Source organism: Mammaliicoccus sp. FSL K6-3158 (assembly GCF_038005105.1).
Lineage (GTDB): Bacteria > Bacillota > Bacilli > Staphylococcales > Staphylococcaceae > Mammaliicoccus > Mammaliicoccus sciuri.
Genome location: NZ_JBBOSL010000001.1, coordinates 1,211,098 through 1,326,440, shown reverse-complemented (window position 1 = coordinate 1,326,440; position 115,343 = coordinate 1,211,098). Strand labels below are relative to the sequence as shown.

114 protein-coding genes, 1 other RNA gene, 1 riboswitch and 4 other annotated features (2 of these 120 only partly in view) are annotated in these 115,343 nt (G+C 32.3%); of the genes, 5 read left to right on the top strand and 110 right to left on the bottom strand.

What is annotated here, in order from left to right:
- The 18 genes from cdd to lepA all read right to left on the bottom strand — a co-directional run.
- On the bottom strand, positions 1-189 hold the 5' portion of the coding sequence (gene cdd / locus MHH94_RS06645) for a cytidine deaminase (RefSeq protein WP_025904197.1). Its footprint begins 216 nt before the window's first position; only the first 189 of its 405 coding nucleotides appear in the window; its start codon is at positions 187-189; its stop codon lies beyond the left edge, outside the window.
- A gap of 19 nt (positions 190-208) precedes the next feature.
- Positions 209-556, bottom strand: a complete 348-nt coding sequence (locus MHH94_RS06640) for a diacylglycerol kinase family protein (RefSeq protein WP_058592289.1) — start codon at positions 554-556, stop codon at positions 209-211.
- Positions 549-1,010, bottom strand: a complete 462-nt coding sequence (gene ybeY, locus MHH94_RS06635; protein WP_025904199.1) for an rRNA maturation RNase YbeY — start codon at positions 1,008-1,010, stop codon at positions 549-551. The genes MHH94_RS06640 and ybeY overlap by 8 nt, the downstream gene beginning before the upstream one ends.
- A gap of 1 nt (position 1,011) precedes the next feature.
- A complete protein-coding gene (locus MHH94_RS06630) occupies positions 1,012-1,959 on the bottom strand; it encodes a PhoH family protein (RefSeq protein WP_058592288.1) in 948 nt (315 codons plus the stop codon).
- 35 nt (positions 1,960-1,994) lie between these two features.
- Entirely contained in the window at positions 1,995-2,492 is a 498-nt protein-coding gene (locus MHH94_RS06625) for a PH domain-containing protein (protein ID WP_340840246.1), read from the bottom strand.
- 239 nt (positions 2,493-2,731) lie between these two features.
- A complete protein-coding gene (locus MHH94_RS06620) occupies positions 2,732-3,436 on the bottom strand; it encodes a hypothetical protein (RefSeq protein ID WP_058592286.1) in 705 nt (234 codons plus the stop codon).
- A 15-nt stretch (positions 3,437-3,451) separates the two neighbouring features.
- Positions 3,452-4,447 carry a flotillin-like protein FloA gene (gene floA, locus MHH94_RS06615; RefSeq protein WP_025904203.1) on the bottom strand — a complete coding sequence of 332 codons (996 nt, stop codon included), beginning with the start codon at positions 4,445-4,447 and terminating at the stop codon, positions 3,452-3,454.
- Positions 4,448-4,470: 23 nt separating this feature from the next.
- Positions 4,471-5,187, bottom strand: a complete 717-nt coding sequence (locus MHH94_RS06610; protein WP_171992074.1) for an NfeD family protein — start codon at positions 5,185-5,187, stop codon at positions 4,471-4,473.
- A gap of 211 nt (positions 5,188-5,398) precedes the next feature.
- Positions 5,399-5,575, bottom strand: coding sequence for a 30S ribosomal protein S21 (rpsU, locus tag MHH94_RS06605; protein WP_016998564.1), 177 nt, complete (start codon positions 5,573-5,575; stop codon positions 5,399-5,401).
- 124 nt (positions 5,576-5,699) lie between these two features.
- Positions 5,700-7,046, bottom strand: a complete 1,347-nt coding sequence (mtaB, locus tag MHH94_RS06600; RefSeq protein WP_058592285.1) for a tRNA (N(6)-L-threonylcarbamoyladenosine(37)-C(2))-methylthiotransferase MtaB — start codon at positions 7,044-7,046, stop codon at positions 5,700-5,702.
- A 6-nt stretch (positions 7,047-7,052) separates the two neighbouring features.
- Complete coding sequence (locus tag MHH94_RS06595; RefSeq protein WP_048539689.1) at positions 7,053-7,802, bottom strand: 16S rRNA (uracil(1498)-N(3))-methyltransferase; 750 nt, start codon at positions 7,800-7,802, stop codon at positions 7,053-7,055.
- An 8-nt stretch (positions 7,803-7,810) separates the two neighbouring features.
- Complete coding sequence (gene prmA / locus MHH94_RS06590) at positions 7,811-8,743, bottom strand: 50S ribosomal protein L11 methyltransferase (RefSeq protein WP_340840232.1); 933 nt, start codon at positions 8,741-8,743, stop codon at positions 7,811-7,813.
- A 3-nt stretch (positions 8,744-8,746) separates the two neighbouring features.
- Entirely contained in the window at positions 8,747-9,880 is a 1,134-nt protein-coding gene (dnaJ, locus tag MHH94_RS06585; protein WP_048539687.1) for a molecular chaperone DnaJ, read from the bottom strand.
- Positions 9,881-9,974: 94 nt separating this feature from the next.
- A complete protein-coding gene (gene dnaK / locus MHH94_RS06580; protein ID WP_058592283.1) occupies positions 9,975-11,810 on the bottom strand; it encodes a molecular chaperone DnaK in 1,836 nt (611 codons plus the stop codon).
- Positions 11,811-11,854: 44 nt separating this feature from the next.
- Complete coding sequence (gene grpE, locus MHH94_RS06575) at positions 11,855-12,442, bottom strand: nucleotide exchange factor GrpE (protein WP_037588350.1); 588 nt, start codon at positions 12,440-12,442, stop codon at positions 11,855-11,857.
- A gap of 27 nt (positions 12,443-12,469) precedes the next feature.
- Positions 12,470-13,444, bottom strand: a complete 975-nt coding sequence (hrcA, locus tag MHH94_RS06570; RefSeq protein ID WP_058592282.1) for a heat-inducible transcriptional repressor HrcA — start codon at positions 13,442-13,444, stop codon at positions 12,470-12,472.
- A 116-nt stretch (positions 13,445-13,560) separates the two neighbouring features.
- Positions 13,561-14,679 carry a radical SAM family heme chaperone HemW gene (gene hemW / locus MHH94_RS06565; protein ID WP_058592281.1) on the bottom strand — a complete coding sequence of 373 codons (1,119 nt, stop codon included), beginning with the start codon at positions 14,677-14,679 and terminating at the stop codon, positions 13,561-13,563.
- A 54-nt stretch (positions 14,680-14,733) separates the two neighbouring features.
- The gene (lepA, locus tag MHH94_RS06560; RefSeq protein ID WP_058592280.1) at positions 14,734-16,557 is read right to left on the bottom strand and encodes a translation elongation factor 4; all 1,824 of its coding nucleotides are present in this window, start codon (positions 16,555-16,557) and stop codon (positions 14,734-14,736) included.
- 234 nt (positions 16,558-16,791) lie between these two features.
- Between lepA and rpsT the strand changes: the two genes are divergently transcribed.
- Entirely contained in the window at positions 16,792-17,043 is a 252-nt protein-coding gene (gene rpsT, locus MHH94_RS06555; RefSeq protein WP_058592279.1) for a 30S ribosomal protein S20, read from the top strand.
- 73 nt (positions 17,044-17,116) lie between these two features.
- On the opposite strand, the gene holA is transcribed toward rpsT, so the two are convergent.
- Positions 17,117-18,091, bottom strand: a complete 975-nt coding sequence (holA, locus tag MHH94_RS06550) for a DNA polymerase III subunit delta (RefSeq protein ID WP_058592278.1) — start codon at positions 18,089-18,091, stop codon at positions 17,117-17,119.
- 91 nt (positions 18,092-18,182) lie between these two features.
- Here holA and MHH94_RS06545 point away from each other — a divergent pair, with 91 nt between their 5' ends.
- Complete coding sequence (locus MHH94_RS06545; protein WP_075577996.1) at positions 18,183-18,320, top strand: YqzM family protein; 138 nt, start codon at positions 18,183-18,185, stop codon at positions 18,318-18,320.
- Positions 18,321-18,355: 35 nt separating this feature from the next.
- On the opposite strand, the gene MHH94_RS06540 is transcribed toward MHH94_RS06545, so the two are convergent.
- The 33 genes from MHH94_RS06540 to sal(A) all read right to left on the bottom strand — a co-directional run bounded on the left by MHH94_RS06540 (position 18,356) and on the right by sal(A) (position 50,057).
- Complete coding sequence (locus tag MHH94_RS06540) at positions 18,356-20,536, bottom strand: DNA internalization-related competence protein ComEC/Rec2 (protein WP_340840222.1); 2,181 nt, start codon at positions 20,534-20,536, stop codon at positions 18,356-18,358.
- Positions 20,537-20,683: 147 nt separating this feature from the next.
- Positions 20,684-21,139: a ComE operon protein 2 gene (locus MHH94_RS06535; RefSeq protein ID WP_037588364.1), complete on the bottom strand. Its 456-nt coding sequence runs from the start codon at positions 21,137-21,139 to the stop codon at positions 20,684-20,686.
- A gap of 60 nt (positions 21,140-21,199) precedes the next feature.
- On the bottom strand, positions 21,200-21,847 hold the full coding sequence (locus tag MHH94_RS06530; protein WP_232157128.1) for a helix-hairpin-helix domain-containing protein: 648 nt from the start codon (positions 21,845-21,847) through the stop codon (positions 21,200-21,202).
- Positions 21,848-21,889: 42 nt separating this feature from the next.
- On the bottom strand, positions 21,890-22,606 hold the full coding sequence (locus MHH94_RS06525) for a class I SAM-dependent DNA methyltransferase (RefSeq protein ID WP_078355859.1): 717 nt from the start codon (positions 22,604-22,606) through the stop codon (positions 21,890-21,892).
- Positions 22,606-22,959 (bottom strand): ribosome silencing factor, encoded by a 354-nt coding sequence (gene rsfS, locus MHH94_RS06520; RefSeq protein ID WP_048539678.1) that lies wholly within the window; start codon positions 22,957-22,959, stop codon positions 22,606-22,608. The genes MHH94_RS06525 and rsfS overlap by 1 nt, the downstream gene beginning before the upstream one ends.
- 12 nt (positions 22,960-22,971) lie before the next feature.
- Positions 22,972-23,544 (bottom strand): bis(5'-nucleosyl)-tetraphosphatase (symmetrical) YqeK, encoded by a 573-nt coding sequence (gene yqeK, locus MHH94_RS06515; RefSeq protein ID WP_048539677.1) that lies wholly within the window; start codon positions 23,542-23,544, stop codon positions 22,972-22,974.
- Positions 23,534-24,106: a nicotinate (nicotinamide) nucleotide adenylyltransferase gene (nadD, locus tag MHH94_RS06510; RefSeq protein ID WP_058592275.1), complete on the bottom strand. Its 573-nt coding sequence runs from the start codon at positions 24,104-24,106 to the stop codon at positions 23,534-23,536. The genes yqeK and nadD overlap by 11 nt, the downstream gene beginning before the upstream one ends.
- Positions 24,107-24,110: 4 nt before the next feature.
- Entirely contained in the window at positions 24,111-24,401 is a 291-nt protein-coding gene (yhbY, locus tag MHH94_RS06505) for a ribosome assembly RNA-binding protein YhbY (RefSeq protein ID WP_048539676.1), read from the bottom strand.
- Complete coding sequence (gene aroE / locus MHH94_RS06500) at positions 24,395-25,213, bottom strand: shikimate dehydrogenase (RefSeq protein ID WP_340840216.1); 819 nt, start codon at positions 25,211-25,213, stop codon at positions 24,395-24,397. Before aroE ends, yhbY begins: the two co-directional genes overlap by 7 nt.
- Positions 25,214-25,225: 12 nt before the next feature.
- The gene (yqeH, locus tag MHH94_RS06495; protein ID WP_078355861.1) at positions 25,226-26,326 is read right to left on the bottom strand and encodes a ribosome biogenesis GTPase YqeH; all 1,101 of its coding nucleotides are present in this window, start codon (positions 26,324-26,326) and stop codon (positions 25,226-25,228) included.
- A gap of 2 nt (positions 26,327-26,328) precedes the next feature.
- Positions 26,329-26,853, bottom strand: coding sequence for a YqeG family HAD IIIA-type phosphatase (locus MHH94_RS06490; RefSeq protein ID WP_058592272.1), 525 nt, complete (start codon positions 26,851-26,853; stop codon positions 26,329-26,331).
- 231 nt (positions 26,854-27,084) lie between these two features.
- A complete protein-coding gene (locus MHH94_RS06485) occupies positions 27,085-27,774 on the bottom strand; it encodes a 5'-methylthioadenosine/adenosylhomocysteine nucleosidase (RefSeq protein WP_037588376.1) in 690 nt (229 codons plus the stop codon).
- Between the two features lie 68 nt (positions 27,775-27,842).
- Positions 27,843-29,081, bottom strand: a complete 1,239-nt coding sequence (locus tag MHH94_RS06480; protein ID WP_058592270.1) for an NRAMP family divalent metal transporter — start codon at positions 29,079-29,081, stop codon at positions 27,843-27,845.
- Between the two features lie 11 nt (positions 29,082-29,092).
- A complete protein-coding gene (gene pxpA, locus MHH94_RS06475) occupies positions 29,093-29,851 on the bottom strand; it encodes a 5-oxoprolinase subunit PxpA (protein ID WP_078355862.1) in 759 nt (252 codons plus the stop codon).
- 12 nt (positions 29,852-29,863) lie between these two features.
- Entirely contained in the window at positions 29,864-31,201 is a 1,338-nt protein-coding gene (gene accC / locus MHH94_RS06470; protein ID WP_232157144.1) for an acetyl-CoA carboxylase biotin carboxylase subunit, read from the bottom strand.
- 14 nt (positions 31,202-31,215) lie between these two features.
- Positions 31,216-31,635: an acetyl-CoA carboxylase biotin carboxyl carrier protein gene (locus tag MHH94_RS06465; protein WP_340840210.1), complete on the bottom strand. Its 420-nt coding sequence runs from the start codon at positions 31,633-31,635 to the stop codon at positions 31,216-31,218.
- Positions 31,632-32,639, bottom strand: coding sequence for a 5-oxoprolinase subunit C family protein (locus MHH94_RS06460; protein ID WP_078355864.1), 1,008 nt, complete (start codon positions 32,637-32,639; stop codon positions 31,632-31,634). The genes MHH94_RS06465 and MHH94_RS06460 overlap by 4 nt, the downstream gene beginning before the upstream one ends.
- Entirely contained in the window at positions 32,636-33,361 is a 726-nt protein-coding gene (pxpB, locus tag MHH94_RS06455; protein WP_078355865.1) for a 5-oxoprolinase subunit PxpB, read from the bottom strand. The genes MHH94_RS06460 and pxpB overlap by 4 nt, the downstream gene beginning before the upstream one ends.
- Positions 33,362-33,510: 149 nt before the next feature.
- Positions 33,511-33,987, bottom strand: a complete 477-nt coding sequence (gene greA / locus MHH94_RS06450) for a transcription elongation factor GreA (RefSeq protein WP_025904231.1) — start codon at positions 33,985-33,987, stop codon at positions 33,511-33,513.
- 29 nt (positions 33,988-34,016) lie between these two features.
- The gene (gene udk, locus MHH94_RS06445; RefSeq protein ID WP_025904232.1) at positions 34,017-34,640 is read right to left on the bottom strand and encodes a uridine kinase; all 624 of its coding nucleotides are present in this window, start codon (positions 34,638-34,640) and stop codon (positions 34,017-34,019) included.
- Positions 34,640-35,908, bottom strand: a complete 1,269-nt coding sequence (locus tag MHH94_RS06440) for a peptidase U32 family protein (RefSeq protein WP_058592263.1) — start codon at positions 35,906-35,908, stop codon at positions 34,640-34,642. The genes udk and MHH94_RS06440 overlap by 1 nt, the downstream gene beginning before the upstream one ends.
- A 23-nt stretch (positions 35,909-35,931) precedes the next feature.
- Entirely contained in the window at positions 35,932-36,855 is a 924-nt protein-coding gene (locus MHH94_RS06435) for a peptidase U32 family protein (RefSeq protein WP_078355866.1), read from the bottom strand.
- Positions 36,855-37,496 carry an O-methyltransferase gene (locus tag MHH94_RS06430; RefSeq protein ID WP_048539664.1) on the bottom strand — a complete coding sequence of 214 codons (642 nt, stop codon included), beginning with the start codon at positions 37,494-37,496 and terminating at the stop codon, positions 36,855-36,857. The genes MHH94_RS06435 and MHH94_RS06430 overlap by 1 nt, the downstream gene beginning before the upstream one ends.
- 319 nt (positions 37,497-37,815) lie before the next feature.
- On the bottom strand, positions 37,816-38,931 hold the full coding sequence (gene mltG, locus MHH94_RS06425) for an endolytic transglycosylase MltG (RefSeq protein WP_078355867.1): 1,116 nt from the start codon (positions 38,929-38,931) through the stop codon (positions 37,816-37,818).
- A 79-nt stretch (positions 38,932-39,010) separates the two neighbouring features.
- Positions 39,011-39,316 (bottom strand): DUF1292 domain-containing protein, encoded by a 306-nt coding sequence (locus tag MHH94_RS06420; protein WP_025904237.1) that lies wholly within the window; start codon positions 39,314-39,316, stop codon positions 39,011-39,013.
- A gap of 19 nt (positions 39,317-39,335) precedes the next feature.
- A complete protein-coding gene (ruvX, locus tag MHH94_RS06415) occupies positions 39,336-39,764 on the bottom strand; it encodes a Holliday junction resolvase RuvX (protein WP_058592364.1) in 429 nt (142 codons plus the stop codon).
- Positions 39,757-40,026, bottom strand: coding sequence for an IreB family regulatory phosphoprotein (locus tag MHH94_RS06410; protein ID WP_037588397.1), 270 nt, complete (start codon positions 40,024-40,026; stop codon positions 39,757-39,759). Before MHH94_RS06410 ends, ruvX begins: the two co-directional genes overlap by 8 nt.
- Before the next feature lie 67 nt (positions 40,027-40,093).
- Entirely contained in the window at positions 40,094-42,724 is a 2,631-nt protein-coding gene (gene alaS / locus MHH94_RS06405) for an alanine--tRNA ligase (protein ID WP_078355868.1), read from the bottom strand.
- Positions 42,725-42,768: 44 nt separating this feature from the next.
- Positions 42,769-42,934, bottom strand: a binding site (T-box leader).
- A gap of 39 nt (positions 42,935-42,973) precedes the next feature.
- Positions 42,974-45,364, bottom strand: a complete 2,391-nt coding sequence (gene recD2, locus MHH94_RS06400) for an SF1B family DNA helicase RecD2 (RefSeq protein ID WP_107609390.1) — start codon at positions 45,362-45,364, stop codon at positions 42,974-42,976.
- 2 nt (positions 45,365-45,366) lie between these two features.
- On the bottom strand, positions 45,367-46,035 hold the full coding sequence (locus MHH94_RS06395; RefSeq protein ID WP_340840194.1) for a tetratricopeptide repeat protein: 669 nt from the start codon (positions 46,033-46,035) through the stop codon (positions 45,367-45,369).
- Between the two features lie 86 nt (positions 46,036-46,121).
- A complete protein-coding gene (mnmA, locus tag MHH94_RS06390) occupies positions 46,122-47,231 on the bottom strand; it encodes a tRNA 2-thiouridine(34) synthase MnmA (protein ID WP_340840192.1) in 1,110 nt (369 codons plus the stop codon).
- On the bottom strand, positions 47,224-48,372 hold the full coding sequence (locus MHH94_RS06385; protein WP_340840191.1) for a cysteine desulfurase family protein: 1,149 nt from the start codon (positions 48,370-48,372) through the stop codon (positions 47,224-47,226). The genes mnmA and MHH94_RS06385 overlap by 8 nt, the downstream gene beginning before the upstream one ends.
- 59 nt (positions 48,373-48,431) lie before the next feature.
- Positions 48,432-50,057: an ABC-F type ribosomal protection protein Sal(A) gene (gene sal(A) / locus MHH94_RS06380; protein WP_208182423.1), complete on the bottom strand. Its 1,626-nt coding sequence runs from the start codon at positions 50,055-50,057 to the stop codon at positions 48,432-48,434.
- Between the two features lie 318 nt (positions 50,058-50,375).
- On the opposite strand from sal(A), the gene MHH94_RS06375 reads away from it, so the two are divergent.
- Positions 50,376-51,386: an LLM class flavin-dependent oxidoreductase gene (locus MHH94_RS06375; protein ID WP_048539656.1), complete on the top strand. Its 1,011-nt coding sequence runs from the start codon at positions 50,376-50,378 to the stop codon at positions 51,384-51,386.
- 45 nt (positions 51,387-51,431) lie between these two features.
- On the opposite strand, the gene MHH94_RS06370 is transcribed toward MHH94_RS06375, so the two are convergent.
- Together MHH94_RS06370 and cymR are read right to left on the bottom strand one after the other, a co-directional pair.
- On the bottom strand, positions 51,432-52,166 hold the full coding sequence (locus MHH94_RS06370; protein WP_058592089.1) for a trypsin-like serine peptidase: 735 nt from the start codon (positions 52,164-52,166) through the stop codon (positions 51,432-51,434).
- A 215-nt stretch (positions 52,167-52,381) separates the two neighbouring features.
- Positions 52,382-52,801: a cysteine metabolism transcriptional regulator CymR gene (gene cymR / locus MHH94_RS06365; RefSeq protein ID WP_025904248.1), complete on the bottom strand. Its 420-nt coding sequence runs from the start codon at positions 52,799-52,801 to the stop codon at positions 52,382-52,384.
- A gap of 89 nt (positions 52,802-52,890) precedes the next feature.
- Between cymR and MHH94_RS06360 the strand changes: the two genes are divergently transcribed.
- Positions 52,891-54,153 (top strand): replication-associated recombination protein A, encoded by a 1,263-nt coding sequence (locus MHH94_RS06360; protein ID WP_325887574.1) that lies wholly within the window; start codon positions 52,891-52,893, stop codon positions 54,151-54,153.
- 44 nt (positions 54,154-54,197) lie between these two features.
- Here MHH94_RS06360 and MHH94_RS06355 read toward each other — a convergent pair whose 3' ends face one another.
- The 24 genes from MHH94_RS06355 to MHH94_RS06240 form a co-directional block, all read right to left on the bottom strand.
- Positions 54,198-54,965: a tRNA threonylcarbamoyladenosine dehydratase gene (locus MHH94_RS06355; RefSeq protein ID WP_048539653.1), complete on the bottom strand. Its 768-nt coding sequence runs from the start codon at positions 54,963-54,965 to the stop codon at positions 54,198-54,200.
- A 53-nt stretch (positions 54,966-55,018) separates the two neighbouring features.
- Positions 55,019-55,211: non-coding RNA, 6S RNA (gene ssrS, locus MHH94_RS06350), on the bottom strand.
- Positions 55,212-55,268: 57 nt separating this feature from the next.
- Complete coding sequence (gene aspS, locus MHH94_RS06345; protein WP_058592087.1) at positions 55,269-57,041, bottom strand: aspartate--tRNA ligase; 1,773 nt, start codon at positions 57,039-57,041, stop codon at positions 55,269-55,271.
- A complete protein-coding gene (gene hisS / locus MHH94_RS06340) occupies positions 57,041-58,306 on the bottom strand; it encodes a histidine--tRNA ligase (protein ID WP_058592086.1) in 1,266 nt (421 codons plus the stop codon). Before hisS ends, aspS begins: the two co-directional genes overlap by 1 nt.
- 322 nt (positions 58,307-58,628) lie before the next feature.
- Entirely contained in the window at positions 58,629-59,501 is an 873-nt protein-coding gene (locus MHH94_RS06335; protein ID WP_340840182.1) for an N-acetylmuramoyl-L-alanine amidase, read from the bottom strand.
- Complete coding sequence (dtd, locus tag MHH94_RS06330; RefSeq protein WP_058592085.1) at positions 59,498-59,950, bottom strand: D-aminoacyl-tRNA deacylase; 453 nt, start codon at positions 59,948-59,950, stop codon at positions 59,498-59,500. Before dtd ends, MHH94_RS06335 begins: the two co-directional genes overlap by 4 nt.
- Before the next feature lie 13 nt (positions 59,951-59,963).
- Positions 59,964-62,153, bottom strand: a complete 2,190-nt coding sequence (locus MHH94_RS06325) for a RelA/SpoT family protein (protein WP_025904255.1) — start codon at positions 62,151-62,153, stop codon at positions 59,964-59,966.
- Positions 62,154-62,272: 119 nt separating this feature from the next.
- Entirely contained in the window at positions 62,273-62,791 is a 519-nt protein-coding gene (locus tag MHH94_RS06320) for an adenine phosphoribosyltransferase (RefSeq protein ID WP_058592084.1), read from the bottom strand.
- Complete coding sequence (recJ, locus tag MHH94_RS06315) at positions 62,791-65,085, bottom strand: single-stranded-DNA-specific exonuclease RecJ (RefSeq protein WP_058592083.1); 2,295 nt, start codon at positions 65,083-65,085, stop codon at positions 62,791-62,793. Before recJ ends, MHH94_RS06320 begins: the two co-directional genes overlap by 1 nt.
- A gap of 259 nt (positions 65,086-65,344) precedes the next feature.
- Positions 65,345-67,636, bottom strand: a complete 2,292-nt coding sequence (secDF, locus tag MHH94_RS06310) for a protein translocase subunit SecDF (RefSeq protein WP_058592082.1) — start codon at positions 67,634-67,636, stop codon at positions 65,345-65,347.
- Between the two features lie 169 nt (positions 67,637-67,805).
- Positions 67,806-68,069 carry a preprotein translocase subunit YajC gene (gene yajC / locus MHH94_RS06305; RefSeq protein WP_025904259.1) on the bottom strand — a complete coding sequence of 88 codons (264 nt, stop codon included), beginning with the start codon at positions 68,067-68,069 and terminating at the stop codon, positions 67,806-67,808.
- 12 nt (positions 68,070-68,081) lie between these two features.
- Positions 68,082-69,221, bottom strand: coding sequence for a tRNA guanosine(34) transglycosylase Tgt (gene tgt / locus MHH94_RS06300; protein WP_048539646.1), 1,140 nt, complete (start codon positions 69,219-69,221; stop codon positions 68,082-68,084).
- A gap of 15 nt (positions 69,222-69,236) precedes the next feature.
- Positions 69,237-70,262, bottom strand: coding sequence for a tRNA preQ1(34) S-adenosylmethionine ribosyltransferase-isomerase QueA (queA, locus tag MHH94_RS06295; protein WP_048539645.1), 1,026 nt, complete (start codon positions 70,260-70,262; stop codon positions 69,237-69,239).
- A 16-nt stretch (positions 70,263-70,278) separates the two neighbouring features.
- Positions 70,279-71,259, bottom strand: coding sequence for a Holliday junction branch migration DNA helicase RuvB (gene ruvB, locus MHH94_RS06290; RefSeq protein ID WP_370622763.1), 981 nt, complete (start codon positions 71,257-71,259; stop codon positions 70,279-70,281).
- Between the two features lie 28 nt (positions 71,260-71,287).
- Positions 71,288-71,878 (bottom strand): Holliday junction branch migration protein RuvA, encoded by a 591-nt coding sequence (gene ruvA, locus MHH94_RS06285; RefSeq protein WP_048539643.1) that lies wholly within the window; start codon positions 71,876-71,878, stop codon positions 71,288-71,290.
- Positions 71,879-71,892: 14 nt separating this feature from the next.
- Positions 71,893-72,354, bottom strand: a complete 462-nt coding sequence (locus MHH94_RS06280; protein ID WP_058592080.1) for an ACT domain-containing protein — start codon at positions 72,352-72,354, stop codon at positions 71,893-71,895.
- A gap of 12 nt (positions 72,355-72,366) precedes the next feature.
- The gene (gene obgE, locus MHH94_RS06275) at positions 72,367-73,656 is read right to left on the bottom strand and encodes a GTPase ObgE (RefSeq protein WP_025904265.1); all 1,290 of its coding nucleotides are present in this window, start codon (positions 73,654-73,656) and stop codon (positions 72,367-72,369) included.
- Positions 73,657-73,658: 2 nt separating this feature from the next.
- Complete coding sequence (locus MHH94_RS06270; RefSeq protein WP_058592098.1) at positions 73,659-74,189, bottom strand: Spo0B domain-containing protein; 531 nt, start codon at positions 74,187-74,189, stop codon at positions 73,659-73,661.
- A gap of 193 nt (positions 74,190-74,382) precedes the next feature.
- A complete protein-coding gene (gene rpmA / locus MHH94_RS06265) occupies positions 74,383-74,667 on the bottom strand; it encodes a 50S ribosomal protein L27 (RefSeq protein WP_025904267.1) in 285 nt (94 codons plus the stop codon).
- Positions 74,668-74,677: 10 nt separating this feature from the next.
- Positions 74,678-74,998: a ribosomal-processing cysteine protease Prp gene (locus tag MHH94_RS06260; protein ID WP_058592079.1), complete on the bottom strand. Its 321-nt coding sequence runs from the start codon at positions 74,996-74,998 to the stop codon at positions 74,678-74,680.
- A gap of 3 nt (positions 74,999-75,001) precedes the next feature.
- Positions 75,002-75,310: a 50S ribosomal protein L21 gene (gene rplU / locus MHH94_RS06255; protein ID WP_016911517.1), complete on the bottom strand. Its 309-nt coding sequence runs from the start codon at positions 75,308-75,310 to the stop codon at positions 75,002-75,004.
- A 12-nt stretch (positions 75,311-75,322) separates the two neighbouring features.
- Positions 75,323-75,396: a sequence feature (ribosomal protein L21 leader region), on the bottom strand.
- A 59-nt stretch (positions 75,397-75,455) separates the two neighbouring features.
- Positions 75,456-75,959 carry a rod shape-determining protein MreD gene (gene mreD / locus MHH94_RS06250; protein WP_048539640.1) on the bottom strand — a complete coding sequence of 168 codons (504 nt, stop codon included), beginning with the start codon at positions 75,957-75,959 and terminating at the stop codon, positions 75,456-75,458.
- Entirely contained in the window at positions 75,959-76,816 is an 858-nt protein-coding gene (gene mreC / locus MHH94_RS06245; protein ID WP_058592078.1) for a rod shape-determining protein MreC, read from the bottom strand. Before mreC ends, mreD begins: the two co-directional genes overlap by 1 nt.
- Before the next feature lie 101 nt (positions 76,817-76,917).
- On the bottom strand, positions 76,918-77,361 hold the full coding sequence (locus MHH94_RS06240; protein ID WP_340840165.1) for a DUF4930 family protein: 444 nt from the start codon (positions 77,359-77,361) through the stop codon (positions 76,918-76,920).
- A 145-nt stretch (positions 77,362-77,506) separates the two neighbouring features.
- Between MHH94_RS06240 and MHH94_RS06235 the strand changes: the two genes are divergently transcribed.
- Positions 77,507-77,653 carry a hypothetical protein gene (locus tag MHH94_RS06235; RefSeq protein ID WP_191092288.1) on the top strand — a complete coding sequence of 49 codons (147 nt, stop codon included), beginning with the start codon at positions 77,507-77,509 and terminating at the stop codon, positions 77,651-77,653.
- A 76-nt stretch (positions 77,654-77,729) separates the two neighbouring features.
- Here the strand turns inward: MHH94_RS06235 and MHH94_RS06230 are convergent, their stop codons facing one another.
- The 32 genes from MHH94_RS06230 to polA all read right to left on the bottom strand — a co-directional run.
- A complete protein-coding gene (locus MHH94_RS06230) occupies positions 77,730-79,478 on the bottom strand; it encodes an ABC transporter ATP-binding protein (RefSeq protein WP_058592076.1) in 1,749 nt (582 codons plus the stop codon).
- The gene (locus tag MHH94_RS06225; protein ID WP_119469641.1) at positions 79,475-81,214 is read right to left on the bottom strand and encodes an ABC transporter ATP-binding protein; all 1,740 of its coding nucleotides are present in this window, start codon (positions 81,212-81,214) and stop codon (positions 79,475-79,477) included. Before MHH94_RS06225 ends, MHH94_RS06230 begins: the two co-directional genes overlap by 4 nt.
- Positions 81,215-81,487: 273 nt before the next feature.
- Positions 81,488-81,766 carry a hypothetical protein gene (locus MHH94_RS06220; protein ID WP_058592074.1) on the bottom strand — a complete coding sequence of 93 codons (279 nt, stop codon included), beginning with the start codon at positions 81,764-81,766 and terminating at the stop codon, positions 81,488-81,490.
- A 44-nt stretch (positions 81,767-81,810) separates the two neighbouring features.
- Positions 81,811-82,527, bottom strand: coding sequence for a RadC family protein (gene radC / locus MHH94_RS06215; RefSeq protein ID WP_058592073.1), 717 nt, complete (start codon positions 82,525-82,527; stop codon positions 81,811-81,813).
- Positions 82,517-83,242 (bottom strand): prepilin peptidase, encoded by a 726-nt coding sequence (locus MHH94_RS06210; protein ID WP_058592072.1) that lies wholly within the window; start codon positions 83,240-83,242, stop codon positions 82,517-82,519. The genes radC and MHH94_RS06210 overlap by 11 nt, the downstream gene beginning before the upstream one ends.
- A gap of 168 nt (positions 83,243-83,410) precedes the next feature.
- Positions 83,411-84,808 (bottom strand): YfcC family protein, encoded by a 1,398-nt coding sequence (locus MHH94_RS06205; protein ID WP_058592071.1) that lies wholly within the window; start codon positions 84,806-84,808, stop codon positions 83,411-83,413.
- Between the two features lie 586 nt (positions 84,809-85,394).
- The gene (locus MHH94_RS06200) at positions 85,395-86,657 is read right to left on the bottom strand and encodes a bifunctional folylpolyglutamate synthase/dihydrofolate synthase (RefSeq protein WP_048539632.1); all 1,263 of its coding nucleotides are present in this window, start codon (positions 86,655-86,657) and stop codon (positions 85,395-85,397) included.
- A gap of 8 nt (positions 86,658-86,665) precedes the next feature.
- Positions 86,666-89,296 (bottom strand): valine--tRNA ligase, encoded by a 2,631-nt coding sequence (locus MHH94_RS06195; protein WP_058592070.1) that lies wholly within the window; start codon positions 89,294-89,296, stop codon positions 86,666-86,668.
- Between the two features lie 40 nt (positions 89,297-89,336).
- Positions 89,337-89,549: a binding site (T-box leader), on the bottom strand.
- A 48-nt stretch (positions 89,550-89,597) separates the two neighbouring features.
- Complete coding sequence (locus MHH94_RS06190) at positions 89,598-90,668, bottom strand: AbrB family transcriptional regulator (protein WP_058592069.1); 1,071 nt, start codon at positions 90,666-90,668, stop codon at positions 89,598-89,600.
- Between the two features lie 56 nt (positions 90,669-90,724).
- Positions 90,725-92,014, bottom strand: a complete 1,290-nt coding sequence (hemL, locus tag MHH94_RS06185; RefSeq protein WP_106417358.1) for a glutamate-1-semialdehyde 2,1-aminomutase — start codon at positions 92,012-92,014, stop codon at positions 90,725-90,727.
- A 1-nt stretch (position 92,015) separates the two neighbouring features.
- Complete coding sequence (hemB, locus tag MHH94_RS06180; RefSeq protein ID WP_048539628.1) at positions 92,016-92,999, bottom strand: porphobilinogen synthase; 984 nt, start codon at positions 92,997-92,999, stop codon at positions 92,016-92,018.
- Positions 92,996-93,679 carry a uroporphyrinogen-III synthase gene (locus MHH94_RS06175; protein WP_058592067.1) on the bottom strand — a complete coding sequence of 228 codons (684 nt, stop codon included), beginning with the start codon at positions 93,677-93,679 and terminating at the stop codon, positions 92,996-92,998. Before MHH94_RS06175 ends, hemB begins: the two co-directional genes overlap by 4 nt.
- Before the next feature lie 15 nt (positions 93,680-93,694).
- Positions 93,695-94,618 carry a hydroxymethylbilane synthase gene (gene hemC, locus MHH94_RS06170; RefSeq protein ID WP_058592066.1) on the bottom strand — a complete coding sequence of 308 codons (924 nt, stop codon included), beginning with the start codon at positions 94,616-94,618 and terminating at the stop codon, positions 93,695-93,697.
- A gap of 18 nt (positions 94,619-94,636) precedes the next feature.
- Complete coding sequence (locus tag MHH94_RS06165) at positions 94,637-95,470, bottom strand: cytochrome C assembly family protein (protein ID WP_048539625.1); 834 nt, start codon at positions 95,468-95,470, stop codon at positions 94,637-94,639.
- Positions 95,471-95,490: 20 nt separating this feature from the next.
- Complete coding sequence (hemA, locus tag MHH94_RS06160) at positions 95,491-96,828, bottom strand: glutamyl-tRNA reductase (RefSeq protein ID WP_048539624.1); 1,338 nt, start codon at positions 96,826-96,828, stop codon at positions 95,491-95,493.
- 74 nt (positions 96,829-96,902) lie between these two features.
- Positions 96,903-97,490: a ribosome biogenesis GTP-binding protein YihA/YsxC gene (gene yihA / locus MHH94_RS06155; RefSeq protein WP_025904289.1), complete on the bottom strand. Its 588-nt coding sequence runs from the start codon at positions 97,488-97,490 to the stop codon at positions 96,903-96,905.
- A 149-nt stretch (positions 97,491-97,639) separates the two neighbouring features.
- Positions 97,640-98,902, bottom strand: coding sequence for an ATP-dependent Clp protease ATP-binding subunit ClpX (gene clpX, locus MHH94_RS06150; RefSeq protein WP_084755545.1), 1,263 nt, complete (start codon positions 98,900-98,902; stop codon positions 97,640-97,642).
- 123 nt (positions 98,903-99,025) lie between these two features.
- Complete coding sequence (tig, locus tag MHH94_RS06145) at positions 99,026-100,306, bottom strand: trigger factor (protein ID WP_058592064.1); 1,281 nt, start codon at positions 100,304-100,306, stop codon at positions 99,026-99,028.
- Positions 100,307-100,399: 93 nt separating this feature from the next.
- Positions 100,400-101,329, bottom strand: a complete 930-nt coding sequence (locus MHH94_RS06140; RefSeq protein ID WP_058592063.1) for a hypothetical protein — start codon at positions 101,327-101,329, stop codon at positions 100,400-100,402.
- A 2-nt stretch (positions 101,330-101,331) separates the two neighbouring features.
- A complete protein-coding gene (locus tag MHH94_RS06135; protein WP_048539620.1) occupies positions 101,332-101,955 on the bottom strand; it encodes an NUDIX domain-containing protein in 624 nt (207 codons plus the stop codon).
- 149 nt (positions 101,956-102,104) lie between these two features.
- Positions 102,105-102,464, bottom strand: coding sequence for a 50S ribosomal protein L20 (gene rplT, locus MHH94_RS06130; protein WP_025904294.1), 360 nt, complete (start codon positions 102,462-102,464; stop codon positions 102,105-102,107).
- Between the two features lie 42 nt (positions 102,465-102,506).
- Positions 102,507-102,707: a 50S ribosomal protein L35 gene (rpmI, locus tag MHH94_RS06125; protein WP_016910907.1), complete on the bottom strand. Its 201-nt coding sequence runs from the start codon at positions 102,705-102,707 to the stop codon at positions 102,507-102,509.
- A gap of 25 nt (positions 102,708-102,732) precedes the next feature.
- Positions 102,733-103,263: a translation initiation factor IF-3 gene (gene infC, locus MHH94_RS06120; protein ID WP_025904295.1), complete on the bottom strand. Its 531-nt coding sequence runs from the start codon at positions 103,261-103,263 to the stop codon at positions 102,733-102,735.
- A gap of 23 nt (positions 103,264-103,286) precedes the next feature.
- Positions 103,287-103,412: a sequence feature (ribosomal protein L20 leader region), on the bottom strand.
- Between the two features lie 52 nt (positions 103,413-103,464).
- Positions 103,465-104,958, bottom strand: coding sequence for an amino acid permease (locus MHH94_RS06115; RefSeq protein WP_058592097.1), 1,494 nt, complete (start codon positions 104,956-104,958; stop codon positions 103,465-103,467).
- Positions 104,959-105,046: 88 nt separating this feature from the next.
- A riboswitch (Lysine riboswitch) is annotated at positions 105,047-105,219 on the bottom strand.
- A 69-nt stretch (positions 105,220-105,288) separates the two neighbouring features.
- Positions 105,289-107,217 (bottom strand): threonine--tRNA ligase, encoded by a 1,929-nt coding sequence (thrS, locus tag MHH94_RS06110; protein ID WP_058592062.1) that lies wholly within the window; start codon positions 107,215-107,217, stop codon positions 105,289-105,291.
- Positions 107,218-107,531: 314 nt separating this feature from the next.
- The gene (gene dnaI / locus MHH94_RS06105) at positions 107,532-108,452 is read right to left on the bottom strand and encodes a primosomal protein DnaI (RefSeq protein WP_048539618.1); all 921 of its coding nucleotides are present in this window, start codon (positions 108,450-108,452) and stop codon (positions 107,532-107,534) included.
- Positions 108,452-109,834 (bottom strand): replication initiation and membrane attachment family protein, encoded by a 1,383-nt coding sequence (locus MHH94_RS06100; RefSeq protein ID WP_107609267.1) that lies wholly within the window; start codon positions 109,832-109,834, stop codon positions 108,452-108,454. The genes dnaI and MHH94_RS06100 overlap by 1 nt, the downstream gene beginning before the upstream one ends.
- Before the next feature lie 11 nt (positions 109,835-109,845).
- Entirely contained in the window at positions 109,846-110,304 is a 459-nt protein-coding gene (gene nrdR / locus MHH94_RS06095; RefSeq protein ID WP_025904300.1) for a transcriptional regulator NrdR, read from the bottom strand.
- Between the two features lie 178 nt (positions 110,305-110,482).
- Entirely contained in the window at positions 110,483-111,517 is a 1,035-nt protein-coding gene (locus MHH94_RS06090) for a glyceraldehyde-3-phosphate dehydrogenase (RefSeq protein ID WP_058592060.1), read from the bottom strand.
- Between the two features lie 162 nt (positions 111,518-111,679).
- Complete coding sequence (gene coaE, locus MHH94_RS06085; RefSeq protein ID WP_058592059.1) at positions 111,680-112,276, bottom strand: dephospho-CoA kinase; 597 nt, start codon at positions 112,274-112,276, stop codon at positions 111,680-111,682.
- Positions 112,277-112,284: 8 nt separating this feature from the next.
- The gene (mutM, locus tag MHH94_RS06080) at positions 112,285-113,157 is read right to left on the bottom strand and encodes a DNA-formamidopyrimidine glycosylase (protein ID WP_078355895.1); all 873 of its coding nucleotides are present in this window, start codon (positions 113,155-113,157) and stop codon (positions 112,285-112,287) included.
- 21 nt (positions 113,158-113,178) lie between these two features.
- Positions 113,179-115,343: the 3' portion of a DNA polymerase I gene (gene polA, locus MHH94_RS06075; RefSeq protein WP_058592057.1), read on the bottom strand. Its footprint extends 457 nt past the window's final position; 2,165 of the gene's 2,622 nt are visible here — the last part of the coding sequence; its start codon lies off the right edge, out of view; the stop codon is at positions 113,179-113,181.

The following is a 115,343-nucleotide window of genomic DNA, read 5'->3' as shown; positions in this document are numbered from 1 at the left end:
TGCTGCAACGAGTGCAGACCTCTCAGCACAAATTGTTGATGGGTAAGCTGCATTTTCAATGTTAGCACCATAATAAGCTTTACCATCTTTCGTAACTAAATATGCACCTACGTTAAATTTAGAATATGGAGTATATGCTCTCTTTTGTGCTTCTCTTGCACCTTCATACCACTCTTGTTTGAATTCCATACCATTTCCCCCTATATGTTTATATTATTTTTGGTAATAATATCACTATCCCGATTATTGCAGCTATTATTGATGTTAATAAAACGGCTAAAGCGGCAGTATCTTTAGCATGTTTAGCAAGTAAGTTATATTCATCCGTAAACATATCTACTACATACTCTATAGAAGTATTGAGAACCTCTACAATGAGTACACTAAATATTGCAAATAAAATCCACAACCATTCAAATGTATTGAGATTTAATATTAAACTAACAATCAATACAAGTACAGCGAATATAAGATGTAATAAAAAGTTTTTATCTTTTTTGAGAATGGTCACTAAACCTGCTAAAGGAAATTTAAAGCGATTTACAAATTTATTCACGTGTTAATCCAAATTCATTTAATATTTCATCTTGTCGAGAAAACATTTCTTTTTCATCTTCTTCAGTCATATGATCATAACCTAGTAAATGTAAAAATCCATGTAATGCTAAAAATCCTAATTCTCTACTCAAACTATGATTATAAGACTCAGCTTGCTCTTTAGCAACTTCAAGACAGATGATAATATCACCTAATACTCTAGGCATATCTAAGCCTTCTATTTCAGGCTCATCTTCTTCTAATGAAAATGAAATAACATCTGTTACTTTATCTTTATCGCGATAATCACGATTAATAGCTTGAATCTCTTCTTCATCGACAAATGAAATTGAAAGTTCTGCTTCTTCAGTAATATTTTCCTTTTTAGCAGCAAAAGTGAGCAATGATTCAATTTGATTTTTTGTATCTTCATCAATTACTTGTTGCTCATCAATAAAATCCATTGTTAGCATATTATTTCTCCTCTTCGTATGCGTTTATTATTTTACCTACTAATGGGTGTCTCACAACGTCTGTTTGTTCTAAGTAAGTCATTGCTACCCCTTTTACACCACTTAATCGTTGATCAGCTTCAATTAATCCACTTTTAACACCTTTAGGTAAATCGATTTGTGTACGGTCACCTGTTACTACCATTTTTGAACCGAAACCTAATCTTGTTAAGAACATCTTCATCTGTGGGTGTGTCGTATTTTGTGCTTCATCAAGGATTACAAACGCATCATCTAATGTTCGACCTCTCATATAAGCAAGTGGTGCGATTTCAATCGTACCTCTTTCAATTAAGCGTGATGTTTGCTCAGTTCCTAACACTGTATGAAGCCCATCATATAAAGGTCTTAAATAAGGGTCTACTTTTTCTTTTAAATCACCTGGTAAGAAACCTAATGATTCACCCGCTTCTACTGCAGGACGCGTTAATACGATACGTTTTACTTGTCCTAGACGCAATGCTCTTGCAGCCATTACAACTGCTAAGAAAGTCTTCCCTGTACCTGCTGGACCTATGCCGAATACTAAGTCATTGTTCTTTATATTATTGATATATACTCTTTGACCCATTGTTTTAGCTCTTATTATTTTACCATTACTATCTTTAGTGATTTCTTCATCATATAAATTAATCAGTTGATCGATTGTTCCTTTATCAGCCATTTTAACCGCTGCTTGTACATCATTAATAGTTATACTCGCACCACTCTCGATTACTTTTAGTAAGTTCAATAATACTTTTTCAGCTTTTTCAACATTTTCTATACGTTTACCACGGACAGCAATTTCTTGTCCACGTGTTAAAATATCCACCTCGAGTTCATTTTCAATATACTTTATATGCTCATCTCCATTACCCAATAGAGCTTGAGCTTGATCCATATTCTCGATTTGAATTAATGTAGGCATTAAATATCTCCTTTATAAGTTGAATTGTTGACACTTTAAATGTACCAAACCTTATTGTAACGTGCAATCTTATGCACTTTATTTTGTATATTATTTAGTTTTTCACGCGCAATAATGAGATTTCTAACTTTTTCATATTCATGTAATCTATTACTATTATTTAATTTAATTTTAGGATTAATGCGTATTAATGTAATTATAAACTCACGTTCTTCAATTGGACTCACTTTTTCGACCAATTCACCTTTTGAAACAATTTCTAACATACTGTTGCCTTCTATAGATTTAGTCATATTAATTTGATCGATATCATAGATATTGTAACGATTTTTGAATAATCCTCTTCTTATGGATAAAAAATGCTCTTTTATTGTGTATCTCTCAAAAAGAATGTTTAAAATTATAAGAAAAACGAGAATAAAAGTAATGACTATTAAATACTTATTACTTATAAAAAGCGGTATCAAAGCAATGAATAATAATAAAATCGAAATGATAATAGATAATATACTCTGCCTTTTCTTAAATACCATTTTTATCACACCCTCTTGAATCCTACCTTTATTGTAAGTCTAAATAGTATTTTTGTGAATATAAAAAGGGAGCGGAACAGAAATCTAATTTGTATAAAAAGATTTCGTAGTTCCGCCCCAGCAAGGATGACTAGTGTTGAAAAAAGTTTGGTACAAGCGAATTTTCAATTCAGTCATCTACTGCCAAGATACTAAAACAAGCTGAGACATTACATTATGTCCCAGCCTGTTTATATTCGTTATTTTAATTCATTCGGTCTTTTTAAAATTTCTGACCAAATGATACCATTTACGACTTGGTTTTCATCAACATTGATTGCTTCATCGTTAAACTTATGTTTACTGTTTAAATAGAGTTGTTTAACCATAGCTCTTCTCGTTCTTTCTGAAAGTTCTGTGTTGTTGATAATTTGCTCTGCTTCCTTTTCAACATCATCTATACTTTCACGCTGTACATTCATTAAAGACTTTTTCTCTTCTTGGCTGTATGCCAATAACTGTTTGATTGCTTCTTGTTGTTTTTTAGGTCTATTTTTATGAATTTGTTCTTTTCTCTGATTGATATAAGCATTCTCATGCTCACTTGAAATTTGCTCCGGTTGTTGTTCTACTTTATGAGTTTGAACAACAGGTTTTTCAACATCTATATTATATTGTTTAAGATGATTTGCAAGTTGATCAGCTAAGTTTTTATAATGGCCAGACATTCGTTCAGTTGAACTTGTTTCTGCTTTCTGTTTATAAGATTCATACTTATTAACTAAGTCTTGTAATTCTTGCTCAGCAGATTTCTTCTTTTCTTCAGCTTGTCTATTTACTGGATTCGATCTTTGTCTTGTTTGAGGTTGCTTATTTTTCTTTTTATTTTTAGAAGCGCCTTCGATTATACCGCTCACGACACTAAAAATCACCCAAATAACAAAGATGATAATGCCTATTTCCATTTTAAATCACCTCTCTTATTGGTTCGGTGAATTAGAATCTTGTGGCTTCGTACTCTTATTGATTGCTTCTCTCATGCCAGTGTCAGCTTCTATATTTTTTAAATTATAGTAGTCTTTAACACCTAAATTGCCTGATTTAAGTGCTTCTGCCATTGCAAGTGGTACTTCTGCTTCTGATTCAACAACTTTAGAACGCATTTCTTGTACTCTTGCTTTCATTTCTTGCTCAGTAGCAACGGCCATAGCACGACGTTCTTCGGCTTTAGCTTGTGCAATATTTTTATCAGCAAGTGCTTGTTCAGTTTGTAAGTCTGCACCAATGTTTTTACCGATATCTACATCAGCAATGTCGATTGATAGGATTTCAAATGCTGTACCTGAATCTAAACCTTTACTTAATACTGTTTGTGAAATACTATCTGGATTCTCAAGTACTTTAGTGTGATGTTGACTTGAACCAATAGTTGATACAATACCTTCACCAACACGTGCGATGATTGTGTCTTCACCAGCACCACCGACTAATCGATCAATGTTTGCTCTAACTGTAATTCTAGCTTTCGCTTTTACTTCGATACCATTCATCGCAACACCTGAGATAAATGGTGTTTCAATTACTTTAGGGTTAACGGACATTTGAACTGCTTCTAAAACGTCACGACCAGCTAAATCAATCGCTGCCCCTCTTTCAAATACTAAGTTGATTTCTGCTCTTTGAGCCGCAATAATTGCATCAACTACTCTATCAACATTACCTCCTGCAAGATAATGAGATTCTAACTGGTTCGTTGTTAATGCTAAACCAGCTTTATGAGCTTTAATTAATGGGTTAATAACACGTCTAGGTGATACACGTCTTAAACGCATACCAACTAAAGTACCAATACCTACTTTTACGCCTGCTGCAATAGCTGAAATCCATAATCCTACTGGTACAAATGAGAATAAAATCATAAGTAGTACGATTAATATGACAGCAATAATTACAAAAGCAATTAAACCTGATAACATATGCATTTCTCTCCTTGTCTAAATTAAATTTCTCTTACGACAACTCTTGTACCTTCAACCTGTACAATTTTGACTTGCTTATCCTTCTGAATAAAACTACCATCTGAAACAGCATCTATTCTTTCGTCATCAACAAGTATAATTCCTGAGGGTCTCAACGCTGTGTATGTTGTACATAGTTTGCCAATCAAATGACTTCTATCATCATGAGATGTATAGCCAGATTCTTTATTTGTAGAGTCTCTAAGAATGACTTTATCAAAGAATGGTATTTTACGATTAAATCCTTTCACTAATATCACCCACTCTATCGTTGTTAGAATTAATGCTACAGCAATAATCATACCCATAGTTAAGATATTTTCTCCAACTAATACAAAACTACCAATAATGGCAATAAAACCAAGGATACCTAGTACTGCTCCTATAACAAATAATTCAATTATTACTAATAATGCACCAATCCCAAAAAGTAAAACAGAAATCAAACTAATTTCATCAATTATAACGTAGCCAATGAAAAAGATAAGTGTACAAATAAAGCTTAAAATTCCCGCAAAATTAATACGTTCTGAATATAATTGATATAGTGCACCTAGAAAAATAATACAAGTCAGTATCAATGTGACTAATGGGGTCGTAATAAACTCACCAATAGACGACATGCTTTGACTTGAAACAATACCTAAATTCAAGTTGTTCTGAAAATAAGCAAATATGTATTCATACCTTGATGTCAATAATCTCACCCCTCATATTTATTATACAATAAAATAGGCGTGAACTAAAACGTATATACATAATATTCTAAATTTATAAACTTAAATGTTTTTCAAATAAATAAAAGAACACATAAACGATATCGTTTATGTGTTCTTTATGACGTTCAACGTTAAATATTGTTCATTATAATTAATTAATATTCATTGAGGGAGTTCAATAAAAAATTAATTATTTAAATTTACGTTTACGTGCTGCTTCTGATTTCTTCTTACGCTTAACGCTTGGTTTTTCATAGAACTCACGTTTACGCACTTCTTGAATCGTACCGCTTTTTGAAACTGTACGTTTGAAGCGACGTAATGCATCTTCGATTGATTCGTTTTTACGAACTACTGTTTTAGACATCTGTATTTCCCTCCCTCCAAATATCAACAAAGCTTTATATGTCATTTACATAGTATATATTACTATGTACTTAAACATTATAAAATAAGTCATTTTTTAAGTCAATAATCATTTGTTATGAATATTAATATGCAACTAATCTTTCGTCTTTATTTGTTGCATGATCTACAACTTTTACAAGTTTACCTTTATTGATAGGATAACCTGGTGTAACAACTTTCACTTTCACTAACTCTCCAATTAATGATTCATCGCCTTCGAATTCAATCTTCATGTAATTATCTGCATATCCAACAAGTTCACCATCTGTAGAACCTTTTTCTTCAGGAATCACTTCTAATACAGTTTGATCAAATTTAGAAGCATAATCTTTAGCTAATTGATTTGATAATTCAATTAAACGATGTACGCGTTCATTTTTTACTTCTTCATCAATTTGATCTGTCATTCTAGCTGCTGGTGTTCCTGTTCTCATAGAATAAGGGAACACGTGTAATTCAGAAAATTGATGTTTAACAATGAAGTCATATGTTTCTTGGAATTCCTCTTCAGTTTCACCAGGGAATCCAACAATTACGTCACTTGTAACTGCTAAACCTGGTAAAGCTTTATGCAATTTTTGTAATCTTTCTGAGAAGTGTGCCATCGTATATTTTCTTCTCATGCGTTTCAATACAGTATCAGAACCTGATTGTAATGGTATATGAAGATGTCTTACAACTTTAGTTGATTTATCAATAACATCAATAACTTCATCTGTAAGCTGGCTTGCTTCTATAGATGAAATACGAATTCTTTCAAGATTTTCAACTTGTTCTAAATCTCTTAATAATTGCGCCAAGTTATAATCTTTTAAATCTTCACCATATCCACCTGTATGAATACCTGTTAAAACAATTTCTTTATATCCTGAATTTACAAGTGTCGTTGCTTGGCTTACAACTTGTTCAGGATCTCTTGATCTCATTAACCCTCTTGCCCAAGGAATGATACAGAAAGTACAGAAATTATTACAGCCTTCTTGAATTTTTAATGATGCACGTGTTCTGTCAGTAAAGTATGGTACTTCTAATTCTTCATACTTTCTATTTTTCATAATATTACCTACACCATTAATAGGTTGTCTACTTTGTTTATAGTCCTCAATATAAGAAATAAGTTTATGTCTATCTTGAGTACCTACAACAATATCAACGCCCGGAATTGCCATAATTTCTGCAGGAGATGTTTGAGCGTAACAACCCGTTACACAAACAACTGCATCTGGATTTTTACGTATTGCTCTTCTAATCACTTGTCTACTCTTCTTGTCACCTGTATTTGTTACTGTACAAGTATTAATGATAAAGACGTCAGCGTTCGTTTCAAAATCTACTCTTTCGTAATCATTTTCCTTAAATAATTGCCAAATTGCTTCAGTTTCATAATGGTTTACTTTACAACCTAACGTATGGAACGCTACTGTAGCCAAATTTATTCACCTCATTAATTCTAATTGATAGCTTAAAGCAGCTAAAGCATACAATGGAGCGGTTTCAGCTCTTAATATTCTAGGTCCTAAACTCACCTTAATAGCATCATCATACAGATTAACTTCATTTTCAGTTAATCCACCTTCTGGTCCAAATATCATTAAAACCTTTTGTCCATGTTTAAGGTTAGAACCAATTTGATGAAATTTGCTTGTTCCCCCACTTTTAGCTTCTTCTTCATAAGCTATTATTACATAATCATATTCATTCATATTATCATAAATTGATTTAAAATTCGACTTATACTTTATACTTGGTATTGTAAGTCTCATACTTTGTTCACTAGCTTCTTTAACAATTTTTTGCCATCTATCTAATTTTTTAGATATTTTTTTCTCGTCTAATTTAACAATAGATCTTTCGGATTGGACAGCAATAAAATGATGCGCACCCATTTCAGTTGCTTTTTGAAGCAACCATTCATATTTATCGCCTTTAATAAGCCCACTTGCAATCGTTATATCAACAGGTAGTTCCGTTTGCCTTGTAATGTCTTCTACCGTTTCTAACTCAATGCTATCGTCATGAAAAGCAATGATTTTTGAAATTAACGACTTTTGATCTTCAAAAGTTAATATAATTTCTTGATCAACACTTTTGCGCATCACATTTTTAATATGATGTATATCATCCGTATTATGTATAAAAAAACGCTGATTTAACTCAGCGTTTTCTTGTAAGAAATATCTTTGCATCATTTCTCCTACTTTCTAGCTCGTATTGAAACCCAACCATCTTCACGTAGTACTTTTTCGATAGTATAACCAGTATTTTGTAGTTTTTCAATTATTTCATCGGATTTTTCTTCAATAATGCCTGAAGTAATAAAGTAGCCATTATTATTCAATCTTTCATAACTATCTTCTATCATTAAATCAATAATATGGGCTAATATATTTGCAATAATCACGTCATATTGTTCTGTTTCTTCAGTAAGCAAATTGCCAGTATCTGCGATGATATCTTTCTCACAATCATTGATTTCAAAGTTTTCTTTAGCAACTTTAATTGCTAAATCATCTAAATCCACCGCTTTAATGTCGTTTACTCCTAGTAAATGACAAGCTATGCTAAGAATACCCGAACCTGTACCAACATCAATTATCTTATGCTGAGGTTGTACAACCTCTTCTATATGTCTTAAACACATACTTGTTGTTGGGTGGTCACCTGTACCAAAAGCCATACCTGGATCTAGTTTGATGCAAAGATCACCTTCATTATTTTGATATCCTTCTTGTTCCCAACTCGGAACAATCGCAAATCTTTCAGAAGCTTTAAACGGATGGAAATAATTTTTCCATTCATTTTCCCAATCTGATTCTTTAATAATCGTCTTCTCAAACGATAAAATTTCTGACTGGATGCCATTTACATTTGCAATAGTTTCTTGAATGTCTTGTTCTAATTGATCCGTAAATACTAATTCATTAAAATAACATTTGACCCTAATATCCTGATCAGGATAATCTGCGGGATTTAATTCATAAATCTCACCGTATACGTCTGTATGTTCTTTCTTTAATTCTGCTGAATCTTCAATTACGACACCATTTGCACCTAATTCATTTAACAATACTGTAACTTCTGGTTCTGCTTCGCTATTTATCATGATAGAATACTCAATCCAATTCACAGGCTATTCTCCTTTAAAAAACTTTTTGGCTCTGTCTTTAAAGCTTGATGGTTGTTCTGTAATTGTTTCTCCACCTATTTCTGCAAACTCACGTAATAGTTCTTCTTGTCTTTCAGTCATTTTATCTGGTGTTACAACTTTTACAGTTACAAAGTAATCACCTTTACCGTAACCATGAACGTTTTGAACACCTTTTTCTCTCAATCTAAATTGTTTACCAGTTTGCGTACCTGCTGGAACTGTTAATGATACATTACCAGTTAATGTAGGAACAGTAATTTCATCACCAAGTGCAGCTTGAGGGAATGATAGATTTAAATCATAGAAGATATTGTCTCCATCACGTCTAAATTTACTGTGTGGTTTCACTCTGAACACAACATATAAATCGCCTGCAGGTCCACCATTTATACCTGGACCACCTTTACCAGCTAAGCGAATTTGTTGGTCGTTATCTACACCTTCAGGTACTTTCACTTTGATTGTAACTTTTTTGTTTTGAGTTCCTTTACCATGACAATCTGAACATTTTTCTTCAAATACTTGTCCAGAACCTTCACATTCAGGACAAACTTTTTGTGTTTGCATTCTACCTAGAATTGTATTTTGTTCAACTGTTACATGACCTTGTCCGTTACAGTACGTACAAGTTTTTTTATTAGTGCCAGGTTTAGCACCATTACCATGACAAGTTTCACATTCCACATCTTTACGAACTGTAATATCTTTTTCAGTACCAAATACAGCTTCTTCAAATGTTAATGTCATGCTATATTGTAAGTCATCACCTTGTCTTGGAGCGTTAGGATCTCTTCTAGCGCCACCGCCACCAAAGAATGATCCGAATATATCTTCAAAGCCACCGAATCCAGAGAAGTCTTGTCCTCCAAATCCTTGTGATCCACCGAAACCTTGTTGCGGACCACTATGACCGAATCTGTCGTATTGCGCACGTTTGTTTTCATCGCTTAGCACTTCATATGCTTCTGAAATTTCTTTAAACTTTGCGTCAGCACCTTCTTCTTGATTGATATCAGGATGGTACTTTTTTGATAATTTACGATAAGCTTTTTTTATTTCATCTTTAGAAGCATCTTTGGATACGCCAAGCACTTCATAATAGTCTCTTTTTGCCAATGTAATCTCTCCTTTACACACTGATTTATAATACGTATATGAATTAAAAAAGTCAAAGCCAATCACATTGACTTTGACTTTTTAATGATTAGTATTATTTTTTATCGTCTTCGTTGACTTCTGTATAATCAGCATCAACTACGTCATCATCGTTTGAAGTAGATTGGCCTTCAGCGCCTTCAGCACCTTGTTGTGCTTGTGCAGCTTGTTCATACATTTTAACAGATAATTGTTGTACGATTTCTTGAAGTGCATCTTTTTTAGTTCTGATATCTTCTATATCAGTACCTTCAAGTGCTTTTTTCAATTCTTCTTTAGCTTCTTCAGCTTTAACTTTTTCGCTTTCATCAACGTTATCGCCAAGATCAGTCAAAGTTTTTTCAACAGTAAATACCATTTGGTCTGCTTCATTTCTTAAATCGATTTCTTCACGACGTTTTTTGTCTGCTTCAGCATTTTTCTCTGCATCTTGAACCATACGATCGATTTCTTCATCTGATAATGATGAGCTTGATTCAATCGTAATTTTTTGTTCTTTGTTTGTACCAAGATCTTTAGCTGTTACATTAACGATACCATTTTTATCGATATCAAACGATACTTCGATTTGTGGCACACCACGTGGAGCTGGTGGAATATCCGTTAATTGGAATCGACCAAGCGTTTTGTTATCTGCTGCTAATTGACGTTCACCTTGTAATACGTGAATATCAACTGCTGGTTGGTTATCAGCTGCAGTAGAGAATACTTGAGATTTAGATGTAGGGATTGTTGTATTTCTTTCGATTAATACTGTAGATACGCCACCCATAGTTTCGATACCTAATGATAATGGTGTAACGTCAAGTAATACTACGTCTTTAACATCACCAGTGATTACGCCACCTTGAATTGCAGCACCCATAGCTACTACTTCATCAGGGTTAACACCTTTGTTAGGTTCTTTACCGATTTCTTTTTTGATTGCTTCTTGAACAGCTGGGATACGAGTTGACCCACCAACTAAGATAACTTCATCGATATCAGAATTAGATAATCCTGCATCTTTCATAGCTTGGCGAGTTGGACCCATTGTTCTTTCTACTAAATCGCTTGTTAATGATTCAAATTTAGCTCTTGAAAGTGTTGTTTCTAAGTGTAATGGACCATTTGCGCCACCAGAGATGAATGGTAATGAAATTTGAGTTGAAGATACGCCTGATAAGTCTTTTTTAGCTTTTTCAGCAGCATCTTTAAGACGTTGTAATGCCATTTTATCTTGTGATAAATCTATGCCATTTTCTTTTTTGAATTCTTCAACTAAATATTTAATGATAACGTCATCGAAATCGTCACCACCAAGTTTATTGTCACCTGCAGTTGCTAATACTTCGAATACACCGTCACCTAATTCAAGGATAGATACATCGAAAGTACCACCACCAAGGTCAAATACTAATACTTTTTGATCAGTTTCAGTTTTATCTAAACCGTAAGCTAATGCTGCTGCAGTTGGTTCGTTAATAATACGTTCTACTTCTAAACCAGCGATTCTACCAGCATCTTTAGTTGCTTGACGTTCTGAGTCATTGAAATAAGCTGGAACTGTAATAACAGCTTTTGTTACTTTTTCACCTAAATAACTTTCAGCAGTTGATTTTAAGTTTTGTAAAATCATAGCTGAGATTTCTTGTGGTGTATATTCTTTATCTTCAACTTTTTCTTTATAATCAGTACCCATATGACGTTTAACTGATTGAATTGTATTTGGGTTAGTTACTGCTTGACGTTTAGCAACTTCACCAACTTGTGTTTCTCCATCTTTAAATGCAACAACTGATGGTGTTGTTCTGTTACCTTCTGGATTTTGGATTACTTTAGGTTCTCCACCTTCTAATACTGAAACTACTGAATTTGTTGTACCTAAGTCTATACCTATTACTTTACTCATAAGAATTATTCCTCCAATTTATTATTAATTAATCATCGAGTTCATTATTCGTTTACTTTAACCATTGCTGGTCTTAAAACACGATCTTTCAATTTATATCCTCTTTGTAACTCTTCAGTTACAACACCTGATTCAAAGTCAGGATTATTATCTTGCATAACTGCTTGATGTACATTTGGATCGAATGGTTGATTGTATGATTCGATTTCTTCTAAACCATTATCTTTTAATGATTTAAGTAAATCGTTATAAACCATGTCTACACCTTTTTTGAAAGTTAAGAAGTCTTCAGACTCACCTTCTTGTTTAAGTGCACGATCCATATTATCTAGCGCAGGTAATACATCTGTAAGTACACGTTGTGCTTGATAATCTTTAATAATGCTTGCTTCTTGTTTCATTCTACGTTTATAGTTTTCAAACTCAGCATATAAACGTAAGTATTTTTCTTCTTCTTCATTTGCTTTTTGTTTAAGTTGTTCGAGTTCAGCTTCCGGAATTTCGACTACTTTATCTTGCTCAACCTCTTCAACATTCTCTTCAGTTTCATTTGCTTCTACTTCTTCAGTAGCGACAGATTGAGTTTGATCGTTTGTTTCATCGAATTGTTCATTTTGCTTTTCTTCCGTCATTTCATGCCCTCCATTTTCTTTCCTTATTTAAAAATGATTCAAAAGTTGAATCACTTTGTTATAATGCATTGCAGTTGGACCAATAACGGCTAAATGACCAGTTATATCACCAGAAATTTCATAATTGGTACTAATAATTGAAATACCGTGTAAATCTTTATTAATTTCCTGTCCAATTTTGACACTTATCGAATCATTTGATGTTTCATTTAAAAATTGAGCGATACGTTCAGATTCAAGATACTTTAAAATCGATTGAATCATGGATACATTCGTTACATCTAACGCATCAATTAGGTGCATCTTACCACCTAGAAACATTTCTTCATTATGATCATTAATTTGCGTTAATAACGCTTGTTTAAAATTATTAATAAATTCATGATCAATGAATGACAACGATAATGATTCTAACGTTTTTATCATTGTAGTTAAAGTATTTTGCTTAAAATACTGGTTTAAGTAGTTCATAAATTTCTCAATCTGTAATTGATTTAAAGATTCATGAATTTGAATATGAACTTTCTCTACATAACCATCAGTAAATACAATGACGCCCATGAGATGAGTTGGGCTGACTCTCACAAAATGAATTTCAAATATAAATCTTGAAAATTTATTAGGTCCGAGTACTACAGTTGTATAATGTGATCGATTTGAAATTTCTAATGCTAACCATTTAAGCATTGCGTTTACATCATATTGATTTTTATCTTGAAAATGTTCAAACCAATTTAAGCTTTTCTTGCTTTGAGATTTATACTCAAGTAATTGATTAACATAATACTTAATTCCTTGTTCAGAAGGAATACGACCTGATGACGTATGCGTCTTCTCAAGAAGGTTCAAATCTTCTAATTGTTTCATTTCATTTCTAACTGTCGCTGGACTAATCGGCAATTGATGCCTTTCAATAATCGACTTAGAACCAATTGGTTGTCCTAACTCAACATAATCCTCAACAATTACATTCAAAATTTGTAATTGCCTCTCAGTAATCATGTCATCACCTCGATTAGCACTCTATCTTCCTAAGTGCTAATTATAATTTATCAAATTGGTCAAAGAAAGTCAACGTTAAAGCATTCAATTTTTATATCTTTTTTAAATACATATTTTTAGCTTAATAAAAACTTCTCAAACACTTCATTTCCGATTATTTGTCCGCGATTACTTAAGCGTAAATAGTCTTTCTCATCCAGTAGTAACTCTTGTTCGATGAGTTCTTTCACATGTTGACCAAATACATCTTCTATTGATTGGTCAAATTTATTCTGGAATTTAGTTTTTGACACACCTTTTGTCATTCTTAATCCAAGAAACATTTCTTCTTCCATTTGTTCTTTCAATGAAACTTCTGTACTTTGCAATACTGGCATTTTACCATTCATTAACTTCTTAATATATTGATTAACCGGATTAATATTTCCATAGCGCACACCATTAATATAGCCATGTGCACCTGCACCGAAACCATAATATTCTTCATTTTTCCAATATACTTTATTATGAAGAGATTCATGTCCTTCTTTCGAGAAGTTAGAGATTTCATATTGATTAAGGATAGAGCCTGCTAATTTCTTTTTCAAATGTTGATACATTTCTTCACCTAAATCTTCATTAGGTAATTTTAAACGCCCTTTTCTATATAAATTGTAGAATTGCGTCTTTGGTTCAAGTATAAGTGCATAACTTGAAATATGATCTACATCAAGTGATAGTGCTTTATTGAGTGAATCATCAAATTGTTCTATTGTTTGACCAGGTAAGTGAAACATAAGATCTAAACTTACAGAAGGGATTTTATGTTTTCTAGATAAAGTAACTGCTTTTTCAATATCGTCACTATGATGAGTTCTTCCTAATACTTTTAACAATTCATCATCAAATGTTTGAACACCTAATGATAATCTATTCACACCATATTGTTTGAGTAATTTTATTTTTGCTTCTGTTAATTCATCTGGATTAGCTTCAAAAGTATATTCTTTTGTAATCACAAATAAATCGTTAATCGCTTGAAGTAATCTTTCAAGTTGTGCTTCAGATAATGCTGTTGGTGTACCTCCACCTACAAATACTGTCTCAACTTCTTTATCTTTTCTCGTTGACATCTCTTTTATCAAACAATCTAAGTACTCATCTACCGGCTGATTAGCAATATAGAACTTATTAAAATCACAATAAGTACAAATTCTCACACAGAAAGGTATATGAATATATACACTTTTTGCCATATAAACGCTCCTTTAAAAATAGAAACAGCTACATATTATGCAGCTGTTTCAAAATTATTCTTCATCCATTTTAAGCACGGCTAAGAATGCATCTTGTGGAATTTCCACATTACCTACTGATTTCATCTTAGCTTTACCTGCTTTTTGTTTTTCAAGTAACTTACGTTTACGGCTAATATCCCCACCGTAACATTTTGCTAAAACATTTTTACCCATAGATTTAATGTTTGTTCGAGCTACTATTTTATTACCAATTGCTGCTTGAACTGGTACTTCAAATTGTTGTCTAGGGATTAATGTTTTTAATTTATCTACTATTGCTTTACCTCTATCGTATGCAAACTCTTTATGGACGATAAAGCTTAATGCATCCACTTTATCTCCATTTAATAAAATATCCATTTTTACAAGTTTACTTTCTTGATACCCGATTAATTCATAATCAAATGATGCATAACCTTTCGTATTCGATTTCAACTGATCAAAGAAATCAAATACGACTTCAGATAATGGAATTTCATAAATAATATTTACACGAATATCATCTAAATAATCCATCGTCTTAAAGTTACCACGTTTTTTCTGACAGAGTTCCATTACAGCACCAACATAATCATTCGGAACCATCATTGTTGCTTTAACATATGGTTCATAAATTCTGTTGATTTTTTGTGGGTCTGGAAATTGTGACGGGTTATCAATTTGTAATTTTTCGCCATCTGTTAATTCACATTCATAAATAACTGATGGTGCAGTCGCAATAAGTTCAATATTAAATTCTCTTTCAATTCTTTCTTGAATAATTTCCATGTGTAGTAAACCTAGGAAGCCTGTTCTGAAACCAAAGCCTAATGCTTGAGAAGTTTCAGCTTCAAATTCTAAAGATGCATCATTAAGTTGAAGCTTTTCAAGCGCTTCTCTCAAATCGTTATATTTACTATTATCAATTGGATATAATCCACAGAATACCATTGGATTCATCTTTTTATACCCTTTTAAAGGTTTCTCAGCAGGTCTGTCAGCTAAAGTGATTGTATCACCGACATTGGAATCTCCAACATTTTTAATTGAAGCTACAATGTATCCTACATCTCCGACAGATAACGTATCAACTGGAAGTTGTTTCGGTGTATTAATACCAACTTCAGTAACTTCAAATGTCTTACCTGTAGACATCATTTGAATTTTGTCTCCAGCTTTAACTGAACCTTCAACAACACGTATAGAAGAAATTACACCTCTATAAGCATCAAAAGAAGAATCAAAAATAAGCGCTTGTAGTGGGTTGTCTGGATCACCTTCTGGAGGTGGTACCATTTCTACAATTTTCTCTAATATGTCTTCAATTCCAATATTAGATTTAGCACTTGCGAGTACTGCATCACTTGCATCTAAACCAATAACGTCTTCAATTTCTTGTTTAACACGCTCAGGTTCAGCTGCGGGTAAATCAATTTTATTTACGACAGGTATTAATTCTAAGTCATTATCTAATGCTAAATAAACGTTCGCTAACGTTTGTGCTTCGATACCTTGTGCAGCATCTACAACTAAAATCGCACCTTCACATGCTGCAAGTGATCTTGAAACTTCATATGTAAAATCGACATGCCCCGGTGTATCAATTAAGTGTAAGATATATGTTTCCCCATCTTTAGCAGTATAATTTAATCGAACAGCATTAAGCTTTATTGTTATACCACGTTCTCTTTCAAGATCCATAGAATCTAATAATTGTTCTTTCATATCACGTGATTCTACACTTTTAGTATTTTCCAAAATTCTATCAGCTAACGTAGATTTACCATGGTCAATATGAGCAATGATAGAAAAGTTTCTAATTTTATTTTGGCGCTCTAGGCGTTTAGTTCTGTCCATTTGAACTCCAACTTTCTCGTTAATTTTACATGTATTAAATGTAAGTCGCATCTTTGATATGATACCGTCTTTATGAAATAAATGCAAACGTATTATCAAACTATCAATAAAGTGTTATGCTTTATAAGGAATGTGTAAATAATCATTGCACTTATGCCCTACATTTGATAAAATATTTTTTGTTGCAATCAAAAATTCTTTGATCACGGACAACATTTTTAGGAGGTGACTCTCATGCCAAACATTAAATCTGCTATTAAACGTGTTTCTGTTACAGAAAAGAAAGACGCTGCAAACATTTCACAAAAAAATGATATGCGTTCAGCTGTTAAAGCTGCTAAAACTGCAATCGAAAACAATGCTGAAAACAAAGCTGAATTAGTTTCATTAGCTGTTAAGAAAGTTGATAAAGCTTCTAAAAACAATCTAATTCATTCAAATAAAGCTGATAGAATTAAATCAAGCTTAATGTCAAAAGCTAACTAATTATGTGAGAGCGTGACACAGAACATTCTGTGTCACGCCCTTTTTTTGTGGAATGAAATTTCAAACTCAAGCTTTATATTTTTAAAATGAAAAGTTCTAGTATGAGCACTTTATCCATATATGAAGATTTCAATTGGTAATCTGTATCAGCACAAATATCGATAGTTGCTAATAATCGATCAAGTGATAGCTTTCTCGTAATACGAAGTGCCAGTTTAACCCTATATGGGTGTACACCAATCGTTTTAGCAATTTGTTGTTCGCTATAATGTTTACCAGCAAGAATTTTACATTGATAATACAAGCGATAATTACTTGTGATTAACGCTAAAAGCTTAATCGGCTCTTCTTTCATATTGATTAAGTCTTTCAGTAAATTAATAGACTTTTCTTTTTGACCTTTTTGAATATATTCCGTTAACAAAAATACATTCTGTTCTAGAGAACGACTCACAATTTCTTTAACGTCTTGTTTATTAATAACCGCTTCATCGCCAATAAATAACACTAATTTATCTAATTCTGCTTTAATAATGTTAAATTGAATACCTGTTAGTTCTAAAAATTCTATTAAAGCATCCTCTTTAATATCTTTATATTGATCATGCAAATAAGATTTAATCCACTGTTTAATTTCTTGTTCGGTCATTTGGTCAATTTTATTAAGTCTTGCATTCTTCTTAACTGTTTTAACGAGTTTCTTTCTTTCATCCAATTTCTCATTAAACACATCAAATACGACTAACGTTTCACCATCATACTGTTCAATAAATTGAATTAATTGATCGGTATTTTGATTGATTTGAGTACTAACTTTTTCTCCTGTAAAAAGGTAAGCATTCTTAATATGTACGACTTTTTTGTCTGAGAGGAATGGTAAAGTTAATGATTCTTCTATCGCACTTGAAATAGGTGTTTCATATAAATCAAATTTAACATAATTAAAATCGTCTCTTTCTCCAGCTAAATATTGATTTATAATTTCGTCAGATTTTTTCTCGATAAGTGCATTTACTGCACCATAATTCAATACAATATTGTCTTCCAAAATAAGTCTCCCTCTCTTATAAAGTTCTAATTAAGTATAGCATTTTTAAGTTTAATATCATATAATGAAAGTAAGTATAGGAGGGAGTCATATGAACAGATTTGAAGGTGAAAATACTCAAGGGCGTAACAATGATGTTAAAGACTCTGGATTTGGATTTATAATTGGTTTCGTATTCTTAGCAGCAATTTATATTATTGCACAAGTATTCAGTCTACTACCAAACTAATATATCAAATCCATTTATATAAAGCTTACAAACGACTACTGTCGATTGTAAGCTTTTTTATTATGTTCTTGTAGTCCATTTGTCATAATCATATTGTCTTTATTGATTTCAAATTGTACCATTCCGTAATCTTGTGTATTGAACACTTTACAATCGCTTTGTTTAAGTTTATTTACAATGGCTTCTTTTGGTAGCCCATGCCTATTATGTCGACCAGAACTTATGACACAAAAATGTGGCTTTGCTTTTAATAAAAAGCTATCACTTGTACTTGTCAAACTACCATGGTGTGCTACTTTTAAAATATCGTAATGCCCTTTAAGTTGACTCAAAATACTATTCTCTACTTTTTCTGTTGCATCACCTGTTGTTAATATCGTTCTGCCAAACATTGTGATTTCAGTAACGATTGATGTATCATTCTTATCTTCATAATTCAGACTATTTTGGTTGAAAAACTTATATGTCGATTCTCCAATCTTTAATTCACTCAAATTTGTGCTATCTACAATTTCTGTGTTTGTTTCTTTAACCTCTTCTAACAAATGTTTTAATTCACGATTGTCCCAAGTCTTCTTATTAATAATTAAATGTTTGATTGATACTTGTTTACTAAAAGTAGCTAATTCACCCATATGATCTGCATGTGGATGTGTGATGATTAAATAATCAATCTTTTGAAATCCCTTTTCTTTAAGTTCGGGCACGATTATTGAATCTGTATAATTTGATATCTTACTTCTAGTTTGCCATGGTTTCTTTTTCAATTTATCTTTACCACCAGTATCGATCATCACAATTTGATTTACATCATGGTGATAAGCAATCATTGCATCTCCTTGACCAATATCAAGAAATTTAAAAATAACCTCATTATGATTAAAATGGTATGTGATTGCAATGACTAACAATGTGAAAAGGAGTAATGATTTTATATATTTCTTTTTAAGAAATAACATTAAGACTAGCACTACAACAATGAGGACGATTAAATATATCCATTCGGATAGATTTCTTACGACTAACTCATTTATAGGGATGTGACTCATAACATCTATTAATTTAAAAGTTTGATTCATACAAATTTCTATTAACATCATAAATAAATTAGGAACTTTACCAAAAGTGGCAAATATCAACATGAATAACATCACAAGTGGAAAAATAATTAATTCAAAAAGTGGAATAAAAAGAAAGTTTGTGATAAACCCTAGCCATTGAAAAGCATTAAAGTGAATCAGTAATATGACAAATGAAGATAATTGAGATACGACATTAATTGTAATGATTTTGTGGATTGTATTGAAAGATTTTATAAGTGGTACACATAAAATGATAAACGTGGAGACGATATAGGATAATTGGAAACCAATATCGAAAATAATATGGGGATTATAAATTGTATAAACAATAAAAGTGATAGACAGTATTTGTAAAGCGTCTATTTTTATGACTTTATTCAAAATCATATAAACCATTACTACTCCTACTGCTCTAAGAACACTCGGACTTAAACCAGTTAAAACAGCATATATAGGTAATAAAATAAATATCATATTCTCGGCATGATGATATTTGATGTTCATCCTAAGTAATAATTTAAATAAAAATATATTTAACAAAGCGACATGCGATCCACTTACAGCATATAAATGATATATACCTATTTTTTTAAGTTGATCTATTCTTTCTTCATTTAAATAACTTGTATCACCTAACGTGAGCGCAATAATATCGTCAACACCATCTATATCAAGTTGTTTCATCTCATGAATTAAATTCGTTCGATATAGTTGAATACGTTCAATCATATTTAATGGTCGATTCGAACAAGTATTTAAAAATAAGTTTTCTATCTTAATAACACCTTTAATATCATGATTTTGCAAAAACTCAAAGTATTGAAATTTTAATGCGTTAGTATTAGGCAAAGTTGAATTAACAGAGTAAGTAATACGACAATTTTTTAAATAAGGCATTTGCTTCAAAAGTTTAAGCTTTTCTTTTTCATTTTTAATCGTATAAAATGCTTTAAACGTTTGATTATGGATTTGTCCTTCAGCTTGAAAGCCATCTCCATCAAGCGTTAACTTATCTCCAAACTGAATAACTTCAGTATAATTTTCATGATTTTTTGAAACGTTAAATGATTCGTAATATTGCAATGGATCATTCGGATAAATTAAGTAACCTATAATAAAAAATATAAAGCTCATCACCAAAATTTTTAATGATTGCCATTTAATATAGCAACTTATAACTAAGATAATGAGCATGAATATACTTACATAAGGATGTAAAAAGAAAATTAAACCGGACAATAAATAAAGTGCAAAATAAAACCACATCTTAAATATTAGTCCTTACTTCAAATATTTAATAATGTCTTCTGGATGGAAATTAATTTTTTCGTAGTGTACACCAGACTGTTCTAACAGTTGTATTGCATATGTATGATTATGATAATCGTCAGCATAATAAATTTGTTTAATACCAGCTTGTATAATTGATTTCGTACAGTTTAGACAAGGGAAATGTGTAACATAAATAGTTGCACCTTCAGAGGAAACACCTAACTTAGCACATTGTATAATCGCATTCATTTCAGCATGAATAGTTCTTATACAATGACCGTCCACTACAAGGCAGCCATTATCTATACAATGTTCTTCTCCTGAAACAGACCCATTATATCCACCAGCAATCACTCTATTATCTTTAACGATTGTTGCACCGACAGATAATCTTTCACATGTTGACCTTAATGATAATAGATGACTTTGAGCCATAAAGTATTCTTTCCATTCAATTCTATCCATTACACATCGACCTACCTTTCATATATTCTTATTGTAAAATTTAACAAGTATAAATGCAATTCAATTTAAAATGATAAAATCTTTTAAACTTTCAACTGTTTTATCTCCGAATCCTTTTACCTTTTTTAAATCATCCACAGTTTTAAATTCTCCATTTGTTTCTCTATATTGAAGAATGGCATCTGCTTTACTCGGACCGATACCGGGTAACTTTTCAATTTCCGATTTATCTCCTGTATTAATATTGACTTCTACTTTATCATTTGTAGATTGGTTTGTATTAACACTAGGCACATGTTCGCCGTTTATTGGAACATATATATACATTTGATCTTTAAGTCTTTCTGATAAATTGATTTTAGACAAATCTGCATTATGCTTTGTTTGAGCTTTCTTTAATACATCATGCACGCGTTCCTTTGATGACATTGTATATGTATTTGGAAAATTAACAGCTCCTTTCACATCTACTACTACGTTTCTATTAACATCTTTAGTAGATTTAGATTCATCTATCTTATCAAAATCCTTCTCTTCTGAAGACCTTAGTTTAACTTCATTTGATGTATCTTGTTGATGAATGATAGCTTCATTATCATCATTACCAGTGAAAAGGCTATTACAAATGAAAAATAATACAACAATCATGATGATAGCAAGTTGGTAATTTTCTATTAACCAATCCTTACTTTTATGAATATATTTCAAAAAAACACCTCCTACATAATTAAACGTAGGAAGTGTTCTAAATTACTTTCGTGCAACTATAAAATGTCTATCGCCATTTTCATTAAATTGATCAATATTGAAATCAGTAAATACACTTTCAACTTTAAATCCAGCAAAATCTAAAAGTTGTTTATAAAGATCGATTTCATATGTGATTTGATAATGTTCTTCATCGAATCGTTCATAAAGTCCATCTTCTCTTTCGATGAAAAATGACATTTGATGATATACACTGTTAGGTTCTTCACCAGCAATTGCTTGCCACGCTAAAGTTAATTGTTCTGTTTCATCAATATAGTTACGGTTATTAAATTGGTGATTCATCTTATATAGTGAGTGCACATCAAATATAAGTAATCCACCATCATTTAAAAATTGATTAACATAGTTAAATACTTGAAGAACTTCTTCAGGGTCTGTTATATAGTTCAAGCTGTCACAAAAGATGGTAATTACATTGTAACTTTGAGGTAAGTCCAAATCTCTCATATCTTGGCAATACCAATTAATATTAGGATTACGACTTTCAGCTACTTCTAACATCTCTTCACTTAAATCAAGACCACTTACGCGACCATATTCTAGTAATTGCTCTGTTAAGCGTCCTGTACCACAACCAATATCCAAAATATCGTTATCATTACCTGTAACATAATGACCAACAATCTGTTTCCATTTATCATATGGTTGATCTTCAGTTAGAAGGTCATAATAATGACTCATACGATTGTATGCCATTATTGTGCTACCTCATTTAGTGTAATAATTGGTGCGTCTTTATATAATCTTTCTAAGTCGTAGTAATCACGTTCTTCTCTATGGAATACGTGTACAACAACGTCACCTAAATCAATTAATACCCATCTAGCTTCATTAAAGCCTTCTAGTCTTTTCACTAATACTTCATTTATTTCAGCTTCATCTTTAACATTTCTTGCTATAGCTTGAACTTGTTTGTCACTATTACCATGACATACAACAAAATAATCAGCTATATCGCTAATACCTTTCATATCAATTGCAATAATATCTTCAGCACGTTTATCATCACATGCTAGTAACGTTTGTTTCATTAAATCATTTGAATTCATTTAACCATTCCTTTATTGTTCTGAATGCATATTATAATAATTTAAGCATTCTATAGTTTTTAAATGTACTGTTTTATCCTTATTAATTAAGTGTAACACTGTACGTTTTGATATTTCGTAAACTGCTTTATCCAAGTTGCGTTCTTTAAAGACAATATCTCTAATTTCATCTACACCTGGAGTTGTTCTTTTAGGTTCAATATAATCAGCTATAAAAATTATTTTTTCAGTCTTATTCATTTGTGCTCTACCAGTCGTATGACTATATATAGCGTAATAAATTTCTTCATCATTTATATCATATTGATCTTTAAGTCTTGCAGCAGCAACTGGTCCGTGTAATATTTCTGAGCCATAACTTAATAAATCTTGCCCTAGTTCATATTGCGTTACACTTTGATATAACGCTGAAAGTTCTTCATATTTACATAAATCATGCAGGATTCCTGCTAATTCAACTTTTTTAATATCACCATCAAAGATTTCTGCCATTTTCTTACCAGTTTCGGCTACTCTCATAGAGTGATTATATCTTTTTGATGGTAACGTTTCTTCAACCAATTTGACTGCTTTTTTAATTTTCATACAATCGTCCCCTTTTGATATATCTTTCAATTCGTGGCGTAACGAGCATCTTTATAGATTGACGATTTTTACATCTATTGCGAATGTCTGTTGAGCTTACATCAATTCTTGGAATGTGCAATGCTAACATGCCTTCTTTTACATCTTGTTTATCAACTTCTCTATTAACAACGACAAATGTTAACAATTCTTTTAATTCTGCAATGTTTCTCCATTTATGCAAATTCTCGTATTGATCTGAACCGATTACAAAATATATTTGATAATTAGGAAATTCTTGTTTAAATTCTTTAATCGTATCAAATGTGTAGCTCGTACCTTTTCTATTAAGTTCTCTCTCATCAACTTCACCGAATTGCAAATCTTCAATAGCTAATTCTAACATTTTCACACGTTCTGATTCTATTAAATAAGATTCGTTATGTTCTTTAAGTGGTGATTGATAACTTGGTAAGAAAATAAATTTATCAGGTTGAACAAATTGATATGCTTCACTCGCAACTAACATATGTCCAATATGAATTGGGTTAAATTGACCTCCATAAATCATGAGCTTTTTCATAATATTATGGTAGTTCTAATCTTTTATTTTCTTTAGATTCTTTATATAAGACAATAATATTACCGATAAGTTGTACGAGTTCAGCACCTGCTTGTTCAGCTATTGATTCAGCTACTTCTTTATGATCGTCCATATTATTTTGTAAGATATGAATTTTGATCAATTCTCTTTTTTCAAGTACGTCTTGCACTTGGTCTATCATATTGTCATTTAATCCGCCTTTACCAATTTGGAAAATTGGATCTAAATGATGCGCTTCTTTTCTTAAATATCTCTTTTGTTTACCTGTTAACATAATGATCTCCTTTTAAGTTCCTCTTGTACTTTATTTCTCATTGATTCTATTTGAGCTTCTTGCCCAGTCCATATTTTAAAGCTTTCTGCTCCTTGATAAACGAACATATCCAATCCGTTATAAATTGCAATACCTGCTTGTTCACATGCTTGCAGTAGCGGTGTCTTTTCAGGAATATAGATGATATCACAAACTAAACTATTTTTACATATCTTCTCCACAGGAATAATGAATTCACTATGCTGTGTATTCATGCCTACCGGTGTCGTATTAATAATAATATCAAATGTGTGAAGAACAGATTGAACATCTGTTAGACTTATTGCATTTATATCAATTTGCCATTTATCAAATCTAGACATCGTTCTATTTGCCACTGTTATTTTATGATTCGTAAACTTCTGCATTTCCGAAACAATACCTTTACTCGCACCACCAGCACCTAAAACTAAAATTTTTCGATCTTGTATGCTACCGTAATGTTCAATTAAACCTTTAACTAAACCAATACCATCCGTATTATAACCAATCCATTTATTATCTTGTATTAGAACGGTGTTAACAGCACCAATATGCTTAGCATTTGAAGATACTTCATCTAAATAAGGCAAGATGGATTCTTTATGCGGTATTGTAATATTAAAGCCGTCTAATGCTTTTTCATTTATGATTTCTTTAATATGTTTAAATTGTTCTGGTGGAATATCTAAAGCACCATATTCATCTTCCCTGCCTAATGCTTCAAAATTTGCTGCGTGCATAATCGGTGAAAGTGAATGGCTAATAGGATGTCCGATAACTCCAAACTTCATTTAATTCACCTCTTATAAAATAGATGTTCTTAATGTAACTTCGACTTCTTTTGGTGCAGTAACATGTATTTCTGCCCCTGCATCTACAGTTACAAATCCTAATCCTGAAATCATAACATCTTTTCTTTCAGATTCAGTTGTAATCTCAGTTGTTTTTAAGTTATCGAAGTTAAAGTTCGTTGGATCATATGGTGGTTTAAGAAGTTCACCAATTTGACGTTTCCATAAATCTTCAGCGTTTGATAACTTTGTTCTATGAATGTTTAAGTCGTTTGATACAAAACATGTTAAAGAACGTCTACCGCCACTTACATAATCTACTCTAACTAAGCCACCTAAGAATAAGCTTTGTTCTTCGTTTAATTGATAAACTTTAGGCTTAATTTCTTTTTTAGGCATTACAACTTTCAATTCTTTATCTGTAACGTAGTGCGTCATTTGATGACTTTGAATAATACCAGGTGTATCAAACATATATGAATCATCATCTAATGGAATATCAATCATATCTAATGTTGTACCAGGGAAATGACTCGTTGTAATAACTTCTTTTTCACCGACACTCTTTTCAATCAATCTATTGATTAATGTAGATTTACCAACGTTTGTTGTACCTACTACATAAACATCTTTACCTTCTCTAACTTTCTCGATAGTTGATAGTAATTCATCAATTCCTTGATTTTTATATGCAGAAATCAGTACAACTTCGTCAGGATTAAGTCCAAAATCTTTCGCACGATTTCTTAACCAAATTTCGACTCTTCTTTTATTAATGGCTTTAGGTAAGATATCCATTTTATTCGCAACAAGTACGACTTTTTTCTTACCTACTATATCTTTTAAGCGATGTATCATTGATCCTTCTAGATCAAATACATCCACAACATTGACGATTAAACCATCTTCATTGTGAAGAGATTTCAACATATTTAGAAAATCTTCACTTGTTAAATCAACATCTTGGACTTCGTTATAATTTTTAAGTCTAAAACATCTCTTACAAATGACATCTTCTTTATTCAAACTTGATTGTGGAACGTATCCAGCTTCATTCGGATTTTCAGATTGAAGTGTTGCACCGCAACCAATACATTTAGCAAACTCTGTCAAATTTATTCCTCCCAGTTAATTAAACCTTTTCTCTTAAAGTAATTTAAAAATCTTCTTTCTATTAATCGATTGAATTTCGTAACAAAACCATCTGTCTTTTTCACAGGTACAACCATAATCGTATATAATCCGTTTCTATTTCCACCAAACACATCTGTTAACATTTGATCCCCAATAACAACTACTTCAGACTTATTGACGTTCATTAAATTTGCTGCTTGTCTAAAAGCTTTACCACGTGGTTTACGTGCTTTAAAAATATAATCAATATTTAATGTTGATGAAAATGACGCAACACGTTCTTGATTATTATTAGAAACAATCGTAACTGTTATACCATTATCTTTCATATTTTCAAACCAATTTCTCACTTCATCAGTTGGATCTTTAACATCCCAACCAACTAATGTATTATCTAAGTCCGTGATAATTGCTTTTATATTTTTAGATTTTAAATGTTCAGGTTCGATATTAAAAACTGTTTGAACATATTCATTTGGTAAAAAATATTTTGTAAATAATCCCATTATTACACCTCAATATTATCTTTTATTTTAACATAAATTATATTTACATTCCTTTTAGTTGAATACAAAATAAAAGTGTTGCAAATCACTTACGATTCGCAACACTAAATATTATTCTGTAATTTCACGGTCAGAAGATTTTTCAACTTCTGTATTCGCATAAATCACATAACCAACAAGTGCTGTAGCAATGACAGCGATAGCCATTAATATTAACATGAAACTGCCTCCTTATGCCACTCTATTTAATAATAATTTTACAATTTTACTAGAATTGACGCAAGCTACTTTTAAAAATTCTTCAAAAGTAACATCAGATTCCTTATCTGCTAAATCTGAAACAGCTCTCGTAACAATAATAGGCACATTATATTGGTAACAAGTTTGAGCAATTGCACCAGCTTCCATCTCTACGACACTCGCAGTAGGAAAGTTAGATTTAATCACTTTGCGCTGATCAATTGAGCCAATGAAACTATCACCTGTAGCAACTTCACCAACAATACCATTTAAATCAAGCTGTTCTATTGATGATTTAGCTAAGTCAATTAATTCCTTATCAGTTTCATAAAATTCTGGCATACTTGGTACTTGTCCCAATTTATAGCCAAATGCCGTTGCATTAACATCATGATAATAAACTTTATTACTAATAATGATATCACCAATATTTAATTCGCTATCAACAGAACCTGCTGAACCTGTATTAATGATTAAATCTGGTTTAAATTCATTGATAAGTAATGTTGCTGTAATTGCAGCATTTACTTTACCAATACCACTTTGTGCTAATACAACTTGTTTATCTTCTATATTACCTTTATAAAAAATAACATGTGCAATTTGGATTGTTTCTCTATTTTCAATAGATGACTTTAATATTTCTACTTCTTCTTCCATTGCTCCAATAATACCAATCATGCTTTATCACTCCATCATATTCATTCAATATTTATATTAACATAATTAGTATACTTTGAAATAAGTTTTTAACTATTCCACAAACTTTGTAAGCCTTGTAATGATAATACCCCTGCTATTAATGTTGTAAGAACAGCAACTATACCGAGTACAATCATCCATGTTGGATGTTTATAGTCACCAACGATACTTTTCTTCTTAGAAGCAATTAAAATTGTTCCTAAAGTTACTGGTAAAATCAAACCGTTCAATGCACCAGCAATAATCAATAATTTAACTGGCTTACCAATTGTTAAGAATACAATAGATGAAACGACTATAAAGATAATAATAACTAAGTTTCTATGATTTTTAATAGATGGATGTAAAGATTGAATAAATGTTGTACTTGTATATGCACAGCCAATTACGGATGATAATGCTGCTGCAAATAATACAACACCGAATACTTGTTTACCGACAGGTCCTAATACATGTTCAAATACAGAAGCTGGTGGATTGTCTGGGTTTAAAGTGAACCCTGTAACAACAACACCAAGTACTGCTAAGAATAAAAATGTTCTCATAATACCCGTTGTTAATATACCTGAAATAGCAGCTCTATTTACAAATGGTATATAGCCTTTTCCAGTTATACCTGCTTCTAACAATCTATGAGCACCTGCAAATGTAATATAACCACCAACAGTTCCACCTACTAATGTGATGATAGGAACAATGAGTTTACTAATATCATCAGGTACAATCATTTTTTGTGCCGCTTCGACAACTGGTGGTTTTGTTAATACCATTACATAAGCAACAATAGCAATCATAAGTACACCTAATATTTGTGTAATAATATCTACGACTTTTTGTGCGTTTTTAACAACAAATATTAAAATCGCTAATACGCCTGTAATACCTGCACCAATTCTTACATCTAAACCGAATATCGCATTAAGTCCTAGCCCAGCACCTGCAACGTTACCGATGTTAAATGCTAGTCCACCAATAGCGATTAATATTGCGATAAATGTACCTAACCCCTTAAACACATCATTCGCGATATCTTGTCCACCTTTACCTACAACTGTGATAACACGCCAAATATTAATTTGTGCACCAATATCAATCAGTATAGATGCAAGAATTGCAAATGCAAAGCTTGCAAGAAATTGCTCAGTAAAAACTGCCGTTTGAGTTAAGAATGCTGGTCCAATAGATGAAGTAGCCATTAAGAATACTGCACCCCATAGAATTCTTCTATGCTTATTTGTTATTTCAAACGGTTGATTTAACTCCTCATACCCTTTATTTTGCTTCATACACTTTCCTCCTATTTCATTGCACTAATTTCTATGCCTTCAGCTTTAAACTGTCGAATAATTTCTTGAACAAAATCTAAAGCATGTTGTCCGTCTCCATGTACACAGATTGTATCTGCTTCAATCGGAATTTCATTTCCATTTATCGTGATAACTTTAGATTCTTTAACCATTTTAATTACTTGTGCGACAGCTTTGTTTGTATCTTTTATAAGCGCGCCTTCTTTTTTTCTAGAAACTAGTTGGCCATTATCTTCGTATGCACGATCAGCAAATACTTCACTCTTATATGTTAAATTATGACGTTTACATGATTCGATCAATTCACTATTAGATAAACCAACAAATAATAATTGATTATCAAAATCTTTCACTGCTTTAACAATTGCATCGGCAATTTCTGGATCTTTAGCACCCATTTGATACAATGCGCCGTGTGGTTTAACATGGTGAATTTTTGTTTGATGTATTTTACAAAATCCAGCTAATGCACCTAATTGATAAATGACTAGATCATAAACTTCCTCTGGTGTAACATCTATGTTTCTACGACCAAATCCAATTAAATCTTGAAATCCTGGATGAGCACCAATATGTACATCATGTAGAACAGCCAATTTAACTGTTTCATTCATAACGTGTTGATCTCCTGCATGAAAACCACATGCTACATTTGCAGAAGTGATTAAAGGTAATATACTTTCATCATTACCAAGTTTATAGTTACCAAAGCTTTCTCCTAAATCACAATTCAAATCAACTTTTACCATAATACCATCTCCTTAAACGATTTTATGTTCATGTAGAAACTTAATTGTTATATCATTTTTAATATATGGTTCATAGCTCAACACGCGATATAAAAAGTCTAACGTTGTCGGAAAACCATCAATGACCGTTTCTTCTAACGTACCTTTCATTTTTTCAATTGCTTCAAGTCTATCTTCACCTTTAACAAGTATTTTAGCGACTAATGAATCATAGTAAGGTGGAATTTGATAACCATCATATAACATACTGTCTACTCTCGTATTAAATCCATTAGGTAAATGTAATGCTTGAACAACACCTGCTGCTGGGCGGAATTGTTTTTCTGGATTTTCAGCATTAATACGACATTCAATCACATGCCCATCAAAATGGATATCCTCTTGTTTAATTGTTAACTTCTCACCATTAGCTACTAATATTTGTTGCTTTATTAAATCGACACCTGTTAATAATTCTGTAACTGTGTGTTCAACTTGAATACGTGTATTCATTTCTAAGAAATAATATCCGTCATCTGTTAATAAAAATTCAATCGTTCCAGCACTTTCATAATTACAAGCTTTAGCGGCTTTAACAGCATCAGCATGTAGTGAATTTCGCGTTTCTTGATCTAGTGCTGCACAAGGTGCTTCTTCAATTAACTTCTGGTTCTTTCTTTGAATTGAACAATCACGTTCACCTAAATGAATCGCTTCACCATGTTTACTCGCGAGTATTTGAACTTCCACATGTCTAGCTTCATCAATAAATGTTTCAATATACACACGTTTATCTCCAAAGTATTTTTCACCTTCAGATTGAGCTTCTTTAAAGAATTGTTCAAGTTGGTCAGGTTCTTGTACGATTCGAATACCTTTACCACCACCACCACTAGCAGCTTTTAATACAAAAGGATACCCAACTTTTTGAGCAACTTCTTCTGCTTCATTTACTGACTTTACTTCTCCAATAGAGCCAGGAATAATCGGTACGTTAGCGTTGTACATTGTTTCTCTTGCTTTTATTTTATCTCCCATTAAATCCATCGTGTTATAACTAGGTCCAACAAAGATAATATTTTCTTCATCTACTCTTTTTCTAAATGTCGTAGATTCTGATAAAAATCCATACCCAGGATGTATAGCATCTGCCTTACTCATCTTACAAGCTTCTAAAATGCGTTCAATATCTAAATAACTGTCACTTGATTGACTTGGCCCAATACAAATGGCTTCATCAGCTAATTGTACGTGTAAACTATCTTTATCTGCTTTGGAATAAATTGCGATTGTTGTAATATTCATCATTCTACATGTTCTAATAATTCTAACCGCAATTTCGCCTCTGTTTGCAATCAGTAAACGCTTAATCATAAAAATCCCCCTTATTTCAATGTGATAATCGTTTGTCCGTATTCAACAGGATCCCCATGATTAATTTGTATATCATTAACGATACCGTCATACTCACTTATAACTTCATTGAGCACTTTCATTGATTCGATATAACCGACAACTTGACCTTCTTTCACTTCATCTCCCACTTTAACAAGTGGATTTTGCAAAGTTTCTTCATCTTGTAAATAAAATGTTCCAAGAATTTCCGCTTCAATTGTATTGAGCTGTTCTTCTTGTTTTGAAGTTGGCGTGCTTTCTTCAACATTATTAGCTGGCGTTGTAGTGACGATATTTGAAGTTGATTTTAAGTCTAACTCAACTTCGACAGTTTCATCTTTATATTTCATATAATTTACTTGATTTTGTTTCATGAGTTTAATAAGTTCTTCTATCTTTTCAATATTCATGATTGATTCCCCTTTATAAGTTTTGCTATTTTTTTAGATTTAGGACGAATATTGCTTAAATCTTTATATTTTTTCAGTTTAATGTCATCTATATCTGCTTCTAATTGTTTAATATATGTTTGATATTCAAGTGTGGCATCTTTAAATGAAATCCATTTAAAAGTAATGCTATCATTTGCTTTTAATTGAGATAGCTTTTCTCTTCCTATAAAACTAACTGTAGCAATCTTTGTATAACCACCTATCGTCTGACGATCATTAAGCAATATAATAGGCTGTCCATTAATAGGAACTTGTACACTACCTGGTGCAATCGGTTCAGAAATAATATCTGCGTTATGCTTATGTACAATTGGTTCATCCCCATTTAATCGATAACCCATACGATCTGACATTTCTGATATTGTATATGATTGATTAACAAGTTGGGCATGCGATTCTGATGTAAATTCATCAAATTGTAAACCTTCCATAATTGGAATAATGTTTGCATCTTCTAATTGTTTGATATTAAACGTATTACCTATAATGTCATGGTTAATTGTTTTATCTTTGAATTTCAAAACATCATTTCTGTTTAATGTTCTTCCATTCATACCACCTATGCCACTTCTAGTATGTGTCGATACACTGTCTAATATCGGTTCAATATTTAAAGATTTATGAAAAGCTAAATAGCCTCTCGCCCCAGATGAAATAGTCTTTATATTGAGCACTTGCCCTTTTTCTACATAAATTGCTGTATTTACTGGTATTGTTTGATCATCAAGCTGTATATCAGCATCATACGCAACAAATGCAACGATGTTCGGTTCTTCAAATTTCAATGTAGGACCATTTAAAGTCACTTCTAATACAGGTGCATTGTCATTATCCACTAAAGCATTCGCGATTCTGTATAAATATTGATTCATAACACCCGCTTCAGAAAATCCATCTTTTTCAAACTTTGATCGACCAATATCTTGAACAGTCGTAAACAAACCGGGTTTTATACATTTCATTTCAAATCACCTACTAACTGACGATAATCAAATGTGCCATTTGCAATTTCGTCTTCGATTCTTGTAAATTCTTCTTGATGAATAGCTTTAAAAGCAATATAGTCTCCAGCTTCATATAAAATCATAGGCTCTCGATTTAAGTTGAAAACATCTATTGGCGTGCGACCAATAATTTGCCATCCGCCTGGTGATGATTTCGGATAAAGTCCTGTTTGATTATTTGCAATTCCAACAGATCCTTGGACGATTTTACTTCTTGGCGTTTCTTTTCTTGGTGTATGTATTATCTTATTTAAACCTCCTAAAAATGGAAAGCCGGGTAAAAATCCTATTGCATAAATTAAATAATTTTCTTCCGTATGTATTTGAATCACATCTTCTTCAGTTAATTGTGCATGCTCAGCAACAATATTTAAGTCTGGTCCAAATTCACCACCATATACAACTGGTAATGTTATCAATTTCTTCGAATGTGATGCATTTTCTTGATCAAGATTTAAATGATGTAAGTCTAGTTCATGAAGGACTGTTTCGTATGTATAATGTTTCGCATCAAATGCGACCATGATTGATCGATATGATGATGTCACACTCATAACAGCAGGATGCTGCAATGATTCAATATGTAATGCGATTGTCGAAATTTTATTCCTTATTTCTGGACTGATTTCATTTTGTTCATAAATCATAAAATGCGTCTCACTCACTTGCTTAATATCCAATTTTACCACCCCTTTGTTAACGCTTTTAATAATCAGATAATTAAATCAATTATACTTTATCATAATACCATGATTTATATATAAAAAAAAAGCTGTAAAAACGTTTGTTTCATACGTTTCTACAGCTTTTCTATTAAATTATTATACGATTAATCGATTTTTACGATTTTAACTTTCATTTCGTTACCATTTGGTAATGGAACATTCACTTCTTCGTTCAGTTTTTTACCAATTAAAGCTTTAGCAATTGGAGACTCATTAGAAATTTTACCTTCAAATGGATCTGCTTCTGCTGAACCTACAATTTTGTAGCTTTCTTCTTCGTTACCTGGAATTTCAGTAAATGTTACAGTTCTACCGATTTGCACGTCATTTTTTGAACCATTATCTTCAATAATTTGAGCATGACGAATCATGTTTTCAATTTTTTGAATTTCTTGTTCAATGAAACCTTGCTCATCTTTAGCTGCATCATATTCAGAGTTCTCAGATAAGTCACCGAAACTACGTGCTACTTTTATTTTTTCAACGACTTCTGGTCGCTTAACTGTTTTTAATTCTTCAAGTTCTTTTTCTAATTTGTTAAAACCTTCCTGTGTCATAGGAAATTCTTTTTGTGTTTCCATTCTTCCATCTTCCTTTACTTTAAAATTATTTAAATATTTTTAACTAACGATTGAATTTTCGTAGTCATAATATCAATAGCTACCTTATTACTACCACCTTCAGGGATGATGATATCCGCATATTTCTTGGTTGGTTCAATAAACTGGATATGCATCGGTCTTACAACTGATAAGTATTGATCAATTACTGATTCCATCGTACGTCCTCTTTCTTTAATGTCTCTCGTTAAACGACGTAAAATTCTTAAATCAGCATCAGTATCAACATAAATCTTAACATCCATTAAATTACGTAAATCTTCATTTTCAAGCGCGAATATGCCTTCAAGTATAATAACATCTTTAGGTTCGAATCTAATCGTTTTATCGCTTCTCGTGTGATTTGAATAATCATACGTAGGAACTTCAATTGCATGTCCATCTTTAATTCTTGTTAAATCTTGTTTCAATCTTTCATTATCGAAAGCAAATGGATGATCATAGTTCGTCTTCAATCTATCTTCAAAAGACATATGTGATTGATCTTTATAATAGTAATCTTGTTCTATTAATGCAACACTATATCCATCTAAATTTTTCATAATTTCGGATGTTACAGAAGTCTTACCTGAACCAGAACCCCCTGCAATACCTATAATTGTAGTCTTTCCCATCAAACGATTCCCTTTCTCATCATGTTATTTGGATAAATCTGACGATCCACTTTTATTTGAATGACTTGAAGTGGATGTCTGGCTGCGTCAAGCTCTTCACCATTTTCATCATATATCTTATCAATGACTTGAGTGAAGTTTTCAATTTCAGGTCCAAAAAATTCAATTTCTTGCCCTGGTTTGAAATAATTTCTTTGTTGGATGGTAGCTATTTGTGATACTTCGTCATAGTCTAACACTAAACCACAAAAATCAAAAGGTGTTTTTTTATTTGATTCATGTCCAAACATTTGTTCTTCGTAATGTGGTACTCCTTCGAAGAACGCAGGCGCAGTATCTCTATTCGCACATTTATCTAATTCAATCAACCACCTAGGATCAATTTTAAAGTTTTCTGGATCCTCAGCATAGCGATCAATTACTTTGCGATAAACAGATACAACGGTAGCAATATAATGAATAGATTTCATACGACCTTCAATTTTTAGAGAATCTATACCGATGTCCATCATTTTAGGTATAGATTCAATTAATTTCAAGTCTTTTGGACTCATTGCAAAAGGCGTGATCTCATTACCATCGAAATATGGCTCTAATTCTCCATCTTCTTCTACTGAAATTAAATCATAATCCCATCTACAACTTTGGCAACAACCACCTCTATTTGAGTCTCTTGCTGTCATGTGATTACTTAATGTACATCTACCAGAATATGCAATACACATTGCACCGTGTATAAACGTTTCAATTTCGATATCAACTTTTTCTTTCATTTCGCGCATTTCTTCAGCACTCGTTTCACGAGCTAGAACGACTCTCTCAAGTCCCTCTTCTTTCCAATATTGAACTGCACGGTAATTTGATAAAGATTGCTGTGTACTTAAATGAATTTCTAAATTAGGTGCAACACGTTTACATGTTTCTATAATAAGTGGGTCGGCAACTATAATACCGTGCGCACCCGTTTCATTTAGATTTTTTAAATATGCTTCTAAACCAGGTATATTTTCATCATGTGCAAAAATATTTGTTGTGACATAAATTTTTGCGCCATATTTTGCTGCAAACTGGACGCCTTCTTTTATTTCTTCCATCGTAAAGTTATCAGCATTTGACCTTAAACCATATTCTTGTCCACCAAGGAACACTGCATCCGCGCCATAATGAACAGCAATTTTGAGTTTTTCTAAATTCCCTGCAGGCGCTAGAAGTTCTGGTTTTTTTATCTTTGTTTGACGACTTGCGCCAATAGGTTCTAGAACTTTCATATATATCATTCCTTTAATATAACTTAATAAACTGTTTGTTTGAACATAAATCCTTGATCCATTGGACGATGATCTTTTTGAACCTCTTCAATTGGTTCTACTAACATAAATTTTTCATCTTCATATAACTCTGGATCTTCGTTATATAAGTCGATCGCTTGTCTATATTGCTCAGTCGCGATATTAATATATTCTTCTGTTTGAAGGACGCCATCTATCTTAAACGCATCAATTTGTGCTTCTAGTAAGTCCTCTAAGTCTTCGATTAAGCAAATATCATTCGGACTCATAATGTGGGTACCATTATAATCTTCATAAATTGGATATTTATTACTTCTTTCTTCATCATATAAAAGCATGTCTTTATTTTCTTTACGGTTTTCAATTTTCATGACTTTATCTTGATACATAAAGTAATTACCAAGTAACTTTCTTTTAGACTGGAACATACAAGTCATGCCGTGTACTTGAACTTCTATTTCGACATTACTTTTTCCTTTAATTTCTAGTACTTCTTCAATACTTAACTCACGAGCCAACACCGCTCTAGCTGAACCTCTATCACCCCAATAATTACATTGAAAATGATTTGTCACGATTGTTTCAGCATTCCAATTTAAAGGTATAGGATTCTCACGATTTTTCATTGCCATAACGACTGCTGGATCGCCAAAAATTATTCTATCTGCTTTTAACTCATGTAACAGATCTATATAAGACTCCAAATCATCAATATGTTCATTATGGAAAATACCATTTACCGCTACGTATGCTTTTTTACCATGATCATGGATTAGCTTAATAGCTTCACGAAGTTCTGGCTCTTTAAATTCACCAGCAAGTCTTAATCCAAATTTTTCTTCACCAATGACAAATGCATCAGCACCTAATTTGATTAATTGTTCAATATGTTCAACGGACTTAGGTGTCACGAGTAATTCTGTCATTACAATTTCTCCTTTTTAGAAATGGCCATTCCATCACCAATATTTATCAATGTCGTTTTATATTTGTCATGATTCATTAACCAATCATTATATTTTTGAACTTTTTTAACCATTTGTTTGACGTTTCTGTTTCTGACAATTTCTATATCACTTACAAAACCATGGTATAAAATATTGTCTGTAATAATGATGCCGTCATCTTTAAGCAGTGGTTCATAAAGTTCAAAAAACTTTTGTGATTGTGCTTTAGCAGCATCAATAAAAATCATATCAAATGACTGGTCGGTTGGTAATAATTCAAAAGCTTCTAATGCATCGGAAAAGATAACATTTATTTGGCTTTCATAACCAAAGTCTTTAATATTTGAAATAGCTTGTTCATACATTTCTTCTTTTCTTTCAATCGTCCACACATTAATACTCGGATCACATGAAGCAAAATGCATCGCGCTATATCCAATTGCCGTTCCAATCTCTAGAATACTTTTCACATCTTTAATTCTAATTAATTGTTTTACAAACTCTGTGGAAATTTTATCCATTATTGGAACATTATATTGTTCAGCATAATGCCTTAATTCATCGATATTTGATGAATTTTGAAACAACAATTGTTCGATATATTCTATATCTTTTTCCATGTCATTACTTCCTTACACTCGAATATAATAAAAAACCCAACTAGTCTCCTGACTAGTTAGTATGTATCAGTCATATCTACAATATGATTTCATAAACATTAGATATTTTACCATATTTTCGAATAAAAAGTAAGTATATATATAAACAAGGGAGCGGGACAGAAATCTAATTTGTATAAAAAGATTTCGTAGTCCCGCCCCGGCAAGGATGACTAGAGTTGAAAAAAGCTTGTTACAAGCGCATTTCGGGTTCAGTCAGCTACTGCCAAAATGCTAAAAGAGACTGAAACATTACATTATGTCCCAGACTCTTGTTATATTATTTATCTCGATTCTTTTCCTGTTCTTTTAAGTTCTCTGCAAATAATATTTTACCCTTTTTGGTTGTTGTATAGTAAAAATAATCTGTTTCTGGAGGGTTAACTGTTGTTCTAGCTGTTTCATCAGATATATTACATATTGGACCTATAGGTAATCCTTTATGTGCATATGTGTTATATTTTGAATCATTTTTATAATCTTTATCTGATAATGCTTCAGTTGTCTCTTTTTTATTCGCATATCTTACTGTCGCATCAGAATTCAAAGCAATTTGTGGATTGTTTTCAATTCTGTTTAAAAGCAATGAAATATATCTCGATTTATCTGTCACGTTTTTCATTTCTGATTCTACAATAGATGATAATGTTAAATACTCATGGAAAGTAATCTTCTTTTCTTCATAGTTAGTCGTATATTTAAAGCCACCGTTTTCTTTATATATTTTATAAGTTGTATGGTATGTTTCATTCAACATTTCATTTGTAACGTCATCAATCGTCACATCTTTTTTTGAAAACTGATACGTACTTGGTGCTAAATACCCTTCTAATGGGTATCTTAAGTTTTTATTTAATACTTCGTCCGTTAACATATCGGGATATTTTTTTTGATATTTTTTCACAAAATCTTGATCTCTCATTTTCTTCAAAAAGCTTTCGCGACTAATAGAAGTATTCTCTTCTAAAATACCTGCAATTAATTCTATATTCGAACCTTCTTTTATATCATATTGTACTGCTGTTTTTAAATATACTTTGCCAGTTTCTAAACTTTTCGCAATATCTCTAGGTGACATTGAAGGAGAAAACTTATATTCCCCAGCTTGAAAACTAGAAATATTATTGAGTTTCAAATAATATTTGAAAATAGTAGCATTTCTAATTATTTTTTTATCGGATAACTCTTGGCTTAACATTTCAGTATTTGTGTTTGGATTAACATTGACAATAACTTGCTCATTGCTATCGGCGTTAACAGGTTTCACATTAATACCTACTACAATTAAGCCTATTAAAGTAATTAATATAAGTAATAAAAAGAGGATGCTTATGATTGTTAAACTAATATACTTAGATAATAATCTCGCATCTTTATATATACTATTTTTTTCCATATGTAACTCCTTATGTAAAATAAATACCCCTAATGATTATATCACATTAGGGGTAAAGTGTACTATTACATATTAAATTTTAAACATCGTCCATTTCAGTATTAACGATTTCTTCAATCATATCCCACTCTTCGTCAGTTTCAACTGGTAATAATTTACCACCTTCACCGTCGTCATTAGCTTCATTGATCATTGGTATTAATTCGATTTCTTCATCATCTGCTGTACCTTCTTCAGCTAAGATGATGTATTCTTTTTTGAATTCTGGGTGATAGAATTCTAATACTTTACGGTATAAGACTTCATTATTATTTTCGTCTATTAATGTTAATAATTCTTCCTCATTGTTAATTTCTAAATGTCCTTCGTGATTATGTTCAGTCATTATTCATTCTCCTCATCAATTATTTAATAGAATCTAGGTAACCCTGTAATATAAATACAGCTGCCATTTTGTCTATTACTTTTTTTCTTTTCTTTCGAGAAACATCTGCTTCTAATAATGTGCGTTCAGCACCAACTGTACTTAGTCTTTCATCCCACATTACCATTTTTAATTCTGGTCTTTCTTGTTGAAGTAAATCTTTGAATTGAATGGATGCCTCTCCGCGAGGACCAATAGAATTGTTCATATTTTTTGGCAATCCTATAATGACAGTATCAACATCATATTCATCAATGATTTTTAAAAGTTGATCAATTCCAAAATCTTCGTTTTCTTCGTTAATGCGGAGTGTATCTATACCTTGCGCTGTCCAACCCATCGCATCACTTACAGCTACACCTATTGTTTTACTACCAACGTCTAAACCTATTATCCTGTTTTTAAGCATTGAATTCATTTTCTTGCTTTAAATAGTGTGATACAAGCTCTTCCATAATATCATCTCTATCTAAACGTCTTATTTGATTTCTTGCTTCGTTGTGTCTAGGTATATAAGCTGGATCGCCAGAAAGTAAATAACCGACTATTTGATTTACTGGATTATAGCCTCTTTCTTCTAAAGTTCGATAAACATTTTGTAGTACTGTTTTGACATTTTCTTTTGGAAAATCATCATAGTTAAATTTCATAGTTTTATCAAAATTATTCATCTTTATTTACACTCCCTAACTCCATTAACTTAATATTAATTATATCATATTCTAATTACACGTAAAATTATAGCGTTTTAATGTAGTCTTTAACAAACTGTAATGCTTCTGTTACTTTAGATGGATCTGTTCCGCCGCCTTGAGCCATATCAGGGCGACCGCCACCTTTACCGTTTGTAATTTGAGCAGCTTCTCTAATAATGTCTCCAGCTTTAACTTTATCCGTTAAATCTTTTGGTACTGAAGAAACTAGTGAAACTTTATCTCCATTGACACTAGCTAATAATAGAACTGTATCTTGCATTTTAGATTTATAATCATCCATGATGGATCTTAATACTTTTGGATTTTCAGCTTCAACTAATTGTGAAAGTACTTTAATGCCATTAATTTCTTCAACACTATCTTCAATATTACCTGATTTTAATTCAGTAATTGTTTTGTTCTTTTGTTGAACTTCTTTTTCTAAGTCTTTATTATGTTGTTGAATTTGTTCGATTTTTTCAATTGTTCTTGCTTGGTCCTTAATTTTGACATGTTGCATAACATCTTTAAGGATTGTTTCAGTTTCTTTTAATGTTTCATATGCTTTTCTACCTGTTACAGCTTCGATTCTTCGAACACCTGCACCTGTACCTGATTCTGAAACAATTTTGAAGATACCAATTTCACTTGTGTTACGTACGTGTATACCACCACATAACTCAATTGAGTATGATGACATTTCAACAACTCTTACAACATCACCATATTTTTCTCCGAATAATGCCATAGCGCCTTTTTCTTTAGCTTGTTCTATTGGCATTTCTTCGATTACTACAGGAATGTTTTGCCAAATTTTTTCGTTAACAATTTTTTCGATTGTTTCTAATTCTTCTTGTGTAACTTGGCCAAAGTGTGAGAAGTCAAATCGTAATCTATCACTTTCAACTAATGAACCGGCTTGATTAACATGCGTACCTAAAACTTCTTTTAAAGCTGCATGTAATAAGTGAGTTGCTGAGTGGTTTTTGATAATTGATTTACGATCATCTTTATTAACAATAGCTTCTACAGTTTCACCAACATGAACTTGTCCAAATGTCACATGTCCAGCATGTAAATTTTGACCATTAGGTGCTTTTATAACTTCTGTCACTTCAATTTCAAATTGATCATGACGAATTATACCTTTATCCGCTACTTGACCACCTGATACTGCATAAAATGGTGTTTCTCTTAAAATAAATTGGATGTTTTCTCCACTTTCAACTTCATCAACTAATTCACCATTAAATATAATATCTGTAATTTCTGTTTGTGCTTCTGTTACGTCATAGCCAACGAATTTACTTGGTGTATTGATGCTGCCAAGCACTTCATTTTGAACTTGCATTGATTGCGTCTTTTGACGTGCAGCTCTCGCTCTTTCACGTTGTTGATGCATTTCATGTTCAAAACCTTTATTGTCAATTGTAATGCCTTCTTGTGCAGTAATTTCTTCAGTTAGCTCGATTGGGAAACCATACGTATCATATAATTTAAATGCATCTGATCCAGATAATACATTACCTTGCTGCTTAGCTGATACCATCATTGTGTTTAAAATTGCTAAACCTTCTTCAAGTGTTTCATGGAAACGTTCTTCTTCAGATTTTACAACTTTTTTAATGAAATCACTTTGTGCTTTTACATTTGGGTAATAAGGTTCCATAATATCTGCTACGATATCAACTAATTTATATAAGAATGGTTCGTTAATATTAAGTGTTTGACTAAAACGAACAGCTCTTCTAAGTAACCTTCTTAGTACGTATCCTCTACCTTCATTTGCAGGTAACGCACCGTCACCAATCGCAAAACTGATTGTTCTAATATGGTCTGAAATAACTTTAAATGCGATATCTTGTTCTTTATTCTCTAAGTATTTTAATCCACTAACCGCTTCGACTTGTTCGATAATTGGAATAAATAAGTCTGTATCATAGTTCGTTGGCACATCTTGAGAAATAGATGTCATACGCTCAAGACCCATGCCTGTATCAATATTTTGATTTGGAAGTGGTGTATAAGTATGGTCAGCGTTATGGTTAAATTCACTAAATACTAAATTCCACACTTCTAAATAACGTTCATTTTCTCCACCTGGATACATTTCTTCAGCTGGATCTTCTTTCCCATATGTGTCGCCTCTGTCGTAGAATATTTCAGTGTTAGGTCCAGATGGTCCTTCACCGATATCCCAGAAGTTACCTTCGATTCTAATAATTCTACTTTCTTCAAGTCCAATCAAGTCATGCCATAAATCATATGCTTCCGTATCTTCAGGATGAATCGTTACATATAATTTTTCTGGATCCATTGCCATCCATTTATCACTCGTTAAAAATTCCCAAGCATATTCAATTGCTTCACGTTTAAAGTAATCACCAATTGAAAAGTTTCCTAACATTTCAAAGAATGTATGGTGTCTTGCAGTAAAACCAACATTTTCAATATCATTTGTTCTAATTGCTTTTTGAGCATTTACAATTTTAGGATTTTTAGGGATTTCTCGACCATCAAAATATTTTTTTAATGTCGCAACACCTGAGTTTATCCATAATAAAGTATCGTCATCAATCGGCACTAAAGGTGCAGATGGTTCAACCATATGTCCTTTTTCAACAAAAAAGTCAATATACATTTGTCTGATTTCACTAGCTTTTAATTTTTTCATTGTCTTCACTCCTCAATTAAAATAAAAAAACGCCCATCCCCTAAAAAAGGGACGAACGTATCGCGGTACCACCCTAGTTATGACTATAAGTCATCACTTTAAGTTTATTAAAATTTTATAAAAGAAGTAGCGTTCAATAATCATTGTCATGTTTCTCACCAACCAACATGTCTCTAAAACAATTAATTATTTACTCGGTTTCTTTTTTGTATTCTATTTGATTATAATCACTCGATTTTTAGATGTCAATTATTTCATAAAATCATATGGCGATTTATCATTCATATTAATCATCGGATCGATTTCAAACATATTATCTTCAGTTAAAATAATATGTTTCGTTTGTATAGTTTCTGTTTCAGACTCAGTATCCGTTTCAACATCAGTATCGAAATACATTTTTAATTTCTTATCAAACGATGTCATTCTCTCATGACCTAGTGTTTGGATACCTTGGTTAAAGGCTTGCTCTTCACCGCACACGACAAGTGACTGTTTCGCACGTGTTAGTCCAGTATATAGAATGTTTTTTTGTAACATTCTAAAGTATTGTCTGACGATAGGCATGATGACTATTGGGAATTCCGAGCCTTGTGATTTATGAATTGAACAGCAATAAGCATGTGTAATTTCTGATAAATCTTGTTTAGTGTATGTTATGTCATTCCCTTCATAATCCACAATGACAACATCTTTACCAAGTGCATTTTCTTCTGCTTTATAAACACCTGTTACTACACCAATATCACCATTAAATACATTATCATCTGGACGATTTATAAGTTGAAGTACTTTATCATTTTCACGATATTCAACCTCTCCATATTGAAGGAATCTTGTATCTTTATCTTTCGGATTTAATATATCTTGCAATAATTCATTCAATTTATTAATACCAGCTGGTCCACGATATATTGGGGCTAGCACTTGAATATCTTGCATATTATAACCTTTATTAACCGCACCTTGTACAACCTTTTCTACGACTGTCGCAATTTGATTACTACTGCACGGAATAAATGAGCGGTCGTGATGTTTTTCATTGATAGAAACAGGCAATCCATTTTTTATTTTATGCGCCAAGTCTATGATGGATGATCCTTCTTGTTGTCTATAAACTTCTGTTAAGTTCACTCTCGGTATCACTTTAGAATCAATTAAATCTTTAAAAATCTGACCTGGGCCAACTGATGGTAATTGATCTTCATCACCTACAAATATGATTTGGGCATAGTCAGGGACTGCTCTTAAAAATTGATACATTAACCATGTATCTACCATAGACATTTCATCTAAAATGATTAAATGGGCATGAATATCATTATCTAACACATCATCCGGTTGCGTATCTTTACTCCAACCAATTAATCTATGAATCGTCATCGCTTCTAGTCCTGTTGATTCACTTAAACGTTTTGCTGCTCGACCAGTCGGTGCTGCTAATACAATTGGAAAGTCTGTTCCTTCTTGATAATCATCATAATTTAAACTCACACCATGTATTTCAGAATACAACTCACAAATGCCTCGAATAACTGTTGTCTTACCTGTTCCAGGTCCACCTGTTAAAAGCATCATTTTATGATTAATGGCTGTTTCTAACGCTAATTTTTGTCCATCTGCATATGAAACATCATTCATATCTTCAATTTGACCAATGTGTAATTGAAGATCACTTTTCTCAATTTCTTTAAGTTCATCTTGATGTTGATAAAGTCTATGAATGATTTGCACACTTTTCGCTTCTGAATAATAAAGTGAAGGTAAAAAACAATTATCATTTTCGATAATAAGTTTATTTTCCTCACTCATTTCTATAATGACACCATTAATCTGATCTTTATTTACAACTTCAGGTTGATTATGATTTAACAATTCATATGCACCGTTAACCAATATATCAACAGGTAAAAATGTGTGGCCATTCTGTAATGATTGCTGGTCTAAAAAGTAACTGACACCCGCTACAAGTCGATCATGATGATCTTTTGAAATTCCAACTTGTTCGGCTATTTGGTCAGCTCTTTGAAACCCTATACCATTTATATCCATCACCAAACGATATGGAGATTGTTTAATAATATTAAGTGTTTCTTCTTTATAAAATTGATAAATAGCCATCGCGAGTTTTGGACCGAAACCAAGTTCATTAAGTTTAATCATAATACGTTCAATGGCTTGATTCTCACGTATTGATTCTGCAATCGTATCTCTTTTTTGCTTGTTGAGTTTAGGTATTTCTTTAAGGACATCTGGGTCATCTATAATTTTCTGAAGTGCATCTTCACCTAGTTTGTCCACGATTGTTTCTGCTGTTTTCTTACCAATACCTTTAAATAAATCACTCGATAAGTAATGGATAACACCTTGTTTTGTTTGTGGTAATTCTTTTTCAAATGTTTCGGCTTGTAGTTGTTTACCGTATTTCGGATGGTTTGTCACTTTACCTTTGAAAAGGTACGTTTCTCCTTCAACTATTTGAGGTAAGTAACCAACAATTGTGACTTCTTGATCAAAATCTTCATTTGAATCCATCACATCGACTTTAATAACGGTATAATAGTTATCACTGTTTTGAAAAAGAATTCTAATAACTTCACCTTTAACATGTGAAAGATCAAATAAAGATAAGTTTTCCAATGTTAGTCCTCCTCTTCTAATAATTGTTCAAACATGTTGATAGCATGACCACTTAATAAATGATCTGGTTGAATGTGGACCGCTTTTCTAAAATAAACAAGCGCTTCTTCAGCATTTTCATTTTTCATATATTTAGCCAAACCTAAATTGTATAATGCGTCTACATGTTTTGAATCTTTTTCTAATACTTTTTCAAGTTGCACAATGGCCTCATCAAACATTTCTAATTGGCATAATGTTAATCCGTATTGGAATCCAATTTCTACATCATCTTCATTTAGCTCATGAGCTCTCATTAAATACGGCAAAGCTTCAGTATACGCACCTAATTCGTTGAAACTCATTCCTAACATAAAATTAGTATCAGCATCATTAAGCTCTCTTTTTATCGCATGTTGATATAACTTAATTGCTTCTTCAAAACGCTGTTGGTTGTAGTATAAATTTGCAAGACTATAATAAGCACCACCATGACTTTCGTTTATAGTAATGGCCTTTTGAAAGAATTTCTCAGCTCTTTCAATATCATTTGCTTCTGCTAATATTGTCCCTGCATTGATATAATTGGTTACTTCTTTCGGATCTTCTTCTATATTTTCAAATAAAAGGGACAAAGCTTCGTCGAATTTTTTATTTTGAATTAATTTAACAATTTGTTCTTCACTATGCATGTTGTGACTCCTTTAAATATCATTACTTGCTATTATAACAAAAATAAAAATAGACTGAGACATAAATTTATCTCAGTCTATATATTTTATACCATATAATCTAATTGCTTTTCTGTTTTATAAACTTCATCGATTGTTGCGCCACCTAAACAAACTTCACCGTCATATAATACGACAGCTTGACCAGGTGTAATTGCACGCACTGGTTCGTCAAATATCACTTTAATTTGATTGTCAGAAATTTTTTCTAAAGTTACTTGTGTATCTTTTTGTCTATATCTAAATTTCGCTGAACATTTCACCGGTTGTGAAAAATCAAGATCATTTACAAATGAAATATCAGAAGCGATTAAATAGTCACTATATAATGCTTCGTGGTGGAAACCTTGTTCAACATATAGAATGTTTTCTTTTAAGTTTTTACCAACTACAAACCAAGGATCTCCGTCTCCACCTATACCAAGACCATGTCTTTGCCCAATTGTATAATACATTAAGCCACTATGTTCACCCATGTCAACACCGTCTAATGTTTGCATTTTACCATTTTGAGCAGGTAAGTATTGAGATAAGAATGTTTTAAAGTTTTTCTCACCAATAAAACAAATACCAGTAGAGTCTTTCTTTTTAGCAGTTGCTAAGTTTTGTTCTTCAGCAATTCTTCTTACTTCACTTTTTTCTAACTCACCAATTGGGAACATCACTTTAGACAATTGATCTTTTGTAAGTTGATTCAAGAAATAAGTTTGGTCTTTGTTGTTATCTACACCACGTAGCATTTCTACTTTATCACCATCACGATTGACACGTGCATAATGACCTGTAGCAACATAGTCCGCACCAAGTTTAAGTGCATGATTTAAAAATGCTTTAAATTTAATTTCTTTATTACACATTACATCTGGGTTAGGTGTTCTACCTTTTTTATATTCGTCTAAGAAATACGTAAATACTTTATCCCAATATTCTTGTTCAAAGTTAACTGCATAATAAGGTATATCTAATTGGTTACATACTTCAATGACATCATTATAGTCTTCAGTAGCTGTACATACACCATTTTCATCTGTGTCATCCCAATTTTTCATAAAAATTCCAACTACATCATAACCTTGTTCTTTTAATATATGTGCAGTTACCGAGCTATCTACGCCCCCGCTCATCCCAACGACAACGCGGGTAGATTGATTATTCATTTTCTTCCTCCTTAAATTGTTGGTATATTTTCATTATCGTACTTACGATATAATTAATTTCTTCTTCAGTCGTTAATGAGCTGAAACTAAATCTTACAGATTGATTCACTCTATTATCTTCACCAAACATCGCCTCTAGTACGTGTGATGGTAATGTTGAACCGGCTGTACATGCTGATCCACTTGAAACATATATATTTGCCATATCAAGTAACGTTAACATCGTTTCAACTTCAATAAATGGGAAATATAAATTTGTGATATGACCAGTCGTATCTGTCATACTACCATTCAATTCAAACGGAATTGCACGTTGTTGCAAGCCTACTATGAGCTTTTCTTTCAAGTTCATTAAATGGATATTACTTTCATTCATGTGTTCATAAGCGTCTTTCAGTGCTGTTGCCATACCACATATATATGGAACATTCTCTGTACCCGCTCTTCGCTTTACTTCTTGTTCGCCACCTTGTATAAACGTTTCGAACTGAACACCTTGTTTAACCAACAATGCACCTATTCCTTTTGGCCCGCCAAATTTATGCGCAGTTATACTTAACAAATCAACTGGCATTTCATCGAATTCAATTGGCATATGACCGATAGCTTGAACAGCATCAACATGAAATACGATATCCGTATTTTCTATGACTTCTGCAATATCATACATAGGTTGAACTGTGCCGACTTCATTATTCACTAACATAATTGACACTAATGTCGTATCAGGTCGAATTGCTTGTCTCAGAGTATCAATATCGACAGTACCTACTGAATTTACATCTATATACGAAACATCGAAACCTTCACGTTCAAGTTCTTCAAAGACATGCAATACAGAATGATGCTCTATTCTACTCGTTATAATATGTTGACCTATATGTTTTCGTTTTCGTGCTATACCTTTTATTGCTGTATTATTAGACTCTGTTGCCCCACTAGTAAAAATAACTTCTTGAGGACTCGCACCTAATAATGTAGCAATCTCTCGTCTTGATTGATCTAAATACTTTCTACCGTCTCTCCCTATTGAATGAATAGATGACGGGTTACCAAAGTGTTCAGATAATATTTCTGTTATTTTTTCAGTTACAACGGGCTTAACTGGAGTAGTTGCTGCATAATCTGCATATACTTTCATGTTGAACGTCCTTTCTTAGTTTTCAATGTACCTATTCTAGCACCATTTTTATGAAAAGACTAGAACTCTGTTTCACGATTTCTTTCATCTGTATATTGTTCTAATTCTTTTAATTGATGTTTCATAGATTCTGTATTAATTGGATCTTTGACTTGAACATTTTCATGCGTCATTTGATGTTTTTTTATCGTCCATATTTGATCTTTAATTTGTGATTTAAAATAATCATCATGAGATACAATAAGGACCGAACCTTGAAATGATTGTATTAATTGAATGATTTTTTCTTGCATGCCAATATCGAAATAGTTTGTTGGCTCATCTAATATCATAATATGAGGATTTGAAAAATATAATTTTACAAATTGTAACCTACATTTTTCACCCATCGATAGTGTTTCAACAACATCATTTATCCTATCTTTATCAAAATAAAAGCTTGCTAATATGGTTCTTGCATCTGCTTCTTTCATTTCAGGAATTTCTAATATTTCGTCTAAGACAGTATGATGCATATTTAAATTCTCAAAATCTTGAGAGAAATATCCAATTTCTAATTCTGGATGAACAGTTATATCACCTTTAGTTGGCTCGAGTTCACCGAGTATCAATTTGATTAAAGTTGATTTACCTGTACCATTTCTGCCTTCAACAATAACATTTTGATTTCGCTTAATATAGAATGATACATCATCGAATATTTTCCGGTTATCATAAGCAAACGAAACATGATTAAATTGAACTAAATAATGTGATTTAAAATTATGATGTTGTATTGAGAAAGTTTTCTCTTTTTTATGTGGGTTAGCCATATTCTCTTGATCAAGTTTACGATTTAATTGTTGTTCTTTTGATTTAAACCGTTTCGCTAACTTACTTAATTGTTTTTGTTGATATGGGCTTCTCACAGAAGCACTTTGTTCTGCTTTTTGATACCATTCTTTATATTTTTTAATCGTTTCTTCAATGGCCGCTTGTTCTTTTTGTTGTTTTTCATACTGTAGCTTTAATGTTTCATGCTCTATATCTTTTTGTTGTTTGTATTTATCGTATTTACCGATATACTTCTTAGCCCCATCAAGACTCAATTCTAATATAGCATCTGGCGTTTCATTTAAAAATGTTCGGTCATGGGATACAAATAATATAGCACGTTGTTCTTGTTTAAAAGCTTTCGTCAACCATTCCTTCATTTCTAAATCCATGTGGTTTGTTGGTTCATCGATTAATAGTAATGATGCCTTAGACATTTTCACTTTTAAAAATGATACTTTTGTCTGTTCTCCACCACTTAAAGTAGAAATTTTCTGTTCTAGTTGTTCCTCTTTTATTCCGAGCTTTTTTGCTTCTGTTACGATTTCACCTTCTATAATGTATCCATCTAATTCAATATATTTATTAATCATATCTGTATGATTAAGTTGCAATCTAATCTTTGCGATTTCAGGATATGATTCAATTATATAATCCATAACAGTCCAATCATAATAAGGTGTTAAATCTTGTTCCATCATCGCTGAATCAACTGATTGATCTTGATGAATGACTTTTAATAATGTTGATTTTCCAACACCATTAACACCAACGATTGCTAAATGTTCATGGTCCTCTATTGAAAAAGTCAACTCGGGTATTAATACTTTACGTTCAACTTCTAATGCTTTTTCTTCAAATAAAAATAGCATAATGTAGCCTCCTCTACCCATGTATTACACATGAAGACGCACCATTACACTATTCTCAGTTTGTAACGGCAACATCATATTATAGACATACTTATCCAATCATCTTTGTGCAACACAATGGTTTTTTTTACGTTATTTTCTATTAGCGCAAAAAATTATTGGATATCCATGCCTAATATTGATGCCACCTCTCTGTAAATTTGCATTTATTATAACTTTTAGTAACACAATAGTCAAATGTTGTTGAGCAATTAAATAGTACAACATAAATACAGTTGATATACTTCCAATATATAATTATGTAAGGAGCGTCACAAAATGAAATCAAAATTCCCAGTTTCTGCATTAAATCTAGTTCCACTTAGAAAAGGTGAAACGGAGCAAGATGCCATTAAGAATATGGTATCACTCGCTCAAAATGTAGAAAAATTAGGCTATGAACGTTATTGGATTGCTGAACATCATAATGCACCAAATTTAGTGAGTTCTGCAACTGCTTTACTCATTCAACATACACTTGAACATACAGAGTCTATTCAAGTAGGTTCTGGCGGCATCATGTTGCCTAACCATGCACCTCTTATTGTTGCTGAGCAATTTGGAACAATGGCTACAATGTTTCCAAATAGATTAAATCTTGGCTTAGGGCGAGCACCAGGTACGGATATGATGACCGCTTCTGCACTAAGAAGAGATTCACATAAAGGTGTATATACTTTTGGTGATGATATTAAACAATTACTACAATATTTTGGTCCTGAAGAACAACAATCATATGTAAGACCATATCCAGGTGTAGATACAAACATTCCGATTTATGTGTTAGGTTCTTCAACGGACTCTGCACATTTAGCTGCTCGATTAGGTTTACCATACGTCTTTGCAGCACACTTTGCACCAGATCAAATGTCTCAAGCAATCGAAATATATAGAGACTTATTTGAGCCATCAGAATATTTAAATGAACCTTATATGGCCGTTTGTTTAAATGTTATTGTCGGGGAAACTGACGAAGAAGCGACATATTTATCTTCAACAATGCACTTAATGTTTTTAAGCATTGTAAGAAATGCGCGCATGCCATTACAACCACCTACTGATCAACTTGAAAACATTTGGTCTCCACAGGAAAAATATATGGCACAATCTAAAACAAACACTTCTTTCATAGGTAGTGAAGAAACTGTAAAACAACAATTGATAGATTTCCAAAAGAAATACAATGTCGATGAAATTATGGCGGTAAGCTATATTTATGATTTAGATAAACAATATCAATCATATGAATCATTCAAGAAAATTGTAGATGATGTATACGGGGAAGCATAAAAAAACGATCATAAAGTGATAACTTATCACTTTATGATCGTTTTTTTATTTTAAATTACTTTGTATAAATTGTTGAACACTTCTGTTAAAAAGCACGCCACTGTTATGGCTATCTGGTACGCCACCATAATGTAAACCAATAACTTGGCTATTTGAATTAAAGATTGGTGAACCTGAATTACCACCATAAGTACTTAAGTCGTAAGATACGTCACTACCTGAAGCAGATAATACATTACCTTTACTTTCCCATAATGTCGCGATAGGTTTATCTCCTGGATAACCTGTTACCGTAATGTCATCTCCTTTTTTAACTGAAGATGTATCAGCGATTGTTGCTGCTTGAACAGCGTCACCAATAGATTGACCATTACTATTTTTACCGACTGTAACAACTGCTAAATCTTCACCGCCTGGCGCTACTTTATAATCAGTTGCTGTAAATGTACCAGCTGGGAAATTCCCATCGCCATTTGCTCCTGGTGAGAATTTTAATACAGAAGCATCACCATTAGTAGCATCTACAACGTGTTTATTTGTAAGAACGGTATTTTTACCGACAACTACACCTGATGCAATTGATGTACCTCCGATATCAGCGAATGCAATAGATTGATAATGTGCAGACGTTGTATTCGTAATTTGTGTACGATCATTTTTAGGTAATATAACTCTAGATGACGGACCATCTGTCTTTGCGTTAACTTCAAACGGTAATGCTATGAAACTTAATAATAAAACTGCTACTACACTTAATATGTATCGTTTTAAATTTTTCATATACTCTCCCCTTTGTTGTAGTGTACAACTATCTTAATATGAAAGTTACATCGAAGGGGAATATTACACTACTTAGCACATATTCATGCTTAACTGTTAAAATAACGGAATATTTTGTGCAGTTAGGCATGAATTCAATACAGTTAAGCAATAAAAAATAAGATAGCAATCTCCAATATTCGTCTTGAAGGTTGCTATCCAATTTAATTTGTGAACTAGATATAGAACATATATCCTTCTAGTTCATCTTCATTTGTATAATTTGCTAAGTATTCTAGTGTTGTATTATCTAGAACTTCTTTTACAGCATCTCTAATACGAATCCACAATTGTTGTTGTGCAGGTGGCTCGTCTTCTATACCTTCAACAGGTGTAATTGGCCCTTCTAACAATCTAATCACATCACCAGCCGTAATTTCTGATGGTGCTTTTTGTAATTGATAGCCCCCTTTGGCACCTCTTACACTTTTAATAAGACCAGCATTACGTAGTGGTCCTACTAATTGTTCTAAATATAAATCACTTAAATTATTTTCTTCAGCGATTGACTTTAAAGATGTACATCCTTGACCATAACGCTTAGTCAACGATATCATAAGTGTTAAGCCATATCGTCCTTTAGTAGAAATTTTCATGTACTACACCTCTTATTTTCTAAAAAAATATTATTAATTCATTTTATCATTTTTTGTACACTTTGAGTAATTAGAAAGGTTGATTCCAAATGAAAAACGAACCATTAGCTTATAGAATGCGTCCTCAAACGATAGATGATGTTATAAGCCAAGAACATTTAGTCGGTCCAAAAGCCATTATTAGAAGAATGGTTAACACTAAAAAGTTAACTTCTATGATTTTTTATGGACCTCCGGGAATTGGAAAAACGAGTATCGCCCAAGCTATCGCCGGGAGTACTCAATATAAATTTAGACAACTTAATGCTGTCACTAACACTAAAAAGGATATGCAACTTGTTGTTGAAGAAGCCAAAATGTCTGGACAAGTTATACTTTTACTAGACGAAATTCATCGATTAGATAAGGCAAAACAAGATTTCTTATTACCTCATTTAGAATCAGGCAAAATTGTACTTATTGGTGCAACGACGTCAAACCCATACCATGCTATCAATCCAGCTATACGAAGCAGAACGCAAATTTTTGAACTATATCCTCTAAACGAAGAAGATATTTTAATTGCTTTAAACAGAGCGATTGAAGATAAAGAAAATGGATTAGCCTCATATGCCCCTATTGTAGACAAAGACGCGTTAGAATATTTTGCAAAAGCAAGTTACGGTGATGTGAGAAGTGCATTAAATGCGCTAGAACTTGCTGTACTCAGTGCTGATATTCAAGATAATAAACGTCACGTCACAATTCAAGATGCGCAAGTTTGTATTCAAAAGAACGCTTTCCAACACGATAAAGATGGTGATCAACATTATGATGTTATGAGTGCATTCCAAAAATCTATTAGAGGTAGTGATGTCGACGCAGCGCTACATTATTTAGCTAGATTAATTGAAGCGGGAGATTTGCCAACTATTGCAAGACGCCTTCTTGTGATTAGCTATGAAGACATCGGTTTAGCTTCTCCGGGTGCTGCAGCTAGAACATTATCTGCTATTGAAGCGAGTGAACGACTTGGCTTTCCAGAAGCCCGTATACCTTTAAGCCAAGCAGTCATCGAACTTTGTTTATCACCTAAATCTAATTCAGCAATTGTATCTATTGATGAAGCTCTTTCAGACATTAGAAAAGGTAAAGCTGGTTTAGTTCCGAAACATTTGAAAGATGGACACTATCAAGGTGCAAAAGAATTAGGAAATGCAATTGGTTATAAATACCCACATAATTATGAAAACGGATATGTAGAACAACAATATTTACCTGATACTTTAAAAGGCAAACAATATTATCAACCTAAGCTTACATCTAAATCTGAACAAAAATTAGCAGAAATATATCGCAACTTAAAAAAATGAGGCTGGACGTATCCAGTCTCATTTTTTATTATCAAAGCTGCTAGCTATTTATCTTTGATTCTTTTTACTGGGATATCTTTCAAAATATCATTCACAACATAGCTTGCACAAATTAACCCAACAACGCTTGGTACAAAAGCATTAGATGATGGTGGCATTTGCGCCTTTCTAACTTTTGCGTTTTTATCGCCTACAACTTCTTTTACATCTTCTCTTATCATAATAGGACTTTCATCACTAAATACAACATTAATACCTTTATGAATACCCATTTTTCTTAATTTTAGACGTATTATTTTTGCCATAGGATCTGTATGTGTTTTAGAAATATCAGCTATTTCAAATTTAGTAGGGTCTGTTTTGTTTGCAGCACCCATACTTGAGATAACATCGATACCTCTTTCTAAACATTCTTTCATAAGATGAACTTTATACATGATTGTATCACTAGCATCTACAAAATAATCAATGTCGTATTCATTAAATAAAGCTTCGTAAGTTTCTTCAGTATAGAACATATGCAATGAAGTGACTTTACAATCAGGATTAATTAATTTAATACGCTCTTCCATTAAATCTACTTTTGATTGACCAATTGTTGTTGTTAAAGCATGTAATTGTCTATTTACATTTGTGATATCTACATCATCTTTATCTATTAATATGATATGACCAATATTAGTTCTCGCTAATGCTTCAGCAGCAAATGAACCTACACCGCCTACACCTAGGACAACTACTGTTTTACTTTTTAATAAATCTAAGCCTTCTTTACCAATCGCTAATTCATTTCTTGAAAATTGATGCTTCATCATTATTTACTCCTTTACACAAAAATACGCAAGACATAAAGTCTTGCGTACCGATAGAATCCAATTGTGCCGTAATATTAAGTGCTAGATCATTTTGGCCTGCTATATACAGGTGGGTGCCCTGTTTCTTATTTTGCATGTCCTCCTTACGAGGCGTATGCGCTATTAAGAAAACCAATTAGGCTCCCTTGATCAAAAGTGTTAGGTCAAAATATAAAAAGCTTATTACGAACACTTCAGATGACTACCTTATAAATTTATTCTATCATAATTCTTCTAAATAACAAGTATTTATACTTTTAATTATTTTTCATCTAAATCAAGTTGCAAATGTAATTCATGTAACTGGCTCGTAGATACTTCACTTGGTGCATCCGTTAATAGACAAGAAGCACTTGCTGTTTTAGGGAATGCAATTGTATCTCTTAAGTTTGTTCTACCTGACAATAACATAACTAATCTATCTAGACCTAATGCAATTCCGCCATGTGGTGGTGCACCATATTTGAACGCTTCAATTAAGAATCCAAATTGTTCTTGTGCTTGTTCTTCTGTAAATCCAAGGGCTTTAAACATTTTTTCTTGAAGTTCTGATTTATGAATTCTAATAGATCCTCCACCTAATTCAAAACCATTTAAAACAATATCATACGCATTGGCTTCAACATTTGTTGGATCATTTTCAAGCATTTCTTCATGTTCTTTTTTAGGTGCAGTAAATGGATGATGCGCTGCAACATAACGTTCTGATTCTTCATCGTATTCAAATAATGGCCAATCTGTTACCCATAAGAAATTATATTTATTTGGATCAATTAAACCACGATCTTTACCAAGTTTATTTCTTAACTGCGCTAAACTTGCTGCTACGACATCTTTTTTATCTGCTATAAATAATACTAAGTCTCCAGCTTTAGCTTCAGTTTGGTTTAATAATTCAGCAGTAATGTCTTCATCAAAGAATTTACTAATCGGACCATTTAAGCCTTCTTCTGTTACTTTAACCCACGCTAAACCTTTAGCACCATAAATACTTGCAAATGATTGTAATTGGTCGATATCTTTTCTAGAGTAGTCAGCCGCACCATCTTCAACAACGATTGCTTTAACTTCTCCACCATTTTCAACTGTAGATTTAAATACTTTAAAGTCCATTTTTGAAGCAAGTTCTGATAAGTTAATCAGTTCCATACCAAATCTTGTATCTGGTTTATCAATTCCGTATCTTTCCATTGCTTCAGCGTATGTCATACGTGGAAATGGTGTTGTAATATCAATACCTTTTACATCTTTCATGATGCGTTTCATAAGACCTTCATTCATTTTGATAACGTCTTCTTGATCAACAAAGCTCATCTCGATATCGATTTGCGTAAATTCAGGTTGTCTATCCGCTCTTAAATCTTCGTCTCTAAAACATTTAACGATTTGATAGTATTTATCAAATCCACCAATCATTAATAATTGTTTAAATATTTGTGGAGATTGAGGTAAAGCATAGAACTCTCCATCATGTACACGAGATGGTACTAAATAGTCTCTTGCACCTTCTGGTGTAGATTTAGTTAATACAGGTGTTTCTACTTCGTAAAACTCACCTTCATCTAAGTAATTTCTTACTGCACGTGTAATTTGATGTCTCATTTTAAATGTTTGAGCTAAACTTTCTCTTCTTAAGTCGATATAACGATATTTTAATCGTACATTTTCGTCAATATCATTCATATCTGTTATTGAAAATGGCGGTGTTTCAGATTCATTTAAAATTGTAATTTCAGAAACTTGTACTTCGACTTTACCAGTCTTGATTTTGTCATTAATTGATTTTTCATCTCTTTTAGTTACTAAACCTTTAACTTGAATGACATATTCAGAACGGATTTTCTCAGCAACACTTAAAGCTTCTTGAGAGAAATCTGGGTTAAAAACGATTTGTACAACGCCTTCGCGGTCACGTAAATCAACAAATATTAAACCACCTAAGTCACGTCTTTTTTGTACCCAACCATTTAAAGTAACCGTTTGACCAATATATTCTTCAGTTATTTTACCAGCATATGTTGTTCTTTTTTCCATTATGATTCCACCTTTAAATAATTCTCTAATTCTGATAATGAAACAAGTGTCTTTTCACCAGTTTCCATATTCTTAACTTCTACTTCTTGTTTTTCTAATTCATTTTCACCTAATACAATCGTGTATCTCGCATTTAATCTATCCGCTTGTTTCATTTGACCTTTTAATTTACGTTGTAAATAGTCTTTATCACAACTAATACCAGCCATTCTTAATTGATTGATTAATTGAACTGAAAGTCTATCCGCTTCTTCACCCATTGTCGCGATAAATAAGTCGATTGAATCTTCTTCTTCGATTTCAATACCTTCAGCTTCAAGTGCTAGTAGCAAACGTTCAATACTTAATGCAAAACCTATACCTGTTTCTTTTGGACCATCAAGTAATTCTAGTAAGCCGTTATATCTACCGCCACCACATAAAGTAGTAATAGCACCAAATCCTTCAGCATTACTCATCACTTCGAATGCTGTGTGAGTGTAATAATCTAAACCACGCACTAAATTCGTATCTATTTCATACTCGATACCAAGTTCGTCTAATAAACTTTTAACCTCTTCGAAATATTGTTTAGAATAGTCATTTAAGTATTCCGTAATTTTAGGTGCATTTTTAACAGCTTCTTTATCACGGTCTACTTTACAATCCAATATACGCATTGGATTTGTGTGTAATCTACTTTGACAATCGCTACAGAAAGTATCAATTACTGGTTCAAAATGCGCTTGTAATGCTTTCGTGTAATCAGCTCTTGATTCTGCATCACCAATACTATTGATGACTAATTTTAAGTCTTTCAATCCGAAAGATTTGTAAATGTGTACGAGCATTGAAATAATTTCAACATCAATAGAAGGATTTTCTGATCCAATCGCTTCTACACCAAATTGAACAAATTGACGATAACGCCCTTTTTGTTTTCTTTCATATCGGAACATTGGACCATTGTAATAAAGTTTTACAGGTTGATTTGGTTCACCTTGCATTTTGTTTTCGATGTAACTTCTAACAACACCTGCAGTACCTTCAGGTCGTAATGTAATGCTTCTATCACCTTTATCTTTAAAAGTGTACATTTCTTTTTGTACAACATCTGTTGAATCACCAACACCTCTACTAAAAAGTTCAGTACTTTCAAATATTGGTGTTCTAATTTCTTTATAATTATATATTCTCATTAACTCATGTAATTTGTTCTCAATGTATTGCCATTTATAAGTATCTTTTGGTAATAAATCTTGTGTACCACGTGGTATATTAATCATAATATTTCCTCCTTTAAAATATAAAAAGTCCCTTGTATGCATATACATACAAGGGACGAATTATCCGTGTTGCCACCCTAATTAGTATTTAATGATTCATTAAATACTCACTTAACAACATTGTAACGGATGTTAACCGATCTTATTTTCGTAAGATTCCCTCTTCTTGTGTTCAAAAGTATACGCAGTATTCATATAACTTTCAGCAAATGTTATACTCTCTGTTTCCTACTATAACGGTATACTATTCAAGAATAAACGGTATATAATCTATTTCATAATTTATATTAATATTAAACCCATAATCTGTAGTAGTCAATATCTAATTTGAAAAGTAAACTTTCAAACCGTCAACAATCCCTGTTTCAACAATGTGTCTATATTTTCTATCAACAATTAAATCTTCATCTGTAGGGTTACTAATATAACCTAACTCTAACAATACTGCAGGCATTTTAGTTTGACGAATCACTTGGAAGTTTTCGTTTCTTACGCCTCTATCAGATAGTATGGATTTTTGATTAATTGAAGTTTGTAACGTATCTGCAAATTCTTTTTGAGAATCATGATGGTAATAAACTGTTAAACCATGTGGTGCTGATGAATCTAACGCATCATTATGGATACTTATAAAGACATCTCCATCACCTTGTCTATCTTTTAATTTAACATATTCATCTTTTGTTCTCGTCATTTTCACTTTAGCGCCTTCAGTTTCAAGCATTTCTTTAAGCTCTTTTGCAGTTTTTAATGTAATGACTTTTTCGGTTACATCTTTATGTTTTGAACTCGATGCGCCTTGGTCACTTCCACCATGACCAGGATCTATTATAATCACTTTTCCTTTTAATGGTTTTAATACTGGATTAACATCTTCTTTAATATCAAGATTTGTATGCCAACCAGCAATCCAGCCTTTTTCATTTTGATCATTTTTGACTTCAAACCATTTTCCTTCTCTGTCTGTTATATCAAAACTATCTCCTTTTTTTACATCAAAGATAATTGGATAATAAGCGGCAGGTCCAGTTCTTAACTCACCATCTTCTTTCATAGATAGTGTTTTAGGTTCGTCCTCTTTAGGAATCAATAAATAAATAATAATGATTAACAAAACAATCAGTAAAATGGCAACACTGATGACAGGAACAGGCTTTATTCTCCTCTTTTTAAACCATAAATTAATTCGGTTCATTGAATGTTACCATCCTTACTTTCGAATATAATCGTAATTGGTCCATCATTGATTAATGACACATCCATATGTGCGCCAAATTCTCCTGTTTTCACATTAATGTTATAAGAATCTAACTGTTCATTAAAATATTCATATATCTTTAATGCTTCATCTGGGCTTTTAGCATTCGTAAACCCAGGTCTATTCCCTTTTTTTACTGAAGCATATATTGTAAATTGTGATATCGACAAGATTTCACCACCGACTTGATGTATATCTAAATTCATTTTACCTTCTTGATCTTCAAAAATTCTTGTCTTTGCTATTTTCTTAGCGATAACATCTGCGTCTGCATAAGTTGATTCTTGTCCAACACCCACTAATAATAAAAATCCTTGTTTAATTTCATTTTGAGTATTTTCAGACGTTACTTTAGCTTGGCTTACTTTTTGTAGAACAACTTTCAAAAAAATTCACCTCTTAATTCCATACACGACTTACTGTATAAATATCGCCTAATTGTTTAATTCGATCAACAATTCTATATACGTCATTCACATTTTTAACCATTACGCTAATGTTAATAACTGCATTTTTATCTATATCAGCTTTACCTGAAACTTTTACTAATTGTACTTTAATTGCATTCACAACTTGAAGTACTTCGTTTAATAATCCATTTCTGTCGTAACCTGTAATTTCTAAATCTACTTGATAATTTTTTTGTTCATTTGTATTTTTAACCCATTCAACATCGATTAATCGTTCATTTTCATTAACGATGTTCGGGCAATCTTTACGATGAACTTTAACGCCATGACCTTTTGTAATATAGCCAATGATTTCATCACCAGGTATTGGATTACAACATTTTGAAAGTTTAATAAGCATGTTATCTAAACCTTCGACATAGACACCAGTATCTGTTCTAATATCTTGTTTAATTGGAATGGATTTATTGACTTCTTGCACTTGATTAAGCGATTGTTTCTTACGTTCAAGTCTTAGCTTTTCAGTAAGTCTGTTAACAGCTTGTAAGGCAGTTATGCCACCAAAACCAACTGCAGCATATAAGTCATCTTCATTTGAAAAATTATATTTTTCGTTAACAAGTTTAATGTTTTCAGCATTTAATACTTCATCTACATTGTATCCATGCTCTTTAATTTCCGCTTCAATCATAAATTTACCTTTTTCAATATTGGCAGAGCGGTCTTGTTTCTTAAAGAAACTGCGGATTTTACTTTTCGCACTTGAAGATCGGACGATTTTTAACCAATCTCGACTTGGCCCATATGAATGTTTACTCGTTCTAATCTCGACAATATCACCAGTAGATAACTTATAATCGATAGGAACGATTTTGCCGTTAACTTTCGCACCAATCATTTTATTACCAACTTCACTGTGAACAGCGTATGCAAAATCAATTGGAACTGCTCCATATGGTAATTCAACAACATCACTTTCAGGTGTAAAGACATACACTTTATCACTTTGAAGGTCATATTTTAATGATTCCATAAATTCTTCTGCATCAGGTGAAGTATTGTCAGTTTCAGCTATTTCCTGTAGCCAACTCATTTTTTGTAAATATTCTTCTGATTTATTGCTTAAATTTTTACCTTCTTTATATGCCCAGTGAGCTGCAACCCCATGTTCTGCAATTTCATGCATTTCAAATGTTCTGATTTGAATCTCTAAAGGATCTCCATTTGGACCAACGACTGTAGTATGCAGCGATTGATACATATTCTGTTTAGGCATCGCTATGTAATCTTTAAATCGACCAGGCATTGGTTTCCATAATGTATGGACAAGACCTAGCACAGCATAACAATCTTTGATTGAAGGGACAATCACTCTTATTGCAAGTAAGTCAAAAATTTGTTCGAATTGTTTTTTCTGTTTGACCATTTTTCTATAAATACTATAGATATGTTTAGGTCTACCACTTATGTCGCCAGAAATATTCATAACTTCCATTTCAGACTCTATATCTTTAATCGCATTCGCAATATATGTTTCTCGTTCGCTTCTTTTCTTTTTCATCAGATTAACAATTCTAAAATATTGAACACTATCAATATATCTTAATGAAATGTCTTCAAGTTCCCACTTAATTGTATTGATACCTAATCTATGCGCAAGTGGTGCATAGATTTCTAACGTTTCTTTAGCAATACGTTTTTGCTTTTCTTTAGGCATCGCTTTTAAAGTACGAACATTATGTAATCTATCTGCTAATTTAACTAATATAACTCGGACATCTTTAGCAATCGCTATAAATAATTTTCTATGATTTTCAGCTTGTTGCGTTTCTTTAGATTTATATTTAACTTTTTTTAATTTTGTAACACCATCTACAATTATGGCTACTTCTTCATTAAACATTTCTACCAAATCATCATACGTATAAGGTGTATCCTCAATTACATCATGAAGGAATCCAGCAACTATAGTTGGACCATCCAATTTCATTTCGGTTAAAATACCCGCTACCTGAATAGGATGCATGATATATGGCAAATTATTTTTTCTAATTTGTCCTTGATGTGCTTTAAAAGCCAAATCATAACTCTTTTCTACTAAACGATATGCATCTTCAGATAAGTAACTTTTAGCTTTATATAAAACATCATCAGCACTGTATGGATATTCTTTATTCATAGGGACACCACCTCTTCAAATAAAATTCTCTTGAATATTACTATTATAGCAATTTTCAATAGTAATATGCCACCGTTAATTATAATTATTAAAAATAAAATAGCCACAATGTGACTATTTTATTCATCGTATGAAATTAACGAAACAACATCGTAACCTTTTAATTTTTCAATGCCGTTTAAATATTTAAGTTCAATTAAAAATGCAATACCCACTACAATTCCACCTAATGATTCTACTAAGTGAATTGCCGCTTCAATTGTTCCACCTGTTGCTAATAAATCATCAGTAATCAATACACGTTGACCAGATTTGATTGCATCTTTGTGCATTGTTAACACATTTGACCCATACTCAAGATCATATTCATAACGAATCACTTCACGAGGTAATTTCCCTTCTTTACGTACTGGTGCAAAGCCAATACCCATTGCATATGACACAGGACAACCAATAATAAATCCTCTTGCTTCTGGTCCTACTACGACATCAACTTGTTTGTCTTGAGCATATTGTACGATTTGGTCAGTGGCATATTTGTATGCTTCACCATTATCCATAATTGTCGTGATATCTTTAAAGTTAACACCTTGTTTTGGCCAATCTTGTACTTCTGAAACATATTGTTTTAAATCCATTATACTTCCTCCTCAACATCACTTAACAATGAATGTATCCAACTGATTAATGATTGGCTATCATTGTACAACAATGTCTTTTCTATTTCTATTTGTTGTTTTCTTGCTTGATATAACGGTGCGTTTTGTATGTCATTTTTTCCCGCATCTTTATTTATTTCAATTATACCATGATTCATTGTAATAAAGTTTAACTCATAAAAGCAATTTAAAATGAATTTCAATTGATCAGGTTTAATTTTTAAAGCTTCACATAATTTCATACCATCATTTTGAATATTGGTTGATTGATTCATATATAAAGCTTTATAAGCTTGCTTGAACTTTTCATCACTTGGAATACCTTCAAAGTATGAATTGGTTTGCCCTTTAAATACTAAATAATATTTTTCGGCTTTAATATTAGATAAAGTTTGTTTGAATGTTTCTAAATCTTGTGGTAAATCTCTCAGCACACACGTTTCGACTTCATTTGGATACGTATCACCATAATGTATATATTGCTCATTTATTTTCTCGGATGAAGGGTTAATCACAAACAGTGCATTGTCTTGATCAATTTTTAACAAGTCCTGTTTATTTTTACTTCTATAATCAAAAATAGCATGGTCATTACTCAACGCTAAATCTTTAAGAATAATTTGTGGAGATTGATGTCCATTCCATTCATTAACATTTAAACTACCTGCAACATTAATTGTCGTATCATTTGAAATATCATGAATGAGATGTCCAGCATTCCAATGTAAAGCTGCAATATTTTTGTCTGTTAATGTTAATTTAAGATGTTTATTTCCTTGACCAATACCTTTAACAGATTTGACCGGAACATTACTAATTGAAAATAGTGGCGCTAATAAATCTGTACCAAAAGGTCTTAATCTTTCTAAATCAAATATGTTATCAACCGTAATATCTGAAGTTTCTATTTCTGCATCAACGATTAACTGCGGTAATAATTTTTTTCCTTCTGTTATTTTGTGCATATCTTGATTCAAAGCTTTCTTCAATGGTTCAATCGCGTCAATATCTAATGTCATACCAGCCGCCATATGATGGCCACCAAATTTACGAATCAAATCGCTATGGTTTGTTAGAAATTCAAACATTGAAACTTGTTCAATACTTCTAGCAGAACCTTTCGCGTGATTTTGCTCTATATCCACATTTAATACAATTGTTGGTAAATGATACTTCTCAACTATTCTTGAAGCCACAATACCTAATACACCTTCATTCCAATCTTCTTTTGCAAGTATTAGAAATTGGGCATTTTGTTGCATTTCAATTTCAGCTAGCTCCATTGCTTCATTCGTAATATTTTCAACAATTGCTTTACGTTCTGTATTAAATTGGTCCACTTCTTCAGCTAAGAACATCGCTTCATCGTCATCATCGCTCATAAGCAATTCTCCAGCTAATCGAGCATCATCTAATCTACCAACTGCGTTCAGACGAGGTCCGATAATAAAGCCGACTGTTTGTTCACTTACTTCATCCGTAAAATCAGCTACGGACAATAAACTTTTTATCCCTGGTAAAGGTTGTTCATTCAAAATGCGCAACCCTTGTTTAACCATATATCTATTTTCATCCGTTAAACTCACTAAGTCGGCAATCGTACCGATAGCAACTAAACCTAAGAACGCATCTGGTATATCTGCTTTAAGTGCTTTAGAAAGTTTATATGAAACACCCACTCCAGCTAAATATTTAAATGGATAATTAAAATCAGGGTGCATAGGGTGAACAATCGCATATGCATTCGGCTTTGTTTCGCCAAATTCATGATGGTCTGTCACAATCACATCAATACCAAGTTCATTGGCAATATCAATTTCATGATGACCTTGAATACCATTATCCACTGTAATGATAAGAGACACACCTTCATCATGTGCATTTCTAAATGCCGCTTCACTCGGTCCATATCCTTCAGTAAATCTATTAGGAATATACCAACCTACAGTAGCTCCCATTGACTCTAAAGTCTTGACGAGAATCGTTGTAGATGTAACTCCATCTGCATCATAATCACCATATACTAATATTCTTTCATCATTTTCAATAGCTTTATGTATTCTCGAAGTTGCCTTTTCCATATCACTTAATAACATCGGATCGTGGAATAACACTTCATTAGATAATAAACTTTCAATTTGTTCTTCAGACGTATAGCCTTTTGAAATTAAAGTTTTTTCTAAAAGTGGCGAAATTTTATATTTTTTTATGATTTGTGGATCAATATTTTGATTGAGCTCTGATTTTTTCCATTGATAACAAGCTTTAGTCATATCAAATCTCCTCATTTCTACTCAAAACATTATACATGAAATATCGTACTTTCTCTACTAAACAAATAAAACATGATTAAAGAGTCAGGTTGTAAAAAGATTCAGCGGTTAGTTACACTTCGACCGACTTTTGTTACTATGGGCACCCTTAGTTACATTTCCCCGTACTTTTGTAATCATGACCCCTAAGTTAAACCTTTATCATTTACTCTAAACAAAAAAGTACCTACCCTTTTACTAAGGACAGGTACACGATTTATTAAACTAATATTTTTTCATCGTTTGATTTTTTCTCAGTATATACAACTAATTTACCATTTTCTGATTTTTTAAGTTGTCGTTTTTTCAAGATACCCCATAAAGGTACTGCGACGAAAACTGATGAGAACACACCGGATACTAAACCGATTAATAGTGCTAATGAGAAGTTGAAAATACTTGATGAACCAAGTATTAATAATGCGACAACTACTATAACAACTGTTAATACGGTATTGATTGATCTTGTCATCGTTTGTCTAATAGATGAGTTAACAATCATATCAATAGTTTCTGGTTTCGTTATCACTTTCACTTTACGTAAATTTTCCCTTACGCGGTCAAATGTAACGATTGTGTCATTGATTGAATAACCTATAATTGTTAGAACTGCTGCTATGAATGTAATATCCACTTCGAGTCTGAATAAACTGAATACCGATACGATCATAAATACGTCATGTAATAATGCAAGTACAGCAGTTGTACCCATTCTCCATTCAAATCTAAATGATACGTATAAAACAATTCCTAGTGCTGCATAAAGCATTGCTTTAAATGCATTTCCAGCTAATTCTTGACCAACAACTGGTGAAACCGTACTTACGTTTGGATCATGACCCAATGATTTACCAAAGTCAGATTTAACTTTTTGTATTTCAGATTTGTTTAATGCATCTTTAAATTGAACGGTTGCCATTTTGTTTCCAGTTCCACTTGTTGTAACTTGTGATGGTTCTAATCCCATATCTTTAAACTGTTTTGACACTTGTTCAGTCTTGATAGCTTGATCAGATTGTAAGTCAACACGTGTACCACTTGTGAAATCAATACCTAAGTTTAATCTAAATATCGATATGATGATAGCACCGATAATAATCGTAATTATACTAAATGTTAATAATGGTTTAGCAAGTTTTACGAAATTAATTTTGTCATAGACTGTTCTTAAATCATGAACGTCTAATCTTTCACTAATATCATGTCTATCTTTCTTAGAAACACCAAACCAATTATATTTTTTCTTGAAGTAGTTTGAGTTTACTAATAATGCTAATAATATTCTTGTGAAAAATACTGAAGTTACGAAACTCATAAGAATCGCAAGTAATAACATTGTTGCGAAACCTTTTACTGAACTTTCACCAAATACGAATAATACGAGCGCTGCTAAAATTGTTGTTAAGTTAGCATCTAAAATCGTAATAAATGAAGAGCCAGAACCTTTTTTGAAGGATTGTTGTAAAGTCCTTCCTATCCGCAATTCATCTTTTATCCGTTCGTACATGATGATGTTAGCATCAACGGCCATACCTACACCTAATACTAAGGCAGCAAGTCCGGGCAATGTTAATACCCCTGAAATAAAGTTAAATGCTACTAATGTTAAGTAAACATAAGCACTTAATGTAATGACAGCTACAACACCAGGTAATCGGTAGTAAATGAGCATGAATAAGAATATAATACCTACACCTATTGAAGAAGCAAGTACTGTTTCATCTAATGCATCTTTACCGAATTGTGCACCTACTGATGTAGAATAAACTTCATCTAATTTAACAGGTAGTGAACCTGAGTTTAATAAATCTGCAATTTGTTTTGCTTCTTTAACACCTTTTTCACCATTGAATCCACCAGAAATTTCAACATTTTCTGAATTGATTGGTTGGCTTACAGTTGCTGCAGAAATATATTTCGGTTCTTTACCTTCTTGTTCTTTCTTAGCTTCTTTAGCGTAACTGTCTCCTTTTTCATAGTCCATCCAAATGACCATTAAATTAGGATTCATTTTAGAAACTTTTTCAGTTACTTCTTTGAACTTTTTAGCATCTTTTAGTTTAAGAGTAACGGCTACTTCGTTTGTATTGTCTTTAAAGCCTTGCTTAGCGCCACCTTGAACTAAATCTTTACCAGATAGTAAAACTCTATCCTTTGCATCTCTGATCGTTAAATTCGCTTGTGTAGAAAGTACTTCACGAGCTTCATTCTGGTCCTTAATACCAGCTAATTGAACTCGAATTCGATTACCTTCTTCAACTTGAATTTTCGGCTCAGAAACACCTAATACGTTTACACGTGACTCTAAAGTCTTTGCAGTAGATTTAACCGCATCATTATCAATCTTATCACCTTTGTCTAAAGGATTAACTTGATATAAAACTTCAAAACCACCTTGTAAGTCTAGACCTAAATTTACATTCTTTGTTATATCTTTTGTTGTTGATCCTATTAAGCTAAAAACCAACACTGCAAGAAGTAAAAAGGCTATAATTCTACTCCGCTTTTTCACGATAACACCTCTTACATATTTTTAATTCACTATATATGTTATAGCATACATCAACTATAGTTGAATAGCCATAACATTCATGTATGAAAAAAAGACATGGATAACCATGTCTTTTAACATTAAATATGATACATAATATTAAACCAATTTCCTTAAAAAGTAAACTGTTTTATGAAGGGTCTACTTGTTTAATAGCTGGTTTTTCAAATGTAATTTCGTGTCCTTTATCGTTAACAGAAACAACAACGATAGACTCATCTACTGCTCTAACAGTACCTTTGATACCGCCGATTGAAGTTACTTTTTGACCAACTTCTAAACGGTTTAATAATTCACGATGTTCTTTTGCACGCTTTTGTTGTGGTCTAATCATTAAGAACCAAACAAGCGCAAAAATTAAGATAATAGGTAATAATTGTACTAATACTTCCATATTCAATCTCCTTTAAAAGTTTTTGGGGTTATCTACATTTAGTCCATACTGCTCGAAAAATTCATCTTTGAAATCAAGTAATCGATCTTCTCTTATTGCTTGGCGAATGTTCTCCATAAGTTTTAATAAGAAATACAAATTATGATATGTAGTAAGACGAATTCCAAATGTTTCATCTGCTTTAATCAGATGACGCAAATATGCTTTAGTATAGTTTCTACATGTATAACAATCACACTCTGGATCAAGCGGAGATAAATCTTGCTGATATTTAGCATTTTTTATAACGACTCTACCTTGAGATGTCATACAAGTACCGTTTCTAGCTATACGTGTAGGTAATACGCAATCAAACATATCGATGCCTCTAATAGAACATTCGATTAATGCGTCTGGAGAACCAACTCCCATTAAATATCTTGGTTTATTAAATGGCATTAATGGCGCTGTATGTTCAACCATTCTGTACATGACAGGTTTAGGTTCACCAACAGACAAACCACCAATAGCATAGCCAGGAAAATCAAGTGAAACGAGGTCTTTAGCACTTTGCTCTCTAAGATCCTTATATTCTCCACCTTGGATAATACCAAATAAAGCTTGATCTTCAGGGCGACGATGAGCTTCTAGACATCTTTCCGCCCATCTTGATGTTCTCTCAATTGAATTTTTTACATATTCATATTCAGATGGCATTGGAGGGCATTCATCAAACGCCATCATAATATCTGAACCAAGATCATTTTGAATATGCATCGCTTTTTCAGGACTTAAGAACAATTTAGAACCATTTAAATGATGTCTAAAATGTACACCTTCTTCTTCGATTTTTCTCATATCACTTAAACTGAATACTTGAAAACCTCCAGAATCAGTAAGTATAGGTCCATCCCAATTCATAAACTTATGTAATCCACCCACTTTAGAAATGATATCACTTCCAGGTTGTAACCACAAATGATAGGTATTACTAAGTATAATTTTTGCTTCCATCTGTTTAAGTTCTTCAGGGCTCATTGTCTTAACTGTTGCTTTAGTTCCAACAGGCATGAACATAGGCGTTTCAAATGAACCATGAGGTGTATGCACAATCCCTAGTCTTGCACCTGATTGCTTACAAGTCTTAATGTGCTCGTATGTTACTGCAGGCATAATGTTGCTCCTTTTCTATATTAAAATCATTGCATCTCCGAAACTAAAAAATCTATACTTTTCTTCAACTGCATGTTTATATGCATTTAAAATATGTTCTCTAGTCGATAGTGCGGATACTAGCATGATGAGAGTTGATTTTGGTAAATGGAAATTGGTAATTAAACCATCTATCGCTTTAAACTCATATCCCGGATAAATAAATATGTCAGTCCAACCACTTTCTTCAACAAATTGGTCATTTTTAGAACGAATTGTCTCTAGTGTTCTTGTAGACGTTGTACCTACAGATATTATTTTATGACCACTTGCTTTTACACAGTTTAATAATTCTGCCGTTTCAGCAGTCATTTGGTAGTATTCTGAATGCATTTCATGATCATCTATATTATCTACACTGACTGGTCTAAATGTACCCAAACCAACATGTAACGTAATAAATGCAATGTGTACACCTTTATCAGCAATTTCTTGTAATAAATGTTCAGTGAAATGTAAACCTGCTGTAGGCGCAGCTGCAGACCCAACTGCTTTAGCATAAACTGTTTGATATCTATCTTGGTCGTCTAATCGTTCTTTAATATATGGTGGTAACGGCATTTCACCAAGCTCATCTAATCTTTCTTGTAAGATACCTTCGTATGAAAGTTTCATAATGCGTCCACCTTGATCAAGTTCTTTGATACAAGTCGCAATGATTTTACCTTCTCCAAATGAAACAGATTGACCAACTCTTATACGTTTAGCTGGTTTAATTAATACTTCCCATTCATTATCTTCTTGTTGCGTTAGCATCAGCATTTCTACTTTTGCACCAGTTTCTTCTTTTAAGCCAAACAATCTTGCTGGCATGACTTTCGTATCATTTAATACTAAACAGTCACCTGGTGAAAGTTGATTGACAACTTCTTTAAACGTTAAATCTTCTAATTCACCTGTAGCTTTATTACATTTTAATAACCTACTGCTCTCTCTATCTAACAGTGGTGTTTGTGCAATTAATGATTCAGGTAAATCAAAATCGAAATCTTCAATATTCACAAACTTTGCCTCTTTCCTAATCCATTTTAATGTCGAAGTGATCATAACTTAAAGCAGTAGCACGACGACCTCTTGGCGTTCTTTCTATAAACCCTTTTTGGATGAGATAAGGTTCATAAACGTCTTCAAGTGTTACACGTTCTTCACCTATCGTGGCTGCTATCGCATCTAATCCAACTGGACCACCTTTATAATTATTCAGGATACAGTGCATAATTTTATAATCTATATGGTCGAGTCCTTCTTCATCTACTTGTAGTAAATCTAAAGCATGCTTTGTAATATCCATAGAAATAGCTTCGTCACCTTCTACTTGAGCAAAGTCACGCACTCTACGTAATAAACGATTGGCTATACGAGGTGTTCCTCTACTACGTTTCGATAATTCAACTGTACTATTTTGGTCAATATCTACTTCAAATACTTCAGCAGTACGTTTTATGATTTCTTGCAAACTATTATCATCGTAATATTCTAATCTAAGATGCACACCAAAACGATCTCTCAAAGGTGCTGAAAGGCTCCCTACACGTGTTGTTGCACCTACTAGCGTAAAAGGTGGTAAATCAATTCTAATACTTCTAGCTTCTTCACCTTTACCAACGACAATATCTAAGAAGAAATCTTCCATAGCAGGGTATAACACTTCTTCAACGACTCTGCTTAATCGGTGTATCTCATCAATGAAAAGTACATCCCCTGGTTGTAACGCAGAAAGTATGGCTGCTAAATCGCCAGGCCTTTCAATAGAAGGTCCACTTGCAGTTCTTAAATTAACATTCATCTCATTAGATATAATATGAGCTAAAGTCGTCTTCCCTAAACCAGGTGGACCATAAAGTAAACAATGATCTAAAGGTTCTTCCCTTAACTTAGCCGCTTTAATAAATATATCTAAGTTTGATTTAATATTATTTTGACCAATATATTGATTTAAAGTATCTGGTCTTAATGAAAGTTCACTTTGGATATCATCTTCGTGTCCATGTTCATCCATTAATCGCTCATCCAAAAAATCACCTCATTTACTGAATAAGTAATGCTAAACCTCTTTTAACACAAGCATCTACTGAATCAAATGATTCTTTTTCTAGGTTCTTCTTAACTTTTGTAATTTCTCGTCTAGAGTAACCTAATGCTTCTAAAGCTAACAATGCTTCTTCTAATACATCCTGACCGGCATCTTTACTTTCTGGGAATAACTCAGATTCTTCAGTGATAACTAATTTCCCTTTTAAATCAAGAATAATTTGTCTTGCTGTTTTTTTACCGATACCAGGAAACTTTGTCAAATATGATTCATTTTCATTTTCTATAGCAATTGCTACTTCATTAGGCGTGCTTGTCGCTAAAATTGCTAATGCTGACTTCGGTCCAATACCTGTTACTTTAATTAAGCTTAAAAACATATCCTTTTCTTCTAGATTCACAAATCCATATAATAATTGGGCATCTTCACGCACAATTAATTGTGTATATACTTGCGTTTCTTTATCTAATTGAGATTGAAAACGATATGAGTTTGGTGTTTGAATTTCATAACCTATACCATTTGCCTCAACTACAATATGAGAAGGATATAATTGTGAAACGATTCCTTTTATATATGCATACATTTAGACAACTTCCTTTACATACTCATTCCAATAACTTCTACTTCATCAACATACGGACTTTCTTTAATTGCATCCATTAACTCTTCTAATGATAACTCAATATTTGCAGCATTAAGAGAAATTGTAATCGTTGCTCTATCCTTTATTGGTAGACTTTGATGAATGGTAAGAACAGAACCTTTAACTTCAGCAATTTTATTCAAGACAGTTGCGAGCATTCCCACTTCATCTTGTACGTATAAAATTAATGTTAAATTTTTGGTCTGTTCTTCTAATCTATCAATTGGAAATATTGTATCTTTATATTTATAAAAAGCACTTCTAGATAAATTAAATTCTTTAACTGCATCATAAATCGTTAAATTATTATTTTTTAATAGTGCATTTTTAACTTTGATTGTCTTTTGCACTGACTCTGGCAAAACATCTTCTCTGATTAAATAAAACCTTTTTGTTGATTCATTTGATTTTTTCAATTGGAACACGCCCTATTCGACAAATTCAAATTCTCCACCTAAAATTCTTACAATATCACCATTTGAAGCACCGCGTTCTCTTAAGGCATCATCAATACCCATTGAACGCATTTGTCTTGCAAATCTTCTAACTGCTGCATCACGATTAAAGTCTGTCATTTTGAATAATCTTTCAATCGAATTACCTGATACAACATAGGCACCATCGTCATCTCTCGTAATAACAAAATGATCTCGTGATTTCTCGTGTTTATATACAACACGATGTACACCAGTTTCTTCTTCGACTGAATCGAAGTCCATTCCTTCAGTTTCATCTAATAAATCAGCAATTTGATATAGTAGTTTATCAACGTTATGACGTGTAACTGTACTAATAGGAATAATATTAACATCTTCTTGAAGTTGTTCTTTGAACATTTCTAATTGTGTTTCTGAATCTGGTAAATCCATTTTATTCGCAACGACAATTTGTGGTCTTCTAGAAAGATTTTCATTATATGATTTTAATTCTTGATTAATTGTAACATAATCTTCATATGGGTCTCTGCCTTCCATTCCACTCATATCTATTATATGAACAATTACTCTTGTACGTTCAATATGTCTTAAAAATTGATGACCTAAACCTACACCTTCAGAAGCACCTTCAATTAAACCTGGTAAATCTGCCATTACAAATCCTCTACCATCATTTGTTTGGACAACGCCTAAATTAGGTTTAATTGTCGTAAAGTGATAAGCACCGATTTTTGGTTTTGCTTTGGAAACGATAGATAATAATGTTGATTTACCAACGCTTGGATAACCTACTAAACCTACATCTGCCATAAGTTTAAGTTCTAACATGACTTCAAGTTCTTCACCAGGTTCACCATTTTCACAGAAATCTGGTGCTGGATTACTTGCTGAAGCAAATCTTGAGTTACCTCTACCACCACGGCCACCTTTAGCAACTGTAGCACGTTGACCATGTTCAACAAGGTCAGCTAGAATCTCTTCATTTTCAGCATTTTTAATAATTGTACCAGGTGGTACTTTTAATACTAAGTCGTCTGCTCCACGACCATGCATGTTACTACTTTGTCCATTCTCACCTTTATCAGCTTTAAATTTTCTTTGAAATCTAAAGTCTAATAAAGTACGTAAACCTTCATCTACCTCAAATACGACTGAAGCACCTTTACCACCGTCGCCACCTGCTGGTCCACCAAATGGAACATACTTTTCACGACGAAAAGCTACTAAACCGTTTCCGCCGTCACCAGCTTTTAACGATATTTTGACCTGATCTATAAACATGTTTACACCTCTATTTCTTTTATGTTAATAAAAAATTCTAATTCTATATGATTTTGACTTTCTGATAAAATTTCAACGTTATATTTAGAAAATGATTGTTCAATTTGATTAAAGTCCTTATTAGTTGGACTTAACCAAACAAGCATTGTGACAAATTCTTCTTCTACTGTAAGACTAATATGAATATTTTTTTCATCCATATCGTTAATCACAACAGCTTTCAAATCATTAAATATATTAGTTAAAGTATCATCAGTTCTTTCTAAGTTCTTTTGATAATAATCGATATTTGAGTTATCAATTTCAAATGTCCATTTAGAGCCTGACAAAGATAGTTTGTATTCAAATACATTATGAACAAATTTTCTACACGGTGCATTTAAAAACAACTGTTCTTGCTTGAGATTTTTGTACAATTCATCAATTAATAAATCAACCTCTTCATGTTTTCCTAACTGTTTATATGTATATAACAATTGGAACTGATTCACAAAATCATGTCTAGACTTTAAATACACATCTAAATTATTCATTCCATCACCTTTATTATCGTTATTCATAACACTCATTATAACATTTTCGTATTATGAATAAAAAAAGAAACTGCAATTCTGAATAGCTTCTTTATATATAAACCACACTATGCATTCTTATTTAAATAACTGCCAACATAATGATTGAGGCTGGGACAATTATATATGTCCCAGCCTCATCTAAATATAAAGATTATTCAGCAGCTGCGTATACAGATACTTTCTTTTTGTCACGACCAAAACGTTCGAATTTAACAACGCCGTCGATTTTAGCGAATAATGTATCGTCTCCACCGCGACCTACGTTTTCACCAGCGAAAACTTTAGTTCCACGTTGACGATAAAGAATAGAACCACCAGTAACGAATTGACCGTCAGCACGTTTAGCACCTAAACGTTTTGATTCAGAGTCACGACCGTTCTTTGTAGAACCTACCCCTTTTTTCGATGCGAAAAATTGTAAGTTTAATTTTAACATGAGTTACACCTCACTTGTAATTTAGTTTAATATATTGCCCATATTCTTCTTCGATTGTTTTCAAAGAAACGATAAGGCCTTGTAATAATATTTGCGCTTGTTCATTTTCTAAGTTTACACTACGTATATGAAAATATCCACCGTCGTCACTGTAATCTATATCAGGCGACTCATCAGTTAATCCAATGATAGCATTTGTTGTACCAAAGACAACTGCTGAAGCACCGGCACAGACTAAGTCTTTACCGTATTCACCTGAATCAGCATGTCCAGACATTTCAATATCTGTAACTTGCCCTTCTTGATTCAAACTAACATCTACAATAATCATAAATTATGCGTTGATTTTTTCGATTGTTAATTTAGTGTAAGGTTGACGATGACCTTGTTTACGTTTGTAATTTTTCTTAGCTTTGTATTTGAATACAGTGATTTTTTTACCGCGTCCTTGTTTTTCAACTTTAGCAGTAACTGAAGCACCTTCAACAACAGGTGATCCAACTTTAACTGAATCTCCACCTACAAATAATACTTGGTCAAATGTGAATGAATCACCTTCATTTACGTCTAATTTCTCAACCCAAATTGTTTGACCTTCTTCTACTTTAACTTGCTTTCCGCCAGTTTCAATTATAGCAAACATACTTGCACCTCCTAATTTTTTAAGTCACGCCATTCATAGGTGACATCCGTACTTTAAGACCTATGATCGAGCGGTTGTATGTAGCTAGAAACTACTCAACTTCAATAGATTACCACCTACAGCTATTGATGTCAATATTCTTTCATTAATTCGTATTTCTTTCTAATAATTTTAATACAAATGGGAATATGATGATTAAGCATATCAAATTAAATATGACAGTTGGTATTAATCTAAATAGAATAATTTGACCAATATTAATAGAAACAATACCTAAAAAACCATAAAAAACCATTACCCATATTTCAAGTAATACAACTGATGATATTAAGAGTATAACCATCATTAAAATGTCTCTATAAAATACTTTAAATAGTTTATCCATCATAATTACAAAAGTTGCATATCCAAATGTATAGACACCGTATATACCGCCATAATAAATATCTGTAAAAATACCTGTTACGATTGCTAAAATAATAGCAACTTTAGGATTTTTGTATACAGCAATTATTAGTAAGTACAAAAATGTTAATCGAGGCACGATTATAAATGTCTCATTAAATAAATTTAACGGTGATAAACGTGTTAATAATGAATCTAAATAAAATAATAAGACACCAATTAAAGGAATAACGTAAAATCTCATTATTCCTCACCACTTTCATCAGATGAAGGTATCGTTTCTGGATCACGTTTAGCAACATATACATGGTTTAATTCTTTAATATTTGTAGATGTCTTAATGTAAGCGACTTTAGATAATCCATATTCATCATTTTCTACTTTTTCTACTTTACCTACTAATATACCTTTAGGAAGTTGGTCACCTAAACCATTTGTTACAACTTTAGAGCCTTTTTTGATGCTGTATTTATTATCGATATCACTAATAACAAGTAAATCTTTATTTTCATCATATCGATTAATCATACCAAAGATATTTTCATCGTCTTGTTGAATATCTACTGAAAGCTTACTCGTTTTAACACTTGTAGATATTAACTCAACTTGTGAAGAAAATTGATTTGCTTTTTTAATTCTACCTACTAAACCTTCACTCGTAATGACAGCCATATTTTCTTTCATGCCGCTCTTTTTACCTTTATCAATGATGACTGTATTCATCCATTGATCCGGACTTCTACCGATTATAGTAGCTGATATTGGATTGAATTGCGAAATATCTTTCATATCCAATTCTTTTTTTAAGGCTTTGTTTTCTTTTTCTAATCTCGCTTTATCAGCTTTGATTTGATCTGTACTTTTTACTTCTTCTTTTAATTTATCAACGTCTTCGTCTGAAGTGAAAATTCCAGAGAAGAAGTCAGAAACAAAAGTAACTGGATAAGATACGATTCTTCCACCAAACGATGATGTATCACTCGCATATTGTTCACTAAGCGATGCAGATTGTGCTCTCACTGAATAACCAACAATTACAATTAATAAAACCATAGAAATTAGAAAAATCATTATTTTATTATTTTTAAAAAAATTCGACAATCCAAACACCTCTTAATCTTCAAATGACTCATTAACAATGATATTACTATTTTAGCTTACACAGCACTTTAAATAAAGTAAGAGACTGCCGAAATAAAAATTTAATATGCAGTTTTAGGTAATAATTCTATATTTGAGTGCATTGCACTTAAATCATTCATTAAATCTTGCTCTGTTTGATATACGTACATCTTGGGTTCACCAAATTTATACAAGATATACTCTGTTCCTCTTTGCCCTGCAACATAGTTGTCGTCATATCCCATACGTTCTAGTCTTGAAACATCCATGAATTCACTTTTATTAATCCAATTAAATGCTTGTTTAGTTTGACCTAACGGTACATTTTGCAACAATGGATTATCTTCAATTTTATAAGTTGCATTTGCATGTTGTGGAGACATTTCTTCAGTTGTTTGTCCATTACTGTGATCAAACGGGTTTAAATCACTCAATGCTGGTACATTTCTATATACAATAACAATGATAATGACAATTGCTAATAACGCTAATAAATTTCTAATTAATCTAAATAACCATCTCAAAATTATAGACACCTCTCATTCATTAATATTATACGAAAATTGTTTAAATATCATCATCGGGCTTTAGACCTAAACCTTTAATCATTCTGTAGTCCGATGTAATTACTTGCTCTATTCTATATAATGAATTCAAGAGGTGATAAATTTGGAATTAATATATATATTTTTAGCTATCTTGTTTTTAATTATCTTTTTTAGATTTTTCGTTGGACTATTAAGAGTTGTAATAAAATTAGCAATCATCGCTTTAGTTATTTACTTCATATATCAAGGCGTACTTTACTTTATGTGACCGCAATGATGAGTTTAAAAAATATAAAACAATGGCCTGGGAAATTGTATCCCAGGCCATTGTTTGTTTAACTCGATTAATCTGTTAAAGACTGCATTTGATACATTTTGTAATATTGTCCTTCTAATTTAATTAGCTCATCATGATTGCCTTTTTCAATGATGCGTCCTTTATCAAGAACAATAATTTGATCAGCATTCTTAATCGTTGAAAGTCGGTGTGCAATAATAAATGATGTTCGTCCTTTAGACAACACAGTCATTGCTTTTTGTATGATTTCTTCCGTTTCAGAATCAATACTTGAAGTCGCTTCATCTAAAATTAAAATTTCTGGATCAAATGCCAGTGCTCTCGCAAATGATATAATTTGTCGTTGACCAGAACTTAATGTTCGACCTCTTTCTATAACTGGCTCATCAATACCTTTTTTAAAGTGTTCTAACACTCTATCTCCACCTACTGCATTTAAACTTTCAACAGCTTTTTCTCTCGTAACTTTAGGATCGTCTAATGTAATGTTGGATAAAATAGTCCCTGTATATAAGTATGGGTCTTGTAATACAATGCCCATATGTTTACGCATATCTCTTTTGTCCGTTTTAATGGTCGGTATACCATCAATTTCAATCGTTCCATCAGTAGGATCATAGAATCTGAAAAGTAAATTCATAATAGAACTTTTCCCTGATCCTGTATGTCCAACCAATGCAATTGTTTGTCCTTTATCGACTTCTAAATTGATATTTTCCAAGACGTATTCACCTTCATTATAAGCAAACGATACATCGTTAAAATGAACATGACCTTCTATTTTTTTAGGCAACTGAATTTTATGTTCTGGCATCTTTTCTTCAGACACATTCATCATTTCAAATACTCTCACGCAAGAAACTCTTGCTTGTTCTAATTGTCCCAATACGTTTAATACACCAAACAATGGATCAAACAATCTTGTTATATAATTTACAAGAATATATAACGTACCAACTGAAATTGCGACAGAAGAATTTAGAAATTGTGTGCCAAATACGACAATCAACATTAAAAACACAATACTTCTAATCGTACTCAACAAGTTATGTTCTGTCAGCGAATCAAATTGTATGATTTTTTTATAATTGTTTAAATACGCTTGATTCATTTCATCAAAATCATTCATAATTTCTTTTTCTTGTTTAAATGCTTGAATGATATTCATACCATTTATAGATTCATTAATAAGTGCATTCATATCACTGTTTTTTTCTCGAATTACATAGTTGTATTTACCCGTTACTTTTTTGTACCACAATAACCAAAGTATTACGAAAGGTATTGTAATCAGTGCGATAAAACCAATTTTAATATTAATAAAAAATATCGCAATAATGACACCTATCATCGTGATAAAAGCCGAAATAAAGTTTGGTAATATAACAGTGAATAGTTCGAGTATCATTTGTGTATCATTCGTTATTCTTGCTACAACTTTTCCTGCTGGTAAATTATCAAAGTATTTTATCGGTAACTTTTGTACGTGTTCAAAAAGTTTAATTCTTAACTCTTTAATAACATCTGAGCCAGCACGTTGAAGAACGAGCGTTTGAAAATAACTTAATATCGCATGAATGAGTGACACTACAAAAAACAAACTCAATAATAGTAGCACTGGTCGTAGTTGTATAATTTGTGAAGCAGATGTTTTAACATAATGATCAATAATATACATCGCAACCAATGGCCCTAATAATTCGAATCCCACTGCTCCAATTAAAATAACAATACCAATGATGAATCTTTTCTTATATTTGCTAACAAATGGAAAGAGTTGATTTACAATACTCACTTGCTATACACCTCCTTCAACCGTTGTCTTTCAAATTGAGATTTGTACCAACCATTCATATGGAGTAATTGGTCATGCGTACCTGACTCTGTTATTTCTCCATGGTCCATTACAACAATTTGATTAGCATGTTTAACACCAGATAATCGATGTGTCGCAATAATGGTTGTTTTACCTTGTCTATATTTTTGTATATTTTGTATAATTTTCTTTTCTGTTTTTGCATCAACAGCAGATAGTGCATCGTCTAAAATTAATATTTTAGGATCCATAATCAATGCTCTAGCAATTGCTATTCTTTGCTTTTGACCTCCAGAAATTGCTATGCCTTTTTCTCCTACTAATGTTTCTAAACCTTGTGGTAAACGTTCGATATCTTTTTCAAAGTATGCTAATTTGATTGCTTCTTTGATATCATTATCAGTAGCATCTGATTTACCAAATCTAATGTTATCTCTAATAGATCTAGAGAATAAAATGTTTTCTTGAGATACGTAACCAATTAAACTTCTTAAATCACTTTTTGAAATTTGATTAATATTAGTATCTCCAAGTACGATTTCTCCATTACCAGTAGGATATTCTTTCAAAATTTGTTTGATTAACGTTGTCTTACCAGAACCAGTTGCACCGACAATACCCAAAGTTTCACCTTTACCTAGTATAATATTGATGTTGTTCAAGTTAATGGATTCACTCGATGGATATTTAAACACAACAGAATTCATACCTATATCATGTGAAGGCATGCCTTTATTTTCTACATCAAGTACTGTTTCCGCTTCATTTAACGTTTCTTCAACACGATCTATAGACGCATTACCTCTTTGCATGATATTAATCAAAATGCCAACTGAAAACATTGGCCATACGAGCATATTTAAATATACGGTGAATGAAATCAGACCACCAATTGTCATTTCACCACTGTTAACAAGAAAAGCTCCATAACCTATTCCGATAACTTGACTCATAGCAGTGATAATAATCGTTATTGGTTGAAAAAACGCATCCATTTTTTCAACATTCATAAATTTTTCTACGACACTTTCAGTCATATTTTTGAAATCTTTGTTGAGTTTATCTTCTTGTACATACGCTCTTGTAACACGTACACCTTCAATAGACTCAAGAACACTGTCATTCATATCACCAAACGATTTTTGTGAAACTAAATAGCGTTTATGAATTCTTTTACCTAATTCAATTTCTAATATGGCTAGTAAAGGTAATGGAATCAGTGCAAATAGTGTAAGCTTCCATGATACTGTAATACCCATCGTTAATATTATCGTTCCCATAAATGTTGTAGAATCAATTAAAGTTAAAATCCCTATCCCTGCAGTATTTCTAATTTGATTCAAATCGTTTGTAGACTTTGCCATCAAATCTCCAGTTCGATTTTTCTCAAAAAATGTTGGACTCATTGATAAAAATTTTTGCATCAGTTTACGTCTCATAATTGATTCAAGTATTTGAGAACCTGAAAAAATTAAAGTTCTCCAAATATAATTCACAATATAAGACAAAATTAATACAATTATAAAAATAATCACTAATTGATGATATATTTGTTCAGTTAAAGAACGGTCACTTATCTTATCTATAGTCTGCCCTACTATCCAAGGTGGCAGGACTTCTACAACGTTCGCAATTAATAACAGAATAATTGCAATCGAATATCTCTTCCAATGATCTTTAAAAAACCACATTAACTTTTTAATTGCTTGAAACATGTTGTCCCCCCTTAACCCCTATCATTAAACACAAAAAAGCACACGCATCCTTAAAGAAAGCGTGTGCTTAAATTACATTCTAAAGGAAGTGAATATACTACTCCCTAATGCTTCATATTTAACGTAGGGGTAGTGATGTATGATGTTGTATGTTTATAAAATCTTCTTCTGATGTTTCTCATAAGTCACTACCTCCTCTCTCATAAATTTAAGTTAATGATAGCCTTTTCAAAAATTAATGTCAATATAATATCCGAAAATTTACAATTTTATTTATTTGTTTAATATTTTGTTTAAAATGAATAATGTAATTGAAACGAGAATACCCCAAGCAATTCCTGCAACAATTGAACCAAGTATTAAATTAATTGAAAGTGTAGAACCGTCTTTAGTTAAAGTAAGAATAATGGAAGCTAAGAATACACCAATGATGCCTAACACCAACGTGATGCCATAGTCTTTTCTAACAATTGGTCGCTTTTTCTTACGTTGAAATAAAGAAATAATAAATAGTAACGGTAATACGACAAATAAGAACGTTATGATTTGCAAAATAAAAACTCCTGACTCATTTTTAATTACATTATAACATTGAATCATTCAGTTATATTATTAATTTCTAAGTCTTCACACATGATATAGTCATTTTCAAATATGCTAATAAATTCTCCATCACCAATGATAATATGATCTAATAAATCGATACCCATTAAATCACAACAATATAATATTCGCTTTGTCGTTTTAATATCTTCTAATGATGGTGTCGGATCACCACTTGGATGATTATGTGCAATGACAATTGAAGCAGCAGAATGCTTAACTGCCTCTCTCAATAAATCTCTCGGATGAACAACCGCCATATTTAATGAACCAATAAAAATCGATTGTTCATGTATAATTTGATTCTTTGTATTTAATAATAAAGCAACAAAGTGTTCTTGCTTTAAATATCTTAATTTTTCCATTAAATAATCTGCAACATCTTGTGGTTCATTGATTTCTACTTTGTCGAGAACGGTATTGCTATGCATTCTTTTAGCTAATTCAATAACTGCTAAAATTGTAATTGCTTTAGATTCACCAATACCATTAACACTTAGTAATTCAGACAATGTTAAATGTCTTAGTTCTCTTGTATTTTCAACTAAATTCAATACTTTATTCGCACATTCTAGACTGGAATATTGTTTGCTTCCTGAATTAATAATAATCGCCAATAATTCTCTATTTGTTAATTTATCCGGACCATATGATTTCAGTCTTTCTCTCGGTTTATCTTCATGTTGTAAATCTTTAATTTTAATAACCATAGTTGCCTCCTAAAAAATAATCATTAAGTTGAGTTTGGAATAATTGTACAAATATAACCGCAAGTGTCATAAAAGGAACGAGTGGTACTTTTTGAATTTTGTTTCTAGTGGTACATACATAAAGTGTGATCAATACACCCGCAAATATAAAAGTAAACATAAAACATAATATAAAATGTGATACCGGCAAAATTAAACTGAGTAACGAAAACAATTTAATATCTCCATAACCTAGCCCTCCCCTTGATATGAAATATAAAATGTGCAAAATTAATATGATAAACAGTGCGTAAAAAAATTGTTCTCGCGTTATTCCAAATAAATAAACACTACATACTAACATAATGATGAGCATATGATTCGGTATGACAAAATGATGGAAATCATAAATAGATAAAGGTATTAAAAATATAATTAAGAAGTAATACAAAAGAGGATTTAATTGAACTACTGAAAGAATGGGAATCAGAAATAGTATGCCTAAAAGGACTTCAGAAACTAATAAAATTATTGGAATGCGCTTCTTACAATAACGACATTTACCGTGTAATGCTACATAACTTACAATGGGTAATAAATCTATCGGTTTAAGTGATGTATGACATGATTCACAAACTGAACGTTTCGTTAATAAATGAAAACCCACATTTTTCACACCCGTAAGTTGATACATATAACTTGCAATGATTGCACCGAATATAAACATTTTGAACATACTTTTTAGCTCCTTATTGATATATATTAATATACCAAATGTGACCACAATATTTATAATCGCATATTGTTAGTAAATAGCTCTAATACTTTTTAACTCTTTATAAATTCATTAAAAAAACTTGAAAAACATCTAAAGATAGCATGTGTTTTTCAAGTTTTGTAAAATTTAATAACCTAGGGCTAATGCAATAATAATACCAACTAAGCAGATAACAACCCACAGTAATAATAACTTCCAAATAAATTTAACCCAAGTTGTGTATGAGATTCCTGCTACAGCTAATCCTCCCATTAACGAAGCTGATGTTGGGAATATGCTATTACTCACTGCATCACCATATTGGAAGGCAAGTACTGCCATTTGCCTATTGATATTCAATAAATCAGAAATAGGCACCATTAATGGCATAGTCGTCATCGCTTGACCAGAACCAGAAGGGATAAAGAAATTCAGGACCATTTGTATGATAAACATCATCCCTACCGTAATACTTGCTGGTAAATCTTGAATTGTATTTGTTAAATAATAAACTATTGTGTCGATAATTTTACCATTTTCTAATACAACGACGATTGCTTTAGCGAAGCCAACAATTAATGCTCCAAATAAAATAGATTGCATACCCTCGATTAAAGCATCGAAAGTACCATTAAAACCTAAACCAGCAATAAAACCTGCCAATAATCCGACTAGCAAGAAATTGGCACTCATTTCATTAAATGACCAACCAAATGTAAAAATGCCAAATACGTTAAAACATATTGCACTGACTAATAAAATTAAACAAAACATTTGTCGCTTTGTAAATCTACCAATCTCTTCTTGTGGTTCTGTTTGATTCTTTTCTTGTTGTTCTAACTCGTATACTAAACTTTTCTTTGGATTCTTTTTAACTTTTCGAGCGTAAAACATAACGTATGCAATACCAACAATTAATACACAAATATAAATAATCGTTCTAAATTCCCATCCAGAAAAAAGCGGAATTTCTGCAATCTGTTGAGCAACTCCAACTGTAAATGGGTTGAGCATTCCACCCAGAAATCCAGCAGCAGCGCCCATGATAATCATTGCAGCACCTGTCATTGCATCATATCCAACTGCTCTAGCAATCGCTATACCGATTGGAACAAAGATAATTGTCTCTTCAGCTAAACCTATCGAGAAACCAAGCAATGAAAAAATAAACATCGTTAGTGGAATCATTAACTTACCGTTTTTACCAAGCTTGTTCATTGCAGCATTGACGCCATTGGTAATGGCACCTGTCTTATGAATAATGCCAAATGCTCCACCAACTAAAAATATGTAAAAGATAATATCAGCACCACTGATTAATCCTTCAGGTATAGATCTAAATATTTCTAAAAATCCAGAAGGTTCACTATCTACTAAATGATATGTACCTGAAACAACCTCTTCCCGATCATTAACAGACTTCCTGTCAAATTCCCCAGAAGGTATCACATATGTCAGTAAACAACTCATAGCAATAATGAAAAGCAATATAGCATATGTATGAGGATTCTTGAACCTTATAAATTTTCCAACTATATCTTTCAAATTAATCCCCCCTATTTATAAGTACCATCATACACTATTATCAGAAAATATTGAATATTATATAAAAATCTATGATTTTGTTCGTGCATGCTTGCCTAGGGTATGGTTTGAGCCTGTAGTCTCTCACACATACTATTGCCTCAGGCGTCAGCACGTTACAAAATCGTTAAAAATAATCTGAGAACTTATCCGCGAAAAGCATGGGCATAAAAAAATGAGTTTGGGACATAATTCCTAACTCAAATTAAATAACACCTCATTTACTGATTTATTCAGTAAAAATGAGGTGTTTTTATGATTTTTGGCTTAATTTGTGAAGGCGTGTTTATAGTATGGTGCCCATAGTAACAAAAGTCGTCGGAAGTGTAACTAAGGATACCCATAGTAACAAAACGACACTCGTTAAAGATATATAAGAAAAGAGACTGGGACATAATGTAATGTCTCAGTCTCTTTTATCATATTGGCAGTAGATGTCTGAATTGAAAATGCGCTTGTACCAAGCTTTTTTCAACTCTAGTCATCCTTGCCAGGACAACGAAATCTTTTTATACAAATTAGATTTCTGTCCCGCTCCCACTCTATATTAATCTTTAAATAATTTTCTTACTTCACTAATAAAGTATAAACTTCCTGTTACAACGAGTAATTCTCCGTCGTACTGTTCAATAAATTGAGGATAGTCTTGAACTTTTTCAATATGGTGATGCTCTAAATAATCGTATACTGCATCAATTGGTAATGCTTTTGGAAAATCAAATGTTGTCACATAAAATCTATTGGCTATTTCTTCTATGCTACTCATCATTTTCCCTATTGGCTTACCATCTATCGCTGCAAATAATACATCGATTTTTTTGTCAGAATAGTATTGTTTTAATGTATCTACTAATGCATCAATACTTTCTTTATTATGTGCACCGTCTATTAAAATAAGTGGTTCTTCTTGAACTTTTTCAATTCGACCTGACCATGTTGTATGTTCTATCGCTTCAATCATTGTATTAAAGTTTAATTGAATCATACCTCTTTGATACATTTCAATAAGTGTTGTAATCGCAAGTGCAGCATTTTCATGCTGATGTTGACCTATCATTTTTAGTTGAATGTTTTCTAATTCATAACTACCATATCGATACGTAAATTCAGTATCATCTGACAGTACATGAAAATCTCGATCTAGTTCTAGACCTTTATTGTAATTTTTCTCAACTACTTCTCTAACGAAATGTAACGCATCTTTAGGCTTAATGGCATATACAAGCGGAACACTTGGTTTAATGACACCAGCTTTTTCTCTTGCAATATCCATATACGTATCGCCTAAAATATTAGTATGATCTAAACCGATACTTGTTAACACCGTCATTATTGGTTGAAATACATTCGTTGAATCATTTAAAGCACCTAATCCCGCTTCAATGATGACAAAGTCTACAGGATGTACTGTACCAAAATATACAAACATCATTAATGTAATAATTTCAAATTCAGTAGCTGGACCTAATTCAGTTTCAGATTCAAGTCGTTCAGATATTGGTTTAACTATCTGAACTAACTCAACCAATTCATCATCTGTGATTGGTGTTCCATTAATACTGATTCTTTCATTGAAAGTGACTATAAATGGCGATGTGAAAGTACCAATTTCATAGTTATTAGCTACTAGGGCTTCTCTTAAATAACTGACAGTTGAACCTTTACCATTTGTACCGACTACGTGAACTGCTTGAATCTTTTCTTCAGGATTACCTAATTTGTCGAGCATCCACTTCATTCTTTTAACGCCTGGTTTAATACCGAACTTCGTGCGTTCATGTATCCAGTGTAAACTATCTAAATAATTCATAAGATTTCCTAGCCTTTCAGTTGTTCAATTCTTGCTAATACACCATCATATTTTTCTTGATAATTAACTTTTTTATCTTTTTCTTCGTTAATAATCTTTTCAGGTGCATTTGCAACGAATTTTTCATTGCTTAATTTTTTATTAACACGATCTAATTCTTTTTGCCATTTTTGAAGTTCTTGTTCAAGTCTTTCTATTTCTTTATCCATGTCAATTAAACCTTCTAAAGGTAATACAACTGTAGCACCAAATACAACTTCAGTCATCGCTTTTTCTGGAATATCAACTTTTGTATCAATCACTAACTCACTTGGATTACAGAAACGCATTAAATAATCTTTATTGTCTAAAAGTTGTTTTTTCACTTTTTCATCTTTAGCTTCAATGTGAATTGGTACTTCTTTAGACATTGGTGTATTCACTTCACGACGTGCTTGTCTTACAGATTTAATGATTTCAACTAATAGTTGCATAGATACTTTACTATTTTCATTTGATAATTCTGGTCTTACTTCAGGCCATGAAGCTTGAATAATTGTTTCACCTTCATGTGGTAATGCTTGCCAAATATGTTCGGTTACGAATGGCATTAATGGATGAAGCATACGCATTGTTTGATCTAACGTATAAGCTAATACTGAACGTGTCATTTGTTTTTTAGCTTCGTCCTCACCATTCATTGGTATTTTACTCATTTCGATATACCAATCACAGAATTCATCCCAAATGAAGTTATATAATACACGACCAACTTCACCGAATTCATATTTATCACTTAAATCCGTAACGTTCGCAATTGTTTCATTTAATCGTGTAAGAATCCATTCATCTGCAACAAATTTTTCACCAGATAAGTCTATATCTTCAAATTTGAAATCTTCACCGATATTCATAATGCTGAAACGTGACGCATTCCAAATTTTATTGATAAAGTTCCATACCGCTTCAACTTTTTCAGTAGAATAACGTAAGTCATGACCTGGAGATGAACCAGTAGCTAAGAAGTATCTTAAACTATCTGCACCATATTCATCAATTACATCCATTGGATCAACACCGTTACCAAGTGATTTACTCATTTTACGGCCATCTTCAGCTCTTACTAATCCGTGTAATAAAACGTCATTAAATGGCTTTTTACCTGTAAATTCTAAACCTTGGAAAATCATTCTTGATACCCAGAAGAAAATAATATCATAACCTGTTACTAACGTATTAGTTGGATAGTAACGTTTGAAATCTTCATTGTTTTCATCTGGCCAACCTAATGTTGAGAATGGCCATAATGCAGAACTAAACCATGTATCTAGGACATCTTCATCTTGAGTCCAGTTCTCGATATCTGCTGGTGGTTCTTCACCAACGTATGTTTCGCCTGTTTCATTATGGTACCATGCTGGGATTTGATGACCCCACCATAATTGTCTTGAAATTGTCCAGTCACGAATGTTTTCCATCCATCTATTGAATGTTCCTTCAAAACGATCTGGTACAAAATTAATACGACCCTCTGTATCTTGATTGTCTAATGCTTGTTTAGCTAATGGTTCCATTTTAACAAACCATTGTGTAGATAAATAAGGTTCTACTACTGCGCCACTTCTTTCTGAGTGACCAACAGAATGAACATGTTCTTCGATTTTGATTAATTCGCCAGTTTCTTTTAAGTCTTCGATTAATTGTTTACGGCATTCAAAACGATCTAAACCATTATATTTACCTGCTAGCTCATTCATTGTACCGTCTTCATTCATAACATTAATTTTTTCTAGTTGATGTCTTTCACCAATTTCGAAGTCATTAGGGTCATGAGCTGGTGTAACTTTCATTGCACCACTACCAAATTCAATATCAACATAGTCATCACCAATAATCGGTAATTCACGACCAATAATCGGTAATATAACTGATTTACCAATTAAATGTTTGTAACGATCATCATTTGGGTTAACAACGATTGCTGTATCACCTAACATCGTTTCAGGACGTGTCGTTGCAATTTCAATTGCGCCTTCTCCATCTTTAAAAGGATATTTAATATGATAGAAATGACCTGTAATATCTTCGTGAATAACTTCAATATCAGAAATAGCTGTTTTAGTTTGTGGATCCCAGTTAATAATTCTTTCACCACGATAGATAAGACCTTTGTTATACATATCAACAAACACTTTTTTAACTGCTTGAGATAAGCCTTCATCTAATGTAAAACGTTCACGACTATAGTCTAAACCTAGTCCTAATTTAGCCCATTGAGCTCTAATAAAGTCAGCATATTCTTCTTTCCATGACCAAGCATGTTCAAGGAATTTATCTCTTCCTAAATCATGTCTTGTTAAACCTTGTTCTCTTAATTTACCTTCAACTTTAGCTTGTGTTGCAATACCTGCGTGGTCCATACCTGGTAAATACAATGTGTCATAACCTTGCATTCTTTTCATTCTTGTTAAAATATCTTGCAAAGTTGTATCCCATGCATGTCCTAAATGCAACTTCCCTGTTACGTTTGGTGGTGGAATAACAATTGTGTATGTTTCCTTTTTTTTATTTTCACTTGGCTTAAAATAATTATGATCTAACCAAAATTGATAACGGCCTTCTTCAACCTTTTTAGGGTTATACTTAGGTTCCATTTCCATTAAAATCACTCCCTTTATAATATAAAAAACCCGTCCTAATAAATAGGACGGGTTAAACCGTGGTACCACCTAAATTCAATATAATCACTTATATTGCACTCTAACGATTATCGCTCGCACACGCATTAACCTACTTAGTTTCAATTAATGTTCAATTTAAGGCTACCTTCAATCATCATTAATATGCATTTACACCAACCATGCACTCTCTATCATTAATCAATGATTTACTCTTCCTTGATAAATATTCGATTACTCTAATAATATAAGCAGAATCCATATAAGTCAATATTGATTCATTTTAATTTCCATATTTTCTAGTTCGTGCTGTTAAGAAAATTTTAATTAATGGCGCAACAATCAGTAGAATAAAGAATATCCTAAATATGTGATAACTTGATATCATGGCGACATCACCGCCTGTTTCTAATGCTACCACGATGATTTGAGCCATACCACCAGGTGCTGCACTTAAGAATAAATCGTTTATATTGTCGTCTATAAATAACTCAAATACAAAAACAAGTACAAATGCGCCAATAATGAGCGATACATTTTGAAATGCTATAGCAAAAATTGTCTTTCTCGTTAAATTATTGATTAAATCTGATATTTGAACACCTATTCTTATACCGAATAATACTTGTGCAACGACAATGATCGGATAATCTAATGAGAAGATTTGCCCAGTATATAAATTCCATACTAATAATACAAATATCGGTGCAAGTAATTGCGGCACTGGTACTTTCAATTTATAGAATATAAAGTATAAAGCGATGATACCGATTAGTAGCACAAATATACCTGTGAAATCTAGCGATGTAAATATAGATGGCGCCTTTTCAATTTGTCCTGACGTGGTACCATCATTACCATAAATGGATGAAATAATTGGAACTAATATTACGACAAACATGATTCGAGATGTTTGTGTAAGTGTAACAATTAACAAATCTGCTTTTTTATTTTCTTCAGCCATAATAACCATCTGACTTAAAGCACCTGGAATTGCACTTAACAAGGCCGTTTCGAAAGTAACATTTGCAATTTTTCTAAACGCTATTGATACAATTAACGCAAGTATTAAGATACAAACTGACATTAAGATAATTTGTATCCATTCATCTTTAATATCATGAAGGACATTAGGCGTAAATGTAGAACCCATCTGTACACCTAATATCAGTAACCCGATATTACCTAACCATGTTGGCCATTTAATCGTTCTTTTCAACACTTTAATCACAATTAAACTCGCAAATATAGGTCCAAACAACCATGGTAATATCATGTGAATACTTTGTAACACAAAACCGAGTATAATTGCTAACAAACTAACGAGTACAATGTTCCATTTATTTCTATTCATGATTTAACACCTCAAAAAAATTATATCATTTATGTTTCTATAATTTGAGGTAAGTTTTATTCGTTCGTTATTCTTTCTAAAGCAATGTCAAAAGCTTGTATTGTTTTTTCAATATCTTCTTTAGTATGTGCTGTGGATAAGAATGTTCCTTCAAATTGTGAAGGTGGTAAGAATACGCCCTCTTGAGCCATTTCTCTATACATTTTACTAAATAATGCTAAGTCTGATGAATTTGCTTCATCGAAGTTAGTTACTGGTCCTTCATTTAAGAAATACCCAATCATTGAACCTGCACGATTAACCGTAATCGGAACAGCGTGTTTTGCAAATACTTCTTTCAGACCTTTTTCAAGTAAATCTCCAAGTTCGTTGAAGTATTGATAGCTTTCTTCAGTTAATTCACTTAGTGTTGCGTAACCACTTGTCATTGCTAATGGGTTACCTGAAAGTGTACCAGCTTGATATACATTACCGACTGGTGCTATTTCTTCCATAATTTCTCTCTTACCACCGAATGCGCCAACTGGTAGTCCACCACCTATAACTTTACCTAAACATGTTAAATCTGGTGTCACACCAAAGTAACCTTGTGCACAGTTATAGCCAACTCTAAATCCAGTCATAACTTCATCGAAAATAAGTAATGAGCCATAATCTTTCGTAATATCACGTAAACCTTCTAAGAATCCTTCAACAGGTGGCACGACGCCCATGTTACCAGCTACTGGCTCAACTATAACGCCAGCAATATCTTCACCAAAGTGTTCAAATGCAACTTTTACTGCTTCAATATCGTTATATGGAACAGTAACAGTGTTTTTAGCTGTGCCTTCTGGTACACCAGGAGAATCTGGTAAACCTAAAGTCGCAACGCCAGAACCTGCTTTAATTAATAATGAATCACTATGACCGTGATAACAGCCTTCAAATTTCAATATTTTATTTCTACCAGTGTAACCTCTTGCAAGACGTAAAGCGGCTAATGTCGCTTCTGTACCTGAAGAAACCATTCTCACCATTTCAATAGATGGCACACGTTCAATAACAAGCTTTGCCATTTTATTTTCAAGTTCAGTTGATGCACCGAATGAAGTTCCTTTATCAACTGCTTCATGTAATGCAGCTTTTACTTTTTCATGTGTATGACCTAGAATTAATGGTCCCCAACTTAACACGTAATCAATGTATTCATTGCCATCTACATCATAAATTTTAGATCCTTGTCCGTGGTCCATAAAAATTGGTGGTGTTTCTACTGATTTAAAAGCACGTACTGGACTATTTACGCCACCTGGCATTAAATTTACAGCTTCATCATAGGCATTTATTGAACGTTCATATCTCATATTAGTAGTCTCCTCCATCTAAATATTTACAAATATCTTTAGCAAAATAAGTAATAATCATGTCAGCACCAGCACGTTTCATTGACGTCATTTGTTCCATCACGATTTTTTCTTCATCTATCCAGCCATTTAATGCAGCTGCTTTTGTCATACTGTATTCTCCACTTACATTGTATGCAACAATTGGTAAGTCTGAGCGATTACGAACATCTCTAATGATATCTAAATAGCTTAGAGCTGGTTTGACAATCATCATGTCGCAACCTTCTTTAATATCACTTTCTAATTCTCTGAAAGCTTCTAATCGATTACTTGGATCCATTTGATAAGTCTTACGATCTCCAAATGAAGGTGCCCCTTCTGCTGCTTCTCTAAATGGGCCATAGAAGCTAGATGCGTATTTAATACCATAACTCATAATAGGAATATTTATAAATCCTGCTTGATCTAAGCCTTCTCTAATTTCAGTAACAAATCCGTCCATCATATTACTTGGCGCAATAATATCTGCACCAGCTTTAGCTTGTGATACAGCTGTTTTCACAAGTAATTCTAATGATTGGTCGTTATCTACATCTTTTGTTTCTTCGTTTATTACACCGCAATGTCCGTGGTCTGTATATTCACATAAACATGTATCCGCCACAACTAACATATCTGGGAATTTACTTTTAGATAATCGTGTTGCTTTTTGTATAATACCATCATCAATAAAAGCACCTGTTCCACAAGCATCTTTCTCATTAGGTATACCAAAGAACATAACACCTCTAATGCCTAAATCATAAGCTTCATTTAGCTCTTGTTCTAATAAGTTTAAACTTAATTGATAAATACCTGGCATTGAAGATATTTCGTTTTTAATATTATCTTCTTCAATTACAAAAATCGGATATATTAAATCTGATTTATGAACATACGTTTCTTTCACCATATTTCTCATTACTTGAGATGATCTAAGTCTTCTATGTCTATCAAATTTCATGATTTTACCTCTTTCAAAATTGTATTTATCATGCCTTCTAATGTGTATTCTTCTGCTACTTTAGAAGGTTGACGATATGTATTTAACTTTCGCTCTGTTATAGCACCAATTGCATAAACTTCAACTGAGTTAGGAATTCGATGATAGTTATCAAAATAACTAGAAACAGCCGACGAACTTGAAAAAGTAACATGCGTTACTTCTTGGTGTTGTATCAGTTCATGTACTTTTCTAACATTTTCTATATTTGTAACAGGTTCATATAGATGCAGTACTTGTACTTGATTATCCCATTTCATAAGTTCTTTCGCCAGTTTATCTCTAGCTTGTTTACTACACGGGATTAATATAGATTGATTTGTGAACTGATCTTTAAATTCATGTAATAAACCTTCTTGAGTAAATGAATCTGGCATTAAATCGACTGAGATATTGTACTGATCTGCTACTTTTTTTGTTTTTGTACCGATAACTGCTATACGATCAACTTCTATTTGATTTAAATATGGTTCAAATATTTTGATCGCATTTACAGACGTAAAAATAAGCCAATCATAGTGTGGTTTTAAACAAGATTGTTCAAATTTGATAGGAACAATATCAATGAACGGATAATGACGAATATCGACATCTTCACGTTGAACAGTTCTTGTACTTGTAACCACAATGATTGGCTTCATGTTAACGACTCCTTATTATGCTTCTTCATTCAATTTCTTAATAATTTCATATGCACCTTGTGCTTTTAGTTCTTCAGAAACTTGTTTACCTATTTCCACAGGGTCAGTTCCTTTTATTGTTGATTCATATCTTTCTTTACCGTCTGGAGACATGATTAAACCTGTAAATGAAATTTCATCATTTTCAAGAGTTGCGTAACCAGCTATTGGCACTTTACAACTACCATCCATTTCATTTAAGAAAGTTCTTTCACACGTTACACATGTATCTACATTCTCATCATGAACTGATTTAAGAATATCTAATAATTCTTGATCATCACTTCTACATTCGATACCTAGTGCACCTTGCCCTATAGCAGGTACCATCGTATCTTCTTGTAAATATTCAGTAACGATATCATCACTCCAGCCCATACGTTTTAATCCAGCTGCAGCAAGTATAATCGCATCGAAGTCTTCAGTTTCTAATTTATTTAAGCGTGTATCAATATTTCCACGAATCCACTTAATTTCTAAATGAGGATATTTTGCTAATAATTGCGCTCCACGTCTTAATGAACTTGTACCAACAATACTACCTGGTTTCAAATCCGCAAGTTTAACGTGGTTATTTGCGATATATGCATCAAATGGATTTTCACGTTCTGGAATACATCCTAGTGTTAATTCATCAGGCAATTCACTTGGAACATCTTTTAAGGAATGAATAGCAAAGTCAATTTCATGATTGAATAATGCTTGTTGTATTTCCTTAACGAATAATCCTTTACCACCGACTTTAGATAATTGAACATCAACAATCTTGTCACCTTTAGTAACAATTTCTTTAATTTCAATATCTAATTCTGGGTATTTTTCTTTTAATTTATCTATAAATTGCTGACTCTGCGTCATAGCTAATTTACTTTTTCTAGAACCTACAATAATTTTACGCATAATTTCCTCCACCATTGTTTAGTTAAACCATTGATGAAATCCTGAAAATTTTGAGACCACCAAATAATTTATCATACACACGAGAAACATCATAATATTTGCTATAACTAACGTTTTTGTGTTGATTGATTTTCTTACTCTTAAAAATAAATAAATACCATAAAGTAGTAAGACTATTAATGAACCGATTACTTTACTATCAATCCAAATTTCACTACCAATTATAATAAGTCCCCATTGAATGCCAAGTATTAAACTAATTAATAAGACTAAAAATCCTACTAATGTAAATCTGAACACATTTTGTTCTAATTGGTCAATACTGCCCATTCTAAAGAACTTTTGATTAAATTTTTTCTCTTTTAAATTTTTTCTTTGTAACAAATACAAAATTGCATGTGATGTACTCAATGCAAAAAGAACATAGCTTAAAATAGCTAAAGAAATATGTATTAAAAGTAATTCATTCATTATATTTGCTGCAGTATTTTCTGTGTCATACTGTTCAGGTCTAAATGTATGAATAACTAGAAATACAAACCCAATCAAATTGATAATAAAGACTGTTAAATCTGTGGATTTAAAATAATTTAAAACTAAAGAAACAGTGATAATCATCCATGTATAAAAATAAAATCCTTCGAAAATCGTTAGTACAGGGAATTGTTTAGTTGTAACAATATACATGCACAAAAAGATTGTTTGAAAAATCCAAACAATCCCTAGCGTATAATACCCAAACTTTCTAACTTTAGAATTCTTTTGAATAAAGTCATAAAAATAGCACCCTAAACAAATCATGTAAATAATTAATACTATTTCATGCAAACGTACAGAAATTACATCTTGCATAGCATCACCATTATTTTGTATTAAGATTCAACTGTTTTAGGAGACAATTGATCTTGTTTTAATTCTTTCTTAGTTTCATTTATTCGCTCAACTTCACTTGAGATATTGAAGATTTCTTGGAATAATTCTAATTTTTCTTTTGATTTTTTGTCCGTTGATAATTCTTTTGCTTGTGTAATCGGATCTTTTAATAGTTGATTGACGATACTTTTCATATGTTTAGAAATAACTTTACGCTCTCTGTCAGTCATATCAGGTAACTTTCTTTCTACACTCATCATAGTATCTTGTTGTATATGTGATGCTTTATCTCTTAATGCCGTAATAATTGGCACAACACCTAGCATATTTACCCATTCTTCATGTTTATCAATTTCTTTAGCAATTAATAATTCAATTTCACGTGCTGCTTGTTCACGTTCTGCTAAATTAGCATCAACCAGTCCGTTTAAATCATCTACATCGTAATTAAACATTAATTCTAAATCATTTACTTCTGGGTCTATATCTCTAGGTACCGCAATATCAATTAATACTAACGGTTTATTTCTTCTAAAACGCTCTACATCACGCATCATATCTTTAGTTAATACATAATGTTCCGCACTTGTTGAACTAATCACAATATCCGCTTCCATTAATGAACATTGTAATTCATTGATGCTTTTCGCTACACCTTTATACTGCATCGCAAGTGATTCTGCTTTTGCTACTGTACGATTTAAAACAGTAATGTCATTAACACCACTACCATTTAAATTTGCAACAGCTAACTCAGCCATTTCCCCAGCACCAATGATTAATGCTTTCTTATTATCTAATTTACCTAAAACCTTTTTAGATAATTCGACAGCTGCATAAGATACTGAAACAGCATTTGACGCAATATCAGTCTCATGATGCGCACGCTTAGCTAAAGTAATTGCTTGTTTAAATAGACGGTTAAACATAGTTCCAGTTGTAACCTCTGTTTGCGCAATTTGAAATGCGTCTTTCATTTGACCTAAGATTTGAGTCTCTCCTAGAACCATAGAATCTAATCCTGAAGTCACTCTAAATAAATGTTCCACTGCATCATTCTCAGTTAAAACATTTGTATATTGTTTAATTGTATCTAATGATTGATCAAACCAATCTGCTAAAAATGACTGAATATAATATTTACCAGTGTGGATTTGATCTACAACAGCATATACTTCAGTTCTATTACAAGTCGATAAGATTACACATTCTAATATAGATTTTTGATTGTTTAGTGTTACAAGCGCATTCTCAATTTCTTGATCATTAAAAGCTAGTTTTTCACGCATTGCAACATCTGCAGTCTTATAGTTTACGCTTACTACAACAACATGCACTTCTAACGCCCCCATTAATTTATGTCCAATGTCTAAATTATAACATTTCTAATCTAGAAATGTGAGTGATTTGTTTAAATAAATTGTGACAATAATGCCCAAATATTGTCTGTCTTATCTTTGTTTAAAGATGAGTAGCTAATCAATTTATCTTCAGGATCTAATTCTAAGGTTTGTCTAATGATTTTTAAATGCTTTTGTACTTTACCTTTAGGAATTTTATCCTCTTTAGTCGCAATGACGATAGTTGGTATTTCAAAATGCTTCAGATAGTTATACATCAACACATCATCTTGAGTTGGTTTATGTCTAATATCAACTAATTGAATCACACATCTTAATGCTTCTCTAGTTGTTAAATACTGCTCAATCATTTTACCAAACTGTTCTCTTTGTTTTTTACTAACTTTAGCATATCCATAACCTGGTACATCTACAAAGATAAGTTGCTCATCGATATTAAAGAAATTTAATGTCTGAGTCTTACCTGGTTTCGATGAAGTTCTTGCAACTTTTTTTCTTGAAATTAACGTATTAATAAATGTTGATTTACCAACATTTGAGCGTCCGCTAAGTGCTATTTCTGGCAAACCAGTCTCAGGATATTGTTTCGGATCTACTGCACTGATTATAATATCTACATTATTCGGATTAATTTTCATCGTTTTCTCCTACAAGTTTGTTTCTTTTATTATATCTTATCTTGCTTATATTTTAAACACAGTAACGTTAGCTAAATCAAATCACTTTAAAACATTAAATAAGGCTGAGACAGTTAATAACATGTCTCAGCCTTGGTAATCATATGTGATTATGCTGATGTTTTTTCATCGTTGATTAAATTACCTTCACTATCATATAAGTTTGGTAATTTATGATCTCTAATTGTATCTTCAGTAATAACAACTTTACTTACATCAGAGCTAGATGGAATATCAAACATAATATCGATTAAAGCTTCTTCAATAATTGAACGAAGTCCACGTGCACCTGTTTTACGTTCTATTGCTAATTCACTTATAGCCGTAAGTGCTTGTTCATCAAATTGTAGTTCAACATCATCTAATTCAAGCATCTTAGTATATTGTTTAACTAACGCATTCTTAGGTTGCGTTAAAATATTTTTCAATGCATCAACATCTAATGTTTCAAGGTTAGCTACAATTGGAATTCTACCAATAAATTCAGGAATTAATCCATAAGACTGTAAATCCTCTGGTCTAATTTGTGATAGTAATGATTCTTCGTCACTAATTTCATCACCTGAGCTACTAAAGCCGATAACTTTTTCACCAAGTCTACGTTTAATAACTTCATCAATACCATCGAAGGCACCACCAAGGATAAATAGAATATTTGTTGTATCTATTTGAATAAACTCTTGGTTTGGATGCTTTCTTCCACCTTGTGGCGGTACACTTGCTGTCGTACCTTCTAAAATCTTAAGCAACGCTTGTTGTACACCTTCACCAGATACGTCACGCGTAATTGACGTATTCTCTGATTTACGTGCAATCTTATCAATTTCATCCACGTAAATGATACCTTTTTCAGCACTTTCAACATCGAAATCTGCTGCTTGGATTAATCTTAATAATATATTTTCAACGTCTTCACCAACGTAACCTGCTTCAGTTAAACTTGTTGCATCTGCAATTGCAAATGGTACATTTAATGATTTAGCTAACGTTTGTGCAAGCAATGTTTTACCACTACCAGTAGGTCCGATTAATGCGATATTACTTTTCTGTAATTCAACACCATCTTCGTTTTCAGAAGGTTGTTGTACACGTTTATAATGATTATAAACAGCTACAGCTAATGATTTTTTCGCATTTTCTTGACCGATAACATAATCATTTAATTGTTCCATAATTTCTTTAGGTGTAGGAACATCAGTAAACTGTTCTGGTTCTTGTGACTTTAATTCTTCCTCTACAATTTCAGAACACAATTCTATACATTCATTACAAATATATACGCCACTACCAGCAACAAGTTTTTTAACTTGATCCTGTTCTTTACCACAGAAAGAACATTTTAAGTTTTCTTCACCATCGTTAAATTTAAACATTTTTACACCCCTATTCTTTTTAGACTATACTAAATGTTTTTTACTTTTTCAAATTAAACGGACTAAAAAAGAATAGTAGCAGAAATATTCTGCTACTATAATTACTTTAATACCGAATAATTATTATTCTCCAGCTGATTCAGCTACTAATAAATCAATAACTTTTTGGATTTTAAGGTCATTAACTAAAATATCGTTATTACCTAAAGTTGCTTTAATATCTTCAACAGATAATCCAAATTGTTCGCTCATTTTAGCGAATTCAGCTTCAACATCTGCATCAGAAACTTCGATATTCTCTGCATCAGCAATAGCTCTTAAAGTTAAATTAGTTTTAACGCGTTTTTCAGCATCTTCTTTCATTTGTGCTTTAAGTTCTTCTTCTGATTGACCTGAGAATTGATAGTATAACTCAAGGTTTAAACCTTGTTGAGAAATACGTTGTTCAAATTCTTGCATCATACGATCTAATTCTGTATTAACCATAGCTTCAGGAATATCAACTTTTGCATTGTCAGTAGCTTTTGTAATAGCTTCTTCTTTTTCAGTTGCTTCTGCTTGATTAACTTTAGCTTCTTCTAAGTCTTTACGTAATTTTTCTTTATATTCATCAACTGTGCTAACTGATTCGTCAAGTTCTTGCGCTAACTCGTCATCTAATTCTGGAATTTCTTTAGATTTTACTTCGTTAACTTCACATTTGAATGTAGCTTCTTTACCAGCTAATTCTTCAGCGTGGTATTCTTCTGGGAATGTGACAACAACATCTTTGCTATCGTTAGCTTTAAGACCGATTAATTGTTCTTCAAATCCAGGGATGAATGATCCAGAACCAATTTCAAGATCATAACCTTCTGCTTGACCACCTTCGAAAGCTTCACCATCAACATAACCATCAAAGTTAATGTTAACAACGTCTCCTTCAGCGATTTCGCCTTCTTTAACTGTTAATTCAGCTTGACGGCTTACTGCATCTTCAATTGCTTGATTGAATTCTTCGTCAGTTACTTCACGATCTTGTTTCTCGATTGAAAGACCTTTATAATCTCCTAATTCAACTTCTGGTTCAACTGTTACAGTTGCTTCAAAGATAAGTTCTTTACCTTTTTCCATTTGTGTAACGTCGATTTCTGGACGATCAACTGGGTTGATTTCTGCCTCTTCTACTGCATTACCGTATGCTTCAGGTAAAATGAAATCTAAAGCATCTTGGTATAATGATTCAACACCAAATCTTTGTTCAAATAATGGTCTAGGCATTTTACCTTTACGGAAACCAGGCACATTAATTTGTTTAACAACTTTTTTGAATGCTTTGTCTAATCCTTTATCTACTTCTTCTTTAGGAACCGTAACAGTTAATAAACCTTGGTTACCTTCTTTCTTTTCCCATGTTGCTGTCATGAATAAAAACCTCCGTGATTATCCTAATTTTATAAATTTTCAACTCTTTAATTATAACATAGCTTTCTAATGTTTCAACTATAGTGTTTATATTCATTGTAATTTTTGAATGACTTTAATGAACATGTCCCAATCTTGTTGAGTCACACTTTCGTAGTTAGCGTCTATATTAAAACGTTCTGATAAAAGTTTCAAGTAACATGCAACTAAAACATCATCATTTATATCATTTAGTGTAATTGGATACATAATAATAGCATGTTGATTTAATAAACTTTTAGCCAACTCTATAGATGAAGGGCTATCAATTTCAAGTTGATCAATTACTTTAGGAATGATATTTTGTGTAAAATTTGTTCTTTCTATACCTGGTAATTCTGTCGGTATAACTGTAATAGTCTCATCTATTTTATCGAATTTAACTTCGGCTGACCATTCACTTAATCTTAAATATTCTAATATTAAACTTTGTACATTAGGATGCAATAATTCATTCTCAATTATTTGAGCTAAAGTTAAATTAAATATCCCTAAGTGATGATCTATTAAGTCAATAAGCAGGTTAATTTGTTCTTCAAATTGTGTTTCTTGAAATGCTCTCAATACCTCTGAAGCTTTCAATTGCCTTTGGTTTAACTTTTCTTTAGCCATATCTTGAATAGGTAGCAATGCCATTCTAGTAGCATGTTCGATATTTTCATCTTTAATTTGATTAATAATTTCAACTACCGTTCGATATTGTTCTAAAAAGTATAAACTTTCTACAAAATATATAACTATTTTATCATATAATGGATGACCTTGATTCAGTAATATACTTGCTTCTTCTCTCAATTCAAGATAGTAACCGCAAGATTTTAAGACTTCACATTTCTTTATTGATAGGTCATCATCCATCTCAAAATGTTGCTCATACGTCTCAAACAATTCATATGCTTCATCAAATTGTTCATTTCGGATCGCAAGATAAATATTGTTAACCAGTTGTTTTTTTAATTTTGGAAATGGAATAATTTCACTCAAGGTTACTCACCTCTTCTGTATATACCATCTATAATAAGACTACTCCATGTTTCGTAATTCTTATGATTTAACAATTCTGATTGATCAGCCCACTTGATTTTCAACGTGTCTGTTTCGACTGCTTCAACGCTAGATTTATTAACCTTTAATTTAAAAACAACACCAATATGAACTTTTCCAACTTCATCTTGATCATCGTTTATAAATCCAATTAACTCCATGTTTGCTACATCTTGTTTATTTAAACCAACTTCTTCTTCAAGTTCTCTTGCAGCATTCTCTCTGATGACCTCTTCAACTGTTACAGCTTCAGGGACATCATTCATATGACCGCCTACTCCAATTGAACTTAAACCATGTAATCGGCTTTCGCCACCACCAGTTAATCTTTCATATACAAGTACTTCGTCGTCCTCATTTTCTAATATGCAATATGAAATAAGTTGTTTATATGAAGGATCTTCTTCCATATCGCCACGACGTTTTGTTTCAAATTGACTAATTGTTTCATAAATATATTTAGTTTCTTCATCTTGAATAGATTTAAACCCATCAAATTGATAAGCTTCGTTTTTAAATATTAATTTACGTGGTACTACTGTAATCATTTCATCAAATTTAGACATAATAAACTCCTTATTCTTATTTCTACACTATTTTACCAAAGCGAATTTGAAGCGTAAAGAAGACGAATCTTCTACTTTATTATTTCATAAAAAAAGCCATCAATAAAGTTAATAACTTTATTGACAGCTTATACAACAATGAAATGCAATTATTTAGCTAAAGCGTCTTTAGCTTTAGTAGCTAATTCAGCAAATGCTTTTTCGTCTGAAATAGCGATTTCAGAAAGCATTTTACGGTTAATTTCAATACCAGCTACTTTAAGACCATTCATTAAACGGCTATAGCTGATGTCGTTTTGACGAGCTGCTGCATTAATACGTGCAATCCATAATTTACGGAATTCACGTTTTTTCTGACGACGGTCACGGTAAGCGTAGTTACCAGATTTCATAACTTGTTGCTTAGCAACTTTATATAATGTATGTTTTGAACCAAAGTAACCTTTAGATAATTTTAAAACTTTTTTACGACGAGCTCTCGTCACTGTTCCACCTTTAACACGTGGCATGATAATTCCTCCTTAAAATGGACCATTAGTCCGCTATGTTTATTATTTTACGTACGTTAACATTTGTTTAACTCGTTTAGTATCTGATTTAGAAACTAATGAAGCTTTACGCAATTTACGTTTTGCTTTTGTAGATTTGTTTGCGAATAAGTGTGAAGTGAACGCTCTAGAACGTTTTAATTGACCTGAACCAGTTCTTTTAACACGTTTTGCTGCTCCACGATGAGTTTTCATTTTAGGCATTGAGATTTCCTCCTATAATTTCGGTTTATTTGTCGTTTGAAATCGGCGCTAACATTAAGAACATTGAACGCCCTTCCATTTTAGGTCTTTGTTCAACTGTTGCTATGTCTTTACAAGATTCTGCAAAGCGTTCTAACACACGTTGACCAATTTCTTTATGCGTGATTGCACGACCTCTAAATCTAATAGATACTTTAACTTTATCTTCTTTAGATAAGAATTTTTGAGCATGTTTCAATTTAGTTTCGAAGTCATGTTCTTCGATAGTTGGACTTAATCGAATTTCTTTAACATTGACTACTTTTTGTTTCTTACGCATTTCTTTTTCTTTCTTCTGCTGTTCGAATTTGTATTTACCGTAATCCATAATTCTTGCAACAGGTGGTTTAGCATTAGGCGCTACGATTACAACGTCTAAATCTACTCTTTCAGCCATTTCAAGGGCTTCATATTTAGATTTAACACCAATTTGCTCACCATCTTGGCCAATAAGGCGAAGTTCTTTTGCACGAATTTTGTCGTTTACTTGAGTCTGATCTTTAGCTATGGTTGACACCTCCTAGAATTTTACGAAGTCGTCCAAGAAAAAAAGAACGAATGCATAATGCACCCGTTCTCATCCATAAACTTTAAAGGTTTATTGTACCTGCTAACTGCTTTACGCGTCACTACAGGTGAGAAGCGGGTATGCTTCTACTTGGTCCGTTTCGTATTCAACAAAACTTATCTTACCAATTATAAACCCTTATGTCAATGTTTATTTAATATTCTTTTCAAATTCTTTCATATCCACATCTTGACTTAAGTCAACTTTATCAAGTGGAATCATTTTGGTTCTGTATTTTAGTTTATGAAAAATATAAAATGCTAAAAATACAGGAATACCCATATAAGTAATAAAGAATCTTCTTGGTTCGAATTCACCAGTTTGGATGAAATCAACATCTTGCCCTACGATTACAATCGCACATAATACAAAAGCAAACAATGGACCAAATGGGAACCATTTAGCTTTATATTTTAATTTTGTCTTATCATAATCTTGTAGATCAAATGCTCTTCTAAATCTATAATGACTGATTGCGATTCCTAACCATGCAATAAAGCCAGTCATACCTGAAGCTGCAATAATATATTCATATGCGCCACCACTTAAATGCTCAATTGCAAATATAAGAACAACAACTACTGCTGTTGCAAATAATGCTGTGTAAGGTACACCTGATTTATTTGTTTTTGAAAATACTGGTGAAGCTAATTTATCTTTACTCATTGAAAATAGCATTCTAACTGAAGCATACATACCAGAGTTACCTGCTGATAATACTGAAGTTAAAATGACAGCATTCATAAATGAAGCTGCAAATGCTAAACCAGCATTCTCAAATACAAGAGTAAATGGTGATTTCGCAATTTCGTCTCCACCCATTAAGTTTGGATTTGTATAAGGAATAATCATACCAATTACAAAGATTGCTAAAATATAAAATAATAAAATTCTCCAGAATACTTGTTTAATCGCTTTAGGTACTGCTCTTTCAGGATTTTCAGATTCTCCAGCTGTAATACCAATCAACTCGGTACCTTGGAATGAAAATCCTGCAACTAAGAATACACCTAATACAAGTAAGAAAGTATTAACATTCGAGTCACCTAAGAACGGTGCGTCACCTGCTACAAAGTTATCAAAACCTAAGTATTCGCCACCTAATAAGCCGAATATCGTTAATAAACCTACACCAATGAAAATAATAACTGTCGCTACTTTAATAAATGCAAACCAGTATTCACTTTCCCCGTATACTCTAACTGAAAGTGCATTAAGGCCAAATATAATAGCCATAAAAATGACACTCCATAACCATGATGGAACGATTTCTAGTGGTTCCCAATAACTCACAACTTGAGATGCAATTGTGATATCAGCTGCAACTGTGATAACCCAGTTAAACCAATAGTTCCATCCTAAAGCAAATCCTAGTGATGGATCGACAAATCGTGTTGCGTAAGTACTAAAAGAACCAGAGACTGGTAAATAAGTTGCCATTTCTCCTAATGATGTCATAAGGAAGAAGACCATCAAGCCAACTATTGCATATGCTAGTAATGCACCACCCGGTCCAGCATCTCTAATTGCTCCGCCAGAAGTCATAAATAAACCTGTACCAATACAACCACCGATGGCTATCATAGAGATATGTCTATCTTTGAGTTTCCTTTGAATATTGTTCGTTGATTTTTCTTGATTCATTGCTATTTCCTTTCTCCATTCCACAATCGAGCCACTAAAAAAGTCGCATATCTCTTGAGATATGCGACCGATATATGAACATTCCATACAAATTGGTAGCACATCACTTAGTGTGACAGTCCAGTATCTATTAAACACTGGCCCAACAAATCATATTATGGATATGATTTGTTTCGGCGATGCACCCTTTCGTTATTTCAACATACGCGCCATTACGCTTCTGAATAATTACTCTTGAGCATCGCAACCTCTAACTCATTACTGAGGAATATTTAATTAAATTTCACTATTAAAACTATACCCGATGATTCCAGAAATTTCAATAGGCTATTACTTTTTTAGTCGAATTTCATCCACAATATTCCAGATAAACTCGTCTTTTTCAACTGTTTTTGAATCTTTTGATCCGTATTGACGTACATTTACTTCTTGGTTTTCAACTTCTTTATCACCAACAACGATTTGGTACGGTATTTTTTGCATTTGAGCTTCACGAATTTTATATCCCATTTTCTCGTTACGGTCGTCAATATGAACACGTACACCTTGAGATTTCAATTCATCATTTAATGCTCTTGCATAATCGTAATGTAAGTCAACATTTACAGGTATAATTTCCACTTGTTTTGGTGCTAACCAAAGTGGGAATGCACCTTTAGTTTCTTCTATTAAGAATGCAGTAAATCTTTCCATTGTAGAAATAACGCCCCTATGAATAACAACTGGACGATGTTCTTCACCATCATTACCAATGTAAGTTAAATCAAATTTTTGTGGTAATAAGAAGTCTAATTGTGCAGTAGATAAAGTTTCTTCTTTACCCATTGCTGTTTTAACTTGAACGTCTAATTTAGGACCGTAGAATGCCGCTTCACCGATTGCTTCTTCATATGGTAATGCCATTTCATCGATTACTTCTTTAAGAACTGCTTGCGCTTTATTCCACATTTCGTCATCATCGAAGTATTTTTCTTTATCTTCAGGATCACGATAACTTAATCTGAATGTATAGTCCTCGAATCCGAAATCTTTATACACATCAAGAATCATATTAACAACGCGTTTAAATTCTTCTTTAATTTGGTCTGGACGAACAAAGATATGTGCGTCATTTAAAGTCATACCTCTTACACGTTGTAATCCAGATACTGCACCACTTGCTTCATATCTATGCATCATACCTAATTCTGCTATACGAATTGGTAACTCTCTATATGAATGACGACTATTTTTATAAATCATCATGTGATGTGGACAGTTCATAGGTCTAAGCACAAGTTCTTCATTACCTAAATCCATTGTAGGGAACATATCTTCGTGATAGTGATCCCAATGTCCAGATTTCTTATAGAATTCTACATTAGCCATAATTGGTGTATAAACGTGGTCATAACCCATAGCGACTTCTTTATCTACAATATAACGTTCTAATTCACGTCTAATAGTTGCGCCATTTGGTAACCATAAAGGTAAACCAGCACCTACATCTTGATTAGTTGTAAATAATTCTAATTCTCTACCGATTTTACGGTGATCACGTTCTTTTCTTTCTTCTAATACTTTCAAGTATGCTTTTAAGTCTTTTTTATCAAAGAATGCTGTTCCATAAATACGTTGCAACATCTTATTGTTTGAGTCACCTCTCCAATAAGCACCTGCAGTAGATAATAATTTGAATTCTTTAATTTTTGAAGTTGAAGGCACATGTACACCGCGACATAAATCTGTAAATTCACCTTGAGAATAAAGTGTTACATTTTCATCTTCAGGAATAGCATCAATTAATTCTAATTTATATTCATCACTTTTAAAGAATGCTTTCGCTTCATCACGACTTACAACTTTACGTTCAATTTTAAAGTTTTCATTCACAATTTGTTTCATTTCTTTTTCGATTGTTTCAAAGTCGTCACTAGAAATTTTATGTTCTGTATCTACATCGTAGTAGAACCCACCTTCGATTACAGGACCTACGCCAAACTTCACATCACCATATAATCTTTGTAAAGCTTGGGCCATTAAATGTGCAGTTGAATGTCTTAACACTTCCAAAGCTTCATCGCTTCCAGGTGTAACAATTTCAATTTCTCCATCATTTTCTAAAGGTCTTGTTAAATCTACTAATTGTCCATTAAATTTACCTGCTACAGCTTTCTTTCTTAAACCTGGACTAATGGATTGTGCGATTTCTTCAGTAGTTGTGCCTTGTTCAAACCCTTTCACATTACCATCCGGAAACTTAATATTTATCTCACTCATAACGACTTCCTCCTCTTTTTTATTAAAGAACACAAAAAAGAGACCTCATCCAAAGGGACGAAATCTCTCGCGGTACCACCCTCATTAACGCACTTAACGTATAAGTACGATAACTCTACATAAGATAACGGTCTTGAGCCGAATGTGGATTAACACATCATGTATTGAGGGAGTAACTATTTATATTGCATTATCTCAATTTCAGCTCAATGAGACTCTCTGTGAATGCTTTATAGACGTCATGTCCTCTAAATTTGTATATTCATTTACGATAATTCAATTATACAACTCTACTGTAAAATATCAAGCTAAAATTAAGCGCGATAGTTTTTACCATCTAATTCATATGGTTCAGAGATTGTTTTGATGCGTTCCATAATTCGACTAGCTTTTGTAATCTCTGCACCTTGTCGTGTTTTGCTCAAATGGAATTCTAATTCATCAAAGTTAAAATTCGAACTAAAGAATGTCGGTAATTTATGAACCATTCTATAATGCAATAATGGACCCAATATTTCATCACGAACCCATGGCGTCAGTTCTTCTGCACCGATATCATCTAGCATCAACACTTTAGCTTCACGTGCCGCTTCAAATCGACTACTGAACGATCCATCATTAAATCCATTTTTAAGCACTCTAATAAATTCAGGTAAATATATAATCGTTGAAGGTTGCTTTTTAACTTTTAACTGATTCGAAATTGCACCTAATATATACGATTTACCCGTTCCGAATGGACCATGTATATATAGCCCTTTAACTTCTTCACCTGCTACAATTTTATTACAAATATCCATAGCTTTCTTAATGATTTGCATACGAGACTCATTTTCGATGTATATATCTTTAATTGTCGCTTTCAACGTTTCTTCAGGCATTTGGAATGATGTCACTAAACTTGATTCAAACCTTTGTTCATCGTATTCGATTTTGTTCGGACAAGGTAAGTATCTCGTTTTGATGTGGTCATTCTCAATGTATAGTTCAGGTACATGACCTTTCACAAAGTTGATACAAGTGCCATAACTACCACATTTCTCACAACATTTCGATTGATCTTTATATGCTTGTAATTGATCTAAATCTCTATCAATCATTTCGTTCGTTAATTCAGATTGATGTTCTTCTAAAAATGCTTTTACCTCTTTATGAGATAATGTATCTTTTTTAATTTTTTCTAATCGTTTTTGAAAATCTTTATTTTGTTTTAAATGTTGTCCAAGTGGTTCCATTATTGATCACCTTCTTTCCAAAAAGCTTCCAATTCTTTTTGAAGCGCTTGTTTTCTTTTTTCAAACGCAGCATCAGATTCATGATCATTTTGTTTCTCTTCTTTAGTTGATTCAGAAGATTTTTGTTTTAATAACCATTCTGGTGTCTTTTCAATTGATTTTAATTTATAAGGGTTATTTGCATTATTTTTACGTTCTTTTTTCTTCTCAGCTTTTTGTTTATCAAGATTTTTAACATAATGATAGGCTTCTTCAGCTGAGGATAATTTAAGTTTCTTCCAATTCGAAGCAATTTCTTCAATATATGCTTTCGGTAATTGCATATTATTTTTAAACATTACATACTCTAACAAGATGTTAATCACACCGTATGGTAATTTTTCGCGTGTAATAATATCTTCAACAGTTCTCTTTTGTGCAATTGTCGGTTCAGACTGGGTAAATGATGATAATACTTCTATTGGGCTTGTCGTATCCAACAATTCAAACCAAGACAACAAGGAGTTCACTTCGCTGTTTTCAGAATGCGTATTTGCTTTAGGTTTTTCATTTTTTAAATCTAATGTTGGCAGTTCACCTTCATGCTCTATTTGATAAATTGTACGTGCATGTTTTCTTAAATCTTGTAGTGAAATCGTTTGGTTTTCTGTAATGGATTTTAAGATAATAGACTTCATTTCAACCGGTGTAATACCGTATAAAGTAGCAATTTGTATGATTACTTCTTTCGTCTGTTTATTTAAAATTTCTTTAGAAATCAAATGATTACTCAACAATAATTCTAACATTTCAAAATCAAATTGAACGTCTGACAGATCGAGTCCTTTACTTTTATATTCCGGTCGAATATTGATATCATCTTGTTGTTCAGCATTCGTCAACTTTGGCACTTTAAATACATCAGTAAAGCTCTTAGTCACTTCATGAAAGCCTTGAGTTGTCACACTGTCATCTTTATATCTATTTTTTAACCTAATATATCTCGCCTTACCAATTTGTTGATATAAAAATACAGATAATAAAGGATCATTAAAGAATTGCTCTGCTGTAGCAGGTTGCTCTAATTGATAAATAAATGATTGAGCTTCTTGATTCGTCTTAAAATACGTCTTGAGTAAGCCAATACCTTCTAACAAGTCTAAAGCATCTCTAAAGCTAGACAGATTAATTCTTAAATCATTCATAATTGTATAATGATTATACGCTTCTGTTTCATGATGATAATTAAACTGCGATAAATATAAATAAACACCAATTGCATCAGTTCCAATTAATGGCGTATATAAACTAACTAATATATCTTGATGTACATGTGTATAATTATAATTCGATTTAACATAGAAGCCATCACTTGGCTTGATACCACTAAAATATTCCGCCATTAATACTCACCTTACTTTCGGTCTTTCAATATGCCTTGCATTGACTTTAATAATTGATCGACATCTTTAAATTCTCTATATACTGATGCAAATCTTACATAAGAAACTTGATCGACATCCATTAAATGTTCCATAACTTTTTCACCAATATCATTTGAAGATACTTCAGTATTACCTTCAGATCTTAATTCTTTTTCAACTTGATTTGTAATTTCTTCTAATTTTTGATAAGCAACTGGTCTTTTTTCACAAGAACGTACTAAACCGTTTAATATTTTATCTCTATTAAATGTTTGTCTTGCGCCGTCTTTTTTTACGACGATTAAAGGTGTGAGCTCTACTCTTTCAAAAGTTGTGAAACGAAATCCACATGATTCACATTCTCTTCGTCTTCTAATTGCCACTAAATCATCCGCGTGTCTAGAGTCTACAACTTTAGAATTTTCATATTTACAGTTTGGACATCTCATTCGTTTCACCCCTCATATACTTATTACATAGGTTGATTATACAGTAGTTTGTTATTTTTTTAAACGCTCACTACTTTTCAAAATGCACTTATAGATACTTAACAGTATTATTATTAAATAAAAAACGTAATGCGGTATTTAATTTACCACATTACGTTTTAAATGTAACTTATATCACTTATGAAATTTTTTGTTCTCTCACTTCTGCAAGTATTTGAGCAACTTGTTCTGCAAGTTCTACAACTCTCATTGAGTATCCCCATTCATTATCATACCAAGCGAGTACTTTCACTTTATTATCTGCAATGACCATTGTAGATTGTTCGTCAACGATTGCTGAATGTGGATTTGTTTTGAAATCAATTGAAACAAGTGGTTCATCATTAATATCCATTATTCCTTTTAATGGCCCTTTACTAGCTTGACGTAATGCTTCATTCACTTCTTCAACTGTTACATTTTGTTTTAAATCTACAACTAAATCTACAAGTGAAACATTAGATGTTGGTACTCTTAATGCCATTCCGTGCATTTTTCCTTCTAATTCAGGTAGTACAAGTGACAATGCTTTTGCTGCACCTGTTGAAGTTGGAATGATACTGTCCGTACAAGAACGTGCTCTTCTCAAATCTTTATGAGGATTATCTAAGTTCTTTTGGTCATTTGTAAATGCATGTACAGTTGTCATTAATCCATTTTCGATTCCAAATGTATCATTTAAAACTTTGGCTACCGGGCTTAAACAATTCGTTGTACAAGATGCATTTGAAACAATATCAAAATCATTTAAATCGAGCGCATCGTCATTTACACCTTTAACAATTGTTTGAACATGTCCACCTTTAGATGGTCCTGTTAAAATAACTTTTTTAGCGCCAGCGTCAATATGTGCGATTGCTTTATCTCCATGATTAAATTTACCAGTTGCTTCTATAACAATATCAATTCCTAAAGTTCCCCACGGTAATAATTTAGGATCTCTTTCAGATACAAGTAAAATTTTATGACCATCAATGATGATGCCATCTTCAACTGCTTTAATTTCTCCATCTAATTTGCCATGTGTAGAATCATACTTAATTAAATGAGCAATTGTTTCTGCTGGATATGAAGCATTAATAGCCACAATATTTAAATCATTTGATTTAAGTGCACCTCTTAAGACCATTCTTCCAATTCTTCCTAAACCATTAATTGCGATATTTTTCTTCATAGTCGAGAACTCCTTTTAATGTGATATACTATTTATTGCAATTAGTATATCACATTAAAAGTTTGTTGAAAACGTTTTCTATTATCTTTTTCTTAAATAAATTAAAAAAGTAGATGAATAACAAATGCTATCCATCCACTTTCATATCAAGCTTATTTAATTTTAAAGATTTAATGCCTTACTTTTAAGTAAATCATTAATATTATGACGTAAGTCGTTTAAAGTTCCATTGTTATCAATAATACAATCAGCTAATGTTTTCTTTTCATCTATTGGTATTTGTGATTGAATTCTTGCTTCTGCTTCTTCATCACTTAACTGATTACGTTCTTTAAGACGTAATATTTGAGTTTCTTGATTTGTATAAACTAACCAAGTTTCATCGACTGTATTTTGCAGTTTGTTCTCAAACAATAACGGAATATCCATTATGACATTTTTACCATTACTTAATGCCTCTTCTTTTTCTTTATCCATTATTGTTCTTACTATCGGATGAATAATATTGTTTAGTTTTTCTCGCATTGTTGGATCTTTGAATACGATAGATCCAACATATTGTCTATTCATTTCACCATCTATAATTGCTTCTTCTCCAAATACTTCTTTAACTTGTTGTAGACCAACGCTTCCTTTTTCGACTGCTTTTCGACTGGCTACATCGGCATCTACTATATAAAATCCTTTATCTTTTAAAATATGAGATACTGTAGACTTTCCAGTTGCAATACCTCCAGTTAAACCTATTACTTTCGCCATTTTTACACCTACTTTTGACAATTTGGACAATAGTGCGTGTTTCTTGTGGCAATGACTTTTTGTAATACTTGCCCACCACATTGGCCGCACACTTTTTTACCATATATTCTATGCTTTTCTTGCATTGTCCCTTTTTCACCATCTGCATTGTAGTAATCAGATATACTTGAACCACCGTTATCGATACCCTCTTGTAACACGTTAACCACTTCATCAAAGACCACTTTACACTCTTTTGAAGTTAAGTCTTTCACTGGTCTCATTGGAAGAACACCTGCTCTTAGCAAAGCTTCACAAGCATAAATGTTACCGCAACCTGAAATAACTGTATGGTCCAATATCGCGACTTTAATTGGTTTATTTATAAATTTATTTGACATTACTTTATTTAAGTAATGTTGGTAAGCTTCTTCAACAAACGGTTCTGGTGCAATCTTTAAGACTGAAGGATATTCACTTAAATCTTCTAATGCTCTTAATTCACCGAACCTTCTAATATCTGTGTAAATAAGCTGTAATCCGTTATCTAATTCAAATATGACGTGCCAATGCTTCCTATGGTTATCAACTTCAATATGACTTAATTCTGGAACTGTAAAGAATGCCCCCGTCATACCAAAGTGACACATAATAACATTGCTATTTTCACCGTTATCTATTTCCATAAAAATATATTTACTTCTACGATATACACTTATAATCTTGTAATGCTCAGTACGTTCTTTGAATAAAGCTAAAGAACTACCTTTAATAATTGTTTCTTTACCTGTCGATTTGCCCAATTCAACTTTTTCTGAAAAAGTTACTTTTTGTATTGTGGCACCGACAATTTTAGGTTCTATCACTTTTTTAACACTTTCTACTTCTGGTAACTCTGGCATATATAATCTTCTTTCCTTTTATTATTTAGCATCATACCAAGTTTGTCCTGAACTAGATTCTACACTTAATGGCACAGATAACTCGAGTGCATTATCCATAATATCTTCTACAAACGGTTGGAATGCTTCTAATTCATCTTCTGGAACTTCAAATATTAATTCATCGTGTACTTGTAATAATAATTTACCTTTAAAATCTTTATCTTTCATATTATTCGCAAATTGTACCATTGCTAATTTAATAATATCCGCTGCACTACCTTGAATTGGTGTATTCATAGCTGTTCTCTCAGCAAAACTTCTTAAATTAAAGTTACGATTTGTTATGTCTGGTGTATATCTTCTTCTGTGAAGTAGCGTTTCTACATAACCTTTTTGTTTAGCATCTTGTACGATTGTATCCATATATTCTTTTACTTTAGGGAAACTATCTAAGTAATCATCAATAAATTGTTTGGCAGCTTTTCTTGTAATACCTAAACTTTGACTTAAACCATAGTCGCTAATACCATATACAATACCAAAGTTAACTGCTTTTGCTTGTCTTCTCATATTTGACGTTACTTCATCTTTACTCACATTAAACACACGCATTGCAGTTGTCGTATGGATATCTTCATTAGCAGTAAATGCCTCTTTCATATGTTCGTCGCCTGTAATATCTGCTAATACACGTAATTCAATTTGAGAATAGTCAGCAGCAAATATTACGTGATTCTCTTTACTTGGTCTAAATGCTTTTCTAATTTTTCTACCTTCTTCTAATCTTATAGGTATATTTTGTAAATTAGGATCAACTGAACTTAAACGACCCGTTTGAGCTAATGTTTGATTAAATCTCGTATGAATCTTCCCTTCAGACGTAATCATTTTTTGTAATCCTTCAATATAAGTAGACTGAAGTTTAGCTAGCTGTCTATAGACTAATATATCTTCAATAATTGGATGTTCATTACGCAATTGTTCTAACACATCAACTGCAGTTGAATAACCTGTCTTTGTCTTTTTAATAATTGGTAGTTTTAAATCTTCAAATAATACGACACCTAACTGCTTTGGTGAATTAATATTGAATTCCGAACCAGCATGATGATGAATTTGTTCAATCAATTTATCGATACGTACTTTCAAATCTTCTTGCATTTCAACTAAAGTATCTTTATCAACCGTTATGCCGATATATTCCATTTCAGCTAATACACGTGCTAACGGTAATTCCAAGTCATCGTGTAGACTTAATTGATCTTTTTCATCTAGTAATTGAATCATTTTATCTTTTGTTTCATAAACTGCCGTTACCTTTTTAGCGATACTTTCAAAAAGCATATCTTGTTCAGGGACGTGCAACTTTTTACCTTTGCCATATATACTTTCATCATTCGGTACATAATAGATGCCAAATTCTGATACGACTGAGTATACATCATCAATTGTTCTAGAAGGATCTAAAATATAACTTGCTAACATTGTATCGAACTGAATACCATTAATTTCGATACCTAACCTTTTACATAAAATAATCGTCTTTTTAGCGTCATATGTTGCAAATGTTACTTGATCATTTTCAAGCCATTGTTGTAATTTTTTATGCTCTTTTAAAACATCAGGAGAAACAACATATGTTTCGTCATTTGCATGAATAGCAAATCCAAGTATATCTGCTTTTAAATAGTTAGCTTCGTTCGTTTCAAAATGAATAGCCGCTTCAGTCACACTATCAAAATCAAAGTCATCAATTTGAGTTGAATATTCAATCTCACGGTCATCTGTTGCTTCAGCACTTGCATCCATTTGATCAAGCAATTGTTTGAATTCTAATGTCTTAAATAACTTTATCTTCTCGTCATTATTTTGATCTGTAAGTTTCAACTCATCTATTGTAACTTCAATAGGAGACTCACGATTAATCGTAGCAAGCTCTTTACTTAACTTGGCATTGTCTTCGTTATCTATTAATTTTTCTTTCATCTTTGATTTCTTTAACTCATCAATGTTTTCATATACACCTTCTACAGTTTCAAACTGTTTCAGTAATTTAATTGCTGTCTTTTCACCAATTCCAGGCACACCTGGTATATTATCTGACTTATCACCCATAAGCCCTTTCATATCAATGATTTGGTTAGGTACTAAACCGTCATATTTTTCAGCGATAAATTCAGGTGTGTAATGATCAATATCTGTTA

Coding starts and splice junctions, on each gene's coding strand:
- ybeY (WP_025904199.1), bottom strand. CDS start 1,010: ATGCTAACAATGGATTTTATTGATGAGCAACAAGTAATTGATGAAGAT.
- MHH94_RS06630 (WP_058592288.1), bottom strand. CDS start 1,959: ATGCCTACATTAATTCAAATCGAGAATATGGATCAAGCTCAAGCTCTA.
- MHH94_RS06625 (WP_340840246.1), bottom strand. CDS start 2,492: ATGGTATTTAAGAAAAGGCAGAGTATATTATCTATTATCATTTCGATT.
- MHH94_RS06620 (WP_058592286.1), bottom strand. CDS start 3,436: ATGGAAATAGGCATTATCATCTTTGTTATTTGGGTGATTTTTAGTGTC.
- floA (WP_025904203.1), bottom strand. CDS start 4,447: ATGTTATCAGGTTTAATTGCTTTTGTAATTATTGCTGTCATATTAATC.
- rpsU (WP_016998564.1), bottom strand. CDS start 5,575: ATGTCTAAAACAGTAGTTCGTAAAAACGAATCAATCGAAGATGCATTA.
- MHH94_RS06595 (WP_048539689.1), bottom strand. CDS start 7,802: ATGCAAAGATATTTCTTACAAGAAAACGCTGAGTTAAATCAGCGTTTT.
- dnaK (WP_058592283.1), bottom strand. CDS start 11,810: ATGAGTAAAGTAATAGGTATAGACTTAGGTACAACAAATTCAGTAGTT.
- grpE (WP_037588350.1), bottom strand. CDS start 12,442: ATGACGGAAGAAAAGCAAAATGAACAATTCGATGAAACAAACGATCAA.
- hrcA (WP_058592282.1), bottom strand. CDS start 13,444: ATGATTACTGAGAGGCAATTACAAATTTTGAATGTAATTGTTGAGGAT.
- hemW (WP_058592281.1), bottom strand. CDS start 14,679: ATGGCAAAAAGTGTATATATTCATATACCTTTCTGTGTGAGAATTTGT.
- lepA (WP_058592280.1), bottom strand. CDS start 16,557: ATGGACAGAACTAAACGCCTAGAGCGCCAAAATAAAATTAGAAACTTT.
- rpsT (WP_058592279.1), top strand. CDS start 16,792: ATGCCAAACATTAAATCTGCTATTAAACGTGTTTCTGTTACAGAAAAG.
- MHH94_RS06545 (WP_075577996.1), top strand. CDS start 18,183: ATGAACAGATTTGAAGGTGAAAATACTCAAGGGCGTAACAATGATGTT.
- MHH94_RS06540 (WP_340840222.1), bottom strand. CDS start 20,536: ATGAGCTTTATATTTTTTATTATAGGTTACTTAATTTATCCGAATGAT.
- MHH94_RS06535 (WP_037588364.1), bottom strand. CDS start 21,139: ATGGATAGAATTGAATGGAAAGAATACTTTATGGCTCAAAGTCATCTA.
- MHH94_RS06525 (WP_078355859.1), bottom strand. CDS start 22,606: ATGGCATACAATCGTATGAGTCATTATTATGACCTTCTAACTGAAGAT.
- rsfS (WP_048539678.1), bottom strand. CDS start 22,959: ATGAATTCAAATGATTTAATGAAACAAACGTTACTAGCATGTGATGAT.
- yqeK (WP_048539677.1), bottom strand. CDS start 23,544: ATGAAAATTAAAAAAGCAGTCAAATTGGTTGAAGAAACGTTACCATCA.
- nadD (WP_058592275.1), bottom strand. CDS start 24,106: ATGAAAAAGCTCATGATTTATGGAGGTCAATTTAACCCAATTCATATT.
- yhbY (WP_048539676.1), bottom strand. CDS start 24,401: ATGTTAACAGGTAAACAAAAGAGATATTTAAGAAAAGAAGCGCATCAT.
- aroE (WP_340840216.1), bottom strand. CDS start 25,213: ATGAAGTTTGGAGTTATCGGACATCCTATTAGCCATTCACTTTCACCG.
- MHH94_RS06490 (WP_058592272.1), bottom strand. CDS start 26,853: ATGGGATTATTTACAAAATATTTTTTACCAAATGAATATGTTCAAACA.
- MHH94_RS06485 (WP_037588376.1), bottom strand. CDS start 27,774: ATGATTGGTATTATTGGAGCAATGGAAGAAGAAGTAGAAATATTAAAG.
- MHH94_RS06480 (WP_058592270.1), bottom strand. CDS start 29,081: ATGAAGCAAAATAAAGGGTATGAGGAGTTAAATCAACCGTTTGAAATA.
- pxpA (WP_078355862.1), bottom strand. CDS start 29,851: ATGGTAAAAGTTGATTTGAATTGTGATTTAGGAGAAAGCTTTGGTAAC.
- MHH94_RS06465 (WP_340840210.1), bottom strand. CDS start 31,635: ATGAATATTGAAAAGATAGAAGAACTTATTAAACTCATGAAACAAAAT.
- MHH94_RS06460 (WP_078355864.1), bottom strand. CDS start 32,639: ATGAAATGTATAAAACCCGGTTTGTTTACGACTGTTCAAGATATTGGT.
- greA (WP_025904231.1), bottom strand. CDS start 33,987: ATGGAAACACAAAAAGAATTTCCTATGACACAGGAAGGTTTTAACAAA.
- udk (WP_025904232.1), bottom strand. CDS start 34,640: ATGGGAAAGACTACAATTATAGGTATTGCAGGGGGTTCTGGTTCAGGT.
- MHH94_RS06440 (WP_058592263.1), bottom strand. CDS start 35,908: ATGAAAGTTCTAGAACCTATTGGCGCAAGTCGTCAAACAAAGATAAAA.
- MHH94_RS06435 (WP_078355866.1), bottom strand. CDS start 36,855: ATGACAGAATTACTCGTGACACCTAAGTCCGTTGAACATATTGAACAA.
- MHH94_RS06430 (WP_048539664.1), bottom strand. CDS start 37,496: ATGGAAAAAGATATAGAATATATCGAACAATTGTTGTTTCAAAATTCA.
- mltG (WP_078355867.1), bottom strand. CDS start 38,931: ATGGAAAAAAATAGTATATATAAAGATGCGAGATTATTATCTAAGTAT.
- MHH94_RS06420 (WP_025904237.1), bottom strand. CDS start 39,316: ATGACTGAACATAATCACGAAGGACATTTAGAAATTAACAATGAGGAA.
- ruvX (WP_058592364.1), bottom strand. CDS start 39,764: ATGCTTAAAAACAGGATAATAGGTTTAGACGTTGGTAGTAAAACAATA.
- MHH94_RS06410 (WP_037588397.1), bottom strand. CDS start 40,026: ATGAATAATTTTGATAAAACTATGAAATTTAACTATGATGATTTTCCA.
- alaS (WP_078355868.1), bottom strand. CDS start 42,724: ATGAAAAAATTAAAAGCTAGTGAAATCAGACAAATGTATATTGACTTT.
- MHH94_RS06395 (WP_340840194.1), bottom strand. CDS start 46,035: ATGCATAGTGAAGAACAAATTGTTAAATTAATTCAAAATAAAAAATTC.
- mnmA (WP_340840192.1), bottom strand. CDS start 47,231: ATGAATAATCAATCTACCCGCGTTGTCGTTGGGATGAGCGGGGGCGTA.
- MHH94_RS06385 (WP_340840191.1), bottom strand. CDS start 48,372: ATGAAAGTATATGCAGATTATGCAGCAACTACTCCAGTTAAGCCCGTT.
- MHH94_RS06375 (WP_048539656.1), top strand. CDS start 50,376: ATGAAATCAAAATTCCCAGTTTCTGCATTAAATCTAGTTCCACTTAGA.
- MHH94_RS06370 (WP_058592089.1), bottom strand. CDS start 52,166: ATGAAAAATTTAAAACGATACATATTAAGTGTAGTAGCAGTTTTATTA.
- cymR (WP_025904248.1), bottom strand. CDS start 52,801: ATGAAAATTTCTACTAAAGGACGATATGGCTTAACACTTATGATATCG.
- MHH94_RS06360 (WP_325887574.1), top strand. CDS start 52,891: ATGAAAAACGAACCATTAGCTTATAGAATGCGTCCTCAAACGATAGAT.
- MHH94_RS06355 (WP_048539653.1), bottom strand. CDS start 54,965: ATGAAGCATCAATTTTCAAGAAATGAATTAGCGATTGGTAAAGAAGGC.
- aspS (WP_058592087.1), bottom strand. CDS start 57,041: ATGGAAAAAAGAACAACATATGCTGGTAAAATAACTGAAGAATATATT.
- hisS (WP_058592086.1), bottom strand. CDS start 58,306: ATGATTAATATACCACGTGGTACACAAGATTTATTACCAAAAGATACT.
- MHH94_RS06335 (WP_340840182.1), bottom strand. CDS start 59,501: ATGAACCGAATTAATTTATGGTTTAAAAAGAGGAGAATAAAGCCTGTT.
- MHH94_RS06325 (WP_025904255.1), bottom strand. CDS start 62,153: ATGAATAAAGAATATCCATACAGTGCTGATGATGTTTTATATAAAGCT.
- MHH94_RS06320 (WP_058592084.1), bottom strand. CDS start 62,791: ATGGATTTAAAACAATATGTTTCAGAAGTACAAGATTGGCCAAAACAA.
- recJ (WP_058592083.1), bottom strand. CDS start 65,085: ATGACTAAAGCTTGTTATCAATGGAAAAAATCAGAGCTCAATCAAAAT.
- yajC (WP_025904259.1), bottom strand. CDS start 68,069: ATGGAAGTATTAGTACAATTATTACCTATTATCTTAATTTTTGCGCTT.
- tgt (WP_048539646.1), bottom strand. CDS start 69,221: ATGCCTGCAGTAACATACGAGCACATTAAGACTTGTAAGCAATCAGGT.
- ruvB (WP_370622763.1), bottom strand. CDS start 71,259: ATGGATGAACATGGACACGAAGATGATATCCAAAGTGAACTTTCATTA.
- ruvA (WP_048539643.1), bottom strand. CDS start 71,878: ATGTATGCATATATAAAAGGAATCGTTTCACAATTATATCCTTCTCAT.
- obgE (WP_025904265.1), bottom strand. CDS start 73,656: ATGTTTATAGATCAGGTCAAAATATCGTTAAAAGCTGGTGACGGCGGA.
- MHH94_RS06270 (WP_058592098.1), bottom strand. CDS start 74,189: ATGAATAATTTAGATGTGTATTTAAAGTCTAGACATGATTTTGTGAAT.
- rpmA (WP_025904267.1), bottom strand. CDS start 74,667: ATGTTAAAATTAAACTTACAATTTTTCGCATCGAAAAAAGGGGTAGGT.
- MHH94_RS06260 (WP_058592079.1), bottom strand. CDS start 74,998: ATGATTATTGTAGATGTTAGTTTGAATCAAGAAGGGCAAGTTACAGAT.
- rplU (WP_016911517.1), bottom strand. CDS start 75,310: ATGTTTGCTATAATTGAAACTGGCGGAAAGCAAGTTAAAGTAGAAGAA.
- mreD (WP_048539640.1), bottom strand. CDS start 75,959: ATGAGATTTTACGTTATTCCTTTAATTGGTGTCTTATTATTTTATTTA.
- MHH94_RS06225 (WP_119469641.1), bottom strand. CDS start 81,214: ATGTTTCAAGCAATTAAAAAGTTAATGTGGTTTTTTAAAGATCATTGG.
- radC (WP_058592073.1), bottom strand. CDS start 82,527: ATGGTTATTAAAATTAAAGATTTACAACATGAAGATAAACCGAGAGAA.
- MHH94_RS06210 (WP_058592072.1), bottom strand. CDS start 83,242: ATGTTCAAAATGTTTATATTCGGTGCAATCATTGCAAGTTATATGTAT.
- MHH94_RS06200 (WP_048539632.1), bottom strand. CDS start 86,657: ATGAATTATTTAGATAGTTTACACTGGATACATGAACGCACGAAGTTC.
- MHH94_RS06195 (WP_058592070.1), bottom strand. CDS start 89,296: ATGGAAATGGAACCTAAGTATAACCCTAAAAAGGTTGAAGAAGGCCGT.
- MHH94_RS06190 (WP_058592069.1), bottom strand. CDS start 90,668: ATGAATAGAAATAAATGGAACATTGTACTCGTTAGTTTGTTAGCAATT.
- hemL (WP_106417358.1), bottom strand. CDS start 92,014: ATGAGATATGAACGTTCAATAAATGCCTATGATGAAGCTGTAAATTTA.
- hemB (WP_048539628.1), bottom strand. CDS start 92,999: ATGAAATTTGATAGACATAGAAGACTTAGATCATCTCAAGTAATGAGA.
- MHH94_RS06175 (WP_058592067.1), bottom strand. CDS start 93,679: ATGAAGCCAATCATTGTGGTTACAAGTACAAGAACTGTTCAACGTGAA.
- hemC (WP_058592066.1), bottom strand. CDS start 94,618: ATGCGTAAAATTATTGTAGGTTCTAGAAAAAGTAAATTAGCTATGACG.
- MHH94_RS06165 (WP_048539625.1), bottom strand. CDS start 95,470: ATGCAAGATGTAATTTCTGTACGTTTGCATGAAATAGTATTAATTATT.
- yihA (WP_025904289.1), bottom strand. CDS start 97,490: ATGAAAATTAATCCGAATAATGTAGATATTATAATCAGTGCAGTAGAT.
- clpX (WP_084755545.1), bottom strand. CDS start 98,902: ATGTTTAAATTTAACGATGGTGAAGAAAACTTAAAATGTTCTTTCTGT.
- tig (WP_058592064.1), bottom strand. CDS start 100,306: ATGACAGCAACATGGGAAAAGAAAGAAGGTAACCAAGGTTTATTAACT.
- MHH94_RS06135 (WP_048539620.1), bottom strand. CDS start 101,955: ATGTCTAAATTTGATGAAATGATTACAGTAGTACCACGTAAATTAATA.
- rplT (WP_025904294.1), bottom strand. CDS start 102,464: ATGCCACGTGTTAAAGGTGGAACAGTGACGAGAGCTCGTCGTAAAAAA.
- rpmI (WP_016910907.1), bottom strand. CDS start 102,707: ATGCCTAAAATGAAAACTCATCGTGGAGCAGCAAAACGTGTTAAAAGA.
- MHH94_RS06115 (WP_058592097.1), bottom strand. CDS start 104,958: ATGAATCAAGAAAAATCAACGAACAATATTCAAAGGAAACTCAAAGAT.
- thrS (WP_058592062.1), bottom strand. CDS start 107,217: ATGAGTGAGATAAATATTAAGTTTCCGGATGGTAATGTGAAAGGGTTT.
- dnaI (WP_048539618.1), bottom strand. CDS start 108,452: ATGGAACCACTTGGACAACATTTAAAACAAAATAAAGATTTTCAAAAA.
- MHH94_RS06100 (WP_107609267.1), bottom strand. CDS start 109,834: ATGGCGGAATATTTTAGTGGTATCAAGCCAAGTGATGGCTTCTATGTT.
- nrdR (WP_025904300.1), bottom strand. CDS start 110,304: ATGAGATGTCCAAACTGTAAATATGAAAATTCTAAAGTTGTAGACTCT.
- MHH94_RS06090 (WP_058592060.1), bottom strand. CDS start 111,517: ATGAAGAAAAATATCGCAATTAATGGTTTAGGAAGAATTGGAAGAATG.
- coaE (WP_058592059.1), bottom strand. CDS start 112,276: ATGGCGAAAGTAATAGGTTTAACTGGAGGTATTGCAACTGGAAAGTCT.
- mutM (WP_078355895.1), bottom strand. CDS start 113,157: ATGCCAGAGTTACCAGAAGTAGAAAGTGTTAAAAAAGTGATAGAACCT.